Below are 100177 nucleotides of genomic sequence, written 5' to 3' on the forward strand. Positions count from 1 at the left end.
AATTGGCCGGAGGGGGTGGGGGCCAAGAGGGGTGGGATTGATACCGGCCGCGCCGGCTTTAACCATCTGTTCACCATAAGGTTCGATGCTGTTTTTCTCAGGCACCACTCCGCATGACGTTTTCGATCGCAGTTGCTGCGCAGTACGGGAGAAATGGCTTTGACGGTTGCCGACATCAACAGGCTGGAACAGGCCGCACGCGTTTCGATGAGCGGGTTCCAGGATCCCGAAGCATCCGCCATGCGGTCGCCCCGTGCTTCCCTGCCGATCCCCGGCCTCGCCGCAATCGGGCTGGCTGCAGTGGCCGTCCTGGTCGCCGCGTTCCAGTTGGTCTGATGCATTCGCGCAGAGGCAAGCCCCTCGGGCCTGAACCAAGGGTGTGCAGCGGTTTTGCGATAACAATTTAAAGCAAAGCGTCGGACGCAAGCGGCCGGCGGCTCGGGCTTGCCTGATGTCGGCCTGTTCTCCATGGTCGCGCGGGCCTGTATCGCCGGAACTTTGGCGGATGTGGCCCGTTCTATGGCGGGAGGACCGTCGCCATGGAACATATCGCTGCCGTGCTGCTTGTCATCGGCTGTTCGGACACGATGACTGAGTGCCGCGAATTGCCCGTATCGGTGAGCGTTTTCGAAACCGCTCAGGAGTGCACCGCCGCGCGTCCGTTTGCCCTGGGCGATGTGCAGGGTCAGGCTCCGCGCATCATTGCCAAATGCCTTTCCGTCGATCCGGCACTTGAGGATGATTACGACCAGATCGTCTGGAACGTGCGCCCGGACGGCACCCTCGACGCTTCCGTGGAGATTTCCGACCTCGAGCTCGCCTCGGGCGGCGCGCGCCCCGAAAAAGATTCTCTTAGCCAACAATGAAATCGAGCAGGGCAAAACACTTTTTCGCGTGATAAATGACGGGCGGAGCTACAAGTGAGGACAAAGGCGAGGAGTGACCCTATGCGGAAGATGATTATTGCCATGGTTGCCGCGATCGCGGTCAGCGGTTGCAGCACCACCGAGCAGGACGTCGGCGTCGGCGCCGGTGTCGGCGCTCTGGCCGGCGGCCTGATTGACGGCGGCAAGGGTGCGCTGGTGGGCGCAGCCATCGGTGCCGGTACCGGCCTGCTGGTGCGCAACCTGCGCAATGGCTATTGCCAGTACCGCGACAACCGTGGCCGTCTGTTTACGGCTCGCTGCTGATCCGTTTCAAACGCAAGAGGCATTGGAAGCGGAGAACGGACGAGCCTGTCTCTGTTTACATGGGTGCTTCATTTGGGGCGCTTTATTTGGGCGCTTTCGAAAACGCTCGGTTTGCGGCAGCGTTTCAGTCCGACAGCGGGATCCGGATTTCCACGCTCAACCCGCTATCGTGAAAATCGCGATTGATCGTACCGCGCAATTCGCGCGTCACGTTCAAATCGATCAGCTTGGTGCCAAAACCGGTTTTGACAGGTGCTTCGAGTTTCTTCTGGCCGGCTTCGCGCCAGTTGAGGACCAGCGTCCGGCCGCTCCTGTGGCCTTCGACCGCCCAGTCTACCTTGAGCGACCAGTCGCCATTCCTGGTATTGGCCGAATTGCCGGTTTCGCCATATTTCAGCGCGTTCGTCGCCAGTTCGTGAAAGGTCAGGCCGAGCGCTTGCGTCGTCGTCTCGTCGAGCAACACCTCTGGCCCCGACAATATCCCGTCGGGAAGCTCCTTGCCGAACACCTGGCCAAGCTCGATGCGCAAGAGATCGCCAAGATCGGCCTTCTGCCAGCGCGAGCGCGTCAGCATGTCCTGGGATGCCGCCATCGCTTGCAGCCGGGCCGAAAAGGAGGACGAGAACTCGTTGACGTCGGTGGCGTGCGACGCCGTCTGGCGCGCGATCGCCAGCACCCGCGTGATCGAGTTCTTGATGCGGTGCTTCATCTCCTGCAGCATCAGGTCTTTTTCGAGCAGGCTTTTTTCCGTCGTCTCATGAAGCAGCGAGACCGCGTCATAGGCCCGCTCCTGATATCGGGCCACCAGCGCGATCGTTCCGGCGAGCAGCAGTCCGAACAGGCCGAGCATCACCGGAATGGCGCGCGAGGAAGGTTGCGAGAAGGCGCTTGTCGGCCTGAACAGGACCGTCCATGGACGTCCGGCGATGGTGAGTTCGCGAGAAACCAGCAACCTGTCGCCGAAGCTCGACGCCGGCGGCGTTTCCGACTGGAACAAAAGATGGTCGGCATCCACCTTGCCGTCATAGATTTCGATGTTGACCGGCAGCAGCGGCGTCCGGCTGAGCGCGGTCTGGAACAGGTCGCGGGCGCGGAACGCCGCATAGAGAAAGCCTGTTGTCGACGATCTCGACGCATCGATGCCGTCCGCCGCGGTTTCGATGTTGAGCCGCACGAAAACCAGGAAGCCGGTGAAGGTCTGCGCAGCACCTGTTTCCTGGCCTAGCTGCACGCGCCCGCTTGCGTGCTGCTGATTGTCGGCCATCGCCCTTTCGATCGCCTCGCGCCGCACCGGTTCGGTGAACATGTCGTAGCCGATGCCGGATTGATTGGAAGGATCCAGTGGCTCGAACAGCGTGATGGGCGCACGCCATGGCAGCGTTGTCGTGGCCGGATAGATCGCATCGCTGACGCCATAGTCGTGCTGGATGGCACGCTCGACCGCTGCCTCGTCGCCGGCTCTCACCAGCCGGAGAAAGCCGATGCCGCGCAGGCCGGCGAAATTGTCGTTGATACCCAGCGCATCGAAGAACGCCTTGAACTCGCTCCGCGAAATGTCACCATTGCGAGCCTCGAACAGTGCGTGTGTCGATCGCAGCATCGACAGATGCAGGTCGATGCGGCTATCGATCCGGTTGAGGGCGTCGTCCGCCGTCGCCTCGAATTTGATGCGCGCCGCTTCCTGCGTGGCGAAATAGGCGAATCCCGCCATTGTCAGGCTGATCAGCGCGACGGCGATGAAAGCGACGATCGGGAAGAACTTCTTCAAGCTGTGGCTGCGACCCATGGTTCCCCATCTTATGGGCAAGTCCCCGTGGCAACACAATGGCGCGGCCAAACCATCATGACGGCTGGCATATCACGTGACAGGTATTTGACGCTTCAGGCGGCGATCTTCAGCGCGCCTGGCCCGGGTATGGCGCCTGGCGGGCACTTGCCCAGAATGATCATGCCGAGCACCTCGTCCTGGGTCACGTCGCCGGTGCGCGCCGTGCCAACGACCCGACCATTCTTCATGACGCAGACGCGGTCGGCAAGCTCGAACACATCGTGGATGTCATGGCTGATCAGGAAGATGCCGATGCCGTCGGCCTTGAGCTGCATGACCAGTTCGCCGACTTGCGCCGTTTCCTGCGGTCCCAGCGCCGCCGTCGGCTCATCCATGATCAGGATGCGGGCGTTGAACAGGATGGCGCGCGCGATCGCCACCGACTGCCGCTGGCCGCCCGAAAGCTTGACCACCGGCTCCTTGAATCGCTGGAAGCGGGGATTGAGCCTGCCCATCACCTTGCGCGACTCGGCCTCCATGGCGCCATCGTCGAGCGTGCCCCAGCCGGTCATCAGCTCGCGGCCGAGGAACAGGTTGGCGGCGGCGTCGACATTGTCGGCGAGCGCCAGCGTCTGGTAGATCGTCTCGATGCCGTATTTCTTGGCGTCGCGCGGATTGGCGATCGAAGCCTCCTCGCCATTGACGAAGATCTGACCCGAATCGCGCTTGTAGGCGCCGGACAGGATCTTGATCAGCGTCGACTTTCCCGCACCGTTGTGGCCGAGCAGCGCCACGACCTCGCCCGGGAAAAGGTCGATCGATGCATCGTCGACGGCGCGAATACCGCCGAAGGCAATCGAGATGTTGCGCATATCGATCAGTGGCGTGGGAGCAGTCGTGTCAGCCATGATCGTTCCTCTCTATGGTTTCGCCGAGCATGATGCTGGACCGAAACGGATGTCCACTTTTCGCTGATCCGGACCTTTGGCTCGGGATCATGCTCAGACCCGCTTGCGGTAGACGGTGTCGAGCCAGACGGCGACGACCAGCACGGCGCCGACGACGACGCTCTGAAGCGGTGAATCGATGCCGAGCAATACCATGCCGGACTGCAGCGACTGCATCAGAAGCGCGCCCAGCATGGCGCCGAGCACCGTGCCGGAGCCGCCGGCCAGCGACGTGCCGCCGATGACGGCTGCTGCGATGACCAAGAGTTCGTCCAGCGTGCCCAGCGCATTGGTCGCCGCATTGAGGCGGGCCGAAGCAATTGCCGCGCTGATCGCGGCCAGAACGCCCATGATCATGAACACTTTCATGGTCACCCAGCGCGTGTTGATGCCGGCGAGTTCCGCCGCTTCCGGGTTGCCGCCAATGGCAAAGACGTAGCGGCCGAATCGGGTGCGCCGGGTGATGAAGGTCATGACGATGCCGACTGCGACCGCGATCAGCACCGGTATGGCGATGCCATGGGCGATGAACAGCCCGCCCTCGGGGATGGTGATGCCGTTCCGCTGGGCGTATTGGCGAACGATGCCGATTGGCCACGGATAGGAATTGGCGATCCAGACGGCGCCGAGGATGGCGGCGCAGGCGACAACACCAAGCAGGCTCTCCGCCCAGACCGGGCGCAACGGAAACTTGAAGCGCTTGCGCTGCGACCGGCCGTTGAGCAGCATCAAGGCGACGGCCACACAGGCGAGAATGCCGACGATCCAGCTCGCGGTCGCCCCGATCGAGCCACGCGGCCCGCCACCCATCAGCTGGAACGTGGCATCGAGCGGCGCGACGGTGCGCCCGCTCGTCATCAGCCACGCCATGCCGCGCCAGATCAGCAGGCCGCCCAGCGTCACGATGAAGGCCGGAACCTCGAGATAGGCAATGATGAAGCCCTGAAGCGCGCCGATCATGAGGCCGAGCGCCACGCCGGCAGCCAGGGCGATTACCCATATCCAGGGATTTCCAAGCTGGAATCCCATGACGCGGATGAGGAATTCTGCCTGCGCAACGCCCATCACCATGCCGATCACGCCTTCGACGGAGCCGACCGAAAGATCGATGTTGCGCATCACGATGACCAGCACCATGCCGGTCGCCATGATCGCGACCGAGGAAGTTTGCACCGACAGGTTCCAGAGATTGCGCGGCGTGAGGAAAAGCCCACCCGACAGGATGTGGATTCCAACCCAGATGATCAGCAGCGCGCCGACCATGCCGAGCATGCGTATGTCGAGCTCGGTTGCCTTGAGGAAGCGGCCGAAGGGGCTGAGCTCGGATTCACGCGCCCGATCGGCAGCCGGCGTGTTGGAAGTCGTGTCGGTCATGATGTCCTCCCACCGTTGCCGTCTGCCGCGGATGCCGGAAGCAGCTTAGAAATTACCCGCGAGACGCGGAAAAACAACTCTTTTGAAAAAAACGCCGCGGCGTGAAGCCGCGGCGTTTCAGGTTTTTTTGGCGAAGGCGGATCAGTTGCAGACCGCGACGGTGCCCGCCGCCACGCCGGCGCAGACCTCTTCCTGCTTGATCCAGCCGGCGTCGATGACGACGTTGAGATTGTCCCTGGTGATGGCAATCGGCGTCAGGAACAGCGACTTGACGACATTGCCGCCCGGCGTGGTGAAATCCTTGACGCCGGCAATGTCTGTCATCGGCTTGCCGTCGGCCAGCTGCGAGGCGATCTCGGCGGCGTTCTTGCCGAGCTCGCGCGCGTCTTTCCACACCGATACGGTCTGTGTGCCCAGCGCGATACGGTTCAGCGCGGCATGGTCGCCGTCCTGGCCCGAAACCGGGACGGATCCGGCCAGGCCTTGCGCCGTCAGCGCCGCGACGACGCCACCGGCGGTGCCGTCATTGGCGGCAACCACCGCATCGACCTTGTTGTCGTTGGCGGTCAGGAACTGTTCCATGTTCTTCTGGGCGTTGGCGGGAAGCCAGCCGTCCGTATAAGCCTCGCCGACATTCTTGATCTTGCCGCTGTCGATGGCATCCTTGAGCACTTCCATGGAGCCGGCGAACAGGAAATCGGCATTCGGGTCGGCGCCCGAGCCCTTGATGAAAACGTAATTGCCTTCCGGCGCCACCTTGAACACTTCGCGGGCCTGCATGCGGCCGACTTCCTGGTTGTCGAAGGTCAGATAGAACACGTCCTTGTTCTCGATCAGCCGGTCATAGCCGACGACCGGAATGCCTTCGTCCAGCGCCTTCTGCACCGCCGGACCGATGGCCGAGGCATCCTGCGCAAGGATGATCAGCGCGTTGGCGCCCTGCGAGATCAGGCTCTCGACGTCGGTCAGCTGCTTGCCGGGATTGGACTGTGCGTCAGCGGAAATATATTTGTCGCCGGCGGCCTCGATCGCCGCCTTCATGGCGGCTTCGTCGGTCTTCCAACGCTCTTCCTGGAAGTTCGACCACGAAACGCCGATGACCTTGTCCTTGGCCTGCGCGGCCGACGCGAGCGTCAGCGACATGGCGACCCCCGCCAGAATGGCGGCTGCGAATCTCTTCATGATATTCCTCCCTGCGCCGCGTAGGGCGCGACCAACTGGCCCGAAGGCCGGCACAAAGGCTCTATTTTTTCGAGCCTCGAAAAAATACTGGTCCAACGCCGAAGCACTGTCAACACCAATTCTGATGGATGTTGACGTCCTGTCGGGCTTTTTTTCGAGGCTCGGAATAAATAATGACAGCCCCCTCCGCTTCTGCCAGTATTTGTCGGACATTACCGACGGCTTCCGATTCATGAGCGGCCGCGGCGATGAGGAGGAAACAAAAATGTCGGTGGGAATCCGTCATGACGATCTGCGCCGGCGCAACCGGGCGATGGTGATTTCGGCCGTGCGCCGGGCAGGCCAGCCGTCGCGGACCGAGATCGCCGCGACCACCGGCCTCAGCCATTCGACCATATCGGCGATCTCTGCCGACCTGATCCAGGAAGGCATCCTGGCCGAGAGCAAGGCGAGCGAGACGGTTTCGCTGAAACGCGGCCGGCCGCAGGTCGGCCTCAGCCTCAATCCGCAAGCCGCTGCGGTGTTGGCCGTCGTGTTGTCGCTGAATTTCCTGTCGGTCGCCGTCATCGATTATGCCGGACAAGTGGTCGCCGAGGACCAGCGCCGGCTGGACACGCTGACCATGTCGCGTGACGCGCTGATCGGCGAATGTGTCGCCATCGTCCGGCGCCGGCTCGAAGATCCCGACCTCGATGTCCAAAGCGTCGCCCGCATCGCGCTGGCGATCCAGGGCATCACCGATTCCCATGCGCGCGCCATGTTGTGGTCGCCGATCACGCCGCAGACGAACATCGCCTTCGCCGACATTCTGGAACGCGAGTTCGGCATCCCGGCCATCATGGAGAACGACTGCAACATGATGGCCGTGGCGCTGCGCTGGCGCCACCCGGATCGCTACCGCGATGACTTCATCGCCATCCTGCTCTCGCACGGCATCGGCATGGGGCTGGTGCTGAAGGGCGAGCTGTTCACCGGCACCCACTCCTCAGGCGGCGAATTCGGCCACATGATCCATCGGCCGGGTGGCGCGCTTTGCCGCTGCGGGCGGCGCGGTTGCGTCGAGGCTTATGCCGGCAACTACGCCATCTGGCGCAACGCAAGGCTGTTGAGCGAGAATGCCGAGCCGGTCGCCGATGTCAGCGACGCCGAGATGCGGGCACTGGCGGCCCGGGCGCGCGAGACGGACGGACCGGAGCGCGAAGCCTACCGCAAGGCCGGCGAGGCGCTCGGCTTCGGGCTCGGCAGCCTGTTCGCGCTGATCGATCCGGCGCCCGTGGCCATGGTCGGCGCCAGCGCTGCCGCCTTCGACCTGATCGAGCCGGCGCTGCGCGAGGCCATCGCCCAGACCGCCGGCGGCCAGCATTCGGGTTCGATTTCCTTCGACACCGAGCCGAACGAGTTGCCGCTGATCCGCGAAGGCTGCGCCATGCGGGCGCTAAGCTTCGTCGACCAGGAGATTTTCGCGCCGAGCATCCAGGCACGAGCCGGCTCGGTCGGAAAGAACGTGGCTTGAAGGATTCCCGGGTCGCGACTTGGGGTGTGTTGAGATTCAGGTCAGGCCGAGTCGAGAATGGTGGGTTCCGAGATCCGGAGCGGAGCGTACTTTGGGGTACGCCGGAAGCGCAGGTATCAGCTAGTCTTCCCTGATCGCATAGCCGGCGCCACGGATGGTGCGGATGACATCGGGCATGCGACCATTGTTGACCGCCTTGCGCAACCGGCCGACATGGACGTCCACCGTGCGCTCGTCGATGTAGATCGTCTCGCCCCAGACATTGTCGAGCAACTGGCTGCGCGAGAAGACCCGGCCCGGGTGCCGCATCATGAATTCGAGCAGCCGGAATTCGGTCGGCCCGAGCCGGATCTCGCTCTTCTTGCGATAGACCCGGTGCGATTCACGATCGAGCATGATGTCGCCGACCTTGAGCACGCTGGACAGCACTTCCGGCTTGGCGCGGCGCAGCAGCGCCTTGACCCTGGCCATGAATTCCGGTGTCGAGAACGGCTTGACCAGATAGTCGTCGGCTCCGGTCGAAAGGCCGCGCACCCGGTCGCTCTCCTCGCCGCGCGCGGTCAGCATGATGATCGGCAGCCGCTCGGTTTCGGGGCGCACCCGAAGCCGCCGGCAAAGCTCGATGCCGGAAACCGCCGGCACCATCCAGTCGAGCACCAAAAGATCGGGCACGTTTTCCTGCAGCCGGATTTCGGCCTCGTCGCCGCGCGTCACCACCTCGACCTGATAGCCTTCGGATTCAAGATTGTAACGGAGGAGGACGCCCAACGGCTCTTCATCCTCCACCACCATGATGCGCGGCGCGATCATCGGCCGGTCACTCCTGTCATGTCGCCGGCGCCGACATCGTCGTTTCGTCGAGCTTCGGGCGGTCCGCCGGCAATTGCTGCCCGGTCACGACAAAGTAGGCGTTTTCGGCGATGTTGGTGACGTGATCGCCGATACGCTCGAGATTCTTGGCGCAGAACAGAAGGTGCGTGCAGGCGGTGATGTTGCGCGGATCCTCCATCATGTAGGTCAGGAGCTCGCGAAAAACCGCCGTGTATTTCACGTCGATCTTCTGGTCGTCGGCGCGCAGTTCCTTCAACGCGCCGGCATCGCGCGACACATAGTGCTCGACCACCCCGCGCAGCTGCACAAGAACGAGATCCGCCATCGCGTCAATACCGTGCGACAGATTACGCGGCGTCGCGCTCTGCCCGACTGCGCTGACCCGTTTGGCTATGTTCTTGGCCAGATCGCCGATGCGCTCGAGATCGCCAGCCATGCGGATTGCGCCAACCACGGCGCGCAGATCCTGCGCCATCGGCTGCCGCTTGGCGATCAGCGTGATGGCGCTGTCATCGAGTTCGCGCTGCCGCGCATCCATGATGGCGTCGTCCGAGACGACGCGCTGCGCCATCGCATTGTCCGACGCAAGCAGCGCGCGGATCGAGGCCGCTACCATTGCGGCGGCGAGCTCGTCCATGTCGCGGATCAGCCGGTCGATGTGCTCCAGTTCCTCGTCGAAAGATGCGACGGTGTGTTCACCCATGGTGCTGTCCTCGTGTTCGAAATTCGCCGGACCGCTCAGCCGAACCGGCCGGTGATGTAGTCCTGGGTGCGCTTGTCGTCGGGGTTGGTGAACATCTTGTCGGTCGCGCCCTCCTCGACCAGATAGCCGAGATGGAACATCGCCGTGCGTTGCGACACGCGCGCCGCCTGCTGCATCGAATGGGTGACGATGACGATCGTATAGTTCTGGCGCAGTTCGTCGATCAGTTCCTCGACGCGGGCGGTGGCGATAGGATCGAGCGCCGAACAGGGCTCGTCCATCAGGATCACTTCCGGCGACACGGCGATGGCGCGCGCAATGCACAGGCGCTGCTGCTGTCCGCCGGACAGGCCGGTACCCGACTCGAGCAGGCGATCCTTGACCTCGTTGAACAGGCCGGCCTTCTTCAGGCTCGATTCGACGATGCCGTCCAACTCGGCCTTGCTCCTGGCCAGGCCGTGGATGCGCGGACCGTAGGCGACGTTTTCGTAGATCGACTTCGGAAACGGGTTCGGCTTCTGGAACACCATGCCGACGCGAGCTCGCAGCTCGACGACATCGATTTTCGGGTCGTAGACATCCTCGCCGTCGAGCGTGATCTTGCCGCTCACCCGCGCGATATCGATCGTGTCGTTCATTCGGTTCAGGCAACGCAGGAACGTCGACTTGCCGCAGCCCGATGGGCCGATCAACGCCGTCACCTGATGCTCGCGGACATCGAGATCGACGTCGAACAGTGCTCGCTTCTCGCCGTAGTGAACGGAGACCTTTTCGCCCTTCATCTTGATCGAAGGGGCGTTGGTTGCGCTGCTCAGTTTCTGCTCGACGCCGGCTTCCGTCATGATGTTCATATCCTCTACTCCTTACCAGCGCCGCTCGAAGCGCCTGCGCAGTATCACCGCGATGGCATTCATGATGACCAAAAACACCAGCAAAATCAAAATCGCCGCCGAAGTCTTCTGCTGGAACCCCGCTTCCGGGAAATCCGCCCACATGAAAATCTGCACCGGCAGGATCGTCGCGGGATCGGTGAAGCCGCCGGGAATGTCGACGATGAAGGCGACCATGCCGATCATCAGCAACGGCGCGGTTTCGCCCAGCGCATGCGCCATTCCGAGGATGGTGCCGGTCATGATGCCCGGCATCGCCAGTGGCAGGACGTGATGGAATACGGTCTGGACCTTGGACGCTCCGATGCCAAGCGCCGCCTCGCGGATCGACGGCGGCACGGCGCGCAGCGAAGCGCGCGAGGCGATAATGATGATCGGCAAGGTCATCAGCGCCAGCACCATGCCGCCGACCACCGGGGCTGAGCGCGGCATGCCGAAGAAATTCAGGAATACGGCAAGTCCAAGCAGGCCGAAGACGATCGAAGGCACCGCCGCCAGATTGTTGATATTCACTTCGATCATCGTCGTCAGCCGGTTCTTGGGCGCAAATTCCTCAAGATAGATCGCCGCTGAAACGCCGATCGGGAAGGCGATGGCGAGGGTTACGATCATGGTCAGGAACGATCCGACGACCGCGCCCCAGACACCGGCCAATTCCGGCTCGCGGCTTGCGCCGGTGAAGAAGAAGATCGAGTTGAACCGGCTTTCGATCAGGCCGGCGCTCTTCAGCGTGTCGAGCCAGACGATCACCTTGTCCGAAATCTTTCGCGATGCTTCCGGCGTCTCGATGACGCGCAGGAATGCCTGGCCGCTCGCGGCGGGCGCCGTGCTGTCCAGCGCCTCGATCACCGTGCCTTTTGCGATCACCGTGCCGTTGGCCGCAGGCGACAGCGAGGTCAGCTTGACCGTGCCGCCATTGAACGCGACCAGCAGCGACGACGCGCCGCTCGTCAGCGTAAACATGCCGTTTTCGCCCTCGGTCGCACCATGGCCGCGCGCCAGCGCCAGCATGGCATCGTCGCCGAAGGTCAGATCGATGTCGCCGCTGGTTCCCGAAGGCGTGACGCTTGTCGAAAGCGCTTCGTCCGAACCGACATCGGCAAGCAAACCCTTGAGATAGAGGTCGGCAAAATCGTCAAGTGGAACCGCATAGTCCACCGTTCCTCCGAGCATCCCCGGATCAGCCGCAATATCCTTGCGCAGGAACACGCCTGTGCCGGTGGAAATCAGCCCGCGCAGCAGGCGCTTGTCCTGGCGGCTCGTCACATCCGGAAATTTTGCCGTAAGCGCTTCCTGAGCGATGGCGTCGTAGTTCACTTCATCGAGTTTCGCCGGGTCGACCTTGGCCGCTGAAAGATCGATCGGCAGCGTCACATAGTTCTGCCGCAGCGCCGGAATCGCCTGCGTGACGATCGTCGACAGGAGCAGCACAAGGAACAAGCCGGCCAACACGACAGCTGCGGCGCCGAGCCATTTGAACCACGTTTCCGTGCGGTAGCGGCCCTTCAGCCGCGCCTTCGCGGCATCGTCGGTATGAATGCTGACCGGCCGTCCGACGGCGCCGAATGACGAGATCGCATCAGTCATATTGCTCTCGGTATTTCTGGACGACGCGCAAAGCGACGATGTTGAGGGTAAGCGTGATGCAGAACAGCACCAGGCCGAGTGCGAAGGCTGCAAGCGTCTTGGCGCTGTCGAACTCCTGGTCGCCCACCAGCAGCGTCACGATCTGCACGGTCACGGTGGTGACCGCTTCGAGCGGATTTGCCGTGAGGTTTGCCGCCAGCCCCGCCGCCATGACCACGATCATCGTTTCGCCGATTGCGCGGCTGACGGCAAGCAGCATCGCCGAAACGATGCCCGGAAGGGCAGCGGGAAGGACCACCTTGCGGATGGTTTCCGACTTGGTCGCGCCGAGGCCGGCAGAACCGTCTCTCAGGGATTGCGGAACGGCGTTGATCACATCGTCGGAAAGCGAGGAAACGAAGGGAATGATCATGATACCCATGACCACGCCTGCGGCGAGCGCGGATTCAGATGCGACGTTGAGGCCCAGGCTTTCGCCGATACCGCGGAAGTAGGGCGCAACCGTCAGCGCGGCGAAGAAGCCGTAGACGACGGTCGGAATGCCGGCGAGGATTTCCAGAACCGGCTTTGCGACCGCGCGGACGCTTTTGGAGGCGTAATCCGAAAGATAGATCGCAGCCATCAGCCCGATAGGCGCAGCCACCAGCATGGCGATGAAGGTGATGAGCAACGTGCCGGCAAAGAGCGGCACCATGCCAAAAATGTCCTCGTTGACCGCCCCGGCCTCGGCTCCCGCGCCAGTGAAGGCGCTCTGCGGCGACCAATGCGTGCCGAACAGGAACTTGTAGAACGGCACCTGTTGGAAGAACCGCAGCGACTCGAAGATAAGCGACAGGACGATGCCGATCGTCGTCAGGATCGCGACCACCGAACAGGCGATCAAGAATGCGCGAAGAACGCGCTCGACCACGTGGCGCGCCCGGTAGGCCTGTGCGATGCGTGAATAGGCCCAGTAAAATCCGGACGCGGAAAGCACGAGTGCGACGGTCCAGATGATCCAGGTGCTGGTCGCATGGACCGATTTGTAGAGGGCGGCGGCCGCCTCTTTCGTGGGGTCGGCGAAGCCGACAAGTCCGCCAAAGGCCATCGCGCGAGCGTCGCGGATGAAAGCTTCGACCTGCGGGACGCCCATTCCCGACAACTCGGAGGCGAAGCGGTCGGCAATGATCGACGATTCAATTCCCGGCGTCACCAGCGACCACAACACGATCGCAAGCAGCGCGGGACCGGCAGCAAAAAGCGCCAGAAACATGCCATGCTGGCCAGGCAGCGAATGCAGTCGCGCGACGTCGCCATTGACGCTGGCAATAGCGCGGGTCCGGCCGAGCCAATAGGCAGCAGCGGCCAGAACCACCAGAAGAACAACGAGATAACCGACCATGATTCGGGACGTCCCCTCGACCGCCGGTCATTCACCGGCTCAAAGCACGGGACCTAAGATCCCGCGCTTTGTGCTTTAGGATATGAGGGGTCAGAGCGGTAGGCTCGGACCCCGAAACATCAGGAGCCCATGCCCTTCAGCGCCTTGGCGTTTTCGGCCGACTTGGCGCGCTCGGCGTCCGGCAGCGGGATCAGGCCCTTGTCGGCCAGATAACCATCAGGACCCCATGCAGCATCCGAGGTGTACTCGGCGATGAACTCCTGCATGCCGGGGATGACACCGACATGCTCTTTTTTGGCATAGACAAAGAGCGAGCGGGAAACGCCGTAATCGCCGGATGCGATGTTCTCGAAAGTCGGCTCGACGCCGTCGACCTTGTGGCCCTGCAGCTTGTCGGCGTTCTGGTCAAGGAACGAGAAGCCAAAGACGCCGAAGGCATTGGGGTTGGCTTCCAGCTTCTGGACGATCAGATTGTCGTTTTCGCCGGCCTCGACAAAGGCGCCGTCTTCGCGGATCTCGCCGCAGCCCTTTTCGTTAGCCGCCTTCACTTCTTCCTGGCAGGCCGCATCCATGACGAGTTCGACGAACGCATCGCGCGTGCCGGATGTCGGCGGCGGGCCAAGCACCTCGATTTTTGTCGCGGGAAGCGATGCATCGACATCCGACCAGTTCTTGTAGGGGTTGGGGACGACCTTGCCGTCAACAGCGACGTTCTTGGCGAGCGCCTTGAAAACCTGTTCCTTGGTCAGATCGACGACAGTCCCTGCCTTCGAGTTGGCCAGAACGATGCCGTCGAAGCCGACCTTGATCTCGACCGGCGTCACGCCGTTTGCCTTGCAGGTCTTAAGCTCGCTGTCCTTGATGGCGCGCGAGGCATTGGTGAAGTCGGCGGTGTTTTCGCCGACGCCCTGGCAAAACAGCTTCATGCCGCCGCCGGTGCCAGTCGACTCGACGACCGGGGTCTTGATCTTTCCGCTCTGGCCGAGCTTTTCAGCGACAGCCGTCGTGAAGGGGAACACTGTGGACGAACCAACGATTTGAATCTGGTCGCGCGCGGCGGCATAACCAGCCGACGCGGCGAGCGCAAGCGCCGCGGCCGACGCCGTAAGGAGGAATTTCTTCATGTGGCCTGCTCCTGTTCGGAAAAATGGTCTCTCGGCGCCATTCCTTCGGCGCCCGCTGAGGCCATAGCCCCCGATTATTACAGTCACATGACAGTTTGATGTCAGCCCGGTAACCGCCGCACAGCCCTGTCAAAAGGAAGGGCCGCGGGTCTCGCCGGTACAGCCGTGGTTTGCCGCTGGAATCAGCAGCTTGCGCGAATTGCGGCCGGCCTTTGCCTGGACGGGCGAACAATTGGCGCCGAAAAAGAAAATCCGGGCGGGAGCGCGTTGCATGCGGCCAAGGAGGTCATGGCCGTGCCATCGCCGAAGCAGGTCCGTTGGGGTAAATCTGACCCTGCTTCTTGCCGGCGGTCGCTGCTCCCGCCCGTAACTGGAGGAGCGGAACTCGAATGCGCTTATTGTTCCAACCGGACGCATGCTTTGGTATGGTGCGATCGCACCATAGTCTTGTCGCAACGCGTCGCCGAATCGGCTGGACCCGACAGGCTGACGTGGCTATCCCGCGCGTGGATTTCCCCGTCCGCGGACCTTTTCGAGCAAGACGCCGCCTGGGGCTAATGGGCTTAGGGCTGATGGGCTTGGGCAGGCAATCGTCCATGCCGCCCCCAATCGCGCCAAAGTCGCGCCAGGGACGCTGCGGCACTTTGATTTTTGCGCATGATCCCCAGCGAAATCGATTCCGATTCTCCGGGTCATGCGCTAGCCTTGCCCGCAGTGTATTCCGACGGTTGTCGGTAGAACCGAAGCCGCGTTATAGATCCCGCAAGGGTGTTGCCGATGTTGCGACGGATCCTGCCTTTTTTCGTGTGCCCGATGCTGCTGCTAGGGGGCGGCTGCTCGCGCAGCTACGACGGTACCGTCGTCATTCCAAGGCCGCTCGATGTCCGGCGGTTCTGGGACCGGCCGCAGCAGCAGGCGCAAGCCGAACAGCCGCAGTTGCTGCAGACCGATGTCTTTCCTGCGGCGCCCGAAACGCCGGAAACAGCGGCGGCCCGCAAAATCGGCACCTCCGCGGCGCCGAGGAGGAAAATCGCCAGGATTGCCAAACAGCCGCCGATGCCGTCATCCGAGCCGGCGAAACCGCTCACCTGCAGGAACGTCAGCCAACCCGGAAAACGGGTCCGCATGGTCTGCGAATAGCCAGCCGGCATTCAAGCGCTGGCAGCTAAAAGATGCGCGCCCCGAAAAACGTTGCTGCGCAGCTGCCGCAGCGGTTCGGTCCGCGCAGGCCGAGTGCATGAGCCGACTGGTGGGTTTCGGGCTGCCTGATCGGCGTTGCCGGCAGCCGCGTTGAACCTTATCCGGCCTTCGACGTTAAACAGCCATTGCAACGCCGCGCGTCGCTTTGGACGCACAAAGCATGCTGTGGCGTTCGCATGGTCCTTTCCGAACCGAAGGGCAGCGGAGCAGAGATCGATCCCGATCCCTTGGCGCTGGATGGTCAAAGGAGACCGAACACATGTCGATTCACTTCAATGTCTCGGAACTCACCAAAAATCTGTTTCAATCGCCCAGAAACCTGTTTCACCCACTGACACTGGACCATGAGCGCGCGCCGAGACCCCTCAGCCCTGAGCAAAGTCTTTTGCTGGAATGCTACCTGGCCGGTCAGATTCCGGAATCGGCCTGGAGCGACTACGTCTTCGAGACGCCGGAATTGGCACGCCATGTCGATGCGAGACGCGGGCAACACTGATATCTGGTGAACCGGTCCGATCGCTCGAGGTGACGCCACCGAACGACGCTTGGCTGAATCGGCGGCCCGATCAGCGTGCCGTTGCGCTTGAAGCTGAGGGCGCCCGACGACAATAGCCCTCGAGACAAAAAGGCCGGCACATGGCCGACCTTTCCTTCCACCTCGACCGCGCCAGTACATCCGTGGTCACGGGTTGGAGGTGAATTGCCGACCAGTAGATAGGGATTTGGTTAACGATTCCTTAACTGACGGGAACCGCTCGTCGACGCGTCGTGGCCAATCTGATTTGCGTCTTCGTGATCAGTGCAGAAAGTCGTCTTTAAATGCGGCACATATTATTAATCGTTGTACACCAACGTGTTAGCGTATGAGGCATATCGAAGATGCATGTCGCGCAAAAGCATGCCCTCGGGCCTGACCCGAGGCTGCGCAGCGTTTTTGCGATAACGACATGCATAAAAACAAGAACTTAAAGCGCGTCGCATTGGATCCGTTCAGCCGAAACGCGCTTTAGCCTATTCTGGAAGTCGACTTATGGCCGTGCTTGGCGCTCTCCCTCCTGGCGTTCGCTGTCGACCAATTCGCGAAGCAGATTGGCAAGGAGTGGTCGACTGCCTGTGCCGGGGGTTTCCGAAGCGTGACCGGAGTTACTGGATACAGGCGCTAACCCGTTTGGCGCAGCGGCCTCCCGTCGCCGAGTTCCCACAATACGGCTTGGCCTTGGAGAAGGCCGATCGGATCGTCGGCGTTGTGCTGACCCTGTATACCCGTTATCCCGGGCAGGAAGGCGACGAAGTCCGCTGCAACCTTTCAAGCTGGTCCGTCGACGCAGAATTCCGTCCCTATGGCGCCAAATTGGTCACGACGATCCTCAAGCGAAGGGACGTGACCTACACCAATATTTCGCCGGCGCCCGCAACGTTAAAAGCCAACTGGGCGCTCGGTTTTCGGCCCTTCACCACCGGACAATTTGCCTTCTTGCCGGCTTTTAGTTCGGCGCAGCGGTCATGTCGCGTGCTTGAAGCTCGTCCCGATCTTGCGGAAATGGCGATGCTGTCCGACAGCGAGAGATACATACTCTCGGAACACTCAGCGCTTGGCTGCCGGTCATTAATTTGCATTTGCGACGGAGCAGCGTTTCCTTTCGTATTGATGCCGCGCCGGATATTGCGCGATCTTATCCCATCCTACCAGATCGTCTATTGCCGCTCTCTCGCGGATTTGAGCCGGTGCGCCGGTACCATCGGGCGCTTTCTCTTGCGAAGCGGCATCCTGCTTTGCGTCGTCGACGCCAGGGAGCCGATTGGAGGTCTGTTCGGGTGGTACCGCGCCAACAGCGGGCTGAAATATTTTAGGGGTCCCAGACCACCCTCGCTTGGAGATCTGTCGTTCACCGAACTTGTGATGTTCGGTCCCTGAACGACCAGCGCGGCATCAGTCATGCCGCACCGCTTCGCAGCTGAAATGGCAAAAGCGAACCCCCGCCTCCCGGGGCGAGGGTTCCATTTTTGAAAATGACGATCTGTTACTGAACAGGGGCTGTCTGAGCTGGCGGGGTTGCGGGTGCCGGCGTCATCGTGTCGGCTGGAGGCGGCGGCAATTGGCCAGCGGTCGTCGCCTGCGTTCCGCCCGATTGAGTTTGGTCACACGCCGCCAGGGCAGCAAGCGCCAGGCCGAACGCGGCGAATAAGGGTAGTTTGCGGGTCATATACAGTCCCTTCCATGGACGCCACCCGCAGGCCTGATCATCAGGACCGCTGCCTCCAGGTCAACCGTCGCTTCGTCGTCGACGCTTCAAACATTCTTACGTCCCGTAAAAGGCGGCGGGCCTTCTGGCTCGGTTAGATCGGCCTGGGCAAGCAAAACCGTGAGAGTGAAAGCCTCACGCCCCGGCCTGCGACTTCACATGGGCGATATAGCCGCGCACGTCGGCCGCCGGCTCGGCATACGCCTTGCCGAGCTTCTTTTCGATCGCCGTCATGTACTCCTTCGCCCATTGGGGCAGCGCGTAGTCGATGGCGGCCAGGAATTCGAGCGTCGCCGCCAGGCGGATGTCGGCGATCGACGGGTTCTTGCCGCCGATGAACGGCTTGCCGTTCCTGAAGAAGCTGTGAAAGACCTCCAGCGGCTCGGCTATCGCTGCTATAGCGGCCTTCTGGGCTTCCGCCTTCTTGTCGGGATGAGCGTCGCTGTGGCCGACCTCGCCGGCATATTGCGGGAAATTCAGCGCAGGATAGGTGGCGCGCGCCACATAGGGGTAGAGCGTGCCGATCAGATAGAACATGGCGCTGTCGATCATCGCCCGCTTGGCCGGCGCCTTGGGATATAATTTCTCCAGCCCGTGCTTGTTGGCGAGATACTGCATGATGGCGCAGCTTTCCCACAACACGCCCCTGGGCAGGCCCTTGTCCTCGATCATCGGCGTCAGATGGGCCGGGTTTCGCGCCATATACTCGGGCGAGCGCGTGTGGCCCCATACGTCGGTCTCGGAATGGTCGAGCCCGGCCGCGCGCGCAAACACCCGTACGCTCATATTGTTGACGCTCGGCTTCAGCATGCTGAGCATCAGTGCAGACTTCTTTCCTGATTTCGCCTTGGTCTTCCGCGCCGATCCCGCGGACGCCTTGTCTGCAGCTTTTGCGGCGGCTTTCGCTGCCGGCTCGGCGGAAGCTTTCGATGCCTTGGCTGCAGGCTTTGTCGCGGCCTTGGCGGCTGGTTTCGTAGCGGCCTTGGCGGCCGGCTTCTTTGCACTCTTCGTTGTCATCTTTGCCATTGTGTCCTCCCTTTGTTTGGCCTGTTGTCAGAATGGATTTTTCGGCGCGCGGTCTTCTGACAAGGTCGCACGGGAGCGCTCGACCAGCGCCTGAATCGCGTCGGCGAGATGCACTTCGGCGATTGCGTAGTCGCCGCGCGCGACGCGAAGCTTGTGCGCCTGCATCAGCACGTCGGCATGGGTAAATCCCGCCGGCGGCTCGAAACGGTAGGAAGCGAGCTCGATCAGCAGGCCGAGCGGATCCTCGAAGTAGATCGAATCCATAAAACCGCGATCCTTGACGCCGCTGTGTTTGATGGCGCGCTCGTCGAGCCGGGCGACCGCCTGCAGGAAGGTGACCCGCGACACCGCAAACGCGATGTGATGGACGCAGCCCGGATCGGTCGGCGTGCGCCGTTTCTCCGGCGTGCGGCTCTCGTCGGTGAAGATGGTGATCAGCCGGCCGTCACCCGGATCGAAATAAAGGTGGCTTTCGCTGGCCTTGTCGAGATTGGGCTGCTCGAAGAGAAAGGCATGCCAAGCACGCCTTCCCAGAAGTCGATCGAAGTCTGGCGCCCGGCGCCGACCAGCGTGATGTGATGGACGCCCTGAGATTGCAGTTTCTGCATTGGCCTTCCTCCCTGGCAGCCGGACGCCGTCGTGTTCTCTTCGCCCCCGGTGCCGCTCGCGGTTGTGCTGCCTGGTGCCTGGCACGAGGATTATCAGGAGATGCTAAATCAACCGGCGACGATGCGCCAGAAGCCAGGCCACATAGGGACGCTTGCATTGGAAGGCCCTGGGTAGCGCAAACGGTAGCTAAGCGCTGCGAGCCTTTCGGCCGCCCTCAAGCTCGATGATTCTTTGAGCCGCCTTCGCGATAAAGCCGGACCGGGTATAACCGTGCGCCTCGGCAAAGGCGTCAATTTGGCTTAGAACATCTTCAGCGAGCGTGATGTTCACGCGGACAGCTTTCTTGGCCTCGGTCTTCACCGCAACCAAGATTGCAACGCCGTCTCGATTATCGGCGTCGGCCATGACGCCTTCCAAGCTGGAGGGTTCTGGAATGGCTTCGCCATCTTCGACAAGCCCTTCGATGTGAAAGGCAAGGGCCTGCTCAGCCATGGCACGAGCGTCGTCCAGATCGGTGCCGGCGGTGACAACGCCGGGAAAATCGGGAAAGGACACACCGAAGTCGCTGTCGGTATCCTTATGGATCAATCCGATATACTGCTTCATTGTATCTACCTCAGCTTTAGACCGGATTGACGTTCAATGCTCCGCAAGGTTCCCAAAGGAATATCCCTTTTGGGGTGCGGAACCGTGACTCTGCCGGCTTTCTTCTTGTGTTTGAATTGTGCATGGCTGCCCCTTCGAGCAACTTCATACCAACCATCAGCCTCCAGGGCTTTGATCACGTTTGCACTTTTCATGTGTATGAATACACACTAGCTGTAAAAGATGCAACAAAGAAGCTAAAGTCAGTCTTTCGAATAGCCATGTCCGGTCAAAGGCTAGGATTCTTCCGAGCAGGGTTCCGCGCATTTTATCGCACGCGCGGGGCCTATGCCCACGGTTGCGTCGAGCGCCTCCAGCCCTTCAGTTCCGCCGTCTTTCGCGTCCGTACAGGGTCGTTATCGACTAATATTCGATGCAAGAGACCGCAAGCGAGCTAAGCGTTGAAATCCTTGGTACGCCCAAGGGGAATCGAACCCCTGTTCCCGCCGTGAGAGGGCGGTGTCCTGACCGCTAGACGATGGGCGCGTTCAAGAACCGGCGATATAGGCTGACGGCCGGGAAAAAGCAACTGGGCTTCTGGCAGTCTATGGTGCCGGGAAAATATCCGTTGCGGGCCTATCGTTTTGGCTCGATCAGGTCCCAGAGATTTCCATGGAGATCGGCGAAAACCGCCACAGTGCCATAAGGCTCAACGCGAGGCGCCTCGCGGAATTCGACGCCCTTTTTGAGCATTGCCGCATGATCGCGGACAAAATCGTCGGTTTCGAGGAACAGAAAGACGCGGCCGCCGGTCTGGTTGCCGATGCGGCTTGCTTGCATATCGTCCGACGCTTCGGCCAGCAGCAGCCGCGCGCCCTGTCCGTTCGCCGGCGCCACCGTGACCCAGCGCTTGCCGCCGCCGAGATCGACGTCCTCGGTCAGCAAAAAGCCCAGCCTGTCGACATACCAGGCGATCGCCTCATCGTAATTGGCGACGACAAGCGCGACGCTGGCGACGCGGCGATGTTCGGCGAAACCAGTCATTTGTTGCGGATCGAAAAGCGGCCGATGATGCGGCGCTCAGTGATGTCGTAGACAAAAATGGCGCGGCTGCCGTCGGCAAGCTCCGCATCGATGGAGACGCGGTTGCCGGAAAGCGACTGGCTGATGACCCTGGTGCCGACCGGCAGCACGATGTCGCCGGTCAGTGGCTCGCCTGATGGGACCTGGATGTCGCCGGCAAGGGATGGGGCTGCCGGTGGCGCGGTGCGCGTTTTGTAGACAAGGGCTGCAATCACCACCATAAGGGCGAGGAACAGCAGGCCGAGATTGATGCCGACGAAGCGGACGAGCTTCTTGCGCACCTTTTCGACTTCGGGGTCGAGCGGCTTTTCCTCGTCTTCATCGGCAGCAGCCATGGCAAAACATTCCGGAACGATTTTCGATGAGCGCTCATAACGAAGAGACCCCGATATTGATAGAGGATGGATTGACGGGCGGATCGCCAGAGGGAGAATCGGTCGTGCTGGAAGCAGGCGCCGATGCGGCGGGCCAGCGGCTCGACCAATGGCTGGCGGGCAAGCTCGGCCCGGACATGTCGCGCAGCCGGGTGCAGATGCTGATCCGGCAGGGCGCCGTCAAGGTCGGCGGCCAGCCGGTCAACGAGACCAAACGCAAGATGGCAGCCGGTGACCGCGTATCGGTCGACATGCCGGAGCCGGAGCCGGCGGAGCCGCAAGGCGAGAACATCCCGCTCGACGTCCTCTATGAAGACAATGAATTGATCGTCATCGACAAGCCGCCGGGGCTGGTCGTCCATCCCGGCGCCGGCAACTGGACCGGCACGCTGGTCAACGCGCTGATCCACCATTGCGGCGACAGTCTTTCCGGCGTCGGCGGGGTGCGGCGGCCGGGCATCGTCCACCGCCTGGACAAGGAGACCAGCGGCGTCATGGTCGTGGCCAAGACCGACCGCGCCCACAAATCATTGTCGGAGGCCTTTGCCGACCATGGCCTGACCGGCGATCTCAAACGCGCCTATCTGGCGCTGGTCTGGGGCATTCCGATGAGACCGACAGGCACGGTCGACGAGCCGCTCGGTCGCGCCGCCGACCGCGTGCGCCGTGCCGTGGTGCCAGAGGGCCGCGACGATGCCCGCCACGCCGTCACCCATTTCACGGTGGCCGAGCGCTTTGGCGAGCAGCAAAAGGAGTTTGCCACGGCGAGTCTGGTCGAATGCCGGCTCGAGACCGGCCGCACCCATCAGATCCGCGTCCACATGGCTCATATCGGCCATCCGGTCGTCGGCGATCCCGATTACGGCCAGGCCTTTCGCACCAAGGCGAACCGGCTGCCCGAGCCGCTGAAAGGCCGGGTAAAGGCCTTTCCGCGACAGGCATTACATGCCCGCCTGCTTGAATTTCGGCATCCGACTACCCATTTACCGATGAGGTTCGAGGCGCCGCTACCGAGCGACATGGAGGAACTCGTGGACGGCTTCCGCAGACTCTGAACCGGCTTCATCCATTCAAAACCAGATCGGCAAAAACCTGACCCGCGTTGTTCACTTTGGCGTGACACACTGTTTCGTGTTGAACCAAATGCTGTCCTTTCTGGTTTTGTTCCTGTATACATCCGCTGTCGCGAACGAGCCTTTTGGCGTTCGTGATTTATGCCCGCCGCGTTAGGGGGCACCACTCCAAGAGAGAGGGGCGCTATCATGGCCCAGTCACTACCCAGTATCGTTTCCGGCGAAGGCGGCCTCAGCCGCTACCTGGAAGAAATCCGTCGCTTTCCGATGCTTCAGCCGCAGGAAGAGTACATGCTCGCCAAGCGTTATGCTGAGCACGAGGACACAACGGCTGCGCACAAGCTCGTCACCAGCCACCTTCGGCTCGTCGCCAAGATCGCCATGGGCTATCGCGGCTACGGCCTGCCGATCGGCGAGGTGATCTCGGAAGGCAATGTCGGCCTGATGCAGGCCGTCAAGAAATTCGAACCGGAGCGCGGCTTCCGGCTCGCCACCTACGCAATGTGGTGGATCAAGGCGTCGATCCAGGAATACATCCTGCGCTCGTGGAGCCTGGTCAAAATGGGCACCACCGCCAACCAGAAACGCCTGTTTTTCAACCTGCGCAAGGTGAAGGGCAAGATCCAGGCGCTCGACGATGGCGACTTGAAGCCCGAGCAGATCGCCGAGATCGCCACCCGCCTCAACGTGTCGGAAGCGGAAGTGGTGTCGATGAACCGCCGCCTGTCGGGCGACGCCTCGCTCAACGCGCCGATCCGGGCGAGCGAAGGTGAATCAGGTGAATGGCAGGACTGGCTGGTCGACGACCACGAAAGCCAGGAAGAGGCGCTGATCGAGCAGGACGAACTGGAAAACCGGCGCGGCATGCTGTCCGGCGCTCTTGCCGTGCTCAACGAGCGCGAGCGGCGTATCTTCGAGGCGCGCCGCCTGGCCGAGGAGCCGCTGACGCTGGAAGAGCTGTCGGCCGAGTTCGACATCAGCCGCGAGCGCGTGCGCCAGATCGAGGTGCGCGCCTTCGAGAAGGTGCAGGACGCGGTCAAGGCCGCAGCCAAGCGCCAGATGCAGGCGCTGCGCACCATCGAGGCGCAGCCGGCGGCGTAAAACCTCCGGCGGAAAAACAATAGCGGCGGCGTCAGGTAACCTGGCGCCGCCTTTTTTGTGGGTCCTCCGACTGCGGGGAACTGTCCCTTGGTGTCATATTCCAGCTAGGGTTGCCGGTTCCGCGGCCTTCGCGAACGCCCGATCCGTCGCCATAAACCGCTCAATCATCGGTGTGATCAGCCTGGCCGGCTCATAGCGGCATTATAGCAATTTTCCCCAAGCCCTGGAAACCGCAACGCTGCAAATTGTGGCGGCAATGTTCCGGCGCCGACACGGGTTCCGTCGCGAAATTTCACGAGGCGGCGCTTGCGGCAAGCGGGCGCGACAACGGGCCGTCGGGGCTGCGCTGGGCAGTTGAGCTCGCCTGTTTGGAAACCAAAGGCAGTATGACGATGACGATTTCTCCGTTTCTCACCGCTCTCGGATCCGACGGTCCCCCAGCCGACCGAGCGAAAGACATGGACCTGTATGGATGGCTAATTGGAAGCTGGGAACTGGACACGGTCCACTACCGCGACGACGGCACAATCCAGAAGTGGAACGGAGAATGCCATTTTGGCTGGGTGCTCGAAGGCCGCGCGATTCAGGACGTCTGGATCAGGCCCAAGCGCCCTGCGCCGTCCACGATGTATGGCACGACTTTGCGCATCTTCGATCCTGGGATCGATGGCTGGCACATCATATGGAATGACCCGCTCAACCGAGATCACTCGCGCCAGATCGGGCGGGCCGAGGGTAAGGACATTGTCCAACTCGGCACTGATTCGCGCGGTCTGAAAACTCGATGGCGTTTCACCGAGATCACTGCCAACAGATTCCATTGGATCGGCGAGGAAAGATCTTCCGAGAGCGACCCTTGGCAAATCACGTATGAACATTTAGTCCGCCGAACAAAACCCGGAAGCTAGACTGGCTAGCCTCTGCGCTGCCCCTCATCCGGCAGGGCGATGAGTGGCGGCGCCGAGATTGCAAAAGTTGAACCCGCGCCCCTCAAAGGCAATCCAACGGAAATTTCAAATAGCGGCGGCCGTTGGATTCCGGTTCCGGCAGGCGCCCGCCATTCATGTTGACCTGCAGCGCGTGCAGGATCAGCCTCGGCATCGGCAGCGTCCTGTCGCGCGCCTCGCGCAACGCAACGAAATCGGCCTCCGTCCTGCAGGCGGCAACATGGGTGTTCTTGGATTTTTGTTCCGCGACCGTGCTCTCCCACAAGGGCTCGCGCCCCTCCGCCTGGTAGTCATGACCGACGAACAGACGTGTCTCGTCCGGCAGCGCTAGGATATTTTGGATCGAGCGCCAGAGTTGCGCGGCACTGCCGCCGGGAAAGTCCGCTCTCGCAGTGCCGCTGTCCGGCATGAACAGCGTATCATGGATGAAAGCGGCGTCGCCGATCACATAGGTGATCGAGGCCAGCGTGTGGCCTGGCGAAAAAAGCACCTTTGCCGGAACGCCGCCGACCGAAAAGATCTCGCCGTCGGCAAACAGCCTGTTCCACTGGGATCCGTCGGCAGGAAACCCCGGCCAGTTGTAGATTGCCTTCCACAGTTTCTGGACGTCGACGACTTTCTCGCCGATCGCCGTCGGCGCTCCTGTCTTCGTGCTGAGATAGTGTGCCGCCGAGAAATGGTCGGCATGCGGGTGGGTGTCGAGGATCCATTCGACAACCAGCCGTTGATCTCTGATGAAGTCGAGCAGGGTGTCGGCATTTTTCGTGGCAGTGGCGCCGGACTTCTCGTCGAAATCGAGGATCGGATCGATGATTGCGCATCGTCGCGTCTGCGGGTCGGCAACGACATACTGGATGGACCCGCTCGGCTTGTCGTAAAAGCCTGCCACCTGCAGCTTGGCCGATGATGCGTCCAATCCCGGCTCCCTCAATTCCCACCCGGCAGGAATGGTTTTCCCTGCCGGGGTAAAAGAAGAGCATGGTCATTCGCCAGCGCCATGCCGTCAAGCACCGCATGCTTCGCCGAGGCAAAAAAGCCGAAAATCCTTCCGTGCCGCCTTCTCAGGCGGAGGGCTGCTTGGTCTTGCGCAGATACGGCAGGATCGTCTCGAAGGCGCCGAAACGCTTGACCGCATCCTCGTTGGAAACGGCGGCGGTGATGATGACGTCCTCGCCCTGCTTCCAGTTCGCCGGCGTCGCCACCTGGTGCTTGGCGGTCAACTGTATGGAATCGATCGCACGCAGGATCTCATCGAAGTTACGGCCGGTCGTCATCGGATAGGTGAGAACCAGCTTGATCTTCTTGTCGGGGCCGATGACATAAACTGAACGCACCGTAGCGTTGTCGGCGGGCGTGCGGCCCTCCGAGGTTTCGCCGGCGCCCGCCGGCAACATCTCGTAAAGCTTGGCGACCTTGAGGTCCTTGTCGCCGATCAACGGGTAGTTCACCGATTGGCCGGTCGCCTTCTTGATGTCGTCCTGCCATTTGCCATGGCTTTCGACCGGATCGACGGAAATCCCGATGATCTTGACGTTGCGCTTCTTGAACTCGCCTTCCAGCCCGGCCATCGTGCCGAGCTCGGTCGTGCAGACCGGCGTGAAATTCTTCGGATGGCTGAAAAGCACCGCCCAGCCGTCACCGATCCATTCGTGGAAGTTGATCGTCCCTTGCGTGGTTTCGGCCGTGAAATCCGGCGCGGTGTCGTTGATACGAAGGCTCATGATGCGTCCCTACCCTGTGATTGCAGCCGGCATGGACCATCCACCGGCCCTGCTTCCGCCTTTTTACCACTGCGGCGTCATCCTTCATACGCCTGTTGCACCGGTACCGGGGCCGGCGACGACAACTTTTTCGCCTTTTGTTGTAAACAGCAGCATTCCCGCCCATTGATGCCGGCACAATAGGGCGTTGGGCGCGATGGCAGTGGAAGTCTAGGCCTTGTTCACCGCCAGCGTCGTCGCCAGATCTTCCATGCGCTGGGCGAGTGCGCCAAGCGCTTGGGTCAGTACGGAATCGTTCTTGTCGGCCTTGGTCAGCGCGTCGTCACGCGTCTTGCGCAGCGTCAGCACTTCGCTTTCCATGCCCTTGACGCGTTTTTGCAGTTCCGAAAGCTCGTCCATGACCATGATGCCGGCCATCACCGTCAGCCGCTGGTCGCCGATTTCGCCGAATGAGTCTTTCAGATGCGAGACATAGCGGTCGAAGCGCTCGGCAAGGTCGATCAGATGCTCTTCCTGGCCTTCGTCGCAAGCCATGCGATACTGCTTGCCATCGATGGAAACCGTGACTTGTGCCATTGGGCCAGCCCCTATCTATCCAACACGGCGCGGATGGTTTCCATGGCGGTCACCAGCCGACGCGACACTTCCTTGTTGGCGTCTTCCAGCCGTTCGGCGCGCGCTTCGGAATTGTCGAGTTCCTGCGCCAGCCGCGAGCGGTCGGCGTTCATGCGCTGCACCTCCGCCTCGGCTTCCGTATAATCGCGCTCGTGCTCGAGCTTGGCCGCGACGGCGTTTTCCAGCCCCTCGATGGCCTTACCCAGCCTGGCGATGACTTCCTTGAGTGTCGTTTCCCCGGTCATGGCTTTCGTCCTGCGCCCTGCCCATCACCGAATCATCCACGTTCAGAACGCGTTATGTCTGAAACATTACGCGCCGTGTGAAGCCAACGTCAATAAAGCTCTCGCGACTGTCCCCTGCTAACGCTAATTTAGGCCACCAAAGCCCTTCTGGCGCCATCGCAAGTCCGGCAAAAGCGCCGGTTTACTGACCAACAAGATCGGCAAAAACGCGCCGGTTTGTTGACTAAAAAGCCGCGCCTGCTATGTGTCGCGCACCCTTTCCAGGGCTCTCCCAAGGCCCCGAACCCCGACACTGGAGGAAGCATGACCTCGCGTGAACAACATGACCGGATGGCCAATGCGATCCGTTTTCTTTCCATGGACGCCGTCGAGAAGGCCCAGTCCGGCCACCCCGGCCTGCCCATGGGCTGCGCCGACATCGCCACGGTGCTGTTCACGCGTTTCCTGAAATACGATGCGAAGAACCCGCATTGGCCCGATCGCGACCGTTTCATCCTGTCGGCCGGCCACGGTTCTATGCTGCTTTATTCGCTGCTTTATCTGACCGGCTACGAGGATATCACCCTCGACCAGATCAAGCATTTTCGGCAAGTGGGATCGAGAACGGCGGGCCATCCCGAATATGGCCATGCCGCCGGCATCGAGACGACGACCGGCCCGCTCGGCCAGGGACTTGCCAATTCGGTCGGTTTCGCGCTCGGCGAGCGCATCATGAATGCCGCCTTCGGCAACGACCTCGTCGACCACTACACCTATGTGCTGGCCGGTGACGGCTGCCTGATGGAGGGCGTTTCCCAGGAAGCCATCGCACTTGCCGGACATCTCAAGCTGAACAAGCTGATCGTCTTTTGGGACAACAACAACATCTCGATCGACGGCCCGGTTTCGCTGGCCGACAACACCGATCAGGTCGCCCGCTTCCAGGCGTCCGGCTGGAACGCCAGCCACATCGACGGCCAGGATCCGGAAGCGATCGCCTATGCCATCGAGGCGGCGCGCCATTCCGACAAACCGACGATGATCGCCTGCAAGACGACGATCGGCTTCGGCGCGCCGACCAAGGCCGGCACCAACAAGGCGCACGGCTCGCCGCTCGGCGCCGAGGAAATCGCCGGCGCGAGAAAATTCTTCGGCTGGGATTATCCGCCCTTCGAAGTTCCTGCCGATATCCTCGATGCCTGGCGCGACGCCGGCAAGACCGGCGTCAAGGCACGCGCCGACTGGGAAGGCCGCCTTGCCAGGGCCGACGCCCAGTTGCGCAGCGAATTCGAGCGCCGCATCAGTGGCACGCTGCCGGCAAATTTCGACGCCGTCATCACCGACTACAAGAAGAAGCTCGCCACGGACAAACCGAAGGTCGCCACCCGAAAATCGTCGGAAATGGCGCTCGAAGTCATCAACGGCGCCGTGCCGGAAACCATCGGCGGCTCGGCCGACCTGACCGGCTCCAACAACACCAAGACCAGCCAGACCAAGAACATCACCTCAGACGACTACGGCCAGCGCTACGTTCACTACGGCATCCGCGAGCACGGCATGGCCGCCGCGCTCAACGGACTGACGCTGCATGGCGGCCTCATCGCCTATGGCGGCACGTTCATGTGCTTTTCCGACTATGCCCGTCCGTCGATGCGACTCGCCTCGCTGATGGGCATCCGCTCGATCTTCGTCATGACCCACGATTCCATCGGTCTCGGCGAAGACGGCCCGACCCATCAGCCGGTCGAGCATCTGGCCGCATTGCGCGCCATCCCGAACCACAATGTCTTCCGCCCGGCCGACGCGGTCGAGACCGCCGAGTGCTGGCAGCTGGCCATCGAGCAGGAAAAGACGCCTTCGACGCTGGCGCTGACCCGGCAGAACCTGCCGGCGGTGCGCAACGACTTCGTTGCGGAAAATCTTTGTCGCCAGGGCGCCTATGAGCTGGCCGCCGCCAGTGGCGACGCCGCGGTGACGATCTTCGCTTCGGGCTCCGAGGTCGAGATTGCGCTGGCGGCGCGCGAGGCATTGGAGAAGCACGGCCATCCGACCCGCGTCGTCTCTGTGCCCTGCTTCGAATTGTTCGACAAGCAAAGTGCTGATTACCGCAACAAGACGATCGGCGACGCGCCGATCAAGATCGCCATCGAAGCCGGCATCCGCCAGGGCTGGGATCATTTCATCGGCACCGACGGCATCTTCATCGGCATGACCGGCTTCGGCGCCTCTGGCACGATTGAACAGCTCTATCCGCATTTCGGCGTCACCGCCGAAGCGACGGTGAAGGCGGCGGAAGCCCGCCTGCACGGCGAGTAAATGTACTGGTACCCGGCGAAGCCGCACATGGCGGTTTCGCCGGCAGCCGCGACCTAATGGACTTAAATCCAACCCATCGACGGCTGGATTCTTTGCCAGCCCGCCGTTATGAAGCTGCGGACTTGATCTTCGGCCTCCAACTCCCAAGGAGAGAAAAATGACCGTCAGAGTTGCCATCAACGGATTCGGCCGCATCGGCCGCAACATCCTGCGCGCCATCCACGAATCCGGTCGCAAGGACATCGATGTCGTCGCCGTCAACGACCTCGGCCCGGTCGAGACCAATGCGCATCTGCTGCGCTACGACAGCGTGCATGGCCGCTTTCCGCATGAAGTGACGGTCGACGGTGACCAGATCACCGTCGGCAGCGAAAAATTCAAGGTCACCGCGATCAAGGACCCGACGCAGCTGCCGTGGAAGGATCTCGGCATCGATATCGCGCTCGAATGCACCGGCATCTTCACCGCACGCGACAAGGCCGCCGCGCACCTCGCCGCCGGCGCCAAGCGCGTCCTCGTCTCGGCGCCGGCCGAGGGCGCCGACCTCACCGTCGTCTATGGCATCAACCATGACAAGCTGACCAAGGACCACATCGTCATCTCGAATGCCTCCTGCACCACCAACTGCCTGGCACCGCTGGCAGCCGTGCTGCATGAGGCCGTCGGCATCGAGAAGGGCATGATGACGACGATCCACTCCTACACCGGCGACCAGCCGACATTGGACACCATGCACAAGGATCTCTACCGCGCCCGCGCCGCAGCGCTGTCGCAGATCCCGACCTCGACCGGCGCGGCCAAGGCGATCGGCCTGGTGCTGCCCGACCTCAAGGGCAAGCTCGACGGCATCTCCATCCGCGTGCCGACCCCGAACGTCTCGGTCGTCGATTTCAAGTTCATCGCCAAGCGTTCGACCACGGTGCAGGAAATCAACGAGGCGGTGATCGCCGCCTCCAACGGCAAGTTGAAGGGCGTTCTCGCCGTCACCAGTCACCCGAACGTGTCGATCGACTTCAACCACGATCCGCATTCCTCGATCATGGCGCTCGACCAGACCAAGGTCATGGACGGCAACTTCGTTTCGGTGCTGTCCTGGTACGACAATGAATGGGGTTTTTCCAACCGCATGGCCGACACCGCAGTCGCCTTCGGCAAGACCATCGCCTGACCGCAGAACCATCTTCTTGCGACTTGAAACGCCCGGCCTGTCCGGGCGTTTTCATGAGAGCGCCCAGCGCCCTTTTGGATGCGCAAACGACGCTCCAAGGGTTTGTTCGGCCAGACCCGCGGCTTGAGCGCCAAAACACTCAAGAACCAGCGGCATAGGGCAAAAAACCACCCTCACGCCTTGCACCGGTCATGTCTTCGCCTCACTCTCCCGTAAAGCGAGAGGAACACGAATTCGAGGGGCAATTGGCGGATGGAGCATGCGATCTATCTCGTGACGCTGGTCGGCGCCGCACTCGTCGTCGCCGCCGCGTTTTCGAGCCTGATCGCCTTCCGCTTCGGCGCGCCCCTCTTGCTGCTGTTTCTCTGCATTGGCCTGGCCACGGGAACCGACGGCCTCGGCATCCAGTTCGACAATGCGCGGCTGGCTTATTTTGCCGGCTCACTGGCGCTGGCGGTGATCCTGTTCGATTCCGGTTTCGGCACGCCGCTCAACGCCTTGCGCCAGGCGGCCGGACCGGCGCTGTCGCTGGCGACCATCGGCGTCCTTTTGACCACTGGCCTGTTCGGCGCCGTCGCGCATTATCTGCTCGATCTCAGCTGGCTGGAATCCTTCCTGCTCGGGGCCGCTGTCGCCTCGACCGACGCCGCAGCGGTGTTCTTCCTGTTGCGCGCCGGCGAGATCAATTTGCGCGAACGCGTGCGTTCCACGCTCGAGGTGGAATCCGGCACCAATGACCCGATCGCCATCTTCCTGACCATCAGCCTGGTCGAGATCATCGCCGCCAACGCCAGCCCCGAGGCCAGGCTGCTGGTTACCGACCTCGTCCTCGGCTTCCTTTTCAACATGGGGCTTGGCGCCGTCGTCGGCATTTTCGGCGGCCTCGCCATCGTGCGGCTTGTCGACCGGCTCAATCTCGACCACGGGCTGCTGCCGATCTTCGTGCTGACGCTGTCGCTGATGGTGTTCGCCGCCGCCGGCGCCATTGGCGGCTCCGGCTTTCTGGCGGTCTATCTCGCCGGCCTCATTGCCGGCAATTCCGACATCCGCGCCGTCACCATCCTCAAGCGCTTCCAGGACGGCATGTCGTGGCTGGCGCAGATCATCATGTTCCTGATCCTCGGCCTGTTCGCGACGCCCTCGCAATTTCCGGCGATCCTGCTGCCGGCGGTGCTGCTGGGCCTGTTCCTGATATTCGTGGCGCGGCCGATCGCCGTCTGGCTTTGCCTGATGCCGTTTCGTCTGCCGCGCCCGGAAGTCGCCTTCGTCTCATGGGTGGGTCTGCGTGGCGCCGTGTCGATCCTGCTCGCCATTACGCCACTGCTTGGCGGTCTTGAGAATGGCCGCCTCATCTTCAACACCGCCTTCATCGTGGTGTTGGTATCGCTGGTCATCCAGGGATGGACCGTCGGACCGCTGGCGCGCCGGCTCGGCCTGATCGTGCCCGCCCGGCTGGGTCCGCTTGACAAGGTCGAGCTCGAATTGCCTGGCTCCGCCCATCACGAACTGCTCGCCTACCGCGTGGCACCGGGCAGCCCGGTGGCGCGCGGCGAGCGCATTCCGCGCTGGGCGCGGCCGTCGCTGGTGCTGCGCGACGGCCGCTCGATGCGCTTCCAGGACATGGGCAGGCTCGCCGCCGGCGACCATGTCTACATCTTCGTGCCGGATCGCTATCCGGCCCTGCTCGACAAGCTGTTCGCCAGCCGCGCCGTGGTCGACCCCGAGGATGCCGACTTCTTCGGTGCCTTCGCCGTCGATCCGGCACGCTCCGCCGCAGAACTTGAAGCCGCTTACGCGCCGGGCCTGACCGAGGAGGAACGCAAGCTGACCGTCGGCGACCTGGTGACGGCGCGGCTCGGCGGCCATGCCGAATATGCCGACCGCGTGCTGATTGGTCCGATCGAGCTGATCGTCCGCGATGTCGACGACAAGGGCAGGATCACCGGTCTCGGTCTTTCCCTCGAGCCGACCGCGCCGGTGGCGCGGGTGCCGGTGTTCCTGAGTGCCGGCGAAATCGCGGACCGCATCGTTGGCTTTGTGCGCAATTGGCGCAAGCGGACCAAAAAGCCGGGTGCCGAGGCGCCGGACGACGCGGAACCGGCTCCACAGCCAGTGATGGAAAAAACAACCGGCGAGGGCTGACTGCTTGCGACCGAGGCGTGGATCATATTTTCCGTGAACGCCGATGCAGGTCTTGCATCGTCGTTGATGCGGGGTAAGGTCCCGGCGATTTTTCGCGAAAGGGAACAGCATGGCCGGCTTTAAGACACTGGACGACATCGGCAATATCGACGGCAAGCGCGTGCTGGTGCGCGTCGACCTCAACGTTCCCGTCGCCGACGGCAAGGTCACCGACGCCACCCGCATCGAGCGCATCGCGCCGACCATCGCCGAGCTTTCAGGCAAGGGCGCCAAGGTCATCCTGCTTGCCCATTTCGGCCGGCCCAAGGATGGACCTTCGCCCGAATTCTCGCTTGAGCCGATCGCCAGGGCGGCCGCGGAGGTGCTTGGCCGCCCTGTCGGCTTCGCGGCCGATTGCATCGGCGACAAGGCCGCGAGCGCCGTCGCCGCCATGAACAACGGCGACGTGCTGCTGCTCGAAAACACCCGCTTCTACAAGGCCGAGGAGAAGAACGACCCGGCCTTCACCGAAAAGCTCGCGGCCAATGGCGACATCTTCGTCAACGACGCCTTTTCCGCCGCCCACCGCGCCCATTCGTCGACGGAAGGGCTTGCGCAGCTGCTGCCGGCCTTCGCCGGCCGTACCATGCAAGCCGAACTCGACGCGCTGGAAAAGGGCCTCGGCAATCCCGTCCGCCCTGTCGTCGCCATCGTCGGCGGCGCCAAGGTCTCGAGCAAGATCGACCTCCTGATGAATCTGGTGAAGAAAGTCGACGCGCTGGTCATCGGCGGCGGCATGGCCAACACCTTCCTCGCCGCGCGCGGCACCGCCGTCGGAAAATCGCTGTGCGAGCATGATCTCGCCAACACCGCCAAGCAGATCATGATCGAGGCGGCCGAAGCCGGCTGCGCCGTCATCCTGCCGGTCGACGGTGTCGTCGCCAGGGAATTCAAGGCGGGCGCCGCCAGCGAAACCGTCGCCATATCGGAGGTGCCGGCCGACGCCATGATCCTCGATGTCGGCGAAAAGACCGTGAAGACCGTTGCCGACTGGATCGACCGCGCCGCGACGCTGGTCTGGAACGGCCCGCTCGGCGCCTTCGAGATCGAGCCGTTCGACCGGGCGACGGTGGCGGCGGCCAGGCACGCCGCGGCCCGCACCAAGGCCGGCAAATTGATCTCGGTGGCAGGTGGCGGCGACACGGTGGCCGCCCTCAATCATGCCGGCGTCGCCGACGACTTCACCTATGTCTCGACCGCCGGCGGCGCCTTCCTGGAATGGATGGAGGGCAAGCCGTTGCCCGGTGTCGACGTGCTGAAGCGCTGAGGCCCTGGGCAACAGGCGAACAGGGGCGTTTGCGCGTTTCAATCGATTCGAGCTTTCCGCTTGGAATGGTTCGACTTGAACCTGCTTTGCTCTAGTGGTCTGCTAGCCCGGATTTTCACACTGTTTGGAACAACCGGTTCAGGAGGATGCACAATGAGCGAACGACTCGAGGACATTGCCGCTGCGATGGTGGCCGAAGGCAAGGGTCTTTTGGCCGCCGACGAGAGTTCCGGCACCATCAAGAAGCGCTTCGACGTCATCGGCGTCGAATCGACCGCCGACAGCCGCCGCGACTATCGCGAGATGATGTTCCGCGCCAGGGAGGCGATGACCAGATACATCTCCGGCGTCATCCTCTATGACGAGACCATTCGCCAGAAAGCCGCCGATGGCACGCCGCTGGTCGACATCATCAAGGCGACCGGCGCCATTCCAGGCATCAAGGTCGATGCCGGCGCCAAGCCTCTGGCGGGGTACCCCGGCGACACCATCACCGAAGGCCTCGACGGTCTGCGCGAGCGGCTTGCCGACTATTACAAGCTCGGCGCCCGTTTCGCCAAATGGCGTGCAGTGATCGACATCGACGTCGCCAGGGGCGTGCCTTCCGCCACGTCGATCGGCTCGAACGCCCATGCGCTCGCCCGCTATGCGGCGCTCTGTCAGGAGGCCGGCATCGTGCCGATCGTCGAGCCGGAGGTGCTGATGGACGGCGCCCACGACATCGGCACCTGCTACGAGATCAGCAAGGCAACGCTGACGAAACTCTACACCGAGCTCTACGCCGCCCGCGTCGTCCTTGAAGGCACCATTCTGAAGCCGAACATGGTTCTCGCCGGCAAGAAGTCCGGCAGCACCAGCAGCCCCGAGGAGGTCGCCGAAAAGACCATAAAACTGTTCCGCGAGACGGTGCCGGCAGCGATTGGCGGCATCGCCTTTCTCTCCGGTGGGCAATCGGATGAGGAGGCGACTGCCAACCTCAACGCCATCAACGCCATCGGCCCGCATCCATGGAAGCTGACCTTCTCCTATGGCCGCGCCTTGCAGGCGGCGCCACAGAAGGCATGGAGCGGCAAGGCGGCCAACGTCGCCGCTGCTCAGGCCGCTTTCGCCCACCGCGCCCACATGAACCATCTGGCAGCGCTCGGCAAATGGCAGCCGGGATTGGAACAGGCCGCCTGACCGGTCTTTTTAACTTCGTCCGAACCCGGGCCATATGCCCGGGTTCCATCTGCTCCAATGCTCCAGAAAAACGAAGCCGGTGTCGGCTTGCGTTGAGCCCGAACGTCGCTTGCCCCCATTAACTGGCTTTTGATGCAGCGCTTTCTTGCCCTCCTCACCTGGCTCGCCTTTCCGGTCTATGTCTGGCAGGGGCTCGGCGTGCGCCGCCGCACCAGCCGCATGCTGCCGGCGCAAGGTCCGGTCATGCACGAGATTTCGGGCCAGGCGCCGGCGATCTCGCTGCTGATGCTTGGCGATTCTTCCGCCGCCTCGGTCGGCATCGGCAATTCCGAATACGGGCTGGCCGCGCAACTGGCCGAGCTGATCTCGAAACGCACCGGCCGCGCGGTGCGCTGGCGGGCAGCCGGCTTCAACTCAGCGACCTCAGGCCAGATCCGCGACCATGTGCTGCCCAATCTGTCGGCCGATCCCTGGACGCATATCGTGCTCGCCATCGGCACCAACGACACCAAGAACTTTCACTCGGTGCCACGCTTCAAGCGCGATTTTGGCGGCCTGCTCTACGCGCTGCGCGCCAAATGGCCGGAGGCGCGCGTGGTGTGGTCGCCGGTGCTGGAATTCACCCGCGCACCGGCAATGCCGCCGCTGCTCGGAAAGATCCTGGAAATCCGCGCCGCCGAGATGAACCGGATGGGCGAGCGCCTTTGCCTCGAACGCGGGGCTGTGCCGGCGCCGCGCCTGCCGATCACCAATGCCGAAGCCGGTTTTGCCTCCGACGGATTTCATGCCTCGGAAGCCGGCTACCGGGCCTGGGCGGAACATCTGGTCGATTTGGTGCTGGCCAACGAACCACGCCTCGCATAGCGGCCCGCCAGCGCTACGTCCCCAGCCCTACGTCCAATGACCCAGCGCCGCTGTTATCGAAATCGCCGCCATCGCCAATACCGCCAGCTTCCAGAAATCGCTGCGCCGCTTCAGCCCCGGCCAGCCGAGCGGCTTGATCAGCTGGATGACCATCATGGCAATGATAACGAGCGCGAGGAGTTTCGACATGCCGCTTTTGACTAGCGCATCGGCCCGCAAATCGAAATCGATTTTCGAAGAGCACGATGCGTAGAGTCATGCTGCTGGAGCATCCTATGCGCCTCCAAAGGACGCGCGCCCTCCAACATCACGGTCGGCTCTTAAAGTGCTCCTTTCGTTCGCTCACGGGAGCACTATGCCAGCGGCTTGAGACCGGCCTCGATCGCAGCCCGTTTCGGTTCGAGGAACGGTGGCAAGGCCAGCCTTTCGCCCAGCGTTTCCAGCGGCTCGTCGGCCGTAAATCCCGGGCCGTCGGTGGCAATCTCGAACAATATGCCGTTCGGCTCACGGAAGTAGAGCGAACGGAAGTAGTATCGCTCGACCTCACCGCTTGACGGCAGGCGGAATTCGGCCAGCCGCGCCGTCCATTGATGCAAAATCTCCTGGTCCGGCGCCCTGAATGCCACGTGGTGGACCGCACCGGCGCCCTGCCGTGCCGGCGCAAGGCCCGGCTGCACAGCGACATGAATCTCCGCCGCCGGGCCGCCTTCTCCCATCTCGAAGACGTGAACCTGGCCCTGACCATCCGGCGAGGCATAGTTTCTCGCCTTGCGCATGTTCATCACCCTGGTCAGCAGGGTTTCAGTGTTGGTGATGTCGGGAACGCTGATGACGACAGGCCCGAGCCCGCGTATCTGGTGCTCGATGGGGATCGGGCTTTGAGCCCAGGGATGACTGTCGCCCTTGCCGCCATCGCTGACGAGACGCAGGCGCTGGCCTTCCGGGTCTTCGAAGTCCAGCGATGGGTAGCCGCCGATATCGCCGATCTCTCCCGTCGCGCCGATCTCTTCCGTCGCGAGGGTCTCGCCGGGCAGGTGCTGCTTCCACCAGACAAGGCTTTCAGGGCTGGCGACCCTCAGGCTGGTCCGCACGATGCTGTTGGTGCCGCGTCGCTCGCGTCCGACCGGCCAATCGAAGAAGGTAAGATCGGTGCCAGGCGTCGCCTCGGCGTCGGCATAAAAAAGGTGATAGGCTGACGTGTCGTCCTGATTGACCGTCTTCTTGACCAGTCGCAGGCCCAGGGTCCTGGTGTAGAAACGAAGGTTTCCGGGTGCATTGGCCGTGATTGCGGTCAGATGGTGAATTCCTGTCAGTTGCAGGCTCATTGTCATCTCCCTGATCTCTGGAAAATTTTTCTCCTTAGATATCAGAACCCCGGCCCTGTCGCTGCTGCGGATTCCGACGGTCCGTCGTTGGCAGATGAAAGACTTGATCCCGACGACGAGAACGCCTGCTTTTCCCGGACAGACGGACGGGAATCGGCAAAACCTGGCACGCTCACCAAAGACCGCTCAGCCTCCTGACAGACTGCTGTCAGGAGGGGTGTGCGATAGTGTCTTCATCGAAAGAGAGGAGACCAGCCATGAACGGTTTTACCATTCTCCGCAGCGTGCAGCACTATGTCGGCAAGATCCGGACGATGCGCAACGAGATCCGCACCCGGCGCTTCATGAACGGGTTGCCGCAGAGCATCCGCAAGGACATCGGTTGGCCGGATAATTATGATTGCCGCCACCGCCGCGGCCATTGAGGCGATTTTTTCGCAGCAGCGGTTGCATGCGGACGCCACACGCCCAGATAAACAGGTCCGGCGGACCGAAAGACGGAGCAGCAAATGTCCGAACAGAAAACTATCGGCGTTCTTTTCATCGATCGATTCGCCGACTGGGAATACGGGCTGCTCGCGGCTTCGGCGGTCGAATGGTTCGGCGCACGCGCGGTTTCGCTGGCGCCGAACGGCAAACCGGTAACTTCGGCCAGCGGATTTATGCTGACGCCGGACCGCTCCACCGCGGTTGATGAAAACACCGATCTTGACGCCGTCGCGGTCATCGGCTCCGACCAGTGGGGCGATGCTCCGCCCGACGTCTCCGCACTGCTGACAGCCGTCGCAGCGCGCGGCGGTGTGGTCGGCGGCATCTGCGCGGGCACGCTGGCACTAGCGCGTGCCGGCCTGTTCGGCAACGCCAAACACACCAGCAATGGTCGTGACTGGATCAACGAAAAGGAACCGGGCTATCCGGGCGCCCAGAACTATCAGGACGTGCCCTATGCCGTCGCCGACGGTCGCATCGTGTCCGCTCCGGGTTCGGCTCCCGGCACCTTCGCTCTTGCCTATTTGAAGACGCTCTATCCCCAGAGAAGCAGCGATCTCGCTGAGATGCGCACGCTGTTCGCCAAGGAGTATGCAGAAGGGGAATATGGTGAAGCCTCCTGACAGTATGGTGTCAGGAGCGGCGTGCAATACTTCGAAAGTACCAGGAGACAGACATGGCCTTCATCCCTGCAAAAGCTTCGGGCTCTTCGTCTAGGTGACGCATGGTAAAGAGCTGGAACGACAGGCTGAACACGCCGGGCATCAACGGTATCAAGCCGACGCCGCGGACTGTTGGCGACGTCGTCGAGGGCCAGCCGATGCTGGTGCCGACGGCTCGGCAGGTCGATGATTTCATTCGCTCCATTCCAGAGGGCGTGGCCATGGATATCCGCGCGTTGCGCGCCGCGCTCGCCATTGAGCATGGCGCCGAAGTGACATGTCCGGTCACCATCGGCTATCATCTGCGCACTATCGCCGAGGCCGCGAACGAGGATCTGGAACGTGGCATGACGCTGAGCGACATCACACCGTTCTGGCGGGTGCTGGATGCAAAGGCGCCGACAACAGGGAAGTTGTCCTTCGGCGCGGCATTCGTCGCCGCGCAGCGCAAGCGCGAAGGGCTTGAGCCATAATGCATCGCCCGAAAGTTGGAACCGGTTTGGGGACAACGACAGGCTAAAAACAACATCGAGGGACCGTACGATGCGCCGCGCCGACAGGCTCTTTCAGATCGTGCAGCATCTGCGCGGTGGCCGTCTGGTCACCGCCCAGAAGCTGGGCACGTGGCTCGAGGTTTCCGAGCGAACCATCTACCGCGACATCGCCGACCTGCAGTCGACGGGCGTGCCGATCGACGGCGAGGCCGGCGTCGGCTACATGATGAGGGAGGGTTTCGACCTTCCGCCGCTGATGTTCACGCGTGACGAGATCGTCGCTCTGGTCGCCGGCGCCCGCATGGTGCGAGCATTTGGCGGCGCTGCCATGGCGCGGGCCGCCGACGAGGCGCTGGTCAAGATCGGCGCCGTGCTGCCCGATGCCGAAAAGGACCGCATCGCCCGCACCGAGATCCACACGCCGATGTGGGTGGTGAGCGACGCCGCCCGCGAAGCAATCGACCTGATCGAGCGCGCGGTGGAAAAACGCCAGGTGCTGACCATCGACTACTCCGACGAAGCAGGCCGCAGCACCGTGCGCGACATCAGGCCATTGGGCCTGTGGTTCTGGGGCAAGGTGTGGACGCTGGTCGCCTGGTGCGAGATGCGCGACGATTTTCGCGCTTTCCGCATCGACCGCATTGCTTCAGTGGTCATAGCCGGCCGCGTCTTCAAGCCGGAGCGCGGCAAGCAGCTCGCCGATTTTTACCGTGCGGTGGAACGCAGCGAGGACTACGGCATGGCGTCGGACCGGGCCGCGCGAACCTAGGCGCGGCGCCTCTTCCTTCTCCCCTTGTGGGAGAAGGTGGCCGCGAAGCGGCCGGATGAGGGCTGTTCCAGGGAACGCCGACGCCTCATTTCTTCCAACACCCCTCTTCCGTCTCAGCGCTGCGCGCCGATCCACCTTCTCCCACAAGGGGAGAAGGAAGAGGCGCCTCAGCCCTCCTCATCGTCCTTGTCCTCGTCCTTCGACTTCAGCGCCGAGAGCTTGGCGAAGACGGCGTTGGCGTCGAGTTCCGCATCCTCGTCCCTTGGCTTCTCCGGCGCCGGCACGAGGCGCTCGGTCAATGCCGCCGGCAGCAGCGTGTCGCCGGCCGGCTGTGCCTGTTCGCGGCCACGCGAGGCGCGGTTGACTTCCATGTCGAGGTCGATCTGCGAGGCGAGCCCCAGCGTCACCGGATCCATCGGCTGCAGGTTGGCTGAGTTCCAGTGCTTTCTGTCGCGGATCTGGTCGATCGTCGACTTGGTGGTGCCGACGAGGCGCGCGATCTGCGCGTCCTTCAACTCGGGATGGTTGCGCACCAGCCAGAGGATGGCGTTGGGCCGGTCCTGGCGCTTCGACAGCGGCGTGTAGCGCGGACCCTTGCGCTTGGATTCCGGCACCCGCACCTTAGGGTCTGACAGCTTCAGCCGATGGTTCGGATCCTTCTCGGCGCGTGCGATCTCGTCGCGGCTCAGCTGGCCGGTCATGATCGGGTCCATGCCCTTGATGCCTTGCGCCGATTCGCCGTCGGCGATCGCCTTGACCTCGAGCGGATGCAGTCCGCAGAACTGCGCGATCTGCTCGAAGGACAGCGCGGTGTTGTCGACCAGCCAGACGGCGGTCGCCTTGGGCATCAGCAGCGTATTGGCCATTGCAAATATCCTTCTCGTTCGCCCGCGTTCCCGCGCGGGCGGTGGTTTTAGAGCCACCAAAATGGGAAAATCGCGGTTTATATAGCCGCTCCGTTGCCGTTCCGCAACGTTTTTGGAAGGTGGTCGCGAGATGGCGGGAGATATCGAACCTGTCAAGGCAGCCTTGTCGGCTTCAGCATCGCGCCTTCGGTGAGCCGCTCAGCGGCCGCGGCCGCTAGCCCGGGCAACAAAACGTCCTTCTGTCGGCATTTGCCGACTGTTAGTGGGAACATGTTTCATCCACATTTCGCTTCGGTAGCGGCGACCTTCTTTGGGAGAGCAAGCCGCCGCCGATGTGGGCTGATCGATGTTGGAAACCGGGCACGCTGTCGCGGCGGGGTTGTTTCCGTTCGCCATTTCCTATGCGCTTCTGGCAATGCTGCCGGGCGCCAATTTTGCTGTCGTCGCGCAGGCCGGGCTAACCGCTTCGCGTACTACAGCGCTTTCGGCAGCCGCCGGCATTGCCTTGGGCGCGAGTTCGCTGGCGATGGTCGTCGCGACGGGCGCCGCCGCGCTGCCGCCGGGGGGCATTGCGCACCAGATAGCCGCCAGCCTTTACGGCGCAATGCTGGTCTTCATCGGCTGGAATTCGATGCGGCGGGCGCTGTCGATCACGATCGGCGCCGACGAGCCGAAGCCGCTTCCCATCGTTCGGTACTTCCGGCTGTCACGGCGGCGGCAAATCCGGCCACCGCATTGTTTTTTGCATCCTCTGCGCTGAGCTTGAATACGCGCGGGCCAATCCAGATATCCGTGGCAGCGCTGGTTTTTGCCATTGCAATCGCCTGGTTTGGCCTTGTCGGCCTGGCTATTTCCCAGCCAGCCATGCGCAAATTCTACAACCGTTTCCGCAAGCACATGGACATCGTGCTGGGAGGCGCCTTGATAGCGATTGGTTTTGCCGCGCTTAGCCATTGAAGCGACAAATAGACGGCCTTTCCACCGATTTAATGCATGTCGCGCAAAAGTGTGCAGCGGTTTTGCGATAACGACATGCATAAAAACAACAACCTTAAGCGCGTCGCATGAGGCCGGTCGAACGCGACGCGCTTTAGGCCGATCGTCATCTGCAATTGAGCGGTTCTGTGCTCTTGAGCAAGGCGACGAGTTGGCTTTGCTGGCTTGTCCCGGTCTTGGCGAAAATCCGTTCGAGATAGGTCCGGCCGGTCTTCACGGTGATCTTCAAGTCGGATGCCGCATCTTTCAAGGGTCGTCCCTGCGAAAGCGCGGCGGCCAGACGTGCCTCGGAGGGCGTCAGGTCGAACAAGCCCGCGAGGAGGGTTGGTGAAGGCACGACGGCACTGGCCCTTACTTCCGTTGCAGCAACCAGGATGTCCGCGCCGGTGAAAATGTCATGAGCGGCGCGGCGCAGCGGCAAAAGATGGATGACCACAGCCGGCCGGCTTTCGTTCGCGGCAACAGGAATGGATCGGACCGCGAAATCGTTGCGGTTCTCGCGAATGGCTTGCTGGAAAAGCGCATTGGCGGAGGCATTGGCGATCGCCATGCCGCCATAGGCGGTTGGCAGAAACATCTCGGTCATTTCTTCCAGCAGGCTGTTGGCCGTCAGCACGCGTCCCGATGCAGCCATGACCGCGGCCGGCAGCCCGATGGTCTCGAGTGCCGAGACGGTCGCCCTGGCCTGTTCCAACCCCAATCGCGCCGAGACCATGCCGGCCCGCGCGAAATGCGGGCGAAGCTGGTCCAGCCGATCGACCGACGCCCGATCGTAGGTGCCATCCTTCATCCACCGTTGAAAGACGAAAGTGACGAGTTCGCCGCTCGGCATCGCAACTGCCGAACAAACGTGCGCGCCGATACCGGCCGCTCTCAGTTTTACCCGCACAGGATCGTTTTCGACCTCTTCGTCTGTCAGGAAATCTTCGACCTGAACGAAGCTCGCCGGCTGCATGCTGCACATACGCTGGGTGGCGTCAGAGAATTTCCAGGCGTCGCTAGCGACAAATTCGTCAAACAAGGATCGGACGGCGTTGCCCGAAGAAACGTCACTCAATCTGCCGCGGACCGGAGAATCGGCGCTGAACAGGAAGATGGCGCCAGTGGCCGAACCAGAAATACTGCCGGCAGATTCGAGCGTCTCCCCCCAAAGCTCCGGCACGAAAGCCGCCTCGTAGATCTTGTCCGTCAGATCGTCGAACATAGGCCCAAGCCTGTTTCAGAGTCAGCACGCTACTGGCCCGGATCAGCGCTCCCACCCTCTGACCTAGTCCCGCGCGATCAAAATGCCCACGCTGAAACTGGAGTCAACCGCAGATTGCGGTCGAGTTGTATTCGGATCTGGATAGTGGCCATCATAGCAGCCGCTGCTGTTGCCTCGGACTTCAAAACGACAAAACCCGCCGGACTGGTCCAGCGGGCTCGGAACCGGCGGCGGGAAATCCGCCTGCCTCGGCTCTTGCTTGGCGGATCAAAGCGTCTTGCGGGCGATCCTCTCGATGTCACCACGGTTGATGCCGAGGTCGTTGAGCTCGCGGGCGTTCAGGCGGTTCAGTTCGCGCACGGTTTCATTGTACATGCGCCAGTTACGGAAAGCACGGATCGGGTTCATGGTAGTCCTCCATCGTTTCGATGCCGCTCAAATAGGCACCGCTGATGAAAAGTTGAACAGACGCTTTTGCATGGCGGCAATGCGTTTGTTGCATTGCGCAATTAAGGTTTTGTTCAGCTTGCTCGCCGACCGTCAGCCGACATCGAGCACGATCTTGCCGATGTGGTCGCCGTCCTCCATCCGCTCATGCGCCCGCCACGCTTCCCTGAGCGGAAAGATCATGTCCATGACCGGTGCTACCTTGCGGGTGCCGAGCAGCGGCCACACCTGCGCCTCCAGCGTTGCGGCGATCGCCGCCTTGAATTCGACGGTGCGCGGCCGCAGCATCGAGCCGGTGTGGGTAAGCCGCTTGGCCATCATCTTCGAGAAGTCGGCGCTTGCCACCGCCCCGCTCTGCGTGGCGATCTGGATGATGCGACCTTCCACCGCCGCGGCCTCGTAGTTTCGCGCCACATAGTCGCCGGCGACCATGTCGAGGATGACGTTGGCGCCCTTGCCGCCGGTCGCGTCCTTGACCGCCGCGACGAAGTCCTCCTCGCGGTAGTTGATCGCCCGGTCGGCGCCGAGCTTCAGACAGGCATCACACTTCTCCTGGCTGCCGGCAGTGGTAATGACATGGGCGCCGAAGGCCGAGGCGAGCTGGATCGCCGTGGTGCCGATCCCGGACGAGCCGCCATGCACGAGCAGCGTCTCGCCGCTCTTCAGGGCGCCGCGTTCGAAGACATTATGCCAGACGGTGAAGTAGTTTTCCGGTACCGCCGCCGCTTCGGTGTGGGTAAAGCCGGCGGGCAGCGGCAGCACGCTGCCGGCATGCACCTTGACGTATTCGGCATAGCCGCCGCCGGGCGTCAGCGCGCAGACCCGGTCGCCGACGCGCCAGCGCGATATCTCGTCGCCAAGAGCGGCAACTTCGCCTGATGCTTCGAGGCCCGGCAGGTCCGACGCACCAGGCGGCGGCGGGTAGACGCCCTTGCGTTGTTGCACATCCGGCCGGTTGATACCGGCGGCGCGCACCCGGATCAGGATTTCGCCAGGTCCGGGCACGGGCACGTCGCGCGTTTCCGGTTTCAGAACCCGCGGTCCGCCGGGTTCCGAGATCGCGATGGCCGTCATCTTCGCCGGAATCTTGTCCTGTCCGCTCGCCATGAATTTTTCCCGTCTCGCTTCGCCAGTTTCTTGCCGACTTGCCGGTTTTATTGCCGACTGTTTGCATCCATGCCCCTGCCCTATGTATGCTCATTGCCAAATCAGGCAAATGGCCACTGCAGCGCCGGGCGTTCGATTGGACGCGCAAGGCAGCAATTTAATTTTTGCGCATGAGCGAGGAGCGACGATGGCGATCTTCGACGACGAACCCAAAAAGAAAGCGCGCTCGCATGAGATCGGGCAGGATCTGTCGCTGCTTTCCGTCGATGAACTGTCCGAGCGGATCGGCATCTTGCGCGACGAGATCGCCCGCCTCGAAGCCGAGCTCAAGACCAAGGGCACCACCAAATCAGCGGCCGAGGCGCTGTTTCGCCGCGAATAGTTTCCAGAGCCGAATCGCCCGCCGCCGAAAAGCTCGAATGCGGCTGTCTTCAGATCCTCCCTAGATTCCAGCCGGATCAGCTAAATGATGTTTGCAAGCTACCGACCGATCCTCTCGCTGCTTCGCGGCACCGCTTTCCTACTGGCGGCGACCGGGCTGCACGGGCTGCTGTTGCCGCTGCGCGGCCAGTTGGAAGGTTTCTCGACCGCGTCGCTCGGCCTGATGGGCACCGCCTGGGCCGGCGGCTTCGTCACCGGCTGCTTCTTTGCGCCGCGCCTGGTGCGCCGCGCCGGTCACGTACGCGCGTTTGGCGCCTTTGCGGCATCCGGCGCCATCGTCGCACTGCTCACCGGGCTGATCATCGACGAATATGTCTGGATCCTGCTGCGCGCCTTCACCGGTTTTACCATGGCCGGCGCCTTCATGGTCATCGAAAGCTGGCTGAACGAGAAGTCCACCAACGAGAACCGCGGCGCCGTCTTCGGGCTTTACATGATGGTCACCTATGCCTCGATCATGGGCGGCCAGATGATCGTTGCCGGCGGTGATGTGAAGTCGGCCTCGCTGTTCATGATCACCGGTATCCTGTTCTGCCTGTCGCTCATTCCGACCGCAGTGTCGACGGCTTCGCATCCCAAGCCGCTGCAGGACGTCTCGCTCGACGTCAAGGGGCTCTATGTCAATTCGCCGGTGTCGGCGATCGCCTGCGTTCTGATCGGCGTCGCCAACGGCGCCTGGGGCACGCTTGGCGCCGTCTATGGCGCCCGCATCGGCATTTCCACGGCGGAGATCGCGCTGATGATGAGCCTGGTGGTCGTCGCCGGCGCCGCCATGCAACTTCCGGCCGGGCGTCTCTCCGACAAGACTGACCGCCGCTTTGTGCTGGCGGGCCTGGCCTTCGGCGCGGCGCTGTTCGCCATCGCGCTGTTCCTGTTCGAGCCGCGCTCCGGCGTCTTCGTCATCGTCTGCACCGCCGCCTACGGGGCCTTTGCCTACACGCTTTATTCGATCGCCGTGGCCCATGCCAACGACCACGCCCGGGCGGAGGATTTTGTCAAAGTGTCCGGCGGCCTGCTGCTGCTCTATGGTTTCGGCACGATGATCGGGCCGCTGCTGGCCGCCGGCCTGATGGGCTGGATGCGTCCGGAAAGCCTGTTCCTTGCAACGGCCCTCGCGCATCTTTGCCTGGCAGGCTATACGCTGCTGCGCATCAGCCGGCGCGCACCGGTGCCAATCGAAGACCGCGACGCCTTCAAGACGCAACCGGCTGAGCGCTCGATCACGCCGGAAGCCTTGCGGCTCGATCCGCGCAGAAAGCCTGAAACCAACGGTTGAGATTTGGAAAACTTTGCCTCACAAATAAGGCATGATGTTTTCCGACGCCTTCATGGCGATTGCCGATCCCAACCGGCGCCATCTCTTGGAAGAGCTTCGGCGCGGCCCGAAGACCGTCAACGAACTGGCCGCCGGGTTGCCGGTCTCGCGCCCGGCGGTTTCGCAGCATCTGAAAGTGCTGCTCGACGCCGGGCTGGTCAACGCCAAGCCGGAAGGGACAAGGCGCGTCTATACGGTCAGCAGTGCCGGCTTCCTGAAGCTCAACATCTGGCTCGACCAGTTCTGGGAAGCCGAGCAGCTTGGCTCGCCCGGAAGCTGAGCTGCGCCGTCGCATCTTTGCCAGTAGACAGGCATGGCGAAGCTCCTCTGGATCCAGGTGCTGGCGCTGAGCCGCACATCTCATTGAAACAATGTCAGACACCGGCCTAAGCGTTCCAGCTTGGACGTTTCTGAACGCGGTCGAGCCAATGATGGACATTGACGAGCGAGTCCGGGATGTCGGCTCCGAAGAAGGCGCCAAGCCACGCTGCGACGGCGGCGGTGATGTCGGCGACGGAGTACTGGTCGCCCGCGATGAACGGGCGGCCATCGGCGATCTCGCGGTCAAGCCACGCCCACTTTGCCGGAACGGCTTCGCGCTGGGTTTCGGCGAAAGCCGGGAACTGCACAAGCCGCTCCGCAAACATGGGATCGGAATGCAGCGCAATGCTGCCGATCGTTCCGAAGATCTCGATCTCGGCGCGGCGGTTCCACATCTCGACCTTGCCTTGGCTGACCGCGTCCGAGCCGAACAGTGCCGGCGTTGGATGAAGCGCCTCCAGATAGCGGCAGATGGCGATGCTTTCGGTGATCACCGTCCCGTCATCGAGCACGAGCACGGGAATCTGGCCGAGTGAGTTGAGCTCAAGGAATTGCGGGGTTTTGTGCTCGCCTTTTGTCAGATCGACATCAACCCGCGGAACGTCGATGCCTTTCTCAGCCATGAAGATGCGGACGCGGTAGGAATTCGGACCGATGCCGCAGTAGAGTTTCATTATATCCTCCCGATTCTGCTGGTCTTTGGCTCAGGCTGGGGCGCTCGCGCGCATTCCACCCGCAGGTTGTATGGTGTGTCAAGGTCCGGCTCCGCGCTTACCTGGCTTGGCTATGGGCGACGATGGCATCAACGATCGCGGCCCAATCGTCGGGATGGAGTTCGTGGCCGCCGCCTTCAATGCGGACAAGCCTGGCGCCGGCAACTGCTTCGGCCAGAGCGGCGCCATGCTCGACCGGAAAGATCGGATCCGCGGTGCCGTGGATGACGAGGAGCGGAACCTTCAAGTCGCGCAGGCGACCCTTGCAATCCTCGCTGCCCCGATCCTCGCCGCCCCGATCTTCACCGCTCTCAAGCATGAAATGATTGGTCGCGCTTAGAAAACCGCCGGACCGGTCGTAGTCCTGTTCGACGAAGGCCCTCGTCCGCTTCCCGTCGAATGGATGCGCGGTGCCGGCGATCGCGTGCGCGTCCTTGACGATGTAGTCGACCACCTGGGTTCGGTCCGACCAGTCGACCTTGGCGCCTTCGGCCGAATGCTTCATATAGGCTTCGCTCGTCCCTGGCAGATGCGACGTGTCGATCCCGATTGGCGAAGTGCTGATCGCCGTTAGCGAGATGATCCGCGACGGATATTTCAGCGCCACGAGCTGTGCGATCATGCCGCCCATCGAAATGCCGACGACATGCGCTTTCGCGATACCATGACTGTCGAGGACGCGAATGGCGTCGTCCACCATGTCGTCGAAAGTGTAAGGCGGTTCGCCCGGCGCATATTTGGTCGAACGGCCGGTATCGCGATTGTCATAGCGGATCACGAACAGGCCGTTGCCGGCCAGTTTCCGGCAGAACGCCTCAGGCCACCAGAGCATCGATGCCATCGCGCCCATAATCAGCAGCATCGGCGGATGCGCGGGATCGCCAAACGTCTGCGACACGATTTCGGGTTCCGCTGCCTTGGTCATAGTCGCCGTCTCCTCTCTGCAAAACCGATTGCATTTCGCAATCAGTTGCACGATAATAAAACTGATATGATAATGCAACCAGTTTCTGTCGGAGATTCGCATGAGCATCGATCATCGTTCTGGGTGCCCGATCAACCTGTCGCTTGAAGTGTTCGGCGACCGGTGGAGCCTGATCATCCTCCGCGACATGATTTTCGGCGGCAAACGCCACTTTCGCGACCTGCTCAACGGGTCATTGGAACGCATCGCTTCCAACATCCTCGCCGATCGGCTGAAGCGACTGATGGAACTCGGCATGCTGACCAGGGCTGACGATCCCACCCACAAGCAGAAGGCGATCTACAGCCTGACCGAAATGGCGATAACGCTGGTGCCGATCCTGGCGCATCTCGGCGCCTGGGGTCGCGTCTGGCTGCCGGTCAGCGAGGAGCTCTCGATCCGCGCCGAGCTTCTGGAAAAGGGCGGCCCGCCGATGTGGGAAAAGTTCATGGACGAACTGCGCCACGAACATCTGGGCACGCCTTCCGACACGCCGCCGGATGCCACCGTGCGTGCGACGTTGCAGGCCGGATACGAGGCGGTTGTCGCCCGAAAGGCGCCGGGCGCCGGGTGCGATGCCGGCGCCTGACCAACTTATTTCCCCCATCGCAGGGCGGCTCTGCTATTAAAGCCATTGAAAACTATAATTTACGGGATTGGAAAAGCCCTTGGTTGAGAACTCTAAGGATACTGCCCGCGCGCGGGCCGATTTGCGTTTCAAGAAGCAGGAAGAGGCAGCCACGGTTCGTCAGAAGGCGATGGCGGAATATGTCGCCGAGAGCGATGCCCGCCAGATAAAGACCAACAAGCTGAGGGCGCTCCGCCTTGCCAAGGAAGCGGAAGACCTCGCCAATGCGCCGGCTGCTCCGGTGAAGAAGCCGACACGCGCCAAGAAAAAATAGCGGTCCGGCGTGTCCTGCCGTCGGCACGAGGCGGCTGCTTCACCGCCTTTATGCATGTCGTTACAGCAAAACCGCTGCGCACCCTCGTTCAAGCCCGAGGCATGCTTTGCGCGACATGCATCAGCTCATGGTTATGTCGCGGCTGGCTGCTCGCATCGATACTGAGAAGCCGGCCAGGACATCGACCAGTGCGATGACCATCAAAATGAAGAAAACCGAGTGCGCCGCGCCCTTCACCAGCAGGAACTCGACCAGGAACGCCACGAAGACGAAGGTCGACAACAGGTGGTCCATGATCGAGGCGCTCGTCGTGCGCGTCGATTTCAAGATTTCGACGAAGAAGAGAAGCAGCCCGATCAGCACGATCAGATCGCCGAGCGTCATCGAGAACACTCCGCCCGACATCATGCGGATCGAGAAAATTTGGATTGCCCAGGGATCGTCGCCGCCGCCGAATATTCCCAGAAGCCCAAGATTATAGAGGACGAAGGGTACGATCAGCAGCGGGATGGCACCGAACATCAGAAGGCTCCGGTTGGACAGCCTTCTCTAGTATGCGCTCGGCGTTCGCCGTCAAGAATTTTCGCATGCGACCGTGTACACGGACAAAGACCGTGCGAAATAACAGTACCAGCCGGTACGGCTGCCATAGGCATGGCTGCTGGCATATTTGACAACAATTCGAGGGGCGATCATCTGCGCAAAACGCAGAAAGACCGGCGCGATGGCCGGTCCTTCGATAGTCCCAAACCGTCGAAAGCGTTCTCAGCTTTCCTTCGGCTCCAGAACCTGGCGACCGCGATACATGCCGGTCTTCAGGTCGATATGGTGCGGGCGGCGCATCTCGCCAGAATTCTTGTCCTCGACATAGGTCGGGGCCTTCAGCGCATCGGCCGAGCGGCGCATGCCGCGCTTCGACGGGGAGGTTTTTCGTTTCGGTACGGCCATGGATATGCTCCACTACATGGTCAAAATGCCCCGGCTGCCCTCGTGAAAGGGCCGCGTCAGGGCCGGAATCTGAGAAAGTCGGGTGCCTATACACGCCCTGCGCCGTTTTGGCCAGCGCCGTCGCGAATTTTTTTAAGCTATCGCAGACAGCCGACATAGGCGCCGGACCGACCGGCGCGCCGCTCGATCAGCGAGGCCAGCCGTCTCAGCCCCGGCCCGGGCTTCGCCGGGTTGCGGGCGATCGGGTTCGGCAGGGTGACGGCAAGCAGCGCCGCCTGGCGACGCGACAATCGTTTTGCCGAAACCCCGAAATGATGCTGGGCGGCGGCCTCGATGCCATAGATGCCCGGCCCCCATTCGGCGATATTGAGATAGATCTCCATGATGCGCCGTTTCGACATCACCATGTCGACATAGACAGCCAGCGGCAGCTCGACGACTTTCCGCACCGAGCCCAGCGGCCGCGACCACAGATAGAGGTTCTTGACGCTCTGCATGGTGATGGTCGAGGCGCCGCGCGTCATCTCGCCGGCCAGCGCGTCGTCGACGACGCCCCTCAACTCGCCAAGGTCGATGCCGCGATGGAAACAGAACTGCCCGTCCTCCGACATGATGACCGAATGCGCCAACGCCGGCGCCACATCGTCGATCGAGACCCAGCGCCGGTCATAGCCGGAAAACGTCGCCAGATCCTTCAGCATCAGTGTCGATACCGGATGCACGAACGGCGGCAGGTACAGAAAGGTCAACACCAGCGGCATCAGCGCCAGCACCACGGCGATGGTGATACCGCGCCGGACCCAGTGCCGAGGCCAGCGTTTGAGACCGATGCGATTGCCGCGTTTCGGCCTCACCATGTCCAGCCCTTCGGTTTCGTGATCGACGATCGGTTCCGCCAAGCCGCTCAATCCATGCTGCTCCCTGCCCCCGGCATAATGGCGCTTGGCTTCTTGCGCAACGTCTGAGTGTCGGCTACCCGTCCCCGGCATGGCGAAAGACGATCAAATACCGTTCGAGGCAGCGCTTCTCGCACGCACAGGGCCGATCGAGGCGCTGCTCAGGCGGCTGCTCGACGACCGCCCGCTTTCAGGCGAGATCGCGCGGCCGCAGCGTCTGATGGAGGCGATGCGCCACGGCGTGCTGAATGGCGGCAAGCGCCTGCGCCCTTTCCTGGTCATGGAAAGCGCCGCGCTGTTTTCCGCCGACGGCGAGGCGGCGCTGCGCGTGGCGGCGGCGCTCGAATGCGTGCATTGCTATTCGCTGATCCATGACGATCTGCCGGCCATGGACGACGACGATCTGCGCCGAGGCCAGCCGACCGTTCACAAGGCCTTCGACGAGGCGACCGCCATCCTCGCCGGCGACGCCTTGCTGGCGCTCGCCTTCGACATCATTGCCGACGAAGCGACAATGCTGCCGGCCGAACGGCGGGCGGCGCTGGTGCTAGCGCTGGCCCGCGCCGCCGGAGCCGGCGGCATGGTCGGCGGCCAGATGCTCGATCTCGAAGCCGAGCGTAACCGGCCGGAGGAAGCCGGCATCATCCGGCTTCAGGCGATGAAGACCGGCGCGTTGATCCGCTTCGCCTGCGAGGCGGGCGCAATCGTTGCCGGCGCGCCGGCGGCCGACCGTGAAAGACTGGCGGAATTCGGCTCGGCGATCGGGCTTGCCTTTCAACTTGCCGACGACCTGCTCGATCTGACGGCGGATGCGCGCCAGATGGGCAAGGCGACCGGCAAGGACGCAGCCGCCGGCAAGGCGACGCTGGTGGCGCTGCACGGCGCCAACTGGGCGCGAGACCAGCTTCAAGGCCTCGTCGACCAGGCCCACGCCTTGCTTTGTCCCTATGGCGAAGACGCCGTGCTTCTGAAGCAGGCAGCGGAATTCGTGGCGGCCCGCAACAGCTGACGCTGTTCCAAGCTGTACTCCCGTCCTATGGCGCGCCGTGTAGCCAAGGAGGGTTGGCGAACTGTTCGGCCAGGAAATCCACGAACACGCGCACGCGCGGCGACAGAATTCGGCCAGGCGGATAGACCGCGCAGATTGGCGCTCCGTCAGGATGATTGTATCCGGTGAGCAGCGCGGTCAGTCTGCCTGCCTTGATATCCGGCCCGACCAATATCTCCGACATGCGGATTATGCCTATACCGGCGAGCGCAAGCCGGCGTAGCGCTTCGGTGCTGTTGGCCTCTATCGGGCTGCGGATACGCATGCTTTGCAGACCGTCCGGGCCATCGAACTCCCAGATATTGAGACCACCGCGTGCTGTGACGCCAAGACAGACATGACCTTGAAGGTCGTCTGGCGTTGTCGGCATGCCATGTCTTTCGAGATATCGAGGTGATGCGCAAATGACACGGCGATTCGGCGCCAGCCGCCGCACCACCAGCCTCGAATCGCTGTGTGCGGCAACGCGCACGGCGACGTCGGTTTCCTCAGCCAACAGGTCGACAATCGCATCTGTGAACATCAGCTCGAGCTCGACGGCCGGGTAGCGATCGATGAAGGCCGGCAACATCGGCACGATCAAGCGATGGCCGAAGGCGCTCGGAAGACTGACGCGCAGCCGGCCGCGCGGTTCTGCTCCGGGTTGAACCGCGATTTCAGCCTCTTTGATGTCGTTCAGGATGCGGCGAGCGCTTTCGGCATAGGTGCTGCCTTCCGCCGTCAAGCTGATGCGCCGCGTCGAGCGCTGCAGCAAGCGCACGCCAAGGCGGGACTCAAGCCGACCGATGATTTTGCTGACGGCCGAAGGTGTCATCCGCAGCCGGCGTGCCGCTGCCGAGAAGTCGCCTTCCTCGACAACTGCCAGGTACACACCCATCGTCTCTTGCCGGTCGATGATATCTATTCCAATTCGTCACAGATGAACGGAAACTATCACCGATTATCAGCAGATGCGAACCATAATATGTTTTCCTCTTCAGCATGCAAAATGCTGGCGAGGAGGTGCCATGAGTTCAGAACACATAAACCTGCGAGATGCTCACGACGTGCATCGGTGGGCACGTCGTCAGCGCAGCGCCGCAATTGGGCGGTGGTGTCTTTGGCTTATCCGTACGCTCAATCGGTCACGTCAAGGAACGGGAAAACGCTCAAGGCGAAGCAACGTCCGGGCTAGCGCAGCCGGCCGATCGGAATGATTTCTGGCGATGTTGGAGCGTATGGCTCGCCACGCCAGTTGCCGAGCCATTCTTCGACGACCAGCCCGGCCCGATCCAGCATCTGCGCAAGGCTTTCCTTTGTCGGGAAGGCGATTTTCGATTCGGCGCTGAGCACGCGTCCGCTGCCGGGTATTTCGTAATGGGTCGAGTAAGTGACGACACCGGTAGCGGAATCGTGGCGGAAATCGTTCCACGCTCTTACCGTGCCCAATTCGGGATGACTGAGCTCCCGTTGCGACCGATCCGGCGTCCACTCGAGCCATTCCTGCGCGACTGGATTTCGCGTGTCGAAGATGAAGCGTCCATCGGGCGCCAGATGAGCGGCGATCGTGGCAAGCACCGCCTGTCGATCTTCTGGCGTGAGGAACACCTGGAAGGCATGCCCGGTCAACAGCACCAGATCGAACCGTCGTCCGAGCCGGACATTGCGCGCATCGGCCTCGACCCAGTCGACCCTCTGCCCGCCGGCTCTGCGGCGCGCGATATCGAGCATCGCCGGCGCTGGATCGACGCCGGTCACGCTGCGCCGATCGGCGAGCGCGGCAGCCAGTTGCCCTGTGCCGCAGCCGAGATCGAGAACCGAGCCGGCATCTTTGGCGAAGCCGACGCAATAATCGAAATCCACACCGCGTTCGTTCTCGATATCGTAGAACTGGACGAGATCTGGATCGCTGTAGAGACGGTCGGTCATGTAAGCCTATAGCTGAAGCGGTGGACCAGCAGAATTCGTGGAATAAAAGCGCAGCTTCGGTGGTTTGTCGGGAAAATCAGTCGGCACCCATCACCGATTCCGCACCACAATGCATGCACCGCCGACGCTTTGCAGTTTCCGGCAGATGTTGTCGGCCTTGGCTTTGGAGTCGGCGCCGATCCGGACAGCATAGATGCCGCGCCTGCCGATCGGCGAGCGCACCCGGCTGACCACCGGATCATGGCCCTTGAGCAAGGCCGGAAACCGGCGCTTCACGCCAGTCCATTGATTGAGCGCCGCGGCGCGGCGGAAATTGCCGGCCACCTGCACGCCCCACGGCTTGACGTTGATCGACGCCATGGCCACGGTTTGGGACTTGATGACCGGCAGCCTGCGGCAGGCGACCGCGAAGCTCGCTTTCTTGTCGAGCGGCTGGATGCTGCCGGTATAGGCGGTGTCGGTGAACCTGTCGGCCGGCTCGCCCATGATGTCCAAAACGTAGTTTTCGGTCTCCATCGGCAGGAAACCGCCGGAACTCAGCCAGCGCGACACCCGGCTTTCGCCGGCATTGTAGGCGGCGGCGGCCAGGCCCAGATTGCCGAAGCCGGTTTTCATCTCGGCGAGATATTTTGCCGAGGCCGGGATGGCCTGCTCGATATCGAAGGAATTGGCGAGGCCGCGTATCTTGGCGGTGCCCGGCATGAACTGGGCTATGCCTTCGGCACCGACCGGACTGACCGCATTGGGATCGAAGCGGCTTTCCTTCCAGATCAGCCGGGCAAAGAAATCCTTGGGCAGGCCGTTTTGATCGGCATGCGCCTCGATCAGGTTGCAAACCCGGTCGAGCAGCCGCTGCTTGGCAGGGCGCGGCGGATCGGCGTGGACGGCTGTCGCCCAGCCCAGCCCACCAAGTAAAATCGGCGTCACCCAGGGGAAGCGCCGCATCGACCTACTCCGCCGCAGCCTTGCCAGGTTGCCCAAACCGCTGCTCGATATAGTCGGCGACCATTTTCTCGAAGTCGGCGGCGATCGAAGGCCCGCGCAGCGTCGCCGCCTTCCTGCCGTCGACGAACACCGGCGCCGTCGGCGTCTCGCCGGTGCCGGGCAGCGAAATGCCGATATCGGCATGTTTGGATTCACCCGGACCGTTGACGATGCAGCCCATCACCGCGACTTTGAGGTTTTCGACGCCGGGGTATTTTTCACGCCACACCGGCATGTTCTTGCGCAGATCCGCCTGGATGTTCTGCGCGAGTTCCTGGAACACCGTAGAGGTGGTGCGGCCGCAGCCGGGGCAGGCGGCGACGATCGGTACGAACTGCCGGAACCCCATGGTCTGCAGGAGTTCCTGCGACACTTGCACCTCGCGGGTGCGGTCGCCGTTCGGCTCCGGCGTCAGCGAGATGCGGATCGTGTCGCCGATGCCTTGCTGGAGAAGAATGCCCATCGCCGCGGACGAAGCGACGATGCCTTTCGAACCCATGCCGGCCTCGGTGAGGCCGAGATGCAGCGCGTGGTTGGAGCGGGTGGCAAGCTCGGTGTAGACCGCGATCAGATCCTGCACGCCGCTGACCTTGGCCGACAGGATGATCTTCTCGCGGCCAAGGCCGATCTCCTCGGCCATGTCGGCCGACAGGATCGCCGACTGCACGATCGCCTCGCGCGTTACCTCCTGCGCGGTCAGCGGAAAGCCCTGGCGCTGGTTGTCGTCCATCAGCCTGGTCAAAAGCTCCTGGTCGAGCGACCCCCAATTGACGCCGATGCGCACCGGCTTGTCGTGCCGGATCGCCATCTCGACGATCGCTGCGAACTGCCGGTCCTTCTTGTCCTTGAATCCGACATTGCCGGGATTGATGCGGTATTTGGCCAGCGCCTCGGCGCAAGCCGGGTGGTCGGCGAGCAGCTTGTGGCCGATATAGTGGAAATCGCCGACCAGCGGCACATTGATGCCGAGCCGTTCGAGCCGCTCGCGGATGGCGGGCACGGCGGCGGCACTCTCGTCGCGGTCGACGGTGATGCGCACGATCTCGGAGCCGGCGCGATGCAGCGCCGCAACTTGAGCGACGGTCTGGTCGACATCCGCGGTGTCGGTGTTGGTCATCGACTGAACGACGACAGGGGCGCCGCCGCCGACCATCACGCCGCCGACGTCGACACCGACAGACGTGCGGCGCGGGAAGGGTGAAGAAAAATGTCCGGTCATGGCCGGCTGCCCTTTGTTAGCGCCGAATTCCGGAATTGGTTTCCGGAAACAATCCGCGCAAAAATCAAAATACAGCGTCCATTGCGCGTCCGAAAGGAGGCGCGGCGCTATAGAAGGTCCCGGCATGAGGTGGAGGAGCAAAGATGGCTTGTCAATGGCGACAGGCAGGCAAACCTGTCAAATCGAACCGCCGGACAAACAGAAAAACGCTCCGGCGGCATTGGTTGCCACCGGAGAAGATGGTCGGGCAAAACGCGCACTGTCCCCGCATGGCCCCGAAGCCGAAAGGATTTTCGGAAAGGATCATGCGCCAAAATCAGAAGCACGACGCGCCCTTTGCGCATCCAAAGGACGCGCAGCGCCGTAGATGAGCGTCAGTGCGTGGTGGGTTTCGGTTTCGCCTTCAATTTCTCAATCTCGTCCTTGAGCGCCAGCTTGCGCCGCTTGAGATTCACGATTTCGAGGTCGTCGACCGATGGATGGTTCATCGCATCATCGATTTCGCGTTCGATGTCGCCGTGTTTCCGCTGCAGCTCATCAAGATGGGATGCAAGAGACATGATTGGTTCTCCCTTTCATGGTTTCCTCGATTGCAGCCGTCACGGCGCGTCCCACCGCAATTTCGCTTCTGTGACGGCATAATGACAGTGTGCCACTATCGGGCACCGATGTCGAATGCTGCGTGGTAGCATTCCACGACAATACGAAATGTGGTATTGGCTGCGCGCCGGTGCAAGATACCTCCGGCCTCGCCCAATCAGGCCCATTTTTGGGCGCCGCAGACGTGCAGACGGTAAATAATGTCCGAACAGGAACAGGCCGATATCCGCCTCGAATATTCTCGGCTGAAGCAAGAACACGCCGATTTCGACGCGGCGATCAACGCGATGATCGCCATGGGCTGCGACCCTCTGCAGATCCAGCGCATGAAGAAGAAAAAGCTCTTCCTGAAAGACCGGCTGATGGCGCTGGAAGACCGGATCATCCCCGACATCATCGCGTGAGCGAATCCCACTTGCGGTCGCGACAAATCCTGCTCATCCCGTGATCGAAAGCCTCGCGGCGCGTTCGCGTAGCAGGGCGATGAGATCGCCGGTCTTTTCCTCGGAAGTGTCGATGGGAACCACCAGGCATATCGTCGCCTCGACCTTGCCGGCAGCTGAAAAAACCGGCGCGGCAAGGCACTTTGTATAGGCGTCGACAAGACCGGAGGTCACACAGTAACCGGTAGCCCCGGCCGTAGCGATATCTTCTATGAAGTCGTCCAGCAGCAATCTGCGGCCATCCGGCAGGACGAGATCGTCTTCGGACACCATGTCTTCGATCACCGCCCGTTCGAAACCGGCGAGAAGCAACCGCCCGGAAGCGGTCCAGGGAAGCGGTATCTGCAGACCCGTGGCCGAACTGATCCGGAACGGCCTGGTGCCTGGGCTTGAATGGACAATCGTGTAGCGGCCGTTTTGCAGCATGCACAATTCGGAGGTCTCGCCTGTCTCGCGCGAAAGATTGTCGACTTCCTGACGCCCTCTCCTGAGCAGGTCGTTGCCGCGCACATAGTCCATTCCGTAGAGATAAAGCTTCTTCCCGAAATAGACGCGATTGCCGTCGCCGGCCATTTCCAGCAGGCCCGCATCCACGAGCGAGCGCACAAGCGTGTAGATCGTCGAGCGCGGCGCATTCACTCCCTTGGCGAGATCGCCAATCCCGATCGCTCGCTGGTTCGCATGGAGAAACTCCAGGATATGGAGCACGCGGTTGAGACCCTTCTCGCGGGAGCCCGCAATCCTGTCTTCGTCCGGACCAGCGTCCGGCCGAACTGCCAAGCCATTGCCATCTTGCATTGCTGATTCCTGGTGTTAGTATCTGTCTCGTACAGGATACATGTGTCTTTTGTAAGAGACAATCCAGCAGATTACCGATGCATGTATCGGCAAAGGGGAACACAACACGAAAAGGAGGTCGCCGTGAACGACACATCCAAAAGACGTGATTTTCTGAAACTGGCCGGGCTTGCAACGGCCGGAGTGGTGGGCGCAGCGACAACAGTCGATGTTCAGAAGGCGGCGGCGCAGGCGGCACCGGACAGCCTGCTGCGCACCGTTCTCGATCGCGGCAAGGTGATCGTCGGCACCGGCAGCACCAACGCGCCCTGGCACTTTGAAAACGATGCCGGCGAACTGGTCGGCATGGACATCACCATGGGGCGCATTCTTGCCAAGGGACTTTTCGACGATACGACCAAGGTCGAGTTCGTCATGCAGGATCCGGCCCAGCGCATTCCGAACGTGACCACCAACAAGGTCGACATTTCGATCCAGTTCATGACCATGACCGCCCAGCGCTCGCAGCTGATCCACTTCTCCCGGCCCTATTACGTCGAAGGCATCGCCTTGCTGACCCTTCCGAACGCCGAAAACAAGACCTTCGACAAGCTGCTTGCCGGCGGTTCGGCGACGCGGGTTTCCATCCTGCAGAATGTCGATGCCGAGGCAAATGTGCACATCGTCCTGCCGGAGTCGCAGGTGATGCAGATAGACACGCAGGCCAACGTGCTGCAGGCACTGGAATCGAAACGCGTCGACGCCGCCGCCGTCGATCTGTCGACGGTTCGCTGGCTCGCCTCGCGTAATCCGGACAAATACTTCGATGCCGGCAAGAGCTGGTTTTCGATGCTTTACGGCGCCGCACTTCGGCAAGGCGACCTCGACTGGCTGACCTTCGTCAACACGACCTTCACCACCGCCATGTTCGGCCATGAGACGGCGCTCTACGACGCTGCATTCAAGGACTATTTTGGACAGGAGCCGCCGGCGCGCCATCCCGGCTTCCCGGTCATCTGATGCAAGCAGGCGGAAGGGCTCGCGCCCTTCCGCGGCTTATCGTCGACAGCCCTCGATAATGACAGGGACACATGGGCTATACCCTGAACTTCAACCTGATCTGGCGGCATTTCGACAAGCTTTGGGGCGGGCTGCTGCTCAGCCTCGAGCTGGCCGTGATCTCCATCGCGATCGGCATCCTCATCGGACTGCTTCTGGCGGTCTGGTACGTGTCGGCCGGGCGTGCGGTGCGGACCGTCATCGCCGCCTATGTCGAGTTCATCCGCAACGTGCCGCTGATCCTGCTCGTCTATCTCGTCTTCTACGGCCTGCCGACGGTGGTCGACATCGCCTACAGCGCGCAGACCTCGTTCATCGCCACGCTGTCGCTCTATAGCGGCGCTTATCTGGTCGAGGTGTTCCGCTCGGGGCTCGAAGCGGTTCCGCGCGGACAGCTCGACGCCGGCAAGGCGATCGGCCTGACGCCATGGCAAAGGCTGGTTCATGTGCGCCTGCCGACGATGCTGCGCATAACGCTGCCCGCGCTTTCCAACACGTTCCTGTCGCTGTTCAAGGACACGTCCGTTGCGTCGGTCATTTCGGTGCCCGAGCTCACCTACGGCGCCCAGTGGATCAACTTCAACACCTTCCGCATCGTCGAGGTCTACCTTGTGGTGACGGCGATGTATCTCTTGACCGGCTACGCGCTTCTTTTTGCACTTCGGCTTGTCGAGCGCCGGTTCAGGGCGGCGCACTAGGATGCTTGGCCAGATCGCCTATGCCTTGCCCTTCCTGGCCCAGGGTTTTGCCGTGACGCTATGGGTGTCGCTGCTGGTCGTGGTGTTGTCGCTCGTCGCAGGCGTGATGATGGGCGTCGGCCTTGTCTATGGCCCGGCTCCGCTGCGCTGGGCGGTGCGCATTTTCAGCGATACCATTCGCGGCATTCCGATCCTGGTGCTCATCTTCTTCGTCTATTACGGCCTGCCTGCCGTCGGCCTCCATCTGGAATCCTTCTGGGCAGCCGTGCTGGCGCTCACCCTGTTCAAGACGGCGCAGGTCATCGAGTATCTGCGCGGTGCGGTCGGTTCCATACCGAAGGGGCAGTCCGAAGCGGCGATGGCGATCGGGCTGACCTTTCGCCAGCGACTGGCCTACGTCATCTTCCCGCAGGCGTTCAGGCGTTTCCTGCCGCCATGGATCAATGGCGTCACCGATGCGGTGAAGGGCAGCGCGCTGGTCTCGCTGCTCGGCATCACCGACCTGATGCATGCCATCAACCAGGTCATCGGCCGCACCTACGAAGCGATGCCGCTCTACATCCTCGGCGCGGTCATCTACTTCGCCGTCAATTACGCGCTCTCCCTGGCCAGCCGACGGTTGGAGCGGCGTTTCTCCTTCATCCGGGAATAGCAAGATGCCCATCGCCACGCCCGCCAATCCGGCGCTTCTCGATGTCTCCGAGGTTTCCAAGTCCTTTGGATCCGTCGCGGTCCTGCGCTCCGTCAGCCTGCAGGTGACGCGCGGCGAGGTGGTGACTGTCATCGGGCCTTCCGGCAGCGGCAAGACCACGCTGCTGCGCTGCGTCAACTTCCTGGAGAGCTACGACAGCGGCTTCATCCGCATCGACGGCAAGGAGGTCGGCTTCCGCGACACGGGAACACGCCAGCGCCGCAGCGAGCATGACCTGGCGAAGATGCGGGCCGAAACCGGGATGGTGTTCCAGAGTTTCAATCTGTTTCCGCATCTGACGGCGGCCGGCAACATCATGCTTGGCCTGCGCAAGGTGCGCGGCAAGAGCAGTACCGAGGCCCGCGCCATTGCCGAGCACTGGCTCGGCCGGGTCGGCCTTGCCCACAAGGCCGACAGCCTGCCGGCCGAACTTTCCGGCGGCCAGCAGCAGCGTGTCGGCATCGCCCGCGCGGTGGCGATGGAGCCAAAAATCCTGCTTCTTGACGAGATAACCTCCGCGCTCGACCCGGAACTCGTCGGCGAGGTGCTCGAGGTCGTGCGCAGCCTGGCCGAGGACGGCATGACGATGGTGATGGTCACGCACGAGATGGCCTTTGCCCGCGATGCCTCGAGCCGCATCATCTTCATGGCAGATGGCGGCGTCAGCGCCGCAGGCCCGCCCGCCGAGATTCTGGGCGCGGACATCGACAATGAGCGTCTCCGCAGTTTCCTGGCGCGGTTTCGTGCCTCGCATTTCTGAAGGACGGCGAAAGCTGTCGCAAGGAGCCTTTTCATGACGCCTTACATCCGGCTCGCAGAATTGGGCCTGACACTGCCCGAGCCGCCGACGCCGATCGCCAACTTCGTCACCCATGCCGAAAGCGGACGGCTGATCTTCCTCTCCGGCCAAGGCCCGTTGCGCGCCGACGGCACGCTTTGCACCGGCAAGGTCGGCGAGGACGTCACGGTTGAAGAGGCCTATAAGCATGCCCGTCTCACCGGCCTGAACCTGCTCGCCGTCATGCACGCTGCGGCAGGCGACCTCGGCCGTATCGTGCGCGTCGTCAAGCTGCTTGGCTTCGTCAACGCGATCCCGACCTTCAGCGACCATCCGCAGGTGGTGAATGGCTGTTCCGATCTTTTCGCCGCTGTCTTTGATAGTATCGGCGGGCACGCCCGTTCGGCGATCGGTGTCGGCTCCCTGCCGGGCAACATCACCGTGGAAATCGAGGCGGTCGTCGAGATCGCCGCCTGAAGTCTGCCAATGGGACCTCCAGAGATGAAAACCTATTCCGCAAACGGCTCCAACACGACAATCCGCGAACGGCTCGGCCTTCGCCCGATCATCAATGTCTCTGGCACGATGACGGCGCTCGGCGCCTCGATCATCGTCCCGGAAGCGATCGCCGCTATGTCGGAAATCGCCTCGCAATGGGTGGAGATGGACGATCTGCAGCGCGCCGCAAGCACGGTTGTCGCGCGCCTCACCGGCGGCGAGGCCGGCTTCATCACGGCGTGCTGCGCCAGCGGCATCACCATGGCCATTGCCGGCACGATGACCGGCACCAACCTTCTGGCGATCGAGCGGCTGCCGGACGACACCGAGGGCCTCAAGTCCGAGGTCATCGTCCAACTCGGCCACATCGTCAATTACGGCGCGCCGATCGACCAGTCGATCCGGCTCGCCGGGGCAAGGCCCGTACCGGCCGGTACGGTCAGCGTGACGCAGGATTATCATGTGCGCGAGGCGATCCGCGACCGCACCGCAGCAGGCCTCTATGTCGTTGCCCATCACACGGTGCAATACGGCATGCTCTCGCTCGAGGAGTTCTGCGAGATTTGCCACGCCAAAGGCGTCCCGGTGATCGTCGACGCCGCCTCCGAATACGATTTGCGCGGCTTTCTCGCGCGCGGCGCCGACATCGTCGTCTATAGCGGACACAAATTCCTCTCGGGACCGACAAGCGGCATCGTCACCGGGCGCAAGGATCTGGTGCGCGCCGCCTATCTGCAGAACCGTGGCGTTGCGCGGGCGATGAAGGTCGGCAAGGAAAGCATCGCCGGCACCATGGCCGCACTGGAGGCCTGGGAGCGGCGCGATCACGCCGGCATCCGCAAGCGGGAAGAAGCGGCGCTCGATCTGTGGAAGGGCGCATTGCAGGGCCTGCCGGGCATCGCCGCGCATGTCATTCCCGATCCGACCGGCAATCCGCTCGACCGCCTGCAGGTGTTTGTTGCGCCCGAAAGCGGATTCACCGCCGCCGGCCTTGCCTCGGCGCTGGCGGCCGTTTCGCCTCCCATTATCGTGCGCAACCATGAGGTCGAGCGCGGGCATTTCTTCCTCGACCCGTGCAATCTCCATCCCGGCGAGGCGGAAATCGTCGCCGAACGCCTGCGGGCCGTGTTGAGCGTGGCCGAGCGTCCGGCGGATGCGATGAAGTCGGCCCGCAAGGATAGCGCCGGCGCCTTGCGCTGGCCGGATTAGGTAATGATGGCGCCTCACGCCAGAACGCTTGCGCAGAGGCAGCACATCCTTGCCGTCGAACCCGAATTCCGCTAAGGCGCGCCTTTGCCGCCGGGAGCAGAAGCTTGGACGATCAACGCGCCGACGTCGCCATCATCATGGGCAGCCAGTCCGACTGGGCGACGATGCGCCACGCCGCCGAAACGCTGGAGGCACTGGGCATCCCGCACAAGCGGCTGATCGTGTCGGCCCATCGCACCCCCGACCGGCTCTATGACTTCGCCAAGGGTGCCAAGGCGGCCGGCTTTCGGGTGATCATCGCCGGCGCCGGCGGTGCGGCACACCTGCCCGGCATGACGGCGGCGATGACGCCGCTCCCGGTTTTTGGCGTGCCGGTGGAATCGAAGGCGCTTTCCGGGCAGGATTCGCTGCTCTCCATCGTGCAGATGCCGGCCGGCATTCCGGTCGGCACGCTGGCCATCGGCAAGGCGGGCGCCACCAATGCCGCCCTTCTGGCTGCGGCCGTGCTGGCGCTGACCGACGAAAAGCTCGCCGCCCGGCTCGATGCCTGGCGCGCCGCCCAGACCGCCAAGGTCGCCGCCGAGCCCACGGACACGCCATGAGCCTGGCCGCCGGATCGACCATCGGCATCATCGGCGGCGGCCAGCTCGCCCGCATGCTGGCGATGGCCGCGGCCCGCCTCGGCTACCGCACGGTCGTGCTGGAGCCGCAGCCGGATTGTCCGGCGGCACAGGTCGCCAACCGGCAGGTCACTGCCGCTTATGACGACACGGCCGCGCTCGCCGAACTGGCTGCAGTCAGCGACGTCGTCACCTACGAGTTCGAGAACGTTCCGGTCATGGCGGCCAGCGCGCTTGCCGTAACGGTCCCGGTCTACCCGCCGCCGCGCGCGCTGGAAGTAGCGCAGGACCGGGTGGCGGAGAAGAAATTCCTCAACGGCATCGGCATTCCCACCGCGGATTTCTGCCCCGTCGACAATGACGACGAATTGACGGCGGCGCTGAAAAAGTTCAACGGCAGCGGCATATTGAAGACGCGACGCATGGGCTATGACGGCAAGGGCCAGCGCGTCTTCCGCAATATGGAAACGGGGGGCTTTGCCGGCACCTGCGAGGCGATGGGCAACGTGCCGCTGATCCTCGAATCCTTCGTCGCCTTCGAACGCGAGATTTCGGTGATCGCGGCGCGCGGCATGGACGGTTCGCTCGCCGCCTACGATCCGGCAGAAAACGTCCACCGCAGCGGCATCCTGCACAGCTCGACCCTGCCGGCCAGGATAGGGTCCGAAACCGCCGCTGCAGCGCAGGCGGCGGCAGCAGAAATACTTGCCGCGCTCGACTATGTCGGCGTCATCGGCATCGAGTTCTTTGTCCTTGCCGACGGCGCGCTGCTGGCCAATGAGATCGCGCCGCGCGTTCACAATTCCGGCCACTGGACGGAAGCCGCCTGCATCGTCTCGCAGTTCGAGCAGCACATTCGCGCCGTCGCCGGCCTGCCGCTGGGAAATCCCGGCCGCCATTTTGACTGCGTCATGGAAAACCTGGTCGGCGACGATATCCTGCGTGTCCCGGCCCTGCTCGCCGAGCCCGATCTGATGCTGCATCTCTATGGCAAGGCCGAGGCACGCCCCGGCCGCAAGATGGGCCATTTTACGCGAATGAGCCGCTACCGTTGAGGCTATTCGACGGCGCCGCTCTAATGCGCGTCGCATTTGACCGGCCTCACGCGACGCGCTTTAGGTTGTTGTTTTATGCATGTCGTTATCGCAAACCGCTGCGCACTTTTATGCGACATGCATTGATGCCGTCGATAGCGCAGAAACTCAAACTCCGCCACATGCTTGGTTGACACGGGCAAGGCTCCTCGTTTATGAGCCACGCACAAGTTGAGAGGCGCGCTTTCCGAGCGCGCCTTAATAATTCGGCCCAAGCGGGCCCAGACCGACGGGCAAGACCATGAAGATCAAGAATTCGCTCAAGGCGCTCAAGGCGCGTCACCGCGACAACCAGCTGGTTCGCCGCAAGGGCCGCGTGTACATCATCAACAAGACCGCTCCGCGCTACAAGGCGCGCCAGGGCTGAGCTTTTTCGAGTTGGGGCGGCCTGCCTCCGCGCCTGCATGATGTACCGCATCGATCCAAAAATCGGAATCGATTTTCGGAAAACACGATGCGAGGAGTTCCAAATGCTGGAGCGTCCTTTACGCGTCCAAAAGGACGCGTGGCGCTCTAATACCGGCCTGCCGGCCCTTTCACGCTAAATTCAGTTTGACGATCCGCTGTCCGGGGTTAGATTCCGGTCATGCGGATTCATTTTGCATTCTTCGCGGCGCTTTTTCTTTTCGGTGTCGCCCCGCTTCCGGCTCAGGCGGAAGACCCGGTCACCCCTCCGGTTGCCACGACCAGGGAGGAAAGGCTCGACCAGCTGTTTGTCGACCTGAAGCGCGAGCGCAATGAAAAAGCCGCCGAGCGCATCGCGGCGCGCATCTCGCACGAGTGGTCGCAATCCGGCAGCGCCTCGATCGACCTGATGATGCAATGGTCGCAAAAAGCGGCCGAAGACAAGAAGTTCGACGTGGCGCTCGACTTCCTCGACCAGGTGGTGACGTTGCAACCGGCCTATGCCGAAGGCTGGAACCGGCGCGCCACCGTACATTTCATGATGAATAACTTTGGGAAATCGATGGCGGACATCGACCGCACGCTGCAGCTCGAGCCGCGCCATTTTGGCGCGCTGTCCGGCCTGGCGCAGATCATGACGGTAACCGGCCACAAGCAGTCGGCGCTGGAAGCCTGGCAGCGCGTGCTCAGCATCTATCCGATGATGCGCAGTGCCCAGGATCAGGTCGGCACGCTTTCCGAAGAACTTGCCGGCGAAGGGATATGAGGTTGGCGGACAAATCCACTTGAGTGAAAGTCTTTTTAGCTAGACTGTGAACTAATTTCGCTCCGGTCCGTACCTCTCTCCATGAACCCGATCTACGCCGCGCTCGCCTTCCTCCTGGCGCTTGTGTTCACCCTTGCAGGTGTCACCCGCGCCGGTTCATGGCTGATCGAGCGCCGCAATCCGCCGATCGGCGACTTCGCGGATATAAACGGTGCCCGCATCCACTACGTTCACATTCCGGCCGGGGAAAACGCCGAACTGCCGCCGATTGTCTTTATCCACGGCGCCAGCGCCAATCTCAGGGATCAGATGCTGCCGTTGAGGCCCTTGCTGGAAGGCCGTGCCGAGATGCTGTTCTTCGACCGCCCGGGTGCAGGCTGGTCGGCGCGCGGCCCCGGCAACAACGAGACCCCATCGGCACAGGCCAGCACCATCGCAGCGCTGATGGACCATCTCGGCATCAGGAAAGCCATCATCGCCGGCCATTCCTTCGGCGGCTCGGTGACCACCGCCTTCGGCCGCGAGCATCCCCACAAGACGCTCGGCCTTGTGTTCATGGCGCCTGCCACCCATCCCTGGCCGGGCGGCGCGACCGCCTGGTACTACAATTTGACGACCATTCCGATCGTCGGCCGGCTTTTCTCCGAAACGCTGACCTATCCGTCGGGAACGCTGCAGATGAATGCCGCCACCGCCTGCGTCTTTGCCCCCAACAAGGTGCCGGACTTCTATGTCGCCGAGGTCGCGATCCCGCTGGTGCTTCGGCCGAACGCCTTTCGTGCCAACGCCACCGATGTCGCCGGGCTTTATCGCTACACGCTCGATGCCGCACCGCACTACCGCGATATCAAGGCGCCGACTGTGGTCATCTCGGGCGACCGCGACAAGGTGGTCTATGCAACGATCCATTCGGTCGGCCTCGTCCGCGATATCGCCGGGGCCGAACTGGTCTGGGTCCGCAATCTCGGCCACAAGCCAGACTGGATAGCACCCGATCTCGTTGTCGGCGCGATCGAAAAGGTCGCCGGCAGGGACGTGGACCTCCAGGCAATGGCGAAGGCCGTGGAAATCAGGATTGCCGGCGACACCTACGGTGCCGGCAAATGCGCCGACATCAAAGCCCCGGAAGCCGAACTTGCGCCAATTTAGAGCAACCGAAATCATTCGAAGCGACGGCCAAGCCTAGCGGCGGGCCTGCACGTCCGATCCGACATAGGCGATGCGCAGCATGTTGGTGGAGCCGGGCGTCCTCAACGGCACGCCGGCGGTGATGATGACCCGGTCGCCGGGCTTGCCGAACCCCTCGTCCAAAGCGATGCGGCAGGCGCGGTCGACCATGTCGTCTAGGTCGATGGCGTCGGGCGAGACGACGCAATGCGTGCCCCACAAAAGCGATAGCCGCCGCGCCGTGTTGACGATCGGCGACAGGGCGACGATCGGCACCTGCGGCCGCTCGCGCGCGGCGCGCAGGCCGGTCGTGCCGGACGCCGTATAGCTGATGATCGCCGACAGTTTCAGCGTCTCGGCGATTTCGCGGGCGGCAAGCGAAATGGCGTCGGCGCCGGTCGCTTCCGGCTCCGAGCGCTGCGCATTGATGATGCCGGCATAGGTCGGATCGGTTTCGACCTTGCTGGCGATGCGGTTCATCATCGCCACCGCCTCGACCGGGTAGGCGCCGGCCGCGGATTCGGCCGAGAGCATGATGGCGTCGGCGCCTTCGAACACGGCGATCGAGACGTCCGACACCTCGGCGCGGGTCGGCACCGGCGCTGTGATCATCGATTCCAGCATCTGCGTGGCGATCACCACCGGCTTGCCGGCGCGGCGCGCGGCGCGGGTGATCTGCTTCTGGATGCCGGGCACGGCTTCGAGCGGCATTTCGACGCCGAGATCGCCGCGGGCAACCATCAGTGCGTCCGAAAGTTCGATGATCTCGGCCAGCCTGGCGACGGCTTGCGGCTTTTCGATCTTGGCCATGATCAGCGCCCGGCCGCGCGCGATCTTGCGCGCTTCCGCCAGATCCTCCGGCCGCTGCACGAACGACAGCGCCACCCAGTCGACGCCGGTGGCCAGCACAGCATCGAGATCGCTGCGGTCCTTTTCGGTCAGCGCGCCGACCGGCAGGTCGGTGTCGGGCAGGCTGACGCCCTTCTTGTCGGAGATGCTGGTGCCGGCGACGACGGTGCAGACGATCGCCTGTCCGTCGCTCTCCACCGCCTTCAGCTCGAGCTTGCCGTCGTCGATCAAAAGACGGTGACCGGCCTCGACCGATCTCAGGATTTCCGGATGGGGCAGATAAACCCTGGTCGAGTTGCCGGGCTCGGGATTGTCGTCGAGCGTGAAGGTCTGGCCGAGTGTCAGCGTCTCCTTGCCGTTGGCAAACTTGCCGACCCGAAGCTTGGGTCCCTGCAGGTCGGCGAGAATGCCGATCGGCCGGCCGACCGCTTTCTCGACGGTGCGAATGCGACCGACAAGTGTGCGCATCAATTCATGATCGGTGTGGCTCATATTGATGCGAAACACGTCGGCGCCGGCTTCGAAAAGCTTCTTCAGCATGTCCTCGGAGGAGGAGGCCGGACCAATGGTGGCGAGTATCTTGACCTTGCGGCTGCGTCTCATTGACTGTTTGTTCCCGGGGCGGCTGGAACGCCCCCCGTTGCGGGGTCATCGGTCAGCTGGACCATCCAGCTTGCCTGCTCGCCCGTGTCATATTCCTGGAATCCGGCGCGCTGGAAGCCCCGGGCGACGCAATCGCTAACGCCGGCGATCTTGAACTCTTTTTCGGCCACGCACATGTTGATCGGACCATCCCAGCGCCCGCCGCGCTCGGCGTCTTCTGCATAAAGATAGTAAAATCTTGATGACAGCGGCCCTTCGATCAACGTCTTGCAGCTCGATCCCTCGATGTGCCACCAGCCTTCGGTGATCCAGCCGGCCTTGGCGCGATAGCCGATGCCGACGCCGACCAGGTTCTGCGTGGCGTTGCAGACACGGAAATCGGCGCGCGCCGGCGAGGCAGCAACCATCGCGGCGAGGCCCACAGCGAAGGTCAGGAACGGCATGGCGAAGGCATAGCGCACACGCGGCCTGCCGGCGGAACCCATCCTGAATCCTCTCAAGAACCACATTTGCATCTCTCAACGCCCCTTTTCGGAAAAGTCCGGGCGCATGTCAACGCGCCCTTTTGCTCAATTCCAATCGATTTAGAAAGGCCTCTAGCGCACGGTCAGTCGCCTTCTGCCAGATTTCCGCAGAAACCGTGGCCAAACGACGACATTGCGTAATCGTCCCCTTCGTGGAATGAGGATACCATCCTCCCCCGAAGCCAGCGAACAGACCATTTCCCGCCGATGACCCGATCCACAGTTTTCGCGCCTTTCGACGTCGTCGAAGGCGATCGCAAGCGAGGCATCGTGCTCCTGGCCGATCACGCCCGTCGCGACCTGCCGGAAGAGTATGGCAGCCTCGGCCTGCCGGCGGCGGACTTCGACCGCCATATCGCTTACGACATCGGTGTCGAGACGGTGACGCGCGAACTGGCCGCTTTGCTCGGCGTGCCGGCGGTACTCGCCAATTTTTCGCGGCTTCTGATCGATCCCAATCGCGGCGAAGACGATCCGACATTGATCCGCCAACTCTATGACGGCACCGTCATTTCGGGGAATTATCCACTTACCTTGAAAGAACGTGAAAGGCGGCTCGACCGCTTCTATCGACCCTATCACGATGCGGTCGGCGCCATGATCGCCTCGGTGGCGCAGGCTTGCGCAAGCGCCCCCTTCATCCTTTCGGTGCATTCCTTCACCCCGTTCATGCAGGGGTTCGTGCGCCCTTGGCATGTTGGCATCTTGTGGGATCGCGACGACCGGGTGGCGCGACCGCTGATCGACATGCTTGCGAAGGACAAACGCCATATCGTCGGCGACAACGAGCCCTACGACGGCGCGCTGCGCGGCGACACCATGTTCAGACATGCCATCGTCAACGGATTTGCCCATGCGCTGATCGAAATCCGTCAGGACCTGATCGCCGATCGGCAGGATGCGGTCGCCTGGGCCGAACGGCTGGCGCCGATCGTTGACGCGATCAACCGCCGTCCCGATATACATCAGGTCACACGATTCGGCTCGCGCACCGGGCCGCTCTAAGCAGGCCCAAGGAGGCCAAGAACACATGACCGAACTCAGCGACGAGCAGAAACGCGATTTCGAAGCTGCCGCCTTCCGCCGGCTGGTCGCGCATCTGCGTGAACGCACTGACGTGCAGAACATCGACCTGATGAATCTCGCCGGCTTCTGCCGCAACTGCCTGTCCAACTGGTATCGCGACGCCGCTGAGGCCGAGGGTGTCGATCTCAGCAAGGACCAGTCGCGCGAGATCATCTACGGCATGCCCTATGCCGAATGGCAGGCGCTCAACCAGACCGACGCCTCCAATGCCAAGAAGGCCGAGTTCGAGGCAAGACGCCCCAGGGATCACTAAGACCACGATCCCGAGTGGAAATCGCTTTTCGGATAAGATCGTGGTCGAACAAAGCCCGACCAGATCGGCTTCATCAACCTGGGTTCAAGCGAGCCGTTTGGCCCAAGCACTTTTCAAGAACGAGCGCTTGACTGAGGATTGAATCGATCTAATTTGCCGCGCGACGCTATTTTTCGCATCGGATTCTACACGATGGACACGCTACACCGCATGCAGGCTGCTCTTCGTGGACGATGGGCCGTGGCGGCCATCTTCCTGGCCAATGGCTTTCTGACCGGTGCCTGGGCGCCGCAGATCCCGGTGGTGCTGACCCGGCTGGATATCAGCAAGTTCACGCTTGGCCTGCTGATCCTGCTGTTCGGCGCCGGCGCGGTCACAGCGATGACCTGGTGCGGCCACCTGATCTCCAGGCATGGGTCGCGCAGCGTGCTGCGCTGGTTCGGTCTCATCGGCAGCTTCGGCCTGCTGGTTGTGGCGCTGGCTCCAAACGTGCCGCTGGCGGCCATCGCCATGTTCATCTTTGGCGGTTCGATCGGCGGCATGGATGTCGCCATGAACGCCAATGCGGTCACGGTGGAACGGCGCTTGTCCCGGGCCATCATGTCGTCCTCGCACGGCTTCTGGAGCCTTGGCGGTTTCGCCGGCGGCGCTCTCGGTGGCCTCGCCATCCAGAATTACGGTCATCTCGCCCATGCGACGGTGGTGACGGCGCTCGCTTTCGCCGTGATTGCAGTGGCAGTCCGCTACCTGATTGCCGAGGACAAGCCGCCCCAAGCGTCCTCGGGGGTAATCGGGCATCGCAAATTTGCGCTGCCTGGAAATCCGCTGGTCTATCTGGTTGGGCTGATGGCGCTGATGACGATGATCTCCGAGGGTGCGGTGCTCGACTGGGCAGCGCTTTACCTGCAACAGGAACTCGGCACCGACCTCGCCGTAGCTGGTTTGGCCTACGCCGCCTTTTCCGGCGTCATGGCCCTCATGCGCTTCGTTGGCGATGGGGTCCGCAACCGTTTCGGCGCCGTGACGACACTGCGCGTTTCGGCGCTTGTCGCCGCTGCCGGCATGCTGGTGGCGGGTCTGGCGCCCTCGCCCTGGCTCGCCATCTCAGCTTTTGCCTTTTGCGGCTTCGGCATCGCCAATATGGTGCCGATCCTGTTTTCGGCCGGCGGCAACCAGGAAGGCATGTCGTCCGGCACCGGCATGAGCGTCGTCACCACAATGGGCTATTCCGGCATTCTGGTGGCGCCGTCGGCAATCGGCTTCATCGCAGAGCATTCAAGCTTCGGTCCGATCTTCGTCGCTTTGTCGGGACTGCTGGTGGTCGTATTCTTGATGGCAGGGCTCGCTCACCGCGCCGAATTCGCGCCTGACGCGGCCCCGGCCGAATAGCGCTTCAACTCCTCATAGAGGAAATCCGCGACACGGCGGATGCGCACGCTGGTGCGCACGTCGCGGTGCATGGCCGAGAGTTGTCGCGATCGCAAAGGACCACGCCAAAGATCAAATGCTACAGCGCTGTGAGTCCAAAAGGACGCGCAGCGCTGTAGCTTTCGTCTGCACCAATCTCCGGGTCAAATCCTGCCCATCAGCAGCAACACCAGCAGCACGATCAGGATGACGCCGACGATGCCGGAGGGACCATAACCCCAGGAACGCGAATGAGGCCATGCCGGCACCGCGCCGATCAGAATGAGGATCAGAATGATGATGAGAATGGTGCTGAGCGTCATGAGAAACTCCCCGCTTTGAGGCATTCCATGACAGGACAATGCAAAAGGCCGCTGGGTTGTTCCCGGCGGCCTTTTCTACCTGGGCTGAAGGGAGCGACCTATTCGGCGGCCTTCGGGAAGTCAATCGCCGGCTCGTCGAGCAAGCCCGGCCCTGCGGAGGTCTCCATAGTCGCATCGGCTGGCGTTCCGCGCCGGAACACCCGACGGAAGAATGCATAGAAGCGGCTGTTCTTGCTGCGCGTGAACACCATCAGCATCGACGGTGTCACCACCAGAGTCAGCAAGGTGGCGAAGGACAGGCCGAAGACGATCGCCGAGGACAGTGAAATCCACCATTGCGTCGACGGCGCGTTGATCGTCGTCTCGTGATGGAAGATTTCGAGACCGAGGCCGAAAGCGATCGGCAGCACGCCGAGGATCGCCGACACCGCCGTCAGCACCACCGGGCGGGCACGTTCGCGGCAAGTCTGCAGCACGGCGTCCATCTTGTCCCAGCCCTCTTCGCGCAGCCGGTCGTAGGTGTCGATCAGCACGATGTTGTTGTTCACCACCACGCCGGCCAGCGCGATGACGCCGATGCCCGACATGACGATGCCGAACGCCTCTCCAGTCAACAGCAATCCCAGGAACACGCCGACGGTCGCCATGACCACGCAGGACAGCACCAGCCAGACGCTGGTGAACTTGTTGAACTGCATCAGAAGCACCAGGAAGATCAGGAAGATCGCCGCGCCAAAGGCCTTGCTGAGGAAAGCGCTGGCCTCGGCGCTGTCCTCGTTCGAGCCGGCAAGCTTCCAGCGTATGCCGCTGCCGAGATCCACTTCGGCGACAGCCTGGCTGACCTGCTGCTGGACAGAAGCGACCTGCTCGCCGGCGGCGACATTGGCCTGGACGACCACCGTGCGCGCGCCGTCGATGCGGTTGAGGATGCCGACGGTCGGCTCGGGCTTGCGCACGACGAAATTCGAGATCGGCACCGACCCTTGCGACGTCTGCACCCTGAGGTCGTCGAGGGTCGACAGCGTGCGCCGGTCCTCGGGCAGACGCAGCCTGATGTCGACGGCGTCGTCCGCACCGGCCGGCCGGTATTCGCTGAGCTTCAGCCCGTTCGTCACCAATTGCACCACCGTGCCGACCGAAGTCGGGCTGATGCCGTATTGCGCCGCCTTGGCGCGATCGACGTCGAGCGCCCAGTCGACGCCGGGTGGCGGCAGGCCGTCGGAAATATCGATGACACCGGGCACCTTGGCAATGCGCGCGGCGACGGCGCGCGCCTTGTCGTCGAGGCCTTTCGGGTCGACGGCTGACAGCCTGATCTGGATCGGCTTGCCGGTGGGCGGGCCGGCCTCGGGCACGCGAACCTCGACGTCGACGCCGGGAATGCCGGCCATGACGCCGCGCAGCTCGTCCAGGATGGCGTTCGCCGATTTGCGCTCGCGCCAGTCGACGAACTCGTACTGGATCACGCCGACCACGTCTTCAGGAATGTCCTGGCCGCCGCCTTGCGTCTTGCCGACACGGGTATAGACCGATTTCACGCCCGGCCAGCCGAGAAGCCGGTTTTCCGCGGTCGTTGTGGCGGCATCCATTTCGGCGAGCGAAAGGTTGCCGCGGGCGTGCACATAGAGGAGACCGTAGTCAGGCTCGACATTCGGGAAGAACTCGACGCCGGCGCCGTATTTCGAATATGCAAAGCCGACACCGAACAAAAGGCCGACGGTGAGCAGAAGCACGGTGATGGGAAAGCGCACCGCCTGCTTGACCACCGCCATGTACCAGCCGTCGCGGTTGTCGTTCTCGTGATGCGGCGGCGCCTTGGCGAACAAGGCGCCCAGCGCCGGTGCAAAAACCAGTGCATAGAGCATCGAGGCCGAGAGCGTGACGATCAGCGTGATCGGCATGTATTTCATGAAGTCGCCGATAATGCCTGGCCAGAACAGCAGCGGCGAAAAGGCGGCGATGCGCGTCATCGTCGCGGCGATGACCGGACCGGCCATGCGCTTGGCGGCAAGCGCGAAGGCCTCTGCCTTAGGCATGCCTTCGCTCATCCGCCGCTCGGCGAATTCGGTGACGATGATGGCGTCGTCGACCAGCATGCCGACCGCCAGGATGAGGCTGAACAGCACGATCATGTTGATCGTGTAGCCCATCATGGCCAACAGCAGGATGCCGATCAGGAAGGACGATGGAATGGCCAGGCCGATCAGCAGCGAGGCACGGCCCGACAGCGCGTAGAGAATGACGATGAACACCAGGATCACGGCGATCATGACGTGGTTCTGCAGATCGCCGAGCAACTGGTTGACGAAGACCGATTTGTCCTGCGTGTAGGTGACGTGCATGCCTTCCGGCATGGTCTTTATGAAGGCATCGGACACGGCCCTCACCTGGGCGATCGTGTCGATCAGGTTGGAGCCGATGCGCTTCTTCACCTCGATGGCGATCGCCGGCTTGCCGTCAAGACGGGTCACCGTCTCGGCGTCCTTGAAGGTGGAGCGGACGGTGGCGATATCCTGGGCCTGCACCACGGCATTGGGGCCGGCGACGATCGGAAGCGCCGCCACGTCCTGTGGCGTTTCGATCAGCGACGGCACCTTGACGGCGTATTTGCCCTCGGACCCTTCGATGTTGCCGGCGGCGACAAGACTGTTGGAATCGCCGACCGCTCCGATCAGCTGCTCGAGCTGCAGCCCGTATGATGACAGTTTCATCGGATCGATGACGACTTCGACGAGATCGTCGCGGGCGCCCTGCAGCGAGCCTTCCAGCACGCCAGGCACTTCCTCGATGCGGTCGCGCAACTCGCGCGCAGCCGTCGTCAGAACGCGCTCGGGCACCTCGCCCGACAGCGTCACGACAAGGACGGGGAACTCGGAGACGTTGACCTCGGAGACCACAGGCTCCTCGGCTGCCTGCGGCAGGTCGGCCTTGCCGTCCTGGACCTTGCTGCGCGTGTCCTGCAGCGCCGTCGCCAGATCCGTCTGCGGGTGGAATTCGACCAGCACATAACCGCCGCCCTGGAAGGCGGCCGAACGCATCTCCTTGAGCCCCTTGAGGCTCTTCAGCTTGGCTTCCATCGGCCGCAGCAGAAGGCGTTCCGAATCCTCTGGCGAGATGCCCTGATAGATCAGGCTGACATACATCATCGGAATCGGAACGTCGGGTTCCGCTTCCTTCGGTGTCGACTGATAGGCGACTGCACCGGCAAGGATGAGGAATACCAGCACCGAAATGGTCAGCCTGGCATTGCTGATTGCGAGTTTGACGATATCCATGATTACTGCGTCCCGGTCGTCGCTTCGCCCAGCAGCTTCTGAATGGTCGCCTGGTCGGCCTCGACCGGCTTGACCACTTCGCCTTCCTTCACCAGTTCCTGGCCGGCGACGATGATGCGCGCATCGGCAGGGATGCCGCCGAGCACCAGGCCGGTTGGCGTATCGTCGACCAGATCGATCGGGAAGAACACGACCTTGCTGTCCTTGTCGACGGCGCGGATGCCGAGGTCGCCCTTGTCGCCGAGCGTCACCACGGAGCGCGGCAGCATGACAGCGTCGGTCGGCTGCGCGCTCAGCGCGATCTCGGCGGTCATCCCGGCCGGAATGGTGCCCTCGGGGTTGGGGATTGCGATCTCGACGCGGAAGGTGCGGGTGGCGGACGAGGCGTCGCGGCTGATATAGCGCACGGTGCCTTCGACATTCTGGCCGCTGACCAACCGTACCTTCGCCTTGTCGCCGATCTTCAGATAGCCGAGATCACGTTCGCTGACCTCGCCGCGGGCGATCACCGGATCGAGGCTCAGAATGGTCGCCACTTCGCCGCCCTGCATCACGGAACTGCCAAGCTCCACCGGCACCCGGTCGATGACGCCGTCGAACGGCGCCTTCACCTCGTTGCGGTCGAGCTCGGCCTGCGCGGCTTCCAGGTGCGACTGGGCCAACGTCAGGTTGGAGCGGGCCGTATCGAGCTGCAGCTTGGGCAGATTGCCGGTTTTCATCAGCCGCAATGCTGCATCGAGTTCGGCCTGACGCTGGACCAGGAGCTGCTGGGCGTTGCTGACCGCCGAAAGCTTTTCCTCGGCGGCCAGCATCAGCACGAGGTCGCCGGTCTTGACGCGCTGTCCCTGCTTGACCGGCAGCTTGTCGATGACGCCGGCGACGCGCGTCGCCAGGACCGCGCGCTTGTCGGCTTCGGTCAGTCCGGAAATCCGGATGGCGCGCGCATAGGTACGCCTGGGTGGGGTTATGGTCGCGACGGTGCGCAAGGTCGCCTTGGGCTGTTCTGCCTCAGCGGGCTTGGCGTTGCCGGCGTCAGCCGCCTTTGGCTGCTCGACCTCCCCCGCCTTGGGTTTGTCGGCGGCCGCGCTGCCGACGGACGAGAACTCGCCCGTCACCATCCACGCAGCGAAACCGACAAGCACAACAATGGCTGCAAGCTTGTGAAACCTGTACTTCGGCATCGTCATTTTTCCAGTGCGCGGGATTCGGCCAGGCCGCGTCTTCTAACTCGGGCGCGTCGCCGATATGGGTGCGCGCAAGGCCGTGTTCAACTTGCCGTGATCGGCGAACGAGCTTCTACATCAAAGTTGCACCGCAATATAGTCAGAAATGTTGATGGGTAATACTTCGCTGGGCAGGGTGCGGCCGCCGTGAAGCGCGCCGGACCAGCGCGGCCTTTTATTCTGCGACATAACACTCGGCGCACCGCGGATGCGAAAGCAACCGGCAGACCGCGTCCCTCGGGCAAGTCTTGGCTGCATCGACCATCATCGGTGCCGTGCGCGGCTTGCCAGTGCCGTTGGTAAAGGCGCCAGCAAAACAGCATGGCAGCAGCTGTCAGCATGATGGGAATATTTCATGCAAAGGTCACCTCCTTCGACAAGGGCAGTGTCCGGATGCGCTTGCCTGTCAGTGCGAAGATGGCGTTGGCGAGTGCCGGTGCCGCCGGTGGCGTGCCGACTTCGCCAACGCCGCCCATCTTGTGAAAATTCTCCAGGATGGCGACTTCGAACGCCGGACACTGGGAGATGCGCATGGCGTCGTAGTCATGAAAATTCGACTGCTCGACCATGCCGTCGGCGAAAGTAATCTCCTGACCCATCGCTGCCGACAGGCCGTAGATGGCGGCGGAGATGAGTTGCGCCTCGATGATACCAGGATCGAGCGCGGTGCCGACATCGGCGGCGATCCACATCTTCTCGATGCGGATCCCGGACGGCGTGTCGGCGACCTGGACGATCTCGCCGACCCAACTGCCGAAGGACAGCGTGAACGCCATGCCCTTGGCCTTGCCGGCGGGCAGCGCCTCGCCCCACTTCGCCATTTCGGCGACCTTCTCGACCACCTTCACCGCTGCCGGATAGGCAGCCATCAGCATCTTGCGCAGTTCGACCGCATCGGTTTTCCCGGCGGTGGCGATCTCGTCCATGAAGCCCTCATGAAAGAAGCCGTTGATCGAGCAGCCGACCGATCGCCAGAAGCCGACCGGGATGGAGGCGGGCGCAGCAATGCCGCTGACCCGGTAATTCGGGATGGTGTAGGGCTGGTCGTAGGCCCCATCGACAATGGACTTGTCGGGGCCAAGCGGCGGGATCGAGGGAAACAGCCGGCGCAAGGTGCTGGCTATCACCGACGGCGATGCGATTGTCATGTCGACGGCGACCGGTATGCCGTCGCTGCCAAGCCGCGCCTGGAATTTGCCGACCGAAGCCGGCCGGTAGGCGTCGTGGCGCATGTCCTCCTCGCGCGTCCAAATCACCTTGATTGGCCGGCCTGCCGTTTCTTTCGCCATCAGCGCGGCACAGAGCGCATAATCCACCTCGATACGTCGGCCGAAGCCGCCGCCCATGAAGGTGGTGTGGACGCTGACCTTGTCCTGCTCAATGCCGACAGCATTGGCGCAAAGCTGCCGCACCAAGGTCGGCGCCTGGTTGCCGCACCAGATGTCGAGGACGCCGTCCTTCAGCCGCGCCGTGGCGTTCATCGGCTCCATCGTCGCATGTGCCAGATAAGGCACGCCATAGTCGGCCTCGACGATCCTTTCGCGCGGCGCGTCGGCGAAGGCGGTATCGACATCGCCATCGTCGCGCATCACCGACCCTTTTGTGCCGAGCGCCTGCTTCAGCACCTCGGAAATGCCGGCGCTGTCCAGCGGATATTCGGGATCGGCCCATTCGGCGTCGATCGCCTCCGCCGCCTTGAACGCCGCCCAGGTGTTTTCGGCGATGATGCCGAAGCCGTGGCCGTAATTCGTGTCGATCGGCACGATCTTGATCACGCCAGGCAGTTTCTCGGCGTTGGAGAAATCCGCCCTGACCGGCTTGGCCCAGAAGCGCGGGCTCATCTTGACCGTGCCGTACAGCATCTCCGGCAGCGTCACGTCGATGCCGAAGATCGGCGCCCCGGTGACCTTGGCCAGCATGTCGATGCGTTTTTTTGCGGTTTGCCGAGCAGCTTCCAGCCGGCTTTGTCTTTGAGCCTGATTTCCGCGGGCGGCGCCATCGTCGCAGCGGTCGCAGCGACCGCTCCATAGGTCAGCGACTTGCCCGACGCCTTGTGCAGGATCGAGCCGTTGGCCGTTTCCAGATCGGCGGCAGCTATACCGAGCTTTTGAGCGGCCGCTGCAATCAGCATCTGCCGCGCGGCGGCGCCTGCCTGCCGCATCTTGCCGAAACCATCGAGCGTCGATGTCGAACCGCCGGTGCCTTGCAGGGCGAGGAATTTTCCGACCACGCCCATGCCGGCGCGCATTATTTCCGCGGTCATGCTTTCATCGAAGAAGGCGAACGGACCGCCCTCTTCCAGGATCGCCGCATTGAAATAGGCGTAGGAGGCCGGGCCGTGCTCGACCTTGATCTGGTCGAGCCCGACATCGAGCTCTTCGGCAACCATGGCAGCAAGCGTCGTCGAGATGCCTTGGCCCATCTCGGCGCGCGGCGCGACGATGGTGATGGTGTTGTCGGCGCCGATTTTCACATAGGGGTTGAAGGTCGCTTCATCAGCCGCGAGGTCGCCTTCCAGCGGATTCGGAAAAGGCTTGCGATAGTAGTAATAGCCGACGGCGACGCCGCCCGCGATGGCAGCGGTGCCGATGAGAAACGTGCGGCGGGCGATCTTTCCGACACTGGCCATGGTCAGATCCCCGCCGTCTTGAGCACGACCGCTCGTTTGATCGCCGCACGGATCTTCGGGTAGGTGCCGCAGCGGCAGAGATTGCCGCCCATGGCATCGTCGATATCGGCATCGGTCGGCTCGGCAACCTGGTCGAGCAGCGCCACCGCGCTCATGATCTGGCCGGCCTGGCAGTAGCCGCACTGGGCGACCTGCTCTTCCAGCCATGCCTGCTGTACCGGATGCAATCTGCCTTCGGTGCCGATGCCTTCGATCGTGGTGACCGCGCCGGTGACCTCACCGATCGGCAATGAACAGGAGCGCACCGGCTGGCCGTCGACATGCACCGTGCAGGCGCCGCAGGCGGCGATGCCGCAGCCGAACTTCGGCCCGGTCTTGCCCATGAGATCGCGCAGCGCCCACAGCAGCGGCATTTCGGGATCGGCGTTGACGTCGAATACTTGCCCCTCGACGGTGAGGCGCATGGGGATACCCTTTGTTGTCGTCCACAGCCCGGGCCGGCCGGTCGGCCATTCGCCCTTATACATCTTGACAAATTACGTCATTTTGTCAATAGAGCTTTTGCAGGATAAAGTCGCGCCATGATCGAGATCGAGGACATCGCCACCGACCCCAAGCGCGCCCGCATTCTGGACAGCGCGATGAAGGTGTTTCTGGCCTATGGTTTCGCCCGCACCACCATGGACGACATCGCGCGTGCCGCCGACATGTCGCGGCCGGCGCTTTATCTCCAGTTCAAGAACAAGACCGATATTTATCGCGCCATTGCGTTGATGCTGCTCTCCCGCTCGCTCGAGCAGGCGAAAACGGCACTCGCCGGCGAAGAACCATTTGCCGGGCGCACGATGCGGGCCATCGACGAAGCGCTGATCTCGATGACGCGCACCGTCCACGCCTCGCCGCATGGCGCCGAACTCCTTGATATGAAGTCGAGTCTCGCCGACCTGATCGGCTGCTGGCGCAGCCGGTTTGCCGAGCATATCGCCGCAGCGATCCAGGGCGAAGCCGGACGCAATGGCGTCGATCTCACCGCCAAGGGCTTGTCGGCAAAATTGCTGGCCGACATGCTGCTCGACGGGCTGGAAGGCATGAAGATGCGCATCAGCGATCCGGACGAGCAGCGGCGGGCTGCGGCCGCGCTGATCAAGGTGATCGATCTAGCCTTGCAAAAAAACTGACCAACAAAACGCCTCAGGCTCGGCGACGCGCTGCCTCGGGCTTCTTGCGTGCTGCAAGGAACTCCTTGACCCGCCGGCCCGGTGCCGGACCACGCATCGGCTTGAAGCCGTCGTCGAGCTCGCCTGAGAGGTCAAGCGTCGGCCGCTTGCCGACGGCGTCGTAATTCTCCTCCAGCCAGTCGCTGGCGGCGGTGCGGCCAAGGTCGCGCAGATAGGTCAGAAACGCCCATTCGGCATTGACCTTGGACGATGCCGACAGGTCCTTGAATGCCTCGTCGGCATCGATGCGGTGCATGCGGATGTCGCGGTATTCGCCATGCGGCAGCCGGCCGGCGGCAATCAGCTCCTTGATGACGGCGATCGAGCGGAATTCGCGCAAGAGTCCGGCGTTGAAGGTGATCTCGTCGATGCGATTCTGGATTTCGTTGGCGCTCTTCGGCGTCCCCTCGCGGACCACCGGATTGATCTGCACCAAAAGCACGTCCTCGGTGGCAGTCGTCTTGAAGAACGGGAACAGCGCCGGATTGCCGCCATAGCCGCCATCCCAGTAGGGCACGCCCTTGATCTCGACGGCGCGGAACAGCTGCGGCAGGCAAGCCGACGCCATCACCGTGTCGAGATCGATCTCGCCATCGGAAAAGACGCGTAACTGCCCGGTCTCGACATTGGTCGCGGAGATGAACAGCTCCATCGATTTGCAGGCGCGCACATTGCCGAAATCGATCTCCTGTTCGATCACGTCGCGCAGCGGGTTGAGGCCGAGCGGGTTGGCGACATAGGGCGAAAACACCCGCGACATCGTGTCGAAAAACAGATAGCCCGGCGTGTTCTCGATCGACCAGTTGCCCCAGGCGACGTCCCACGGCATGCGCTGCACCGGGCTGAACCGGCCCTTCCGTGCCACCGCGCGCCAGAAATCGTCGAGCTTCTGCCGCGCGCCCTCGACGCCGCCGCGGACGAAGCCGTCGGCCAGCGCCACCGCGTTCATGGCGCCGGCGCTGGTGCCCGAAACCGCCGCGATGTCGAGCCGTCCGTCCTCCAGCAGCTGGTCGAGCACGCCCCAGGAAAAGGCGCCGTGCGAGCCGCCGCCCTGCAGCGCGACGTTGATCTTCTTGGGCTCCTCCGCCTTGCCGTTTGTCGTCATGGCGCTGTCCTTGATCTAGAGAGCCATTGGATGGATCACTGCGCGGTCCAGCCGCCGTCGACCGAGATTTGCGTGCCGTTGATCTGCGCTGCCGCATCCGAGCACAGGAACACCGCGGCAGCGGCAACTTGCTCGACCGTGACGAATTTCTTGGTCGGCTGCCTGTCGAGCATGACCTCGCGGACCACCGTGTCGCGGTCCATCTTGTTCGCCTTCATCTGGTCGGGGATCTGCGCCTCGACCAGCGGCGTCAGCACATAGCCGGGACAGATGGCGTTGCAGGTGATCTTGTCGCGCGCCAGTTCCAAAGCGACCGTCTTGGTCAGCCCCATGATGCCGTGCTTGGCCGCGACATAGGCCGATTTGAACGGCGAGGCGACCAGCCCATGGGCCGAGGCGATGTTGACGATCCTGCCGCCGCCGGCTTCTCTCATCAGCGGGATGGCGGCGGCGATGGTGTGAAAGGCCGACGACAAATTGATGGCGATGATGGCGTCCCACTTCTCGACGGGAAATTCTTCCACCGGCGCGACATGCTGGATGCCGGCATTGTTGACCAGGATGTCGACCGAGCCGAAGCTCTCGGCTGCCTTTGCGACCAGCGCCCGGCATTCGGCCGGCTTCGACATATCTGCCTTGATGTAGACAGTCTTCACGCCGTGATGCTTGGCGATCGCATCGGTGACGGCCTGGTCGTCGGCCGTGTCTGAAAAGGAATTGACGACGATGTTGCAGCCATCGGCCGCGAGGGCATGGGCGATTGCCAGGCCGATGCCCGAGGTGGAACCGGTGACGATGGCGGTTTTTCTGCTGGGCAAGGCGAAATCCTTCATTACGGCGCCAACGGACCATATTGCAGTGCAGCATATATGTCTCGTGTGGCGCAAAAACAGCGGCACTCAGTGGCGATGACATGAAATTTTTGTCCTGAAAGAGGTCACCCTCACTCGAAGCTGTGCGCCTGAACAGGCCGTGCGAACAGTTGGTCAGCGTGCCCTGGAGCCACTTCGGGTGTTCGTGAGATTGCGTTTTAGAACGCAATAGCGGTCGCGCGGCACTCATCCGAGGCGGAGATTTCTGACACGGCCTGCTGATGAGAGATTTCGGCCGGCCGGCCGGCGATCACGACATCGTGTCGAGTTTGCGCTGCATGGCGGCGATCTGTTCCTTCAGTTCCTGAAGGTCGTCGGGCTTTTCCGACGTCTCTTTCCTGGCCGGCTCCGCCGGCGCTGCGGAAGTGCCATTCGAGCCTGCCGGTGGGAAGGGCGTGAACAGGCGCATGGCGTTCTGGAACATCTCCATGTTGCGGCGCGTCTGCTCTTCCAGCGCCTTGATCGGCGTGGCGATCTTCATCATGTCCAGCGGCGACTTGCCCAACGCACCCTTCATCTGCTCGCGGAAGCGTTCCTGTTCCTTCGAGAAGGCGATCATCGACTGTTCGAGGAAGCTCGGCACGATCATCTGCATCTGGTCGCCGTAAAAAGCGATCAACTGGCGCAGGAACGGAATCGGCAGCATGTTCTGCCCTTCCTTGTTCTCCAGTTCGAAGATGATCTGGGTCAGCACCGGATGGGTGATGTCGTCGCCGGTCTTGGCGTCCTGGACGGTGAACTCCACGCCCTTCTTGACCATTTCGGCAAGGTCCTCGAGCGTCACATAGGTGCTGGTGCCGGTGTTGTAGAGGCGGCGATTGGCATATTTCTTGATGATAATCGGTTCGTCTTTCGCGGCCATCAGCATCCTCCCAGGACACCGGCGCACTTGAGGTAAGCTGCCGGTAACGATTGCGCCTTTTCAAGGATATGCGCAAAAGCGTCACAATTCCAAGCGGTTTGTGCAGTGCGGCATCAATTAATGCTGCACGGCGGACTAAAAATGCTGCGCAGCAATGGGCCGGCTGTATCCACCACGGATGCGCAACCTGCTTGCGGCGCATGGCCGGTATGCCCATTTCCGGTTTGACTTGGATCATTGAAAGGGCAAGAAAAGCCCTGACGATACAAACTGCGATACCAAAACCTCGATACCTCGAAGTGTGGAGAAGAACATGTCCGCTGCCATCGTTGTCGCCAGTGCGGCGCGCACGCCCGTCGGTTCCTTCAACGGCGCCTTCGCCGCCACGCCGGCGCATGAGCTTGGTGCCGTCGTCATCAAGGAGTTGCTGTCTCGTGCCGGTGTCGAGCCGGCGGAAGTCGACGAGGTCATCCTCGGCCAGGTGCTGACCGCGGCTCAGGGCCAGAACCCCGCCCGCCAGGCATCTATCGAAGCCGGCCTGCCAAAGGAAACCACCGCCTGGGGCCTCAACCAGGTTTGCGGCTCAGGTCTGCGCGCTGTTGCTCTCGGTATGCAGCAGATCGCGACAGGCGATGCCAAGGTGATCGTCGCCGGCGGGCAGGAATCGATGTCGCTGGCCCCGCACGCTCAACACCTGCGTGCCGGCGTCAAGATGGGCGACTACAAGATGATCGACATCATGATCAAGGATGGGCTGTGGGATGCCTTCAATGGCTACCACATGGGCAACACGGCCGAAAACGTCGCTCGCCAGTTCCAGATTACCCGCGAGGACCAGGACCAGCTCGCATTGGCCTCCCAGAACAAGGCAGAGGCCGCGCAGAAAGCCGGCAAATTCAAGGACGAGATCGTGGCCTTCACCGTCAAGGGCAAGAAGGGCGACACCATTGTCGACCAGGACGAATATATCCGCCACGGCGCCACGATCGAGGCCATGACCAAGCTGAGACCGGCCTTCGACAAGGACGGCACGGTGACCGCCGCCAATGCCTCCGGCATCAATGACGGCGCCGCCGCGGTGCTGCTGATGACCGAAGCGGAAGCCGCAAAGCGTGGCATCACGCCGCTGGCGCGCATCGTGTCCTGGGCGACCGCGGGTGTCGATCCGCAGATCATGGGCACCGGGCCTATTCCCGCCTCGCGCAAGGCGCTGGCCAAGGCCGGCTGGTCGGTCGGCGATCTCGACCTGATCGAGGCCAACGAAGCCTTCGCCGCCCAGGCCTGCGCCGTCAACAAGGACATGGGCTGGGATCCGTCGATCGTCAATGTCAATGGCGGTGCCATCGCCATCGGCCATCCGATCGGCGCCTCCGGGGCCCGCATCTTCAACACGCTGGTTTACGAGATGCGCCGCAGAAGCGCCAGGAAAGGCCTTGCCACGCTGTGCATCGGCGGCGGCATGGGGGTCGCCATGTGCGTGGAAGCGCTGTGAAGTCATCTGCAAAGCGCCGTGAGGACGGAGCGAGCAAGCCGTGAAACAGTCGGTGGCGAACAGGCTCCGCCGTTAGAGCGTTTCCGTTCGCCGCCCGCCGATCGAGAAAAAGGGAGGATATTATGACAAAGGTAGCACTCGTCACCGGTGGGTCGCGCGGCATTGGCGCCGCGATCTCGATCGGCCTGAAAACCGCCGGCTATCAGGTCGCCGCGAACTACGCCGGCAATGACGAAGCGGCGCAGAAATTCAAGGCAGAGACCGGCATCCCCGTCTACAAATGGTCGGTCGCCGACTACGATGCCTGCGCCGCCGGCATCAAGCAGATCGAGGCCGATCTCGGCCCGGTTTCCGTTCTGGTCAACAATGCCGGCATCACCCGCGACGCCATGTTCCACAAGATGACGCGCGAGCAGTGGAAAGAGGTCGTCGACACCAATCTTTCCGGCGTCTTCAACATGACGCACCCACTGTGGGTCGGCATGCGCGACCGCAAGTTCGGCCGCGTCATCACCATCTCCTCGATCAATGGCCAGAAAGGCCAGACCGGCCAGGTCAATTATTCGGCGTCGAAGGCCGGCGATATCGGCTTCACCAAGGCGCTCGCCCAGGAAGGGGCGCGGGTCGGTATCACCGTCAATGTCATCTGCCCCGGCTACATCGCCACCGAGATGGTCAGGGCGATGGACGAGAAGGTGCTCAATGAGCGCGTCATCCCGCAGATCCCGGTCGGCCGCCTCGGCGAGCCAGAAGAGATCGCACGCTGCGTCGTCTTCCTCGCTTCCGACGATGCCGGTTTCATCACCGGCTCGACCATATCAGCCAATGGCGGCCAATATATCACCTGAGGCGTCGGCCTGTTGCCGGTGACTGTTGCAGCCCGCTGCGGCAGCGCTATGCCATGGGAGAGGCTTGAACCAGGCCGTTTTGCATTGCTGGCATCCTGGTCAGCGACTGCGCCGACCGACGGGCGTGACGCCGATTTGTGCCGAAGCGGCACGCAAAGGGTTAACGGCGGCCGTGCGGCCTGTGCAAAACCCTGCTCCCCGCCGGTGGATAACAGGTGGAAAACCTGTTCACGATACTACATATGGGGGTGAACAAACCGGGAAACATGCTTCGGCGCCGATTCGTCGCCGTTTCGTTCCGGCTTTGAGCGCAGTGTTAAACGACAAAGGCTGAAAAACATCCCCAAATGGTTAAGGCGCGTTAGGAAAGTTTAATTATTTCAGAGTGTTGGATGACGCCGGCCGACCTGCATCGATCGTTCAGCGGCAAAGGTTAACGGCGACGTCAGCCCTGCATGAAACGGGCCAGTTCGGCGATTCAGCATGTGGTGAGACTCGCCGGCGAAAAATCCAGATGTAGCCGTGAACAAAACCTGAATCTGCGCGAGTCAGCGATTCGTAGCCGATTCGTTCCAGACTCGTTCCATCTGTTAAATCGAAACGGCGAAACGGATTATCGATGCCGACGGAAGGCTTCGAGCTGCCATCGGAATATTCTGCTTTCGCTTCGCGCCCGAAATCCCTATGTGTCGGCTGTCACCCGCGCCACCACGGGCGCGCTCCCGACAACGCGAGGCAGAGAGCCTTAATTTCCAGGTCGATGAACATCCAGCCGAAACACACTGAGCCACTGATCCTGTCAGGCCGCGACGTGACCGCTGTGCTCGGGCCAACCAACACCGGCAAGACCCATCTCGCCATCGAGCGCATGGTGGCGCATGAAAGCGGCATTATCGGCCTGCCGCTCAGGCTGCTCGCCCGCGAGGTCTACTCGCGCGTCTGCGAAAAAGTCGGCGCTCACAAGGTGGCCCTCATCACCGGTGAGGAGAAGATCCAGCCCGACGGCGCCAGATATTCGGTCTGCACCGTGGAAGCCATGCCGCGCGAGACCGACGCCGCCTTCGTTGCCGTCGACGAGGTCCAGCTGGCCGGCGATCTCGAGCGCGGCCACATCTTCACCGACCGCATTCTGCATCTGCGCGGCCGCCAGGAGACGCTGCTGCTCGGCGCAGCGACCATGCACGGAATCCTCCAGCGTCTGCTGAAGGGGGTGTCGGTGGTGACGCGGCCACGGCTGTCGCATCTCGCCTATGCCGGCTCCAAGAAGCTGACCCGCCTGCCGCGACGTACGGCGATCGTCGCCTTCTCCGCCGACGAGGTCTATGCCATCGCCGAACTGATCCGCCGCCAGCAGGGCGGTGCGGCAGTCGTGCTCGGCGCGCTATCGCCGCGCACCCGCAACGCGCAGGTGGAGCTGTTCCAGTCGGGTGATGTCGATTATCTGATTGCCACCGATGCGATCGGCATGGGCCTCAACCTCGATCTCGATCACGTCGCCTTCGCCCAGAACCGCAAGTTCGACGGCTACCAGTATCGCAACCTGACGGCGGCCGAGCTCGGCCAGATCGCCGGCCGCGCCGGCCGCCACTTGCGCGACGGAACTTTTGGCGTCACCGGCCAGGTCGATCCACTGGACGAGGAACTGGTCAAGAAGATCGAAGCGCATGATTTCGACCCGGTGAAGGTGCTGCAATGGCGCACCGCGCGTTTCGATTTCGCCAACCTCGACGCGCTGAAGCGCTCAATCGAGACCAACGCGCCGGTTGAAGGCCTGACGCGCGCGCTGCCGGCGGTCGATGCGCAGGCGCTCGAACATCTGTCCCGCGACGAGGACATCCGGGCGCTTGCCACCGACGCCAGGCGCGTGGCGCTGTTGTGGGAGGCCTGCGCCCTTCCCGATTACAGGAAGATCGCCCCGGCTCAGCATGCCGACCTGATCGCCTCGATCTACATGGACCTTGCCAGGCATGGCCATGTCGATGAGAATTACATGGCCGAGCAGGTACGCCGCGCCGACACCACCGAGGGCGACATCGACACGCTGTCGCACCGGATCGCCCAGATCCGCACCTGGACTTTCGTTTCCAACCGGCCCGGCTGGCTGGCCGATCAGGCACACTGGCAGGAAAAGACGCGCGAAATCGAAGACAGATTGTCGGATGCGCTGCATGAGCGGTTGACGAAACGCTTCGTAGACCGCAGGACTTCCGTCCTCATGCGGCGCCTTAGAGAAAATACCATGCCTGAAGCCGAAATCAGTCCAACCGGAACCGTCCTCGTCGAAGGCCATCATGTCGGCGAGTTGCAGGGGTTCCGCTTCACCGCGGACCAAAGCGCCGGCGGCGAGGACGCCAAGGCGGTGCGCACAGCAGCCCAGAAGGCGCTTGCAGCCGAATTCGAGGCGCGGGCCGAACGCTTCGGCGCCTCGGCCAATGGCGACATCGCGCTCGGCTCCGATGGCACGCTGCGCTGGATCGGCGCGCCGATCGGCACGCTGGTCGCAGGCGACGAGCCGTTGAAGCCGCGCCTGGTGCTGTTGGCCGACGAGCAGCTCACCGGTCCCGCCCGCGACAAGGTCGCGGCGCGCGCCGAGCGCTTCGTCAATTTCCAGATCGAGTCGCTGCTGAAGCCGCTGGTCGACCTCAAGAACGCCGAGCAGATCACCGGCATCGGCCGCGGCATCGCCTTCCAGCTCGTCGAGAATTTCGGCCTCATCAACCGCCGCGACATCGCCGAGGAGATGAAGTCGCTCGACCAGGAGGGCCGCGCCGCCCTGCGCCGGCTCGGCGTGCGCTTCGGCGCCTACCACGTCTTCGTGCCGGCGCTGATCAAGCCGGCCCCGGCCGGACTGGTGACGCTGTTGTGGGCGCTGCAGAACGACGGCAAGGACAAGCCTGGCTTTGGCGACGTGGTTCACGCGCTGGCCTCCGGCCGCACCTCGGTGGTCATCGATCCCACCTTCGACAAGACCTTCTACAAGCTGGCCGGCTACCGCAATCTCGGCCGTCGTGCGGTGCGCGTCGACATCCTCGAACGGCTGGCCGACCTGATCCGGCCCGCAACCAACTGGAAGCCGGGCCTCGGCCAGCGCCCCGACGGCGCCTATGACGGTCAGTCCTTCATGGTAACGCCGCCGATGATGTCGATCCTCGGCGCCACGGCCGACGATATGGAAGAGATCTTGAAAGGCCTCGGCTACCGGGCCGAGCCGAAGCCGGCTGTCGAGGTGAAGGCACGGCTCGAGGCACAGGACAATGTCGCGCGTGAAGCCGCCGCGGCCAAGCAGGCGGCGGAGGCACAAGCCGAGCAGGCCAAGGCAGCGGAAGCCGCGATTGCCGACGCAGCCGTCGAGACGCCGGCCGACAGTTCTGAGCCGGATGCAGTGGCAGAAGCCACGGCGGAGGCTCTCGCGGAACCCGCTACCGAAGCGGAACCTGTCGCAGAAGCTCAGCTGCAAACTCCGCCTGAGGTCACGGTAGAGGGTCTGCCTGCAGCTGAAGCCGCAATTCGAGAGGCAGCACCCGAAACCGCCGAGGTTGAGGTCGCACAGGCGGAGCCGGCTTCCGAAGCCTCGCCCGCAACGGCAGCAGTCTCGGCCGAACCTGCCGCGGCAGTGGAAGCCGCCACCGGCGAGGCTGCTCCAGTGGCCGAGAAAGAGGCCGAAGAACCAAAACCCATCCTGTTGTGGCGGCAGGGCCGCTTCGACCAGCGCCCACGCCACCGCCACCACGACAACCGGCCCCGTGACAGGGACAATCGCCCGCGCAGCCCACAAGCCGCGCGCGATGGCCGCAGCAACGCGCCGGCAGAGGCCGGGCAGCAGACCGGCGCACCGGGCGGCCGGCCCGCCCGTGAAGGACGCCGCGACGGCGACGGCGCCGGCAAGCCGCGCTTCGACCGCAGCAAGTTCAAGCCCAAGCCCCAGGGCGAGCCAGGCGAACGGCGCGAAGGCAAGCCGCAGGGCGAGCGCCCCGATCGTCGCGAAAGCCGGCCCGACTGGAAAGGCGGCAGGCCGGACGGCAAGAGCGGCGCGCCTGGTGGAAAGCCCGCGTTCCAGCCGAAGCCTCGCGAGGAGCGTCCGGTGCGCTTCGACCCGGATTCCCCCTTCGCCAAGCTCGCCGCGTTGCGCGACCAGCTGAAGAAGTAAGTTCGTTCGCTCCGATGGTCACTGATGCCCGCCAGCGCATCGACAAATGGCTGTTCTTTTCGCGTGCGGTGAAATCGCGCTCGCTGGCGGCGAAGCTGGTGGTGGCCGGACGCGTTCGCATCAATCGCGACAAAGCAGCGCAGGCCTCCGATCTGGTCCGCCTCGGCGACGTCCTGACCATCACTCTCGAGCGGCGCATCTTCGTCTGGAAGGTGCTCGGCACCGGCAGCCGGCGCGGTCCCGCCGAGGAAGCGCGCTTGCTTTACGAGGATATCTCGCCGCCGCCGGCACCAAAGGGCGAGGCCGTTCGCGATGCGATCCCCGCACTGCGAGATGCCGGCAGCGGCCGCCCGACCAAGAAGGAACGCCGGGAGACCGACCGGTTGTTCGGCGACGACGACTGACGCATAACCGGCTTTCGTCGCATCGCCGGCTGGAAATCCATTCCGGAAACACCGGCATCACAAGCAATGGCCGCCCTTGCAAGCGGCGGGCAAAGACGTTACCTCACCAAGAAAGCCTACCGCATCGGCCCGAAAATCGATATCGATTTTCCAAGCGCACGATGCGTGGTTTCAAAGTGTTACAGCGTACCTTGTGCGTCCGATTGGACGCCACGTCGCCCTGATAAAAGGGGACGTCCCGGAGCCGACCGATGACCTATGTCGTGACCGATAATTGCATAAAATGCAAATACATGGACTGCATCGAGGTCTGTCCGGTCGACTGTTTTTATGAGGGCGAGAACATGCTCGTCATTCATCCCGACGAGTGCATCGACTGTGGCGTCTGCGAACCGGAATGCCCGGCCGACGCGATCAAGCCGGACACCGAGCCAGGGCTCGACAAATGGCTGCAGATCAACACCGAGTACGCCGATAAATGGCCCAATATCACCGCCAAGAAGGAGCCTCCGGCCGATGCCAAGTCCTTCGATGGCGAGGCCGGCAAGTTCGAAAAATATTTTTCCCCCGAGCCCGGCCAGGGCGACTAGCGCTCGACCGCGAAAATCGAAATCGATTTTCGGAAGGACCATGCGCCAGATCAAGGTGTCACATCGTCCTTGCGCGTCCAAAACGGGCGCGTGGCACCGTAACGGCGACGCCGGTTTGATCGGCATCACGCGTGCTGACAGGCACCGCCCGTTAACTGCCTTGACAGGCGGAGATCGCGCTTGACCTTCGCGCGTGCAGCAAAACCTTGATTCTTCCGACTTTTTGTGCTACACCAACCAAACATGCCGGTGACACAACGTCGATTTATGGCGCAAACGCCCCAAATCACTGAAAGGTGAATTTTTCAATCCGACCAGAGTGATCTGGGGCAGGCAGTCGCGACTATGCGATTTGCCGCCCTCGGCTTTTCCGGTGGGTTCGTAGTTGTGCGGCTAACGATCGGTACCCGATCGCGCGAGTTCGACCGGCAGAATGCCGGTTCCACACCAAGGAGTTCATGGCGTAATGGCAACAATCACCCCGCAGAAGAAGTCCAGCGCAGCGCGTCACGGTTTTAAGACGGGCGAGTACATCGTCTATCCGGCGCATGGCGTCGGCCAGATCGTCTCGATCGACGAGCAGGAAGTTGCGGGCCACAAGCTGGAACTGTTCGTCATCGACTTCCAGAAGGACAAGATGCGTCTGAAGGTTCCGGTCGCCAAGGCGACCTCTATCGGCATGCGCAAGCTGTCGGAAGAGGATTACGTCGATCGCGCGCTGAAGGTCGTGCAGGGCCGCGCCCGCGTCAAGCGCACCATGTGGTCGCGCCGCGCCCAGGAATATGATGCGAAGATCAATTCCGGCGACCTGATCTCGATCTCGGAAGTTGTGCGCGACCTCTACCGCGCCGACAACCAGCCGGAGCAGTCCTATTCCGAACGCCAGCTTTATGAGGCGGCGCTCGACCGCATGGCGCGCGAGATCGCGGCCGTCAACCGCATGTCGGAGACCGAAGCGGTGCGCCTCATCGAGGTGAACCTCAACAAGGGACCGAAGCGCGGCGCCAAGGCCGACAACGAAGAAGCCGAGCAGGAAGAAGCAGCCTGAGCGCTTCTCGCCTTAATTTGGAAAAACCCGGCCTCGCGCCGGGTTTTTTTATTCCTAAGCTCGTCGCGTTTGACTGGATTCATGCGACGCGCTTTAGGTTGTTGTTGTTGTTGTTATGCATGTCGTGATCGCAAGACCACCGCGCGCCCTGCATTAGTGATCGTCACCCCAAACCGCTACGCACTTTTTGGGCGACATGCCTTAAATTTCGCCACCGGTTTCCTTCTCTGCCTCCTGCTTCAGCGTCGCGATAAACCGCTTGGTTCGCTGGCGCTCCGGATTGCTGAACAAAACCGCGGCGGGGCCTTTCTCGACGACGCTGCCGGCGTCGAGGAACACCACCTCCTGCGCGATTTTGGAGGCGAGGCGCAAATCATGCGTCGCCATCACCATGGTGGTGCCCTCGCTGGCGAGCTGGCCGAGCACGTCGACCACCTCCTGCGCCAGTTCCGGATCGAGCGCCGAAGTCGGCTCGTCGCACAGCAGCACTTTCGGCGATGGCGCCAGCGCCCGGGCGATCGCCACGCGTTGCTGCTGGCCGCCTGACAACGTCGCCGGCCAGGCGTCGGCCTTGTGCGCCATTCCAACCTTTTCGAGCAGGGCGAGCGCCCGCTCGCGCGCTCGCCCGGCCGGCCATTTCAACACCGTCACCAGCCCCTCCATGACGTTTTCGATCGCCGTGCGGTGCGGGAACAGCTGGAAATTCTGGAACACCATGCCGGTCTGCAGCCGCAGGCGCTGGATGGCCCTGCCGGGCACCTTGCCGCCGGGGTGGAATTCAAGCGCGTCGTCGCCGATGCGCACCGTGCCCGAGGTCGGGATCTCGAGCAGGTTGATGCAGCGCAGAAGCGTGCTTTTCCCACCGCCCGAGGGGCCGACAAGGGCGGTGACGCTCCCTTCCTCGATGGTGACGGTCACGCCCTTCAGCACGAGATTGTCACCAAAACGCTTCTCGATGTCGGTGAGGCCGATCATGCGCGCGCCTCCAGGAAGCCGCCATAGCGGTTGAGCCGCTTTTCCAGGCGCGTCTGCAACGCCGACAGCACCGAGCTCAGCGCCAGATAGAGAGCCGCCGCCTCGACATAGAGGATCAGCGGCTCATAGGTGGTGGCGACGATGCGCTGCGCCGCCTGGAACATCTCCGGCACCGTGATGGCGGCGGCAAGTGATGTATCCTTGACCAGCGAGATGAAGGTGTTGGACAGCGGCGGCACCGCGACGCGGCCCGCTTGTGGAAGGATAGTGCGTCGCATCGCCTGGCCCCAGGTCATGCCGATCGAATAGGCCGCCTCCCACTGCCCCTTCGGCACCGAGCCTATAACGGCGCGGATGATCTCCGACGTATAGGCGCCGATATTGAGTGTGAAGCCGATCAACGCGGCTGAAAAGGCGTCGAGCAGGATGCCGACCGACGGCAGGCCGTAGAAGATCAGGAAGAGCTGCACCAGAAGCGGCGTGCCACGGAAGATCCAGACATAGAAGCGGACCACGGCGACCAGCGGCTTCGGGCCGAACAGCCGGACGAGCGCTGCGACCAGTCCTACGAAGAGACCGAATGCGAACGACAGCAGCGTTAGCGGCACGGTGAAGATCAGCGCGGCCCATAGCAGCGTGGGCAACGAATCCAGCATCAATTGCAGCCAGTGCGGCACGAAAACTCCTTGCGAGATTGCCGCCCAAAAATCGGCCCGGCAGCATCGAGGCGCGACCATACGGTCGTCATATCACGCCAAAAGCGGCGGCCGTCAAAGACGGCTCGCCGCGATACTTGGCCGTACGGAACGGCAACCAGCCGGCTCCGGGAAATGCGCTTACTTCGAAACGTCCTGGCCGAAGTAAGTGTCTGCGATCTTCTGGTAGGTGCCGTCGGCCTTGATGTCGGCCAGCGCCCGATTGATGGCGGCGACCAGTTCCGGATCGCCCTTGCGCACGAGCACGCCGGAATAGTCTGCGTTTTCTTCCTGCGCGGCGATCTTCACATTGGCGTCGGGCTTGTGCTTCTTGAAATCGAGGAAGGACAGGCTGTCGTTGATGGTGGCATCGGCACGGCCGGTAAGAAGCAGCTGGATCGATTGGTCGAAACCATCGGTACCGACGAGTTCGGCGCCGTTCGCTTCGGCGAGCTTGCCGAAATTCGAGGTCAGCGACTGCGCCGCCTTCTTGCCCTTCAGGTCGGCAAAGCTCTTGATGTCGGTATTGTCGCCGCGCACGATCAGCACCGCCTTGGAAGCAATATAGGGATCGGAGAAATCATACTTGGCCTTGCGCTCCTCGGTGATGCCGACCTGGTTGATAACAGCGTCATAGCGCTCGGCGTCGAGGCCGGCGATCAGCCCATCCCATTTGCCTTCGAGGAATTCGGCCTTGACGCCGAGTCGCTCGGCGATCGCTTTGGCAATCTCGACGTCGAAGCCGACCAGTGCGCCCGAGGCATCATGATAGGTGAAGGGGGCATAGGTACCTTCCGTGCCGACCTTGAAGACACCGGCCTGCTTGATCTGATCGAGATTGGCGCCGGCATGGCCTGATGTGCCTGCCAGTACCTGCAGTGTTGCGGCGACGATAAGCGATTTGAGCCATTTCATTTTTCTGTGATCCCGTCATTGGCCGGCGTCCGGGGCCGGCGTCCGGCGCATTTGTGAGCGCCGGAAACTGACAGATGCAGCCTGGCGAAATAAGGAACCAGATTTCAAAAATGAGACACTTTCGAAATCCAATTCTCAAAACCACATCGACTCACGCCAACCGGCCGAGGAGCGACCGCCGCATCGAGCTTTCGAACAGTGCAATCCACGCGACATCAGCGGCGGAACCATTCGCGCGGGTGGCACGTTTGTTGGCTGTTGTAGGGCGCGGCGTCGCCAATTCAACCACGATGCCAGCTTAGGGGCGAGCGATCGCACCGCAACGCCCGGAACAGGGAGCGTGGCATGATGGAAGATACGGCAGGGCGAACCATGGTCCGCGCGGCGATGAAAGCCCCCTATCTCGAGCGCGACGAGGAGCATGTTCTCGCGCTGCGCTGGAAGGAAGACAACGACCAGCAGGCACTGCACCAAATCGCCATGGCGCATATGCGGCTGGTTATTTCCATGGCCTCGAAGTTCCGCCATTATGGCCTGCCCCTCGGCGACCTGGTGCAGGAAGGCCATGTCGGCCTGCTGGAGGCAGCGGCCCGTTTCGAACCGGAGCGCGAGGTGCGGTTTTCGACCTATGCGACGTGGTGGATCCGTGCCTCGATGCAGGACTATATCCTGCGCAACTGGTCGATCGTGCGCGGCGGCACCAGTTCGGCGCAGAAGGCGCTCTTCTTCAATTTGCGGCGCCTGCGCGCCCGCTTGGCGAACGGTGCCGAGCCGATCTCGAACACCTCACTCTACCGCGAGGTGTCGGTGGCGCTTGGCGTCTCCGAGGCCGACGTGGCGATGATGGACTCGCGCCTTTCGGCCCCGGATAGTTCGCTCAACCAGCCGCTCGCCGACGATGCGGGCGCCACCGAGCGAATGGATTTTCTGGTTTCGGACGATCCTTTGCCGGACGAAGTCGTGGGCGACACGATCGATGTCGAACGCCGCTCTATCTGGCTGAAAACCGCGCTCGGCGCGCTCAATGCCCGCGAGCTCAGGATCATCGAGGAACGCCGGCTGAGCGACGAGGGCGCGACGCTCGAAGCCCTCGGCGAGGCGCTTGGCATCTCCAAGGAACGCGTCCGCCAGATCGAGGCACGCGCCATGGAAAAGCTCAAGATAGCGCTGGTGAAGCAAAACCCCGAGTTTCTGGCGACCGCCGCCTAGGGTGTGTTGCGATTCAGGTTAGGACGAGTCGGAGTCGAAGACGGGCGCGAAGCGACCAAACCAGGTGGTTTCCGAGAACCGGAGCGGAGCGTACATAAAGTACGTGAGCACCGGCCTACGCCGGCCGTAGCCTTACTGCCGCGACCGCTCATGAGTGCTCCGGCCGGCGAAGGTCGAAAGCGCAGGAAATTGCCGTTTGCGGGCCGGCATCACCTGAATATCGACACACCCTATCTGTCGGTGATGATCTTGACCTTGTCGCCGGCCGAAACGGCTGCGCCGGGCGACATTGCATTGAGCACCCTGAACAGGTCGAGCTTGCGGTCGACGCCGACCATCTGCGCCGCGAGCGAACCCATGGTCTGTCCGGGCCGGACCGTGACGACGCGGATATGCAGCGGCTTCAGCGCTGCTTTTTCGGCCGCGCTCAAGATCCGGAACGAGCCGCTGACCGAGCGCGCCACCGCGTCCAGCGAAGTGCTGGCGGAGGGGGCTGCCGTCAGCAGCCGGTAGACCTGGCCGCCGGCGCGGATCACCGCGATGCCGAACTGCCAGCCCTCGGCGCTGGCATGCGCCGTCGCCGCCTCGTTGCCGTTGATTGTTTCCTGGCGCACGCTGCTTTCGTCGAGACCGGCCACCCAGCCGCTGCGGAGGTAGTCGGTCAGCGATCGGTTCCTGTCGATCGAGACGCCGTCGAAGCGGATCGCTATGTCGCCCGGCCCGGTTGCCGTCACCGCCGCGGCCGAGTTGTCGATGATGAAGCCGTCGGGCACCGAGAACGACACGCCGAGCCCCGGATGCAGGAAGGTTTCGCCACGCACATAGCCTTCCTCCGGCGTGTCGCCGTAGAGCAGCCCGTCTATGCCGGCGAGGAAGGCGTCGCGGTCGCGCGTGCCGACGCCGGGCGCGCCGAACTGGCGGGCATGGCGCTGCGCCAGATCGATGCGTTGCGGCGTGTTCGGGTGCGTTGCCAGGAAGTCGAGGCTGGCGTCGGTGGCGCCGCTGATCGAGCGGAAATCGGTGTAGGCCGACATGGACTGCAGGAAGCGGCCGGCGGCAAACGGATCGAAGCCCGCCTCGCCGATCGACTTGATGCCGATGCCGTCGGCCTCCAGCTCCTGGTTGCGCGAGAACTGGGCAAGCCGCAGCTTGCCGCGGATCAGTGCCGCCTTGGCGGTCGGGCTGTCGCCGAGCACATCCGAGACGACTTTTGTCGCAAAGCCTTCCTCCGCCTCGAGCTGCTGGCGCTGCAAGCCGTGGTTTGCAGTGACATGGCCCATCTCATGCGCGATGACCGCGGCGAGCTCGGCCGAATCGTTGGCCAGTGCCAACAGGCCGCGCGTGATGTAGAGATAGCCGCCAGGCAATGCGAAAGCGTTGACGTTGGGCGAATTGAGGATCGTGATGCGGTAGGTCTGGCTCGGGTTGGCCGAAACCACCGTCAGGCTGCCGACGACCTTGGCGACCATGCGCTCAAGCTTGGGATCGGAATATTCGCCGCCATAGGTCGCGAGGATGCGCGGATGCTGCGCCTTGGCCATTTCGGCGACCTTGCTGTTGGCGGCAACATTGTCGACGGTGACCGGTTTGCTGGAAGGCTGGAAGGCTGATTCCTGAACGTCCGGAGGCGTGAACATCTGGCAGCTTGCCAACGCCATGGCAAAGCCGGCCAGCGCCAGGAAGCGCGCCAGCGGTTTCCTTCTCACTCTGTCTGTGCCGGTCGGCAGAACAGCTTCCTTTCGGCTCTCAGCACATGGCCCGAAAATCGGGCATCGATTTTCAGATCATGCGCAAAATCAACTGCCACAGCGTCCTTCGAGCCCACGAGCGCGGATGGCACCGTAGTGGCAAATCACAACCTATGCCGGACCAGTATCGGAGGACCTAGCCACACTACTTTGACCATGGCAAGCAAACGCCACATCGCCTGAAGCCGGTTTGGCCGTAAATTATGTCCGCTTCCGGGCAACATCTCGTGATCCTGCGCCAAACGGACCTGCACCGATATAGCGCCGAAAGGCTTCCGGTCCAGCCTTGGTAAAAAAATCGGCGACAGTCCCGGTTGCGGCAACCGTGCCATTGTCCAGGAACACCATGTCCTGGCCGACACGGTGGGCGTCCTCCGGCTGATGGGTGACGAACAGCACCGTCATGCGTCGCTCCACATGGACGTCGGCTACCAGATCGAGCATGTCGTCGCGCAACGCCGGTCCGAGCGAGGCGAACGGTTCGTCGAGCAAGAGAACCGGCCGGTCGCGCACCAGGACGCGGGCGAGCGCGACGCGCTGCCGCTCGCCGCCGGAGAGTTCGCGCGGCAGGCGCTGTTGCTTGCCGGCAAGGCCGACGCGCTTGAGCGCCGCGGCGATTGCAGCGTGGTCGGCCTCGGTCAGCCTGAGCGATGGCGAGCGGCCAAGGCCGACATTTCGTTCGACCGAAAGATGGGCGAAGAGATTGTTTTCCTGGAACACCATCGACACTGGCCGCGCCGACGGCGGTTTGGCGCCGACATCGGCGCCGCCGATCAGCACGCGGCCCGATTGCGGCGTCTCGAAGCCGGCCACCAGATTGAGCAGTGTCGATTTTCCCGAGCCGCTCGGCCCCATGATGGCGGTGATCTTCGAGGCGGCGAACTCGACATCGAATAAAAACGGCGCTTCGCCATAGCTGAACGAGGCCTTTTCCAGCCGCACAGCCGTACCGTTTTCGCTGTTGAGCGTCATGATCTTTCTCCCCGTCCCAGCCAGTCCGCGGCCAGGACAAGCGCGAGACAGACCAGGCCGAGCAGCAATGCCAGGCCGGCCGCGTCCATCGTGCGGTAGCTGCCCATGCGGGCCAGCAGGAGATAAGGCAGCGTCTGCAGGGAGTCGCTGCCAAACAGGGCAATGACGCCGAGATCGCCGAGCGACAAAGCCATCGCGAACGCGAAACCGGTGGCGAGCGGCCGCCGCAGCGACGGCCAGTCGACCAGCCGGAAACGGTTCCAGCCCGAAATGCCAAGCAGCAAACAGAGCCGTTCGTGGCGTTCGCTCGCCGCATCATAGCCGGGGCGAATGGCGCGGATGGCAAACGGCATCGCCATCACCGCATTGACGGCGACGACCATGACAGGGGCGATGGCAAAGACGTCGCTGACGGTCCGCAGGAGCAGGAACCAGCCGGCGCCGATGACGACGGGCGGCACGACGAGGACGAAACCGGCGCCGGTATCCGTGGCGTATTCGAGCGGCGTCCTGGCGCCGACGCGACGCCTCAAGGCCAGCGCCCGGCGTGCCATGACCAGCGACAGCGACAGCGCCACTGCAAGCAGCGCCGCCAGCAAGGCGAGCACGGCGCTGGTCAGCGCCGCTTGCCGCACCGCGCTCTCGCCCGCCAGCCGGCCGAGATCGGCGCCAAGGCCTGAGGTGACCGTGGCCGCCATCGGCCCGGCGACGAACAGCAAAGCGAGGATGATCAATGCTGTGTTCAGCACGGTCTCGGCGGCGCCGGCCGAAAGATAGCGGCGCGAAGCCACCGGCAGGTTGGCGTCGCCGACGGTATTGGCGCCGAGCCGCATCAATGCCAGCACGACGACGAAGGTCAGCGCGATCTGCAGCACTGTCAGCGTCACCGCGCGGGCAGGATCGAAATCGAAACGCAGCGCCTGGTAGATGGCGACCTCCAGCGTTGTCGCACGCGGCCCGCCGCCCAGCGTGAGTACGATGGTAAAGGATGTGATGCAGAGCATGAAGACAAGCCCGGCGACGCCCGGCAGCGCCGCGCGCAGCGTTGGCCATTCGATCAGCCGGAAGGCGGGCCTGGCGCCCATGCCGAGCTGGCTCGCCAGCCGCCACTGGTCGGCCGGCACTGTCGCAAGCGCTTCGAGGAACAGCCGCGTGGCCAGCGGCAGATTGAAGAAGACATGGGCGACGAGGATGCCGGACAGGCCGTATATGCCCGGCCAGCCCTGACCGCCGATCGCGCTGAGCACGCCGGCGAAATAGCCGGCACGGCCATAGAGTGCCAGAATCCCGAGTGCTGCGACGATGGCCGGCAGCGCGAGCGGCACGGCGAAGAGCTGCAGGATCAGGCCGCGACCGAAGAAGCGCGGATGCCGCGACAGCGCCCGCGCCACGAACAGCGCCGGCACGACGGAGAGCAGCGTCGACAGCAATGCCTGCCACAGCGTGAATCGGGCGACGCGGAAGAGGTAGGAATCGAAGGCCGACGCGGCGCCGGACGGATCGCGTGCGCCTTCGACGATGAGCCCGGCGAACGCGCCGCCGATCAGCAGCGCAACAGCGGCAAGCGCGATGGTGCCGGCGGTGATGCGGGGATCTCTACGATGGCCAGTGTGCATTCCGCGCTGCCCAACTTAACGGCGGGCGCTGAAAGATGGGATGTGGCTGAGGTCGAGTTCCCGCCCACCCCCTTCTGGCCAGCCGGCCAAATCCCCCCCCACGGGGGGGGTTGGGCCACACGCGGGGCACGCGCCGCCGCCGGGGGGGGGGGGGGGGCCGCCGGGGGGGGGGGGGGGGGGGGGCGGCGCCCCCCCCCCCCA

At 62.8% G+C, this 100177-nt stretch carries 103 protein-coding genes, 1 tRNA gene and 3 pseudogenes; 51 read left to right on the plus strand and 56 right to left on the minus strand.

Annotated elements, in window-relative coordinates:
* The first annotated feature begins 153 nt into the window (after positions 1-153).
* The 3 genes from AC0L2V_RS21830 to AC0L2V_RS21840 all read left to right on the plus strand — a co-directional run bounded on the left by AC0L2V_RS21830 (position 154) and on the right by AC0L2V_RS21840 (position 1190).
* Entirely contained in the window at positions 154-336 is a 183-nt protein-coding gene (locus tag AC0L2V_RS21830) for a hypothetical protein (protein ID WP_473521162.1), read from the plus strand.
* 203 nt (positions 337-539) lie between these two features.
* Positions 540-866 carry a hypothetical protein gene (locus AC0L2V_RS21835; protein ID WP_473521163.1) on the plus strand — a complete coding sequence of 109 codons (327 nt, stop codon included), beginning with the start codon at positions 540-542 and terminating at the stop codon, positions 864-866.
* An 81-nt stretch (positions 867-947) separates the two neighbouring features.
* Complete coding sequence (locus AC0L2V_RS21840; RefSeq protein ID WP_027153471.1) at positions 948-1190, plus strand: YMGG-like glycine zipper-containing protein; 243 nt, start codon at positions 948-950, stop codon at positions 1188-1190.
* Positions 1191-1314: 124 nt separating this feature from the next.
* Here the strand turns inward: AC0L2V_RS21840 and AC0L2V_RS21845 are convergent, their stop codons facing one another.
* From AC0L2V_RS21845 to xylF, 4 genes are all read right to left on the minus strand, one after another.
* On the minus strand, positions 1315-2958 hold the full coding sequence (locus AC0L2V_RS21845; protein ID WP_473521213.1) for a CHASE domain-containing protein: 1644 nt from the start codon (positions 2956-2958) through the stop codon (positions 1315-1317).
* Positions 2959-3071: 113 nt separating this feature from the next.
* Positions 3072-3866 (minus strand): ATP-binding cassette domain-containing protein, encoded by a 795-nt coding sequence (locus tag AC0L2V_RS21850; protein ID WP_473521164.1) that lies wholly within the window; start codon positions 3864-3866, stop codon positions 3072-3074.
* A gap of 93 nt (positions 3867-3959) precedes the next feature.
* Complete coding sequence (locus tag AC0L2V_RS21855) at positions 3960-5279, minus strand: sugar ABC transporter permease (protein WP_236368828.1); 1320 nt, start codon at positions 5277-5279, stop codon at positions 3960-3962.
* 141 nt (positions 5280-5420) lie between these two features.
* Complete coding sequence (xylF, locus tag AC0L2V_RS21860; RefSeq protein ID WP_473515467.1) at positions 5421-6461, minus strand: D-xylose ABC transporter substrate-binding protein; 1041 nt, start codon at positions 6459-6461, stop codon at positions 5421-5423.
* Positions 6462-6726: 265 nt separating this feature from the next.
* Here xylF and AC0L2V_RS21865 point away from each other — a divergent pair, with 265 nt between their 5' ends.
* Positions 6727-7974 carry an ROK family protein gene (locus AC0L2V_RS21865; RefSeq protein WP_473512188.1) on the plus strand — a complete coding sequence of 416 codons (1248 nt, stop codon included), beginning with the start codon at positions 6727-6729 and terminating at the stop codon, positions 7972-7974.
* Between the two features lie 120 nt (positions 7975-8094).
* On the opposite strand, the gene phoB is transcribed toward AC0L2V_RS21865, so the two are convergent.
* The 6 genes from phoB to AC0L2V_RS21895 all read right to left on the minus strand — a co-directional run bounded on the left by phoB (position 8095) and on the right by AC0L2V_RS21895 (position 14490).
* Positions 8095-8784 (minus strand): phosphate regulon transcriptional regulator PhoB, encoded by a 690-nt coding sequence (gene phoB, locus AC0L2V_RS21870; protein ID WP_031254097.1) that lies wholly within the window; start codon positions 8782-8784, stop codon positions 8095-8097.
* 16 nt (positions 8785-8800) lie between these two features.
* On the minus strand, positions 8801-9508 hold the full coding sequence (gene phoU / locus AC0L2V_RS21875) for a phosphate signaling complex protein PhoU (protein WP_023797095.1): 708 nt from the start codon (positions 9506-9508) through the stop codon (positions 8801-8803).
* Between the two features lie 35 nt (positions 9509-9543).
* Positions 9544-10359, minus strand: a complete 816-nt coding sequence (pstB, locus tag AC0L2V_RS21880; RefSeq protein WP_023797094.1) for a phosphate ABC transporter ATP-binding protein PstB — start codon at positions 10357-10359, stop codon at positions 9544-9546.
* A gap of 12 nt (positions 10360-10371) precedes the next feature.
* Complete coding sequence (gene pstA, locus AC0L2V_RS21885; RefSeq protein WP_473521165.1) at positions 10372-11985, minus strand: phosphate ABC transporter permease PstA; 1614 nt, start codon at positions 11983-11985, stop codon at positions 10372-10374.
* Positions 11978-13366 carry a phosphate ABC transporter permease subunit PstC gene (gene pstC / locus AC0L2V_RS21890; RefSeq protein WP_473512191.1) on the minus strand — a complete coding sequence of 463 codons (1389 nt, stop codon included), beginning with the start codon at positions 13364-13366 and terminating at the stop codon, positions 11978-11980. The genes pstA and pstC overlap by 8 nt, the downstream gene beginning before the upstream one ends.
* Positions 13367-13485: 119 nt before the next feature.
* On the minus strand, positions 13486-14490 hold the full coding sequence (locus AC0L2V_RS21895; RefSeq protein ID WP_091593258.1) for a PstS family phosphate ABC transporter substrate-binding protein: 1005 nt from the start codon (positions 14488-14490) through the stop codon (positions 13486-13488).
* 777 nt (positions 14491-15267) lie between these two features.
* Here AC0L2V_RS21895 and AC0L2V_RS21900 point away from each other — a divergent pair.
* The 3 genes from AC0L2V_RS21900 (at position 15268) to AC0L2V_RS21910 (ending at position 17605) form a co-directional block, all read left to right on the plus strand.
* Positions 15268-15630 (plus strand): hypothetical protein, encoded by a 363-nt coding sequence (locus AC0L2V_RS21900; protein ID WP_473494704.1) that lies wholly within the window; start codon positions 15268-15270, stop codon positions 15628-15630.
* A gap of 319 nt (positions 15631-15949) precedes the next feature.
* On the plus strand, positions 15950-16186 hold the full coding sequence (locus AC0L2V_RS21905; RefSeq protein ID WP_473521166.1) for a hypothetical protein: 237 nt from the start codon (positions 15950-15952) through the stop codon (positions 16184-16186).
* A 534-nt stretch (positions 16187-16720) separates the two neighbouring features.
* Positions 16721-17605 (plus strand): hypothetical protein, encoded by an 885-nt coding sequence (locus tag AC0L2V_RS21910; protein ID WP_473521167.1) that lies wholly within the window; start codon positions 16721-16723, stop codon positions 17603-17605.
* 463 nt (positions 17606-18068) lie between these two features.
* Here AC0L2V_RS21910 and AC0L2V_RS21915 read toward each other — a convergent pair whose 3' ends face one another.
* The 7 genes and pseudogenes from AC0L2V_RS21915 to AC0L2V_RS21945 form a co-directional block, all read right to left on the minus strand.
* Complete coding sequence (locus tag AC0L2V_RS21915; protein WP_473521168.1) at positions 18069-18959, minus strand: glutathione S-transferase family protein; 891 nt, start codon at positions 18957-18959, stop codon at positions 18069-18071.
* A gap of 27 nt (positions 18960-18986) precedes the next feature.
* Positions 18987-19567: pseudogene (locus AC0L2V_RS21920) on the minus strand (VOC family protein).
* 187 nt (positions 19568-19754) lie between these two features.
* Complete coding sequence (locus tag AC0L2V_RS21925; protein WP_473494701.1) at positions 19755-20174, minus strand: type II toxin-antitoxin system HicB family antitoxin; 420 nt, start codon at positions 20172-20174, stop codon at positions 19755-19757.
* Positions 20175-20179: 5 nt separating this feature from the next.
* Positions 20180-20368, minus strand: coding sequence for a type II toxin-antitoxin system HicA family toxin (locus tag AC0L2V_RS21930; RefSeq protein ID WP_473521169.1), 189 nt, complete (start codon positions 20366-20368; stop codon positions 20180-20182).
* Between the two features lie 256 nt (positions 20369-20624).
* A tRNA-Glu gene (locus AC0L2V_RS21935) sits at positions 20625-20699 on the minus strand.
* A gap of 90 nt (positions 20700-20789) precedes the next feature.
* The gene (locus tag AC0L2V_RS21940; protein ID WP_473521170.1) at positions 20790-21197 is read right to left on the minus strand and encodes a VOC family protein; all 408 of its coding nucleotides are present in this window, start codon (positions 21195-21197) and stop codon (positions 20790-20792) included.
* Positions 21194-21571 (minus strand): fimbrial protein, encoded by a 378-nt coding sequence (locus tag AC0L2V_RS21945; RefSeq protein ID WP_473521171.1) that lies wholly within the window; start codon positions 21569-21571, stop codon positions 21194-21196. Before AC0L2V_RS21945 ends, AC0L2V_RS21940 begins: the two co-directional genes overlap by 4 nt.
* A gap of 26 nt (positions 21572-21597) precedes the next feature.
* Between AC0L2V_RS21945 and AC0L2V_RS21950 the strand changes: the two genes are divergently transcribed.
* Both AC0L2V_RS21950 and rpoH read left to right on the plus strand, forming a co-directional pair.
* Complete coding sequence (locus tag AC0L2V_RS21950; protein WP_473521172.1) at positions 21598-22665, plus strand: RluA family pseudouridine synthase; 1068 nt, start codon at positions 21598-21600, stop codon at positions 22663-22665.
* A 207-nt stretch (positions 22666-22872) separates the two neighbouring features.
* Positions 22873-23784: an RNA polymerase sigma factor RpoH gene (gene rpoH, locus AC0L2V_RS21955; RefSeq protein WP_023797074.1), complete on the plus strand. Its 912-nt coding sequence runs from the start codon at positions 22873-22875 to the stop codon at positions 23782-23784.
* A 93-nt stretch (positions 23785-23877) separates the two neighbouring features.
* On the opposite strand, the gene AC0L2V_RS21960 is transcribed toward rpoH, so the two are convergent.
* Positions 23878-23952: a hypothetical protein gene (locus AC0L2V_RS21960; protein WP_473521214.1), complete on the minus strand. Its 75-nt coding sequence runs from the start codon at positions 23950-23952 to the stop codon at positions 23878-23880.
* A 218-nt stretch (positions 23953-24170) separates the two neighbouring features.
* Here AC0L2V_RS21960 and AC0L2V_RS21965 point away from each other — a divergent pair, with 218 nt between their 5' ends.
* On the plus strand, positions 24171-24692 hold the full coding sequence (locus AC0L2V_RS21965; protein WP_473521173.1) for a hypothetical protein: 522 nt from the start codon (positions 24171-24173) through the stop codon (positions 24690-24692).
* Between the two features lie 82 nt (positions 24693-24774).
* Here the strand turns inward: AC0L2V_RS21965 and AC0L2V_RS21970 are convergent, their stop codons facing one another.
* The 4 genes from AC0L2V_RS21970 to AC0L2V_RS21985 all read right to left on the minus strand — a co-directional run bounded on the left by AC0L2V_RS21970 (position 24775) and on the right by AC0L2V_RS21985 (position 27312).
* Positions 24775-25647 (minus strand): MBL fold metallo-hydrolase, encoded by an 873-nt coding sequence (locus AC0L2V_RS21970; protein ID WP_473521174.1) that lies wholly within the window; start codon positions 25645-25647, stop codon positions 24775-24777.
* Between the two features lie 145 nt (positions 25648-25792).
* Entirely contained in the window at positions 25793-26452 is a 660-nt protein-coding gene (locus tag AC0L2V_RS21975; protein WP_077380501.1) for a peroxiredoxin, read from the minus strand.
* Between the two features lie 210 nt (positions 26453-26662).
* Positions 26663-27028, minus strand: coding sequence for a cell division protein ZapA (locus tag AC0L2V_RS21980; RefSeq protein ID WP_023797070.1), 366 nt, complete (start codon positions 27026-27028; stop codon positions 26663-26665).
* Between the two features lie 11 nt (positions 27029-27039).
* Positions 27040-27312: a DUF4164 domain-containing protein gene (locus AC0L2V_RS21985; RefSeq protein WP_023797069.1), complete on the minus strand. Its 273-nt coding sequence runs from the start codon at positions 27310-27312 to the stop codon at positions 27040-27042.
* A 303-nt stretch (positions 27313-27615) separates the two neighbouring features.
* Between AC0L2V_RS21985 and tkt the strand changes: the two genes are divergently transcribed.
* The 6 genes from tkt (at position 27616) to AC0L2V_RS22015 (ending at position 36266) form a co-directional block, all read left to right on the plus strand.
* Positions 27616-29607: a transketolase gene (tkt, locus tag AC0L2V_RS21990; RefSeq protein WP_473521175.1), complete on the plus strand. Its 1992-nt coding sequence runs from the start codon at positions 27616-27618 to the stop codon at positions 29605-29607.
* Positions 29608-29764: 157 nt separating this feature from the next.
* Complete coding sequence (gap, locus tag AC0L2V_RS21995; RefSeq protein WP_473521176.1) at positions 29765-30775, plus strand: type I glyceraldehyde-3-phosphate dehydrogenase; 1011 nt, start codon at positions 29765-29767, stop codon at positions 30773-30775.
* Between the two features lie 252 nt (positions 30776-31027).
* Positions 31028-32917 (plus strand): potassium/proton antiporter, encoded by a 1890-nt coding sequence (locus tag AC0L2V_RS22000; protein ID WP_473521177.1) that lies wholly within the window; start codon positions 31028-31030, stop codon positions 32915-32917.
* A 109-nt stretch (positions 32918-33026) separates the two neighbouring features.
* Entirely contained in the window at positions 33027-34223 is a 1197-nt protein-coding gene (locus AC0L2V_RS22005; RefSeq protein WP_236368857.1) for a phosphoglycerate kinase, read from the plus strand.
* Between the two features lie 153 nt (positions 34224-34376).
* Positions 34377-35402 carry a class I fructose-bisphosphate aldolase gene (locus tag AC0L2V_RS22010; protein ID WP_473521178.1) on the plus strand — a complete coding sequence of 342 codons (1026 nt, stop codon included), beginning with the start codon at positions 34377-34379 and terminating at the stop codon, positions 35400-35402.
* Between the two features lie 132 nt (positions 35403-35534).
* Positions 35535-36266: an SGNH/GDSL hydrolase family protein gene (locus tag AC0L2V_RS22015; RefSeq protein WP_473521179.1), complete on the plus strand. Its 732-nt coding sequence runs from the start codon at positions 35535-35537 to the stop codon at positions 36264-36266.
* A gap of 27 nt (positions 36267-36293) precedes the next feature.
* Here AC0L2V_RS22015 and AC0L2V_RS22020 read toward each other — a convergent pair whose 3' ends face one another.
* The gene (locus tag AC0L2V_RS22020) at positions 36294-36455 is read right to left on the minus strand and encodes a hypothetical protein (RefSeq protein ID WP_077380491.1); all 162 of its coding nucleotides are present in this window, start codon (positions 36453-36455) and stop codon (positions 36294-36296) included.
* Between the two features lie 164 nt (positions 36456-36619).
* A complete protein-coding gene (locus AC0L2V_RS22025) occupies positions 36620-37591 on the minus strand; it encodes a ring-cleaving dioxygenase (protein WP_473521180.1) in 972 nt (323 codons plus the stop codon).
* Between the two features lie 257 nt (positions 37592-37848).
* Here AC0L2V_RS22025 and AC0L2V_RS22030 point away from each other — a divergent pair, with 257 nt between their 5' ends.
* From AC0L2V_RS22030 to AC0L2V_RS22045, 4 genes are all read left to right on the plus strand, one after another.
* Positions 37849-38016 (plus strand): hypothetical protein, encoded by a 168-nt coding sequence (locus tag AC0L2V_RS22030; protein WP_023797061.1) that lies wholly within the window; start codon positions 37849-37851, stop codon positions 38014-38016.
* Positions 38017-38100: 84 nt separating this feature from the next.
* Complete coding sequence (locus tag AC0L2V_RS22035; protein WP_473521181.1) at positions 38101-38703, plus strand: DJ-1/PfpI family protein; 603 nt, start codon at positions 38101-38103, stop codon at positions 38701-38703.
* 101 nt (positions 38704-38804) lie between these two features.
* The gene (locus tag AC0L2V_RS22040; protein WP_473521182.1) at positions 38805-39215 is read left to right on the plus strand and encodes a hypothetical protein; all 411 of its coding nucleotides are present in this window, start codon (positions 38805-38807) and stop codon (positions 39213-39215) included.
* A 70-nt stretch (positions 39216-39285) separates the two neighbouring features.
* Entirely contained in the window at positions 39286-40005 is a 720-nt protein-coding gene (locus AC0L2V_RS22045; protein WP_473521183.1) for a helix-turn-helix transcriptional regulator, read from the plus strand.
* Positions 40006-40172: 167 nt separating this feature from the next.
* Here AC0L2V_RS22045 and AC0L2V_RS22050 read toward each other — a convergent pair whose 3' ends face one another.
* Complete coding sequence (locus AC0L2V_RS22050) at positions 40173-40871, minus strand: DUF1013 domain-containing protein (protein WP_023797057.1); 699 nt, start codon at positions 40869-40871, stop codon at positions 40173-40175.
* 346 nt (positions 40872-41217) lie between these two features.
* On the opposite strand from AC0L2V_RS22050, the gene AC0L2V_RS22055 reads away from it, so the two are divergent.
* Positions 41218-41631, plus strand: coding sequence for a LysE family transporter (locus tag AC0L2V_RS22055; protein WP_473512214.1), 414 nt, complete (start codon positions 41218-41220; stop codon positions 41629-41631).
* A 32-nt stretch (positions 41632-41663) separates the two neighbouring features.
* A complete protein-coding gene (locus AC0L2V_RS22060; RefSeq protein ID WP_473512215.1) occupies positions 41664-41828 on the plus strand; it encodes a hypothetical protein in 165 nt (54 codons plus the stop codon).
* Between the two features lie 145 nt (positions 41829-41973).
* Here the strand turns inward: AC0L2V_RS22060 and AC0L2V_RS22065 are convergent, their stop codons facing one another.
* The 3 genes from AC0L2V_RS22065 to AC0L2V_RS22075 form a co-directional block, all read right to left on the minus strand.
* Positions 41974-43071, minus strand: a complete 1098-nt coding sequence (locus AC0L2V_RS22065) for a helix-turn-helix transcriptional regulator (protein ID WP_473512216.1) — start codon at positions 43069-43071, stop codon at positions 41974-41976.
* A gap of 267 nt (positions 43072-43338) precedes the next feature.
* Entirely contained in the window at positions 43339-43479 is a 141-nt protein-coding gene (locus AC0L2V_RS22070) for a DUF1127 domain-containing protein (protein WP_023797054.1), read from the minus strand.
* 132 nt (positions 43480-43611) lie between these two features.
* Positions 43612-44625 carry an NAD(P)H-quinone oxidoreductase gene (locus tag AC0L2V_RS22075; RefSeq protein WP_473512217.1) on the minus strand — a complete coding sequence of 338 codons (1014 nt, stop codon included), beginning with the start codon at positions 44623-44625 and terminating at the stop codon, positions 43612-43614.
* Between the two features lie 187 nt (positions 44626-44812).
* Between AC0L2V_RS22075 and AC0L2V_RS22080 the strand changes: the two genes are divergently transcribed.
* From AC0L2V_RS22080 to AC0L2V_RS22090, 3 genes are all read left to right on the plus strand, one after another.
* Complete coding sequence (locus AC0L2V_RS22080) at positions 44813-45007, plus strand: DUF1192 domain-containing protein (RefSeq protein ID WP_473512218.1); 195 nt, start codon at positions 44813-44815, stop codon at positions 45005-45007.
* Between the two features lie 87 nt (positions 45008-45094).
* Positions 45095-46342: an MFS transporter gene (locus tag AC0L2V_RS22085; protein ID WP_473521215.1), complete on the plus strand. Its 1248-nt coding sequence runs from the start codon at positions 45095-45097 to the stop codon at positions 46340-46342.
* Positions 46343-46373: 31 nt separating this feature from the next.
* Complete coding sequence (locus AC0L2V_RS22090) at positions 46374-46661, plus strand: ArsR/SmtB family transcription factor (protein ID WP_077380481.1); 288 nt, start codon at positions 46374-46376, stop codon at positions 46659-46661.
* A gap of 106 nt (positions 46662-46767) precedes the next feature.
* Here AC0L2V_RS22090 and AC0L2V_RS22095 read toward each other — a convergent pair whose 3' ends face one another.
* Complete coding sequence (locus tag AC0L2V_RS22095) at positions 46768-47376, minus strand: glutathione S-transferase family protein (protein ID WP_027152974.1); 609 nt, start codon at positions 47374-47376, stop codon at positions 46768-46770.
* A gap of 97 nt (positions 47377-47473) precedes the next feature.
* Positions 47474-48340, minus strand: coding sequence for an alpha/beta fold hydrolase (locus AC0L2V_RS22100; RefSeq protein ID WP_473521184.1), 867 nt, complete (start codon positions 48338-48340; stop codon positions 47474-47476).
* Between the two features lie 100 nt (positions 48341-48440).
* On the opposite strand from AC0L2V_RS22100, the gene AC0L2V_RS22105 reads away from it, so the two are divergent.
* Together AC0L2V_RS22105 and AC0L2V_RS22110 are read left to right on the plus strand one after the other, a co-directional pair.
* Complete coding sequence (locus tag AC0L2V_RS22105; RefSeq protein WP_236368879.1) at positions 48441-48968, plus strand: winged helix-turn-helix transcriptional regulator; 528 nt, start codon at positions 48441-48443, stop codon at positions 48966-48968.
* A 79-nt stretch (positions 48969-49047) separates the two neighbouring features.
* Positions 49048-49281, plus strand: a complete 234-nt coding sequence (locus AC0L2V_RS22110; RefSeq protein ID WP_023797044.1) for a hypothetical protein — start codon at positions 49048-49050, stop codon at positions 49279-49281.
* Positions 49282-49401: 120 nt separating this feature from the next.
* On the opposite strand, the gene AC0L2V_RS22115 is transcribed toward AC0L2V_RS22110, so the two are convergent.
* The 3 genes from AC0L2V_RS22115 to AC0L2V_RS22125 all read right to left on the minus strand — a co-directional run bounded on the left by AC0L2V_RS22115 (position 49402) and on the right by AC0L2V_RS22125 (position 51137).
* Complete coding sequence (locus AC0L2V_RS22115; protein ID WP_473494675.1) at positions 49402-49803, minus strand: hypothetical protein; 402 nt, start codon at positions 49801-49803, stop codon at positions 49402-49404.
* Between the two features lie 243 nt (positions 49804-50046).
* Positions 50047-50229 (minus strand): 50S ribosomal protein L32, encoded by a 183-nt coding sequence (gene rpmF / locus AC0L2V_RS22120; RefSeq protein ID WP_006203806.1) that lies wholly within the window; start codon positions 50227-50229, stop codon positions 50047-50049.
* A gap of 137 nt (positions 50230-50366) precedes the next feature.
* Positions 50367-51137: a biosynthetic peptidoglycan transglycosylase gene (locus AC0L2V_RS22125; protein ID WP_031254079.1), complete on the minus strand. Its 771-nt coding sequence runs from the start codon at positions 51135-51137 to the stop codon at positions 50367-50369.
* A 79-nt stretch (positions 51138-51216) separates the two neighbouring features.
* Between AC0L2V_RS22125 and AC0L2V_RS22130 the strand changes: the two genes are divergently transcribed.
* Positions 51217-52134: a polyprenyl synthetase family protein gene (locus AC0L2V_RS22130; RefSeq protein WP_128170591.1), complete on the plus strand. Its 918-nt coding sequence runs from the start codon at positions 51217-51219 to the stop codon at positions 52132-52134.
* A 25-nt stretch (positions 52135-52159) separates the two neighbouring features.
* On the opposite strand, the gene AC0L2V_RS22135 is transcribed toward AC0L2V_RS22130, so the two are convergent.
* From AC0L2V_RS22135 to AC0L2V_RS22155, 5 genes are all read right to left on the minus strand, one after another.
* Entirely contained in the window at positions 52160-53050 is an 891-nt protein-coding gene (locus tag AC0L2V_RS22135) for a LysR family transcriptional regulator (RefSeq protein WP_036262160.1), read from the minus strand.
* 293 nt (positions 53051-53343) lie between these two features.
* Positions 53344-54081: a class I SAM-dependent methyltransferase gene (locus tag AC0L2V_RS22140; protein WP_473512222.1), complete on the minus strand. Its 738-nt coding sequence runs from the start codon at positions 54079-54081 to the stop codon at positions 53344-53346.
* A 90-nt stretch (positions 54082-54171) separates the two neighbouring features.
* The gene (locus AC0L2V_RS22145) at positions 54172-55026 is read right to left on the minus strand and encodes a lytic transglycosylase domain-containing protein (protein ID WP_473512224.1); all 855 of its coding nucleotides are present in this window, start codon (positions 55024-55026) and stop codon (positions 54172-54174) included.
* Positions 55027-55030: 4 nt separating this feature from the next.
* On the minus strand, positions 55031-56284 hold the full coding sequence (gene ispG / locus AC0L2V_RS22150; RefSeq protein WP_473512226.1) for a flavodoxin-dependent (E)-4-hydroxy-3-methylbut-2-enyl-diphosphate synthase: 1254 nt from the start codon (positions 56282-56284) through the stop codon (positions 55031-55033).
* A gap of 374 nt (positions 56285-56658) precedes the next feature.
* A complete protein-coding gene (locus AC0L2V_RS22155; RefSeq protein ID WP_023797036.1) occupies positions 56659-56844 on the minus strand; it encodes a YdcH family protein in 186 nt (61 codons plus the stop codon).
* Between the two features lie 240 nt (positions 56845-57084).
* Between AC0L2V_RS22155 and AC0L2V_RS22160 the strand changes: the two genes are divergently transcribed.
* The gene (locus tag AC0L2V_RS22160; RefSeq protein ID WP_023797035.1) at positions 57085-57288 is read left to right on the plus strand and encodes a YdcH family protein; all 204 of its coding nucleotides are present in this window, start codon (positions 57085-57087) and stop codon (positions 57286-57288) included.
* 33 nt (positions 57289-57321) lie between these two features.
* On the opposite strand, the gene AC0L2V_RS22165 is transcribed toward AC0L2V_RS22160, so the two are convergent.
* On the minus strand, positions 57322-58125 hold the full coding sequence (locus AC0L2V_RS22165) for an IclR family transcriptional regulator (protein WP_473512227.1): 804 nt from the start codon (positions 58123-58125) through the stop codon (positions 57322-57324).
* Between the two features lie 123 nt (positions 58126-58248).
* Between AC0L2V_RS22165 and AC0L2V_RS22170 the strand changes: the two genes are divergently transcribed.
* The 11 genes from AC0L2V_RS22170 to AC0L2V_RS22220 all read left to right on the plus strand — a co-directional run bounded on the left by AC0L2V_RS22170 (position 58249) and on the right by AC0L2V_RS22220 (position 67071).
* On the plus strand, positions 58249-59124 hold the full coding sequence (locus AC0L2V_RS22170; protein ID WP_091593538.1) for a transporter substrate-binding domain-containing protein: 876 nt from the start codon (positions 58249-58251) through the stop codon (positions 59122-59124).
* Positions 59125-59195: 71 nt separating this feature from the next.
* Positions 59196-59861: an amino acid ABC transporter permease gene (locus AC0L2V_RS22175; RefSeq protein ID WP_023797032.1), complete on the plus strand. Its 666-nt coding sequence runs from the start codon at positions 59196-59198 to the stop codon at positions 59859-59861.
* Position 59862: 1 nt separating this feature from the next.
* Entirely contained in the window at positions 59863-60513 is a 651-nt protein-coding gene (locus AC0L2V_RS22180) for an amino acid ABC transporter permease (RefSeq protein ID WP_077380470.1), read from the plus strand.
* Between the two features lie 4 nt (positions 60514-60517).
* Positions 60518-61312, plus strand: a complete 795-nt coding sequence (locus tag AC0L2V_RS22185) for an amino acid ABC transporter ATP-binding protein (RefSeq protein ID WP_473512228.1) — start codon at positions 60518-60520, stop codon at positions 61310-61312.
* A 33-nt stretch (positions 61313-61345) separates the two neighbouring features.
* Complete coding sequence (locus AC0L2V_RS22190; protein WP_128245992.1) at positions 61346-61807, plus strand: RidA family protein; 462 nt, start codon at positions 61346-61348, stop codon at positions 61805-61807.
* Between the two features lie 24 nt (positions 61808-61831).
* Positions 61832-63037 carry an aminotransferase class V-fold PLP-dependent enzyme gene (locus AC0L2V_RS22195; RefSeq protein WP_473521185.1) on the plus strand — a complete coding sequence of 402 codons (1206 nt, stop codon included), beginning with the start codon at positions 61832-61834 and terminating at the stop codon, positions 63035-63037.
* Positions 63038-63141: 104 nt separating this feature from the next.
* Positions 63142-63639, plus strand: a complete 498-nt coding sequence (gene purE / locus AC0L2V_RS22200; protein ID WP_091593328.1) for a 5-(carboxyamino)imidazole ribonucleotide mutase — start codon at positions 63142-63144, stop codon at positions 63637-63639.
* Positions 63636-64712 (plus strand): 5-(carboxyamino)imidazole ribonucleotide synthase, encoded by a 1077-nt coding sequence (locus AC0L2V_RS22205; protein ID WP_473521186.1) that lies wholly within the window; start codon positions 63636-63638, stop codon positions 64710-64712. Before purE ends, AC0L2V_RS22205 begins: the two co-directional genes overlap by 4 nt.
* Positions 64713-64992: 280 nt before the next feature.
* On the plus strand, positions 64993-65118 hold the full coding sequence (gene ykgO / locus AC0L2V_RS22210; protein ID WP_006327841.1) for a type B 50S ribosomal protein L36: 126 nt from the start codon (positions 64993-64995) through the stop codon (positions 65116-65118).
* Positions 65119-65337: 219 nt separating this feature from the next.
* Positions 65338-65922, plus strand: a complete 585-nt coding sequence (locus tag AC0L2V_RS22215; RefSeq protein ID WP_473521187.1) for a tetratricopeptide repeat protein — start codon at positions 65338-65340, stop codon at positions 65920-65922.
* Positions 65923-66003: 81 nt separating this feature from the next.
* The gene (locus AC0L2V_RS22220) at positions 66004-67071 is read left to right on the plus strand and encodes an alpha/beta fold hydrolase (protein WP_473521188.1); all 1068 of its coding nucleotides are present in this window, start codon (positions 66004-66006) and stop codon (positions 67069-67071) included.
* A 33-nt stretch (positions 67072-67104) separates the two neighbouring features.
* On the opposite strand, the gene pyk is transcribed toward AC0L2V_RS22220, so the two are convergent.
* Positions 67105-68541, minus strand: coding sequence for a pyruvate kinase (gene pyk, locus AC0L2V_RS22225; protein WP_023797023.1), 1437 nt, complete (start codon positions 68539-68541; stop codon positions 67105-67107).
* On the minus strand, positions 68538-69026 hold the full coding sequence (locus AC0L2V_RS22230) for a DUF1036 domain-containing protein (protein ID WP_023797022.1): 489 nt from the start codon (positions 69024-69026) through the stop codon (positions 68538-68540). Before AC0L2V_RS22230 ends, pyk begins: the two co-directional genes overlap by 4 nt.
* A gap of 246 nt (positions 69027-69272) precedes the next feature.
* Here AC0L2V_RS22230 and AC0L2V_RS22235 point away from each other — a divergent pair, with 246 nt between their 5' ends.
* The 3 genes from AC0L2V_RS22235 (at position 69273) to AC0L2V_RS22245 (ending at position 71793) form a co-directional block, all read left to right on the plus strand.
* The gene (locus tag AC0L2V_RS22235; protein ID WP_473521189.1) at positions 69273-70070 is read left to right on the plus strand and encodes an N-formylglutamate amidohydrolase; all 798 of its coding nucleotides are present in this window, start codon (positions 69273-69275) and stop codon (positions 70068-70070) included.
* 25 nt (positions 70071-70095) lie between these two features.
* On the plus strand, positions 70096-70404 hold the full coding sequence (locus tag AC0L2V_RS22240) for a DUF1244 domain-containing protein (RefSeq protein ID WP_023797020.1): 309 nt from the start codon (positions 70096-70098) through the stop codon (positions 70402-70404).
* Positions 70405-70596: 192 nt separating this feature from the next.
* Positions 70597-71793 (plus strand): MFS transporter, encoded by a 1197-nt coding sequence (locus tag AC0L2V_RS22245; RefSeq protein WP_473521190.1) that lies wholly within the window; start codon positions 70597-70599, stop codon positions 71791-71793.
* On the opposite strand, the pseudogene AC0L2V_RS22250 reads toward AC0L2V_RS22245, so the two are convergent.
* The 6 genes and pseudogenes from AC0L2V_RS22250 to AC0L2V_RS22275 form a co-directional block, all read right to left on the minus strand.
* Positions 71751-71867: pseudogene (locus AC0L2V_RS22250) on the minus strand (LysR family transcriptional regulator); the annotation flags it as partial. The gene AC0L2V_RS22245 and the pseudogene AC0L2V_RS22250 overlap by 43 nt on opposite strands.
* A 108-nt stretch (positions 71868-71975) precedes the next feature.
* Positions 71976-72134, minus strand: a complete 159-nt coding sequence (locus AC0L2V_RS22255) for a DUF3309 family protein (protein ID WP_091593346.1) — start codon at positions 72132-72134, stop codon at positions 71976-71978.
* 98 nt (positions 72135-72232) lie between these two features.
* Positions 72233-75409: an efflux RND transporter permease subunit gene (locus tag AC0L2V_RS22260; protein WP_287294726.1), complete on the minus strand. Its 3177-nt coding sequence runs from the start codon at positions 75407-75409 to the stop codon at positions 72233-72235.
* 2 nt (positions 75410-75411) lie between these two features.
* Positions 75412-76590: an efflux RND transporter periplasmic adaptor subunit gene (locus tag AC0L2V_RS22265; RefSeq protein WP_473521191.1), complete on the minus strand. Its 1179-nt coding sequence runs from the start codon at positions 76588-76590 to the stop codon at positions 75412-75414.
* A 395-nt stretch (positions 76591-76985) separates the two neighbouring features.
* A pseudogene (locus tag AC0L2V_RS22270) lies at positions 76986-79261 on the minus strand (xanthine dehydrogenase family protein molybdopterin-binding subunit).
* A gap of 2 nt (positions 79262-79263) precedes the next feature.
* Positions 79264-79725 (minus strand): (2Fe-2S)-binding protein, encoded by a 462-nt coding sequence (locus tag AC0L2V_RS22275; protein WP_473521192.1) that lies wholly within the window; start codon positions 79723-79725, stop codon positions 79264-79266.
* A gap of 117 nt (positions 79726-79842) precedes the next feature.
* On the opposite strand from AC0L2V_RS22275, the gene AC0L2V_RS22280 reads away from it, so the two are divergent.
* A complete protein-coding gene (locus AC0L2V_RS22280) occupies positions 79843-80439 on the plus strand; it encodes a TetR/AcrR family transcriptional regulator (protein ID WP_473521193.1) in 597 nt (198 codons plus the stop codon).
* A gap of 13 nt (positions 80440-80452) precedes the next feature.
* On the opposite strand, the gene AC0L2V_RS22285 is transcribed toward AC0L2V_RS22280, so the two are convergent.
* The 3 genes from AC0L2V_RS22285 to phaR form a co-directional block, all read right to left on the minus strand.
* Positions 80453-81583, minus strand: a complete 1131-nt coding sequence (locus AC0L2V_RS22285) for a patatin-like phospholipase family protein (RefSeq protein ID WP_473521194.1) — start codon at positions 81581-81583, stop codon at positions 80453-80455.
* 35 nt (positions 81584-81618) lie between these two features.
* On the minus strand, positions 81619-82401 hold the full coding sequence (locus AC0L2V_RS22290; protein WP_473521195.1) for a 3-hydroxybutyrate dehydrogenase: 783 nt from the start codon (positions 82399-82401) through the stop codon (positions 81619-81621).
* Positions 82402-82705: 304 nt separating this feature from the next.
* Positions 82706-83317: a polyhydroxyalkanoate synthesis repressor PhaR gene (phaR, locus tag AC0L2V_RS22295; RefSeq protein WP_027152940.1), complete on the minus strand. Its 612-nt coding sequence runs from the start codon at positions 83315-83317 to the stop codon at positions 82706-82708.
* Positions 83318-83630: 313 nt separating this feature from the next.
* On the opposite strand from phaR, the gene AC0L2V_RS22300 reads away from it, so the two are divergent.
* The 6 genes from AC0L2V_RS22300 to AC0L2V_RS22325 all read left to right on the plus strand — a co-directional run bounded on the left by AC0L2V_RS22300 (position 83631) and on the right by AC0L2V_RS22325 (position 91846).
* On the plus strand, positions 83631-84809 hold the full coding sequence (locus tag AC0L2V_RS22300) for an acetyl-CoA C-acetyltransferase (protein WP_091593553.1): 1179 nt from the start codon (positions 83631-83633) through the stop codon (positions 84807-84809).
* A 122-nt stretch (positions 84810-84931) separates the two neighbouring features.
* Positions 84932-85657 carry an acetoacetyl-CoA reductase gene (phbB, locus tag AC0L2V_RS22305; protein ID WP_128170628.1) on the plus strand — a complete coding sequence of 242 codons (726 nt, stop codon included), beginning with the start codon at positions 84932-84934 and terminating at the stop codon, positions 85655-85657.
* Between the two features lie 760 nt (positions 85658-86417).
* Positions 86418-89804, plus strand: coding sequence for a helicase-related protein (locus AC0L2V_RS22310; RefSeq protein WP_473521196.1), 3387 nt, complete (start codon positions 86418-86420; stop codon positions 89802-89804).
* 14 nt (positions 89805-89818) lie between these two features.
* Positions 89819-90208 (plus strand): RNA-binding S4 domain-containing protein, encoded by a 390-nt coding sequence (locus tag AC0L2V_RS22315; protein ID WP_473512245.1) that lies wholly within the window; start codon positions 89819-89821, stop codon positions 90206-90208.
* Between the two features lie 251 nt (positions 90209-90459).
* Positions 90460-90798: a ferredoxin FdxA gene (gene fdxA, locus AC0L2V_RS22320; protein WP_023803892.1), complete on the plus strand. Its 339-nt coding sequence runs from the start codon at positions 90460-90462 to the stop codon at positions 90796-90798.
* Positions 90799-91264: 466 nt separating this feature from the next.
* Positions 91265-91846, plus strand: coding sequence for a CarD family transcriptional regulator (locus AC0L2V_RS22325; RefSeq protein ID WP_027152934.1), 582 nt, complete (start codon positions 91265-91267; stop codon positions 91844-91846).
* Between the two features lie 201 nt (positions 91847-92047).
* Here the strand turns inward: AC0L2V_RS22325 and AC0L2V_RS22330 are convergent, their stop codons facing one another.
* The 3 genes from AC0L2V_RS22330 to AC0L2V_RS22340 form a co-directional block, all read right to left on the minus strand.
* Positions 92048-92821, minus strand: coding sequence for an amino acid ABC transporter ATP-binding protein (locus tag AC0L2V_RS22330; protein WP_473512246.1), 774 nt, complete (start codon positions 92819-92821; stop codon positions 92048-92050).
* A complete protein-coding gene (locus tag AC0L2V_RS22335) occupies positions 92818-93498 on the minus strand; it encodes an amino acid ABC transporter permease (protein WP_128170983.1) in 681 nt (226 codons plus the stop codon). The genes AC0L2V_RS22330 and AC0L2V_RS22335 overlap by 4 nt, the downstream gene beginning before the upstream one ends.
* Before the next feature lie 159 nt (positions 93499-93657).
* The gene (locus AC0L2V_RS22340; protein WP_023803897.1) at positions 93658-94431 is read right to left on the minus strand and encodes an amino acid ABC transporter substrate-binding protein; all 774 of its coding nucleotides are present in this window, start codon (positions 94429-94431) and stop codon (positions 93658-93660) included.
* Between the two features lie 345 nt (positions 94432-94776).
* Between AC0L2V_RS22340 and AC0L2V_RS22345 the strand changes: the two genes are divergently transcribed.
* The gene (locus AC0L2V_RS22345) at positions 94777-95640 is read left to right on the plus strand and encodes an RNA polymerase factor sigma-32 (protein ID WP_128181614.1); all 864 of its coding nucleotides are present in this window, start codon (positions 94777-94779) and stop codon (positions 95638-95640) included.
* 230 nt (positions 95641-95870) lie between these two features.
* Here AC0L2V_RS22345 and AC0L2V_RS22350 read toward each other — a convergent pair whose 3' ends face one another.
* From AC0L2V_RS22350 to thiP, 3 genes are all read right to left on the minus strand, one after another.
* The gene (locus AC0L2V_RS22350; RefSeq protein WP_473521216.1) at positions 95871-97298 is read right to left on the minus strand and encodes a M48 family metalloprotease; all 1428 of its coding nucleotides are present in this window, start codon (positions 97296-97298) and stop codon (positions 95871-95873) included.
* Between the two features lie 291 nt (positions 97299-97589).
* A complete protein-coding gene (gene thiQ, locus AC0L2V_RS22355) occupies positions 97590-98360 on the minus strand; it encodes a thiamine ABC transporter ATP-binding protein (RefSeq protein ID WP_473521197.1) in 771 nt (256 codons plus the stop codon).
* Entirely contained in the window at positions 98357-99976 is a 1620-nt protein-coding gene (gene thiP, locus AC0L2V_RS22360) for a thiamine/thiamine pyrophosphate ABC transporter permease (RefSeq protein WP_473521198.1), read from the minus strand. The genes thiQ and thiP overlap by 4 nt, the downstream gene beginning before the upstream one ends.
* Positions 99977-100177: the final 201 nt, after the last annotated feature.

The sequence above is a fragment of the Mesorhizobium sp. WSM4814 genome, from assembly GCF_055811595.1.

Bases quoted from the DNA above. Each gene is read 5' to 3' on its own strand.
- AC0L2V_RS21830 (WP_473521162.1), top strand. From the start codon at position 154: ATGGCTTTGACGGTTGCCGACATCAACAGGCTGGAACAGGCCGCACGC.
- AC0L2V_RS21835 (WP_473521163.1), top strand. From the start codon at position 540: ATGGAACATATCGCTGCCGTGCTGCTTGTCATCGGCTGTTCGGACACG.
- AC0L2V_RS21840 (WP_027153471.1), top strand. From the start codon at position 948: ATGCGGAAGATGATTATTGCCATGGTTGCCGCGATCGCGGTCAGCGGT.
- AC0L2V_RS21850 (WP_473521164.1), bottom strand. From the start codon at position 3,866: ATGGCTGACACGACTGCTCCCACGCCACTGATCGATATGCGCAACATC.
- AC0L2V_RS21855 (WP_236368828.1), bottom strand. From the start codon at position 5,279: ATGACCGACACGACTTCCAACACGCCGGCTGCCGATCGGGCGCGTGAA.
- xylF (WP_473515467.1), bottom strand. From the start codon at position 6,461: ATGAAGAGATTCGCAGCCGCCATTCTGGCGGGGGTCGCCATGTCGCTG.
- AC0L2V_RS21865 (WP_473512188.1), top strand. From the start codon at position 6,727: ATGTCGGTGGGAATCCGTCATGACGATCTGCGCCGGCGCAACCGGGCG.
- phoB (WP_031254097.1), bottom strand. From the start codon at position 8,784: ATGATCGCGCCGCGCATCATGGTGGTGGAGGATGAAGAGCCGTTGGGC.
- phoU (WP_023797095.1), bottom strand. From the start codon at position 9,508: ATGGGTGAACACACCGTCGCATCTTTCGACGAGGAACTGGAGCACATC.
- pstB (WP_023797094.1), bottom strand. From the start codon at position 10,359: ATGAACATCATGACGGAAGCCGGCGTCGAGCAGAAACTGAGCAGCGCA.
- pstA (WP_473521165.1), bottom strand. From the start codon at position 11,985: ATGACTGATGCGATCTCGTCATTCGGCGCCGTCGGACGGCCGGTCAGC.
- pstC (WP_473512191.1), bottom strand. From the start codon at position 13,366: ATGGTCGGTTATCTCGTTGTTCTTCTGGTGGTTCTGGCCGCTGCTGCC.
- AC0L2V_RS21895 (WP_091593258.1), bottom strand. From the start codon at position 14,490: ATGAAGAAATTCCTCCTTACGGCGTCGGCCGCGGCGCTTGCGCTCGCC.
- AC0L2V_RS21900 (WP_473494704.1), top strand. From the start codon at position 15,268: ATGTTGCGACGGATCCTGCCTTTTTTCGTGTGCCCGATGCTGCTGCTA.
- AC0L2V_RS21905 (WP_473521166.1), top strand. From the start codon at position 15,950: ATGTCGATTCACTTCAATGTCTCGGAACTCACCAAAAATCTGTTTCAA.
- AC0L2V_RS21910 (WP_473521167.1), top strand. From the start codon at position 16,721: ATGGCCGTGCTTGGCGCTCTCCCTCCTGGCGTTCGCTGTCGACCAATT.
- AC0L2V_RS21915 (WP_473521168.1), bottom strand. From the start codon at position 18,959: ATGGCAAAGATGACAACGAAGAGTGCAAAGAAGCCGGCCGCCAAGGCC.
- AC0L2V_RS21925 (WP_473494701.1), bottom strand. From the start codon at position 20,174: ATGAAGCAGTATATCGGATTGATCCATAAGGATACCGACAGCGACTTC.
- AC0L2V_RS21930 (WP_473521169.1), bottom strand. From the start codon at position 20,368: ATGAAAAGTGCAAACGTGATCAAAGCCCTGGAGGCTGATGGTTGGTAT.
- AC0L2V_RS21940 (WP_473521170.1), bottom strand. From the start codon at position 21,197: ATGACTGGTTTCGCCGAACATCGCCGCGTCGCCAGCGTCGCGCTTGTC.
- AC0L2V_RS21945 (WP_473521171.1), bottom strand. From the start codon at position 21,571: ATGGCTGCTGCCGATGAAGACGAGGAAAAGCCGCTCGACCCCGAAGTC.
- AC0L2V_RS21950 (WP_473521172.1), top strand. From the start codon at position 21,598: ATGAGCGCTCATAACGAAGAGACCCCGATATTGATAGAGGATGGATTG.
- rpoH (WP_023797074.1), top strand. From the start codon at position 22,873: ATGGCCCAGTCACTACCCAGTATCGTTTCCGGCGAAGGCGGCCTCAGC.
- AC0L2V_RS21965 (WP_473521173.1), top strand. From the start codon at position 24,171: ATGACGATGACGATTTCTCCGTTTCTCACCGCTCTCGGATCCGACGGT.
- AC0L2V_RS21975 (WP_077380501.1), bottom strand. From the start codon at position 26,452: ATGAGCCTTCGTATCAACGACACCGCGCCGGATTTCACGGCCGAAACC.
- AC0L2V_RS21980 (WP_023797070.1), bottom strand. From the start codon at position 27,028: ATGGCACAAGTCACGGTTTCCATCGATGGCAAGCAGTATCGCATGGCT.
- AC0L2V_RS21985 (WP_023797069.1), bottom strand. From the start codon at position 27,312: ATGACCGGGGAAACGACACTCAAGGAAGTCATCGCCAGGCTGGGTAAG.
- tkt (WP_473521175.1), top strand. From the start codon at position 27,616: ATGACCTCGCGTGAACAACATGACCGGATGGCCAATGCGATCCGTTTT.
- gap (WP_473521176.1), top strand. From the start codon at position 29,765: ATGACCGTCAGAGTTGCCATCAACGGATTCGGCCGCATCGGCCGCAAC.
- AC0L2V_RS22000 (WP_473521177.1), top strand. From the start codon at position 31,028: ATGGAGCATGCGATCTATCTCGTGACGCTGGTCGGCGCCGCACTCGTC.
- AC0L2V_RS22005 (WP_236368857.1), top strand. From the start codon at position 33,027: ATGGCCGGCTTTAAGACACTGGACGACATCGGCAATATCGACGGCAAG.
- AC0L2V_RS22010 (WP_473521178.1), top strand. From the start codon at position 34,377: ATGAGCGAACGACTCGAGGACATTGCCGCTGCGATGGTGGCCGAAGGC.
- AC0L2V_RS22015 (WP_473521179.1), top strand. From the start codon at position 35,535: ATGCAGCGCTTTCTTGCCCTCCTCACCTGGCTCGCCTTTCCGGTCTAT.
- AC0L2V_RS22020 (WP_077380491.1), bottom strand. From the start codon at position 36,455: ATGTCGAAACTCCTCGCGCTCGTTATCATTGCCATGATGGTCATCCAG.
- AC0L2V_RS22025 (WP_473521180.1), bottom strand. From the start codon at position 37,591: ATGAGCCTGCAACTGACAGGAATTCACCATCTGACCGCAATCACGGCC.
- AC0L2V_RS22030 (WP_023797061.1), top strand. From the start codon at position 37,849: ATGAACGGTTTTACCATTCTCCGCAGCGTGCAGCACTATGTCGGCAAG.
- AC0L2V_RS22035 (WP_473521181.1), top strand. From the start codon at position 38,101: ATGTCCGAACAGAAAACTATCGGCGTTCTTTTCATCGATCGATTCGCC.
- AC0L2V_RS22040 (WP_473521182.1), top strand. From the start codon at position 38,805: ATGGTAAAGAGCTGGAACGACAGGCTGAACACGCCGGGCATCAACGGT.
- AC0L2V_RS22045 (WP_473521183.1), top strand. From the start codon at position 39,286: ATGCGCCGCGCCGACAGGCTCTTTCAGATCGTGCAGCATCTGCGCGGT.
- AC0L2V_RS22050 (WP_023797057.1), bottom strand. From the start codon at position 40,871: ATGGCCAATACGCTGCTGATGCCCAAGGCGACCGCCGTCTGGCTGGTC.
- AC0L2V_RS22055 (WP_473512214.1), top strand. From the start codon at position 41,218: ATGTTGGAAACCGGGCACGCTGTCGCGGCGGGGTTGTTTCCGTTCGCC.
- AC0L2V_RS22065 (WP_473512216.1), bottom strand. From the start codon at position 43,071: ATGTTCGACGATCTGACGGACAAGATCTACGAGGCGGCTTTCGTGCCG.
- AC0L2V_RS22070 (WP_023797054.1), bottom strand. From the start codon at position 43,479: ATGAACCCGATCCGTGCTTTCCGTAACTGGCGCATGTACAATGAAACC.
- AC0L2V_RS22075 (WP_473512217.1), bottom strand. From the start codon at position 44,625: ATGGCGAGCGGACAGGACAAGATTCCGGCGAAGATGACGGCCATCGCG.
- AC0L2V_RS22080 (WP_473512218.1), top strand. From the start codon at position 44,813: ATGGCGATCTTCGACGACGAACCCAAAAAGAAAGCGCGCTCGCATGAG.
- AC0L2V_RS22085 (WP_473521215.1), top strand. From the start codon at position 45,095: ATGTTTGCAAGCTACCGACCGATCCTCTCGCTGCTTCGCGGCACCGCT.
- AC0L2V_RS22090 (WP_077380481.1), top strand. From the start codon at position 46,374: ATGATGTTTTCCGACGCCTTCATGGCGATTGCCGATCCCAACCGGCGC.
- AC0L2V_RS22095 (WP_027152974.1), bottom strand. From the start codon at position 47,376: ATGAAACTCTACTGCGGCATCGGTCCGAATTCCTACCGCGTCCGCATC.
- AC0L2V_RS22100 (WP_473521184.1), bottom strand. From the start codon at position 48,340: ATGACCAAGGCAGCGGAACCCGAAATCGTGTCGCAGACGTTTGGCGAT.
- AC0L2V_RS22105 (WP_236368879.1), top strand. From the start codon at position 48,441: ATGAGCATCGATCATCGTTCTGGGTGCCCGATCAACCTGTCGCTTGAA.
- AC0L2V_RS22115 (WP_473494675.1), bottom strand. From the start codon at position 49,803: ATGTTCGGTGCCATCCCGCTGCTGATCGTACCCTTCGTCCTCTATAAT.
- rpmF (WP_006203806.1), bottom strand. From the start codon at position 50,229: ATGGCCGTACCGAAACGAAAAACCTCCCCGTCGAAGCGCGGCATGCGC.
- AC0L2V_RS22130 (WP_128170591.1), top strand. From the start codon at position 51,217: ATGGCGAAAGACGATCAAATACCGTTCGAGGCAGCGCTTCTCGCACGC.
- AC0L2V_RS22135 (WP_036262160.1), bottom strand. From the start codon at position 53,050: ATGGGTGTGTACCTGGCAGTTGTCGAGGAAGGCGACTTCTCGGCAGCG.
- AC0L2V_RS22140 (WP_473512222.1), bottom strand. From the start codon at position 54,081: ATGACCGACCGTCTCTACAGCGATCCAGATCTCGTCCAGTTCTACGAT.
- AC0L2V_RS22145 (WP_473512224.1), bottom strand. From the start codon at position 55,026: ATGCGGCGCTTCCCCTGGGTGACGCCGATTTTACTTGGTGGGCTGGGC.
- ispG (WP_473512226.1), bottom strand. From the start codon at position 56,284: ATGACCGGACATTTTTCTTCACCCTTCCCGCGCCGCACGTCTGTCGGT.
- AC0L2V_RS22155 (WP_023797036.1), bottom strand. From the start codon at position 56,844: ATGTCTCTTGCATCCCATCTTGATGAGCTGCAGCGGAAACACGGCGAC.
- AC0L2V_RS22160 (WP_023797035.1), top strand. From the start codon at position 57,085: ATGTCCGAACAGGAACAGGCCGATATCCGCCTCGAATATTCTCGGCTG.
- AC0L2V_RS22165 (WP_473512227.1), bottom strand. From the start codon at position 58,125: ATGCAAGATGGCAATGGCTTGGCAGTTCGGCCGGACGCTGGTCCGGAC.
- AC0L2V_RS22175 (WP_023797032.1), top strand. From the start codon at position 59,196: ATGGGCTATACCCTGAACTTCAACCTGATCTGGCGGCATTTCGACAAG.
- AC0L2V_RS22180 (WP_077380470.1), top strand. From the start codon at position 59,863: ATGCTTGGCCAGATCGCCTATGCCTTGCCCTTCCTGGCCCAGGGTTTT.
- AC0L2V_RS22185 (WP_473512228.1), top strand. From the start codon at position 60,518: ATGCCCATCGCCACGCCCGCCAATCCGGCGCTTCTCGATGTCTCCGAG.
- AC0L2V_RS22190 (WP_128245992.1), top strand. From the start codon at position 61,346: ATGACGCCTTACATCCGGCTCGCAGAATTGGGCCTGACACTGCCCGAG.
- AC0L2V_RS22195 (WP_473521185.1), top strand. From the start codon at position 61,832: ATGAAAACCTATTCCGCAAACGGCTCCAACACGACAATCCGCGAACGG.
- AC0L2V_RS22205 (WP_473521186.1), top strand. From the start codon at position 63,636: ATGAGCCTGGCCGCCGGATCGACCATCGGCATCATCGGCGGCGGCCAG.
- ykgO (WP_006327841.1), top strand. From the start codon at position 64,993: ATGAAGATCAAGAATTCGCTCAAGGCGCTCAAGGCGCGTCACCGCGAC.
- AC0L2V_RS22215 (WP_473521187.1), top strand. From the start codon at position 65,338: ATGCGGATTCATTTTGCATTCTTCGCGGCGCTTTTTCTTTTCGGTGTC.
- AC0L2V_RS22220 (WP_473521188.1), top strand. From the start codon at position 66,004: ATGAACCCGATCTACGCCGCGCTCGCCTTCCTCCTGGCGCTTGTGTTC.
- pyk (WP_023797023.1), bottom strand. From the start codon at position 68,541: ATGAGACGCAGCCGCAAGGTCAAGATACTCGCCACCATTGGTCCGGCC.
- AC0L2V_RS22230 (WP_023797022.1), bottom strand. From the start codon at position 69,026: ATGGGTTCCGCCGGCAGGCCGCGTGTGCGCTATGCCTTCGCCATGCCG.
- AC0L2V_RS22235 (WP_473521189.1), top strand. From the start codon at position 69,273: ATGACCCGATCCACAGTTTTCGCGCCTTTCGACGTCGTCGAAGGCGAT.
- AC0L2V_RS22240 (WP_023797020.1), top strand. From the start codon at position 70,096: ATGACCGAACTCAGCGACGAGCAGAAACGCGATTTCGAAGCTGCCGCC.
- AC0L2V_RS22245 (WP_473521190.1), top strand. From the start codon at position 70,597: ATGGACACGCTACACCGCATGCAGGCTGCTCTTCGTGGACGATGGGCC.
- AC0L2V_RS22255 (WP_091593346.1), bottom strand. From the start codon at position 72,134: ATGACGCTCAGCACCATTCTCATCATCATTCTGATCCTCATTCTGATC.
- AC0L2V_RS22260 (WP_287294726.1), bottom strand. From the start codon at position 75,409: ATGGATATCGTCAAACTCGCAATCAGCAATGCCAGGCTGACCATTTCG.
- AC0L2V_RS22265 (WP_473521191.1), bottom strand. From the start codon at position 76,590: ATGCCGAAGTACAGGTTTCACAAGCTTGCAGCCATTGTTGTGCTTGTC.
- AC0L2V_RS22275 (WP_473521192.1), bottom strand. From the start codon at position 79,725: ATGCGCCTCACCGTCGAGGGGCAAGTATTCGACGTCAACGCCGATCCC.
- AC0L2V_RS22280 (WP_473521193.1), top strand. From the start codon at position 79,843: ATGATCGAGATCGAGGACATCGCCACCGACCCCAAGCGCGCCCGCATT.
- AC0L2V_RS22285 (WP_473521194.1), bottom strand. From the start codon at position 81,583: ATGACGACAAACGGCAAGGCGGAGGAGCCCAAGAAGATCAACGTCGCG.
- phaR (WP_027152940.1), bottom strand. From the start codon at position 83,317: ATGGCCGCGAAAGACGAACCGATTATCATCAAGAAATATGCCAATCGC.
- AC0L2V_RS22300 (WP_091593553.1), top strand. From the start codon at position 83,631: ATGTCCGCTGCCATCGTTGTCGCCAGTGCGGCGCGCACGCCCGTCGGT.
- phbB (WP_128170628.1), top strand. From the start codon at position 84,932: ATGACAAAGGTAGCACTCGTCACCGGTGGGTCGCGCGGCATTGGCGCC.
- AC0L2V_RS22310 (WP_473521196.1), top strand. From the start codon at position 86,418: ATGAACATCCAGCCGAAACACACTGAGCCACTGATCCTGTCAGGCCGC.
- AC0L2V_RS22315 (WP_473512245.1), top strand. From the start codon at position 89,819: ATGGTCACTGATGCCCGCCAGCGCATCGACAAATGGCTGTTCTTTTCG.
- fdxA (WP_023803892.1), top strand. From the start codon at position 90,460: ATGACCTATGTCGTGACCGATAATTGCATAAAATGCAAATACATGGAC.
- AC0L2V_RS22325 (WP_027152934.1), top strand. From the start codon at position 91,265: ATGGCAACAATCACCCCGCAGAAGAAGTCCAGCGCAGCGCGTCACGGT.
- AC0L2V_RS22330 (WP_473512246.1), bottom strand. From the start codon at position 92,821: ATGATCGGCCTCACCGACATCGAGAAGCGTTTTGGTGACAATCTCGTG.
- AC0L2V_RS22340 (WP_023803897.1), bottom strand. From the start codon at position 94,431: ATGAAATGGCTCAAATCGCTTATCGTCGCCGCAACACTGCAGGTACTG.
- AC0L2V_RS22345 (WP_128181614.1), top strand. From the start codon at position 94,777: ATGATGGAAGATACGGCAGGGCGAACCATGGTCCGCGCGGCGATGAAA.
- AC0L2V_RS22350 (WP_473521216.1), bottom strand. From the start codon at position 97,298: ATGGCGTTGGCAAGCTGCCAGATGTTCACGCCTCCGGACGTTCAGGAA.
- thiQ (WP_473521197.1), bottom strand. From the start codon at position 98,360: ATGACGCTCAACAGCGAAAACGGTACGGCTGTGCGGCTGGAAAAGGCC.
- thiP (WP_473521198.1), bottom strand. From the start codon at position 99,976: ATGCACACTGGCCATCGTAGAGATCCCCGCATCACCGCCGGCACCATC.